The organism is Frankia sp. EI5c, from assembly GCF_001636565.1.
Classification (GTDB): domain Bacteria; phylum Actinomycetota; class Actinomycetes; order Frankiales; family Frankiaceae; genus Parafrankia.
This window is the reverse complement of record NZ_LRTK01000016.1, coordinates 1-114,673: the sequence shown is the minus strand read 5'-3', so window position 1 is coordinate 114,673 and position 114,673 is coordinate 1. Positions and strand designations below refer to the sequence as shown.

The following is a 114,673-nucleotide window of genomic DNA, read 5'->3' as shown; positions in this document are numbered from 1 at the left end:
CGTACCGGGTCGAGATGTCAGCGATGACCCTGAGCTGCTCGGACGTCATCCGGCCGCCGTCGAGACNGATCCGCATCATGAAGTAGCGGTCGTCGAGCTCCTCCGGCTCCAGCACGGCCGTGCGGCCACCGCTGATCCCCGGCCGACGCTGCGTGTACAGCCCCCACCACCGGAACCGGCCCCGCAGGTCCTGCGGGTCGATCCCGTCAAACCCCGTGTGCGGGTACAGGTTGAGGATGCGGTCGCGCACGGCGAGACCGTTCTCATCCTTCTTCATCCGCTCGTTGGGGTTGAGCGGCTCGGTGTAGCCCAGCGCCCACTGGCCCTGCCCCTTCGGACGGGACGGGGTCTGCGGACGCGCGGCACGGGGGTTTGGAGCAGGAGAAGTCATGGGATCTCTCGGTGAGCAGGGTCCACCGCGGCGTGACACGCCGAGGTGGGCGGAGTTCAGCGGGAGCGGCGACAGCCGGCGCTGGAGACGCGCAACAGGTCGACGTGCAGACGTGCGACCAGGCGGGGATCGACGGGGCCCACATCAGCCGGTCGCGGCATGAGCCCGGTCCACGGGGCCGCGACGGCCCCGGAGCGTGACGGCCGGACCAACGGGAACGCACCGACCCGCCGGCGCCGGGCGGCGATTCGCCGCCCGCCCGACGACTCCAGCACGTGGACCCGGGCAGTCACGCTTGCCATGTTCCCACAGATGCGCCGCTCACGTCGTGGATGCGTCGTCACACCCCATCTGGGTCACGGCACCAACACAACAAGCGACAAACGACGATGGGCGAGTCAATCACACCGGGCGCGGTTGCCGGCACATCTGGCGGAGCCGGTCGAGCAGCGCGCCGGTCGACAGGTCCTTCTCCATCAGCTCGTCGGCACCGAGCGCCATGGCCTCCTCGCGCAGGCCACCACCCGAGAAACCGGTGAAGATCACCACTCGCGCCCGGGGAGCCGCCGTCCGCACGCGGGGAAGCGCCCCGAGACCGTCGAGGACGGGCATCGCGACGTCGAGCAGCACCAGATCGGGCTCCGTGCNGGTGACCACCTCGACGGCCTCCGCCCCGTTCGTCGCGCGACCGACCACGGTGAAGTCGGGCTCGGTGTCGAACAGGAGGCAGAGCAGCTCTCGCAGCCCGTCGGCGTCGTCCGCCACGACGACCCGGTAGGGCCCCGGCCTACCGCGGCCCCGGGTGACCGAGGCCCGGTGGGCCACCTCGACGTCGGGGACCACCCCGACCTCGGAGACCACCCCGACGCCGGGGACGCCGACCTTCTCGTCCGTCGACGGCCAGGAGTCCATCACCCGTCTTTTCTACGCGCCCCGAACCAGGCCCGACCATCGTCATTCGGGATGGTTTCGCGGTATGACCCGGACGCACTGGGCACCCACCCGTTCGCGGCTGCCGGAAGGACCCGGTGGGCCATCCACATCGGATACCCGGGCCGGTGCGGCGAATTGTGCCGACCCGACGGTGACCACCACATTTCCGGGTTGATTTCCGACCCGTCAACGAAAACACCCGGCACACAATCAATCCACAATGGAGCGGGGGGTCGGCCTACCGCCGGAAGGTGTTCACCACCGCGCCGGCATGCTCCGGCGCCGAGCGCGCCACCTACCGCGCCGAACCTCATCTTCGAACCACATGCGAGCCCTGCAGTCACGAAGAGTAGTCGACAGGAAAGCCTGGTCGCCGCCACACGACGAGGTAACGCCGACAACTCTCCGTGTCCAGGACCTTTGACCCCAGGTATAACTAGCGCCCGTCGGAGTATTCTGATCACGCAAGGTGATGCCCACGCAAACGGTGACAGTCGTCGCGACCCTGCGGCACGGGGGCACGACCGGGCGACGCACCAACTCCGCCGCCCAACGCTGCCACCACTCCCCCCACAACAGTGAGCAGGCAGTCGACGGTGTCTGGTGATCAGGCCGCCCATATCGGCCCCGGTATGCCACGATATGGAGTTGAATCATCACACGTCGGATGCCCCGGGTAGCGGAAGGATCGGCGCACATGCGGCAACGGAGCCGAGGCTGGCAGGGTCTGAGCACCGCGGAGGACATGCTCCCGGCAGAGGTGCGGCGGCGACGCTGCGAGCGTGGGCTGACCCGGGAGGAGCTGGCCAGCCGGACCGGCTACAGCCGCCAGTACATCAGTCAGCTGGAGCAGCCGAGCCGCGGTATCCCCGCCCGGCCGGTCCTCGCAGCGGTGGACGCGGCGCTGGAGGCCGGCGGAGCGCTGGTCGACCTGCGGGAGGCGGCCGTCGCCGAGCGCGCCGAGCGGCGTGTCCGGCAGCCCGACGCCGAGGTGGAGTCACGGCGCCGGATCGGTGATCTGCTCGACCACCGCCGGTCCGACCGGGAGCTGGACTATCTCGACCGGCTCGCCGCGGACCTCATCGCCGCGGCCGACGCGCTGGAGCCGGCGGACGTCACCGCCCGCGTGCTTGACCAGCAGACCTTCGTCGACCAGCTGCTTCGCACACCCATGCTGCCGCACCAGCAGTTCCGGCTCTTCATGATCGCCGGTCATCTGGCCGGCCTGCTGGCCATCTCCCTGCTTGACGTCAACGAGCTGGCCAAGGCGAGCACCTGCTGCCTGGAGGCGGCGGTCTTCACCGAGCTGACCGGTCACGAAGGACTACGTGCCTGGACACTCGCCGTCAACAGCCTCATCGACGCGGCGGCCCATCACGCCGACGGGGCTGACTCCGCCCGCGCCGCGGGAGCCGGAGGCGCGCCGTCCCGCGATCACCCACTCGCCACCGGGGCGGACCGCGGAACACCGCTGCGCGGATCCCGGGATCGCGCCGCCCACCCGCTGGCCGGCGGCGCCCGGGACGGTGTGGATCTGACCCTTCGTGACAACGGGCCCGCGGAAGAGCGGCCGAGCGGCCCGGAGACCACACTTACCGGCGGTACTCTCGACCCCCGCCCCGGGCTGCTGCACCGGGCCGAGAACGAGATTCCATCACTGTCCGCAACCGACTCGGGCGGCGCTCATTCGTTCCCGCAGCCGAGCCCGGACGAGACGCTCATCGCGCCGGGAGGCCGCGCGACTCCGCCCCGGCTGATTGCACTCGTCAAAAGGCGCATCGCGCGATTCGCGACCGCATCAGCACAGCGGGCGACACCACCGATGGGCATCTCCCACTCATTCCGACCGCCCGTCTGAATCGGTTACCCATCGGATCGACATCATCGAACGGATCGGCGAGTCAACCTGATCAATGAGTCAATGATCAAAGAGTCCGCGGGCGAGGTAGCGGTGCGTCACACCGCGGCAAAGATGATCTCTTCGAGCGGCGGCGCGTCACCACGCGCCGCCGCCCGGCGAGCGAATTCGAGAATGCCTGCCTGCTGCCGCTCTCCCAGGCGGAAATCCAATGTCGTGAAGTAGCGGGCCAGGGTCGCAGGGTCGAACACCTCGAACCGCGCGGCCCTCCGGGCAACCTCGTGCACGTCACTCAGCGCCAGATCGAGGCTCGACCGGAAGGCGCCGTGCACCTCCTTGACCACCCCGGGGTTCGACGCCGCGAAGGAGCGCCGGGCGGCCCAGACCGCGAAGACCATCGGCAGGCCCGTCCACTCGCGCCACTCGTTCCCGAGATCGACGACCCGCAGCGGGTACCCGGGCCCCGCACGCTCGGCGTCATACGTGGCCCGCAGCGCGACGTCACCGATCGTGACGGCCGCGTCTGCCTCACGCAGCATCAGCGGGATCTCCGGCGGCATCGTGACGTACTCCGGGCGCAGCCCCCACCGCTGCTCGAAAAGCATCCGTGCCAGCAGCACGCTGGTCCGGGAGGTCGACCCGAGCGCGACCGTGCGGATCCGCTCGAACGGCACGGCGCTGGTGACGACGACCGACAGCACCGGGCCGTCCGACCCCACGGCGAGGTCGGGCAGCACGACCAGCTCGTCCGCGTGCCGCAGGTACTCGACGAGACTGATCGGGCCGATGTCGAGAGCACCGGAGACCAGCGCCTCGTTGAGCCGGTCCGGCGAGTCCTTCGTCAGGTCCAGGTCGAGCAGGGCGCCGGAATGGACCAGGCCCCAGTAGAGCGGAAGGCAGTTGAGGAACTGGATGTGGCCAACCCTGGGCCGCTCCGCCCGCCGGGCCTGGGCAGGAACCACCGGCAGACCCACCGCCTGCGCCGGCTCCGTCGGATTCGGCTCCGTCCGGTTCGGCTCCGCGGGCCTCACTGAGGCCCGCCGCCACGCCGCTCGGCGATGTTGCGCAGCACGGCCCGGCGCTGGCGCAGCGCGAGCGGGTAGCTGAGCAGCCCGCTGATCACGAGCGCGAGAGCGAACCCCAGCAGACCGCCCACACCGACCAGCAGCACGACGGCGAGCACGACCCCGAACAGCGCCGCGCGGATCGCGAAGTACCGCAGGTTGAGCCCCATCAGACCCGTCTCGCCGGCCGGCTGCCCACTCTTCCCCTGGCTGCCGCGGTGCCCCCGGCGATGAACCGCACCGGCCGGCGGGACGTCGTCAGCGGGCATCACGCACTCCGGTTTCCGCCGGGCCGCTGGCGGCGACTGCGCACCCAGCCGAGACGTTGCAACAGTGCCGGGTAGCAACCCAGCCCGACAAAGACGATCAGAAGCCCCAGGAGCCCGGCCGGGCCGATCGCGAGACCGGCCCACCGCAGCAGGGTGTAGACCGCCAGCCCCGGCACGAGGATCACCAGGAAGGCGAGCACGAAGATCGAGCCCATGCCGGGCAGACCGGGTGGGCGGGCCGGGCGAGCGGGGCGGGCCGGCGCGGCCCGGTCCGTGGGAAGCGGGGTCTCCTCAGTGGCCATGACCGGGCTCAGGCGTCGATCGACACGGGGTTGTCACGCCGGGTGGTGTCCGGGCCGTCGTAGGTCCGGACGACCCGGTAGCGGGTGTCCCGCTCCACCGGCCGGAAACCGGCGTCGCGGATCACGCCGAGCAGGTCTTCGCGGGTCATCGTGCCCGGCGTCCCGAATCCGTCGGCGTCGTGAGTGATCTTGTACTCGACGACCGATCCGTCGAGGTCGTCCGCGCCGAAGTTCAGGGAGAGCTGGGCCGTGGTCAGCCCGTGCATGACCCAGAAGCACTTGATGTGGTCCACGTTGTCGAACAGCAGACGCGAGACGGCGAAGGTCTTCAGCGCCTCGGCGCCGGTCGCCATCGGCTGGTTCATCAGCCGGTTCCGCGGGTCACCGACCGAGTCGTGCTGGAACCGCAGCGGGATGAACACCGCGAACCCGCCGGTCTCGTCCTGCAGCTCACGCAGGCGCAGCACGTGGTCGACCCGGTGCCGCGGGGACTCGATGTGCCCGTAGAGCATGGTGCACGGCGTCCGGAGCCCCTTGGCGTGGGCCAGCCGGTGGATCCGCGACCAGTCCTCCCAGTGGGTCTCGTGCCCGACGATCTGCTGGCGGACCTCCCAGTCGAAGATCTCCGCGCCGCCGCCCGTCAGCGACTCCAGGCCGGCGTCGATGAGTTCGTCCAGGATCTCGTCGGCGGGCAGGCCGCTGATCTTCTCGAACCAGTGGATCTCGGTGGCGGTGAAGGCCTTGAGGGCCACTCCGGGCAGCGCCTTGCCCAGCTCGCGCAGCGACCGCGGGTAGTAGCGCCAGGGCAGCGTCGGGTGCAGGCCGTTGACGATGTGCAGCTCGGTGATCCCGGCCGGCTCCATCTCCTTGGCGAGCCGCACCGCCTCCTCGATCCGCATCGTGTAGGCGTCCGGCTCGCCGGGCTTGCGCTGGAACGAGCAGTAGGCACAGGACGCCGAACAGACGTTGGTCAGATTCAGATGCCGGTTGACGTTGAAGAAGGTCTGGTCGCCGTTCTTGCGGGTCCGCACCTCGTGCGCGAGCTCACCGAGCCAGGCTAGGTCGTCACTGGCGTAGAGCGCCTCACCGTCGGCGCGGCTGAGCCGAGCGCCGTCGTGGACCTTGGCTTCGATGTCTCGCTTGAGGCCGGCATCCATGGATCCAGACTAGCCCCGCGGACCGTCGGTCCACGCGGGCCAGGCCCGCGAACCGGACCGTGACACGCGACGCACTCGGCGCCGGGACGGGCCGCCGCGGACCCCGGTGGAGGCACGCCCGGCACCGGCCGCCGGGCACTCAGGGCCCTGGCGGCGTCCGGGTGGTGCCGCCGGACCTCGACCGCTCGGCGACCCGGCGCTGCNTGCGGCCCAGCGGCCAGGTGAGCAGACCGGCCACCGCGAACGCGATGATCAGAGCCAGCACCGGCGCGATGCCCACGGCGATGAGGACCACGGCGAGGACCACGAGCACCGCGAGGCGGGCCAGGAAGTACGGAAGCTGCACCCGCAGATCGGGGGCGGTTTCCGGGGCCTTGCTCGGCTTCCCGGCCGGCTTCGAGGGCTGATCCTGGCCCGTGGCCGGTTCACGCGGCGCCGCCTCATCCGGCGCGGCCGCCGGCTTCCGCCCCGCGCGGCGCCCGGTCCGCTCCGTCCGCTTCGCCCGCTCCGCCGGCTCCGCCCGCTTCGCCCGCCCCGCCGGCTCCGCCCGCTCCGCCCGCTCCGCCCGCCTCCCGGCCATGATGTCCCGTCTGCTCCTCACCGCTTCGTTCAGACCCGGTAGCGAGCCGCTGACCAGGCCTGTTGTACGTGCCGCGCCGTCCGTCGCCATTGTCCGGCGCACGGCACCGGCCGGCACACCCGCCTCACCAGGTGCGCCCACACCGTCCGGCGCCCCCACGGGCATTGTCAGGCGTCCCGACCCATGTTGTCCCCTCCCGCCGCGTCCGGGGCGGCGGCCGAGCGGGCGCCACCGAGGGTGCCCGTCCACCGGCGGAACAGGTCGTTGGGCACTCCGGCCGCGTCGAGGACCCGGCCGCCGACGAAGTCCGCGAGGTCCTCCACCTGCCGCGCGCCCGCGTAGAAGCCGGGGCTCGCCGCCGCCACCACGGCGCCGGCGGCGTCGAGCTCGACCATGTGCCGCAGCGTCGCCCGGGTGTAGGGCATCTCCCGCGGCACCACCACCAGCCGCCGACCTTCCTTGAGGGTGACGTCCGCCGCTCGCTGGAGCAGGTCCTTGGACAGGCCGAGCGCGATGCCGGCGAGCGACGCCGTGCTCGCCGGCACGACGATCATGCCGCGGGTCGGATAGGAGCCGCTGCTGGGCCGGGCCCCGAGGTCACCGGGCGGGTGGACGGTGACGAGACGCCCGATCCGGCCCGCCAGCTCGCCGGCGTCGCGGCGGGGTTCCCCGTCGGCGCGCGTGCCCAGCCACGCGGCCAGCGGGCTGTGCCAGGCCGTGTCCCGCCAGCCGATCCCCGTCTCGTCCAGCAGAGTCAGGCGGGCGGCCCGGGAGACGACGAGGTCGATCGGCAGCTCGGCGGCCAGCAGGCCGCGCAGCACCGACGCCGCGTAGGGGGTTCCACTGGCACCGCTGATCCCGACGATCCACGGCACCCGCGCCGCCTGGCCGGTCACAGCTCTCAGGCGCCCAGGCCGCGGTTGATCAGATCCACCAGCGCGAAGGCGAACAGGGCGATGCCGACGAACCCGTTGGCGGTGAGGAACGCGCGGTTCACCCGGGAAAGGTCGGTGGGTGAGACGATGGCGTGCTCGTAACAGAACGCGGCGGCGGTCAGCGCGAGACCCGCCCACCACCAGGCGCCGAAGTCCTCGACCAGNCCGAACGCGACGAACAGCGCGAACGTCACGACATGGGTCACGATCGAAGCGGTCAGCGCCGCGGGCACCCCGAACCGGGCCGGAACGGAACGCACCCCGATGCGCCGGTCGACCTCGGCGTCCTGACAGGAGTAGATCAGGTCGAAGCCACCGATCCAGGTGCCCACGGCCAGCCCGAGCAGGACCGCGGACCAGGACCACGCACCGGTGATCGCGATCCACGCGCCGACGGGCGCGACGGCCTGCGCGATCGCCAGCACCGCGTGCGGATAGTCGGTGAACCGCTTCGCGTACGAGTAGACGATCAGCGGCGCCACCGCGATCGGCGCCAGCGCCAGGCACAGCCAGGACAGCGCCGCCGCCGCGCCCAGGAACACGGCGAGGGCCACGACCGAGCCGGCCACCGCGGTCCGGACGGACACCACCCCGGTGACGAGCTCGCGGCCGGCCGTCCGCGGGTTCCGGGCGTCGATCGCCCGGTCGATGATCCGGTTGGTCGCCATCGCGAAGGTGCGCGCCGCCACCATCGCCACGGTGACCAGGGCGAGGTCCCGCCAGTGGGTCGACCGCGAGACCTCGAAGCAGGCAGCCAGGGCCGCCACGTAGGCGAAGGGCAGGGCGAAGACGGAGTGCTCGATGACGACGAGCCGCAGGAAGGCGCGAACCGGGCCGTGGGTCGGCTCCCCCGAGGCCCGGCCGGGCACTCCGGGAACGAACGCGGCGTCGCTCACAGGCCGTACTCCTTCCACCGCCGGGTCACGGTCTCGCGGACGGCGTCGTCCATCACGATCTCCTCTGGCCAGCCGCCGTCCCGCCGGTACCCCTCGGTCGGCAGTTTGCGGGTGGCGTCCACCCCGACCTTGCCNCCGTAGAACTGCTCGTAGGAGGCGTGGTCGAGGTGGTCCACCGGACCGACCGTGGTGAGCAGGTCGTGCGCGTAGTCCACGTTGCCGAACGCCCGCCACGCGACCTCGTGGTAGTCGTGGACGTCACAGTCGGCGTCGACGACGACGATCAGCTTCGACAGCGAGAGCAGGCCCGCGCCCNAGACCGCGTTCATGACCTTCTGAGCATGCTTGGGGAACCGCTTCTCGATCGACACGATCGCGCAGTTGTGGAAAACCCCGGCCTCGGGCAGGTCGTAGTCGACGATCTCGGGGATCATCATCCGGATCAGCGGCAGGAAGATGCGTTCGGTCGCCTTGCCCATCGGCCCGTCCTCCTGCGGCGGACGACCGACCACGATGCTCTGGAAGACCGGGTCACGCTGCATGGTCATCACGTCGATGCGCAGCGCGGGGAACGGCTCGACGGGTGTGTAGAAGCCGGTGTGGTCGCCGAACGGGCCCTCCGGCAGGCGCTCGCCCGGCTCGAGCCAGCCCTCCAGGACGACCTGGGAGTTGGCCGGCACCTGGAGCGGGACGCTGAGGCAGTCGACCATCTCCACCCGCTCCCGGCGCAGGAACCCGGCGAAAAGGTACTCGTCGATGTCGGCCGGCAGCGGTGCCGACGCCGCGTAGGTCACAGCCGGGTCACAGCCGAACGCGATGGCGACCGGCAGCCGCTCACCGCGCCGCTCGGCGACCGCGTGGTGGGCGTTGGAGTCCTTGTGGATCTGCCAGTGCATGCCCACGGTGCGCGAGTCGTGCTGTTGCAGCCGGTACATGCCGAGGTTGCGGGCCCCGGTCTCCGGGTGCTTCGTGTGCGTCAGCCCGAGGTTGAGGAACGGCCCGCCGTCGCGCGGCCAGGCGTGTACCCCGGGCAGCAGGTCCAGGTCGACGTCCGAGCCCTTGAGCACGACGTCCTGACAGGGCGCGGTGCGGACCTTGCGCGGCGGCAGCGAGGTGAGCTGGGCCGCCTTCCCGAGCGCCGAGCGCAGGCCGCCGAACCCGATCGGCAGCTCGGGTCGCAGCAGCTCACCGATGCGGGTGCCGATCTCGTCCAGGCGCTCCACGCCGAGCGCGGCCGCCATCCGGGCCTCGGTGCCGAAGAGGTTGATGGCCAGCGGCATGTCGGCCCCTTCGGGCCGCTCGAACAGCAGCGCCGGGCCACCTGCCCGGACGACCCTGGTGACGATCTCCGTCACCTCCAGGCGGGGGTCGACGGGAACCCGCACCCGGCGCAGCTCACCCGCGCGGTCGAGGTGCGTGAGAAACGCGCGAAGATCCGCCCAGGCCATGACGCCCATCTTTGCAGCGTCGGACGGGAGCCGCCGGACGTACCCTGTCTCAAGGCACTTCAAGCACCCGCCGCGCCCCCTTCGCGGCTGGTGAACATCGCCTTCGACGACCGCTGGGACATTGCCCCGGCCCGGGAGGCACACTAGGGACACATCAGGCGTTCACTCCAGGCGGTAGCGATCCGGTATTTGAAGTGCCCGGATCCAGGCTCGGGGCGACCGAGTGGTGCCGGCACCGGCGGCCGACCGGCCGGACGATGCTGGTAGATCTTTCGACCATGGGCAGGCCGGGCGGCGTGCCCGGAGCGGTCGCGCCACCGCGCGCCCGCTCGCGGCGAGAAGGAGAGGAGCGGTCGACCTGTGCTGGGTCTCGCGCTGACATTCCTAATCATCGGTGTCTGGGTGTTCTCGGTCGTCGATGTGATCGGCACACCCGCGGACGAGGTGAAGGTCGTACCCAAGCCGATCTGGCTGATCGTTCTCGTTGTGTTCTTCTTCCTCGGCTCGGTCTGCTGGTTCGTGTTCGGACGTCCCCGGGCCGCCCACGGCTTCACCGGCTACGAGCGCCACCCGTCGTCGGATCACCCGGCGTTCGGGGGCCGCAGCCCCTGGGCGGCCGAACGGCGAACCAGCGGCTACACCCGGCCGGGTCTCTCCCGGGCGGGCATGCGCCGCCAGGCCGTGCGCCCCGTCGGCCCGGACGACGACCCCGAGTTCCTGCGTGAGCTGACGGATCGCATTCGCGGCGGGGACACCGAGCCGCCCGCCGGCCGCGGCTGACCCCGCGTCCAGGCCGCCCGACCGGCGGCCGCCCGACCGGCGGCCGGTCAGACGCCGCCGGTCAGACGCCCGAGTACGAGTGCAGGCCGTTGATCACCAGGTTCACCAGGTAGTAGTCGATGAACAGGGCGCTGAATGCCAGCAGCGAGACCGCCGCGGCGCGCCGGCCCCGCCAGCCGGCGGTCGCCCGTGCGTGCAGGTACGCCGCGTAGATGACCCAGGTGATGAAGGACCAGGTCTCCTTCGGGTCCCAGCCCCAGTAGCGGCCCCAGGCGGCCTCCGCCCAGATCGCTCCGGCGATGATGGCGAACGTCCAGATCGGGAAGGCGAAGGCGATGATGCGGTACGTGATCGCGTCGAGCACCGCCGAGGAGGGCAGGCGCATCACGATCCCGCCGCGGCTGCGCATCGCGCGGGATGCCTCGGCGCGGCCGTAGGCCACGTCCGCGAGCCGCGTCTCCCAGCGGTCCTTGACCAGGAACAGCACGGTCGTCACGGCGGACAACAGGAAGACACCACTGGCGACGATCGCGCCGGCCACGTGGATCTTGAGCCAGTACGAGTTCAGCGCCGGGACGAGCGGTCCCGCGGCGGTGTAGAGGACCGTCCCGGCGAAGCCCATCGAGAGCACGACCGGGACCATCACGAAGACACCGAGCCACCGGACCGGCTGGCGCGCCATCAGGACCAGGAACCCCGTGACCGCGATCAGGCAGATCATGGACGAGAACTCGTACATGTTGCCCCAGGGGACACGGTCGGCCGCGACGGCCCGGGTGACGACCGACCCCACGTGGGCCGCCCACCCGAGAACCGTCAGGATGACCGCGATCCGGCCGACCCACCGCGCGGCCCCGGGCGCGGCGGAGTCCTCACCGGCACCGGATCCACCGCCAGCCCAGGAACCACCGCCGGCCCAGGAACCACCGCTGGCCCCGTCCAGCGCGCCACCGGCGGGTTTCGTCGGCCGGGATCCGGACGGGCTGTCGGGCCGGCCGGGCTTCCCACCCACGGCGGGCGCCGTGCCGACCAGGACGGCCTGTTTCGTCACGGCCGGCGACCCGCCGTCAGGAACGGCGCTGCCGGCACCGTCGGCCGCGGCGCTGCCGGCTCCGGTGTCCGCGGCGGCGCCGCCGGCGGCCCGGCCCAGCCGGCTGAACGCGAACTCGGCCGCGTACCCGAGCATTCCGCCGGCGTAGACCGCCATCGAGGTGCCGAACAGCACGTCGGAAAGATTTGCCATGCCTTCGTTGACCGGCATCAGGGCTCCCGTTCGCTGGTGGCACTGGTGGTGCTGGTGTTACCTGCGCCGCTGTCGGTGCTCGCGTCGCTTTCGTTGCTGGCCGTGCTGGCTGTGCTGGCTGCGTTCTCTGTGCTGGCTGTGTTCTCTGTGCTGGCTGTGCTGGCCGGGGTGTCGCCCGGCCCGGGGTCGTCCCGACCCGGGTCGCCCGGCCCTGTCTCGTCCCTGACGGCGCGGGTGACGGCGGTCAGCTCGGCGGCGAAGCCCTGGGCGTCCGATCGGGACAGCCCGCCGATCTCGACGGTGCTGCCGCCACCGGCCAGCGGAGTCGCCCGCACCCACACCCGCCGACGCCGCACCCGCAGGCTCGCGACCAGGCCCGCGATGATGACGACCGCGGCGCCCAGCACCAGCCCCTTGTAGGGGTCCGACTTCGTCTGGAAGGTCGCGAACTCCCGGACCCCGTCCACCTCCAGCGACAGGCCGCCGGGCAGGCCGGTCACCGTCCGCTGCTCGGGGTTGTTCGGCGCGACGGACTGGGCGGCCACGTTCTCCCCGGCCGGCCCGCTCAGCAGCAGCTGGGTCATGTCCCGGGTGTCGACGGTGTAGATGTTCTGCGGGATGCCCTCGTTGACATGCAGATTGCCGACGTAGCCGGTGAGGCTGCTGAGCACGGGGACGCTGGCCGCGGGGTGGACCGAGACGTAACCGCGCCCCGGGCTCAGCACCGTTGTCGGTGTGAACACCCCGCTGAACGCGAGCTGCTGGAGCTCCTCGCGCTCACCGACCGGCGGCAGGCCCGTGTCCGGGATCTTCACGGTGCAGGTGGAGGTGAACATGCCGTCGCGGGGCGTGCAGGGGACGTACGACTCCCACACGACCGCACCGTCGGCGTCCCGCAGCACGAAGTGCGGCGCGTAGCCGTGCCNGATCAGGTAGACCTTCGCGTTGCCGATCTCCAGCGGATGGTTCACCCGCAGGGTGGCCCGCCGGGTGGGCGAGTCGCGATCCTCGGTGTACGAGACGTCGGCCCGGAAGTCCGCCGGCTGGCCGTTGCTCTGGTAGGTGGCCTCGAAGCTGTCGAGGATCAGCGAGAACGGCGGCAGCTCCACCGGGTCGACCAGCTCGCCGCCGCTGTACTGGTCGTAGGAGAGCAGCGTGTTGGCGAAACCGTTGCCCGTGACGACCAGGACGGTGCCCTGGTAGCCGGACCACGAGCCNAGGCCCACCCCGGCGAGCATCGCGACCAGCGCCAGGTGGAACAGCAGGTTGCCGGTCTCCCGCAGGTAGCCCTTCTCCGCCGCCGCCGAGTGGTCCGGGGTGCCGTCGGGGCGCCGGGCCTCCCCGTCCGCGACCGCGACCCGGAAGCGGCGGGCGCGCAGCACACCGCGGGCCCGCAGCACCGCCTCCGCCGGGTCGAGCGGGCTCGTCCAGGTGCTGCCGCCGGGCAACCGGCCCGGACGCGCCGGCGCCTTCGGCGGGGCGGTGAACAACGCCCGCGCGTGCCAGCGCACCCGTGACGACAGGCAGCCGATGAGCGAGATGAAGAGCAGCAGGTAGATCGCGGCGAACCAGGGCGCGCCGAACACACCGAAGGCGGAGAACCGGTCCAGCCAGGGTGCGAGGGTGGGGTGGTCGGAGAAGTACTCCTCCACCTTCAGCGGGTTGATGTCGCGCTGCGGGATGAGCGACCCCGGAATCGCGGCCAGCGCCAGCAGGAACAACAGCACCAGCGCGGTCCGCATGCTGGTGAGCTGGCGCCACGACCGGGTGAGCAGCGCGAGCGCGGCGGAGCGCGGCCGCGGGCTCCCCGCCGCCCGGCCCGCCGCGGCGCTCGGGGCGCCGGCCGCCGTCTTCTGGGTGCCCGCCGTCTTCGCGTTACCCGTCGGGTTGCCGGTGCCCGTCCGGCCCCTTGCGTCCTTCTGGTCCCCGGAGTTCTCCTGATCCGTGGCACTCGTCGGGGCGGCGGTGCTCTCCGGGGGGGTCGGGTGCGTCGGGCCCGCCGCGGTCGCGCGGTCGGGTGCGGGGCTTGGGCCCGGTGTACCGGGCGTGGGCGGCGAGCTCGGTTCCGCCGCCTTTCGCGGCGCTGGCGGGTCGAACGCCTCCGGTACCTCCAGCACCGAGGGGTCGTCCGGCATCAGCCCGTCGACGTGTCCGGACGGGGCCGTGGGGCGTGCGGTCACAGCGGGCTCTCCGAAAATCCGGGCGCGTACGGACGCAGTTGGTCGACGAGGTCGGCCCATCCACCGGTGAGCTGCAGCACCCCGACCGCCACCAGCAGGGCGCCGCCGGTCAGCGCGAGGAGTCGAGCATGGTGCCGCACCACCCGCAGGGCACCCGCGACGCGGTGGAAGGCCAGCCCGACGACGAGGAAGGGCAGGCCCAGGCCCAGGCAGTACATGGCGGAGAGGAAGGCACCGCGCCCGGCGGTCGCGCTCTGCGCGGCCATCCCGAGCACGGCGGCCAGCGTCGGGCCGATGCACGGCGTCCAGCCGAGGCCGAACAGGACGCCGAGGGCGGGAGCGCCGAGCAGGCCCGGGGAGGGCAGGCGGTGGAAGCGCCATTCGCGGTTGGCCCACGACATCCGGGAGAACACCCCGGCGAAGCCGAGCCCCATCAGGATCGTCACCGCACCGAGCACCTGGCTCAGCCCCACCTGGTGGACCCTCAGCCACCGGCCGAGACCACCGAAGGCGGCTCCGTAGGTCACGAAGACGATGGTGAACCCGAGGATGAACAGGCAGGTCCCGGCAGTCACCCGGCCGGCTCTGCGGACGGAGCCCAGCCGCCGCGCCCACGAGGCGGCAGCGCCGGCCGTCGAGGCGGGGCTTCCGGCCGGGGCGGCGGAACCAGCAGAGCCAGAACCAGCAGAACCAGAACCGGCGGAACCACCGACAGCGGGACCCGCGCTGGCGGAACCGACGCCGGCGGCGACGAGGCCCGCGGAGGCGGGTTCTGCGGCGGCGAGGCTGGCTGGAACCGGCGCGGCGGAACCGGCCGCGCTCTCCGCCGGCCCGCGTGCCGCGGCCGGCGCGGAGGGCCGCTGGAGTTCCTCCCCGGAAAGCCCGGTGATGAAGGACAGGTAGCCCGGCACCAGGGGCAGGACACACGGGGACAGGAACGACAGCAGCCCGGCCGCGGCCGCGACAGGAGCCGCGAGCAGCAGCGGGCCGTCCGTGACGACGTCCACGACTCCCATCCGGCGTTCAGACCTCCGTCCGGAGGCGCCCGAGGACGGCGGTGAGATCCTCGGGCACGACGCCGCCGGTGAAACGCGCCGCGATGCGGCCCTGCGCGTCCAGAACGATGGTGGAGGGCAGCCCGATCGCGATCGGCCAGCCGGCGGCCAGAACGCCGTAGCGGTCGTGGATGCTGGGATAAGGGACCTTGAAGTCCCGGACGAACGCCCTGCCGGCGGCGGCCTCCTCCTTCGCGTTCACCCCCACGAAGGCGACATCCGGGTTCTCCGCGGCCAGCCTGACCAGACCCGGTGTCTCAGCGCGGCACGGCCCGCACCAGGAGGCCCAGAAGTTCAGGACGACCGGCTTGCCCTTCAGCGAGGCGAGGTCCAACTGGTCGCCGTCCAGGGTCTCGCCAGCCAGTTTCGGCGCCTCCCGCCGGCTCGCCACCTCGACGAAGTCCTGACCGGGCGCCTGCTGGACGAATCCGAAGCCGCCGCCGCCGGTGGCGTCCACGCTGCTCGCGTTGGTGGAGCAGGCCGCGAGCCCGCCACCGGCCAGCAGCACGGCGGCGGCGGTGCCGGCCACCATGCCGCGCACCCGCCCTGTCTCCCGCACCCAGCTCAGGATGAGCGTGCTCCCTTCAACGCCGCCGGCCTTCTACGACCAACTGTAGAACTACGTCTCCCAGAGTAGGTGCCCCGGCAGCCACCTGCGTCCGGGCCCTGCCATCCGGCCCGGGACCTTCGCCATGCCAGGCCGCTACGCCACGCCGTGCGACGCCACGCCACCCCGCAACGCCGGCGGTGTCACGCCGGCGGTGTCACGCCGGCGGCGCCCCCGCCCCCTCAGCCTGCGGCCATCTCGGCGCGGTCGATGACGAACGAGGCTGTGACATCCATCCCGGAGCCGTCCGGTGGCAGCACGGCGCCGAGGCGGTGCCGCAGTTCGGCCGCGTCGGCGTGGTGGCCGATGGGGCCCATGAGAGCCAACTCGACGAGCTCGTCGGCCCCCAGGTGGAGGGTGCGGGTCAGGGCCTCGGACGTGCGCCGGGTGAAACGGCCCGCCAGCTCCGCCTCCAGCCGAGCCCGTTTACCCGGGTGAATGCCGACGAGCCCGAGCACCTCCCGCAGTTCAGCGAGATGATCCTCACCCGGAGTGACCAGGAGCAGTGTGCCACCGGGGCGCAGGAGCCGGTGCATCTCCGGCAGATTACGTGGCGCGAACACGTCGAGCAGGATGTCCACCGAGGCGTCCGGCAGTGGCCAGCCGCCGGCGACGTCGAAGGCCACCGCGCCCACCCGCGGATGGGCACGCGCCGCCCGGCGCAGCGCGGACTTCGACACGTCCATGGCCAGCCCGAGCCGGTTCGGCCGGGCGTCCACGACGGCCGCGAGGTGGTGGGCGGTCCCGGCCCCGATCTCAAGCACCAGCTCGGCCGGGCCGATCCCGCGGTGCTCCGCACCGGCGTCCGCGCCGGACGCGGTCTCGTCGCCCGGTGGTTCACCCCCCGGACGGGCCAGGGCAAGCTGACTCAGCCGGGCGGTCAGCGGCGCGTAGTGGCCGCGTCCCAGGAACGCCTCCCGGGCACTGATCATCTCGGCGGTGTCCCCGGCCACCCGCCTGGCCCGGCCCGTCCGCAGGTTCAGGTAGCCGGAACGTTCCACGTCGAAGGAATGTCCCGCCCCGCAGCGGACACCTCCCGGCCCGTCGGCCAGCGGAGCCGCGCAGACCGGGCAGCGCAGCACCCGCAGCGCCGGATGCATCACCACAGCGCCCGGCACAGCACCGGATGGGTCACCTCCGCGGCCGGGGCACGCCGTCAGGCGCCGACGGAACCGGGCGCGTTGGCGGTGGGCCCGTTGGGCTCGGCGTACTCCACCCGGACCAGCTGACTGCCCCGGTAGACCGCCGAGGTGACGCTCGCCAGCGCGCACTGCCGCCGGTCCGGGCGGTGCCACAGCCGCTGGCCCTCCAGCGCGCGCCGCGCGGTCCACACCGGCAGCTGGTGGCTGACCAGGACCACGTGCCGGCCGGGGAATGCGTCCCGCCACTCGGCGACGCTGGCGAGCATCCGCTGCGCGATCTCGGCGTACGGCTCGCCCCAGGACGGCGTGAGCGGGTTGCGCAGCAGCTTCCACATCCGCGGGTAGCGCAGGACGGCCGGTCCCGCCTCGAACGGCCGGCCCTCGAAGGCGTTGCGGCTCTCGATCAGCCGCGGGTCGATCTGGAGTGTGACCCCGTGGGCGTCGGCGATGGGGGTGGCCGTCTGCCGGGCCCGTTCCAGCGGACTCGCGACGACCGCGGCGACGTCCAGCCCGGCGAGGTGTTCGGCAGTGACCTTGGCCTGCCGCTCCCCGGTCTCGGAGAGCCGATAGCCGGGCAGCCGCCCGTAGAGCACCTTCTCCGGGTTGAAGACCTCCCCGTGCCGGACCAGGTGGACCGTGGTCAGCTCCGTCCCGCTCACGCCGCACCCCCGCTGACCAGCTCCGAACCGGCGGGGACGGCGGCGGCGGCCCGCGCAGCCGCCGGTGCCACGGCGGCGATCCGCTCCACCGCCTCGTCGTCGTGGGCCGCCGAGACGAACCACGCCTCGAACGCGGACGGCGGCAGGTAGATGCCGGCGTCGAGCATGGTGTGGAAGAAGGCCGCGTAGCGCTCGCTCGTCTGCTGCTTCGCCCCGGCGTAGTCCACGACCGCGGCGGCGTCGGTGAAGAACACGCTGAACAGTGATCCCGCGCTGTTGACCAGGTGCGGCACACCCTGCTCGGTGAGGGCCGTGGAGACGATGCCGGCGACGTCGGCCGCCCGCGCGTCGACGGTCGTGTAGACCTCGTCGGTGCAGGCGCGCAGGGTGGCCAGGCCGGCGGCCACCGCGAGCGGGTTCCCGGAGAGGGTGCCGGCCTGGTAGACGGGGCCGGCGGGGGCCAGCCGGGCCATCACGTCGGCGCGGCCGCCGAACGCCGCGGCGGGCAGGCCGCCGCCCATCACCTTGCCGAAGGTGAACAGGTCCGGTGCCCAGCCCTCCGCGGCGCCCTCGATACCCCACCAGCCCGTCCGGGAGACCCGGAAACCGGTCATGACCTCGTCGAACACCAGAAGCGCGCCGTAGCTGTCGCAGAGCTGCCGCAGACCGGCGTTGAACCCGGGCAGCGGCGGGACGACGCCCATGTTCGCGGCGACCGCCTCGGTGATCACCGCCGCGATGGTGTCGCCCCGCTCGGCGAACGTCGCCCGGACCAGATCGAGGTCGTTGTAGGGCAGGACGATGGTGTCGGCGGTGGCCGCTCCGGTGACCCCGGGAGTGTCGGGCAGCCCCAGTGTCGCCACTCCGGAGCCCGCCGAGGCCAGCAGCGAGTCGACATGCCCGTGGTAGCAGCCCGCGAACTTGACGATGGTGGAGCGGCCGGTGAAGCCGCGGGCCAGCCGGATGGCGCTCATGGTCGCCTCGGTACCGGAGTTGACCAGGCGCACCTGTTCCACCGGCCGGATCCGGTCGACGATGAGCTCGGCGAGCTCCACCTCGCCCGGGGTCGGCGTGCCGAAGCTGGTCCCCCGGGCCGCGGCCGCCGTGATCGCCTCGACGACGTCCGGATGCGCGTGCCCGAGGATCATCGGACCCCAGGAGCAGACAAGATCGACGTAGGAACGGCCGTCGGCGTCGACGAGCCGCGCGCCCTCGCCGCTGACCATGAAACGGGGAGTGCCGCCGACGGCGCGGAACGCGCGCACCGGTGAGTTCACTCCGCCGGGAACAACCCGCTGGGCGCGCTGGAAAAGATCCTCGGACGCCGGTGCGGTAGACGGAACCACCATGCCCCGATCCTTGCAGGTCTCACCCGTTGGACGCGTCCCGGCGCGGCCACCCGCACCTGGCGGGCGGCCCGTGGCCCGCGCCCGGAACGCCCGGGCCGCCCCCGCGCCGGCGGCTACCGCGCCGTCAGCGCAGGCTGGCGGGCGGAACGGGCGCGGATCCCCGGGCGGACGGCGACACGGCCGGGTGACGCAGCTGACAGCCGGAAAGGCCGCCGGCGGACGGGGGTCTGCCCCGGCCGCCCACCGGCGGCGGCTCACTGCCCACCAGGGCCCGCTGCGAGCCACCCACGACACCGGGGTGGCGGGCCGGGCGCCGGGATCCTCCGCCTACCGAGGGCCGGGCCTGGCCGCAGGGTCTTGCCTGGTCGACAGCTCCAATGATATTCCGCCGCGGCGAACGCGGCCGGGCCCCCTCCACGGCACCGCCGCGGCCCACACCCGGCCGGATGCCCTGACAGCGGCGCACTTCGGACGCGGACCAACGCCCACAGCGTTGATCAACAGGAACGTCTGTCCTACGCGAGCTTCGCCACAGGCACCACCCGCCCGGCTCGACGACGGGATGACCGAGCTGGCCAGCCGTGAGTCAGACGCGCCCGGCGAGGGTGTAGCCCGCCTCCTCGACGGCCGCGCGGACGGCGGCGTCGTCGATCTCGGCGCCGCTGGTCACGGCCACCCGCCCGGAGGCGACATCGATGTCGACCGCGCTCACGGCCGGCAGCTGGGAGATCTCCTCGCTGACCGCCGCGGCGCAGTGACCGCAGGTCATCCCAGTGACGCTGTAGGTGGTCACGATGCTGGTAACGGACATGGTGACGCCTCCCGTGATGTGTTTACGACCCCGCGCCGGGCGAGGACCGGTCCCGCGGAACCCGAGATCCCCGACACCCAGAACCCTACGCCCATACCCCTCCCCCGTAGGGTTCCCCGGCGGGTCGGGCAGGCCACACGGCACCCACCACGTACTGGCGGCGACGACCGGGACGGCTTCGGGCGCTCCCGGCGAAGCCAGCCGTCAGATCAGCCGCGGGCTCCGAGACGCGCGGCCACCTCGGTCGCCCAGTAGGTCAGGATGATCTCCGCGCCGGCCCGGTGGATCGAGGTCAACGTCTCCATGATGATCCGTTCCCGGTCGACCCACCCGTTGGCCGCCGCCGCCTCGACCATCGCGTACTCCCCGGAGACCTGATAGGCGGCGACCGGGACGTCCACGGAGTCGGCGACCGCGCGCAGGATGTCGAGGTAGGCCAGCGCGGGCTTCACCATGACGACATCGGCGCCCTCGGCGAGGTCCAGCGCCACCTCCCGCAGTGCCTCCCCGACCGACCGGGCGGGGTCCTGCTGGTACCCGGCCCGGTCACCGAACTGCGGCGCGCACTGGGCCGCCTCCCTGAAGGGGCCGTAGAAACCCGAGGCGTACTTGGCCGAGTAGGCCATGATCGGGATCTCGGTGTGGCCGCCGCCGTCGAGCGCGGCCCGGATCGCGGCCACCTGCCCGTCCATCATCCNGCTGGGGGCGATCACCTCGACACCGGCCGCGGCCTGGGCGAGCGCGATCTGGCCGTAGCGCTCCAGCGTCGCGTCGTTGTCCACGTCACCGGAGGCGGTGAGCAGGCCGCAGTGCCCGTGGTCGGTGTACTCGTCCAGGCACAGATCAGCCATGATCACGATGTCGCCGCCGACCTCGGACACCAGATCGGCGATGGCGAGCTGGACGATGCCCGCCGGGTCGTCGGCGGACGAACCGCGCCCGTCCTTGCGCTCGGGAACGCCGAACAGGATGATCCCGCCGACACCGGCCGCCGCGGCCTCCGCCGCCGCCTTGCGCAGGGTCGAGCGCGTGTGCTGGACGACCCCGGGCATGGACGAGATCGGGACCGGCTCGGACACGCCCTCCCGAACGAACATCGGCAGGATGAGATCGGCCGGGTGCAGACGCACCTCCGCCACCAGCCGGCGCAGCGCCGCTCCCCGGCGCAGCCGCCGCGGGCGGGCCGAGGGGAAACCCGCGGCCATGCCGGCCGCGCCAGCCGTGCCAGCCGTGCCAGGCGTGCCGGCCGCGCCAGGCGTGCCGGTCACCGCCGGGAGCCCCGCCGCGGCTTCGGCAGCCGAGCCGCCAGCGGGCCGACCTTGCCGAGCTCCTCCCGGTGCTCGGCGGCGAACTCCGCCAGCGCGGACACCAGCGACGGGATCGAAGCCTCCGGTGCCTGGACGTCCACCCGCAGCCCGAGCTCCTGCGCGGTGGCGGCGGTGGCGGGGCCGATCNCCGCGATGACCGTCGTCTCGTGCGGCTTGCCCGCGATCCCGACCAGGTTGCGCACCGTGGACGACGAGGTGAACACCACCGCGTCGACCCGGCCGCCCTTGAGGGCCTCGCGGATCGGGGCCGGCGGCGGGGCCGCCCGCACGGTGCGGTAGGCGGTGACGTCGTCAACCTGCCAGCCGCGCTCCTTCACCCCGGCGACAAGCGTGTCGGTGGCGATGTCCGCGCGCGGGAGGAGGACGCGGTCGAGCAGGTCGAGCGAGTCGTCGAACTCCGGCCAGTCCTCCAGGAGGCCCTCGCTGGACTGCTGGCCGGAGGGCACGAGATCGGGCCGGATACCGAAGGCGCGCAGCGCGTCCGCGGTGGCCTCACCGATCGCCGCCACCTTGACCCCGGCGAAGGCCCGGGCGTCAAGGCTGCGTTCCTCGACCTTCTCCTGCACCGCCTTCACCGCGTTGACCGAGGTGAAGGCGACCCACTGGTAGCGGCCGGAGACCAGGCCGGTGATCGCCCGTTCCATCGGGGCGGCGGTGCGGGGCGGCTCCACGGCGATCGTGGGCACCTCCAGCGGGCTCGCCCCGTGCGCGCGCAGCGAGTCGGAGAGGATCGCCGCCTGCTCCTTCGTCCGGGGCACCAGCACCNTCCAGCCGAACAGGGCGCGGGTCTCCCACCAGGACAGTTTCGAACGGGTGCCGACAACCTGGCCGACGCAGATGACGACCTCGTGCGGGGGGGTCGCGGTCGCGCCGAGCATGGGGGCCGCGTCCGCCTCGATGCGGTCGAGGGTGGAGGTGACGGTGCGCTGGTCGGTGGTCGTGCCGTCCACCGTGACCGCGACCGGGGTGTCACCGGGGCGGCCGTGCTCGACCAGCGCGGTCGCCACCTTGCCGATCTCGGTCGGGCCGGCGGTCACGACCAGGGTGCCGGGCGCCTGCGCGAGCGCGCCCCAGTCGACGTCACCCGGTGCGCTGGGCAGGCCCAGCCCGCCGAAGCCGGTGGGGGTGCCCAGCCCGAGCGGGGCACCGAAGCCGCCACCGACGCCGAGCGGGCCGCCACCCAGGCCCGACAGCGGCCGGCCACCGAGGCGGGAGGTCCCGAAGGGAGGCGGGGTGAGCGGCCCGACCGGCTCACCGGCCCCGAACGACGAACCGCTGCTGACCGAGCCCGAGGAGGAGAAGACACCGGACGTGCTCGCGAAGGTCACCGGCGAGCCCGGCGCCACACCGGCGTAGGTGGCCACGGCGGCGGACGTCGACACGCCCGGGACCACCCGGTAGGGAATCCGGGCCTTGGCCAGGGACTGCGCGTCGGCGGCGCCGATCCGGGTCAGCCACGGGTCCGAGGCGTAGAGGCGGACGACCTTCTCGCCCGCGCGGGCCCGGCTCACGACCGCCGCCGTCGCGGCCTCCGCGTCCCGCACCGGCTTCGGGGCGTCGAGATCACCGATCCGCAGCACCTCGGCGGGCAACGAGTCGACCACGGCCGGCGGTACGTCCGGGTCGGCGACCACCACGTCCGCGGCGGCGAGAGTCTCGACGGCGAGAACCGTGAGGAGCCCCGGGTCATGGGGTCCGGCACCCACGAGGGCGACCGGCGACACGGGCTTCTTGGTACGTCGGGTGGCCATGCTCAGCTTGTTCCCATCAGCGTCTGTGCTCCGGCGGACAACAGCTCGTCCGCGAGGCGCTGCCCGAGCGCCTCCGGGTCGACGGCAGAACCGGTGAGTTCACGCCGCAGGACCCTGCCACCGTCCGGCGCCGCGACCACCGCCCGCAGGCGGACGTCACCCACGGCGGGCGCACCATCGCCACTCGTGCCCGGGGGCAAGCCGCTACCCGCCAGGATCTGGGCCAGGGCACCCACCGGTGCGGTGCAACCGGCTTCGATGCCCGCCAGGAAAGCACGTTCGGCTCTGACCGCGGCGCAGGACGGTGCGTCGTCGAGCACAAACCGTAGCAGCTCGGCGAGACCTCCATCGACGTCCTGGCCCAGACCTGGTCCGCTCTGGTCCGCGATGGCCGGTACCGCCCAGACGGCCGACGCGTCACGTGCGCATTCGATCGCCAACGCACCCTGCCCCGGCGCGGGAAGGATCACCTCGGCCGGGATGATCTCGGTGACGGCGTCGAGCCGGTCGAGGCGGTCGAGACCGGCGTGCGCCAGGATGACGGCGTCCACCTCGCCGTCGATGGCCTTCTTGATCCGGGTGTCGACGTTCCCCCGGATCGGGACGACCTCGAAGCCGTGGCCGAGCGCCCGCAGCTGCGCCGCCCGCCGGGGCGACCCGGTACCGACCCGCGCGCCCGGGCCCAGCTCGGCCAGCCCCCTGCCGTCGGGTGAGACCAGGACGTCGCGGGGGTCCGCCCGCGGCGGGACCGCGGCCAGTACCAGGCCGTCCGGGGTGGCGGTCGGGAGGTCCTTGAGCGAATGGACCGCGAGGTCGATCTCGCCCGCGAGCAGCGCGTCCCGCAGCGCGCTCACGAAGNCCCCCGTCCCGCCGATCTGGCTGATCGCCCCCTGCGACCGATCGCCGTCCGTCACGATCTCGACGAGTTCCACCGGCCGGCCGAGCCGGGTCCGCAGGATCTCGGCCACCTTGCCCGACTGGGCCAGGGCCAGCGCGGAACGCCTGGTACCCAGCCGCAGCGGTCGAGGCTCGGGCCGGGCCTGCGGGTGCGCGTCGGCCCCTCGGGTGTGTGTCACGTTCTCTCCACCAGATCCAGGTCGGGTGCGGAGACGATGGCCGGCACGTCCCGTGGCAGGTCGAACAGCTCGCGCAGGGCTTCGGCGTACGAGTCCCCGCCAGGCGCCTCCGCGAGCTGCTGCACCCGCACCGTGGGTGCGTGCAGCAGCTTGTCGACGACTCTGCGGACGGTGCCGGAGACCATGTCCCACTCACGGTTGTCAAGGTCGGGCAGGCGGGTGCGCAGCCGCTCGAGCTCATCGCGCACCACCGCCGCCGCGTGGGCCCTCAGCGCCACCACCGTCGGGGCGACCCGCTCCGCGCGCCGCCGGTCCAGGAACCCGGCCACCTCGGTGGCGACCAGCGACCGGACGGCCTCCACGTCATGGGACACCTGCGCCCCGTCCAGGGCAACCCGGAGAGCCTCGATGTCGATCAGGGTGACCCCGGGCAGCTCCCGTACCGCGGGGTCGATGTCGCGCGGGAGCGCGAGGTCGAGGAAGACCAACGGCCGGCCGCCGCGGCCCGCGACCGCGGACCGGACCACCTCCTGGCCCACCACGAGCCCGGAGGCACCGGTCGAGGAGATCACCAGATCGGCCCGGCCGACCTCGTGCGCGATGTCGGCCAGCCCGACCGCCCGCGCCTCGTGGGCCTCCGCCACGCGGGCCGCGTGCGCCGGTGTGCGGTTCGCGACCACCACCTCGCCGGCCCCGGCGCGCCGGACGGTCTGGGCCGCCAGCGAGCCGACGGCACCCGCGCCGATGATCAGCACGCGCGCTCCGGCGAGCGGGTCGGCCCCGGCGACCTCGACCGGTGCGGTGAGATCGGGCCGCAGCAGCTCCTCGACCGCGTCGGCCGGGTCGATGCCGGCACTCGAGACGGGTGCCGCCAGCGCGTCCGGCCGGCGGGCCTCCAGGTCGAAGGCCGCCATCCGGACACCGACCGAGACGATCGACGCCCCCGCCGAGTCGATGGACGTCTCGGTGTGGGCCCGCTTGCCGACCCGCAACGCGGTCTGGAACAGCCCGGCGAGCGTTCCGCTCGTCACCTCGGCCGCCTGGGCGAGCCGGAAGGCCACCCGGACCTGGCCGAGGATCTGCGTCTCGCCGACGAGCATCGAGTCCAGGCCGCACACCACGGAGAACAGGTGGCTGACCGCCCGCGCCTCGTGGTGGACGTACAGGTGCGCCGCCAGATCGCTCATCGGCACGCCACACACCCGGCTGAGCTGGTCCGAGATGTCCGCGAGCCCACCGTGGAAGGTCTCCACCTCCGCGTAGATCTCGGTGCGGTTGCAGGTGGAGAGGACGACCGCCTCGCTCACGTGGTCAGCGGCCACCAGGTCGTGGAGAACCTTGGGCGCGTCGTCGGTGGAGACCGCCGCCAGCTCCAGCAGCGAGGTCGGCGCGGTCCGGTGGTTGAGGCCCACCGCCAGCAGGCTCACTCGGACTCACCTCCACTCGCGGTGGCGGGCAACGACAGCTCCGGCACCTGCACCGGCTCGACCAGCACCGGCTCGACCAGCACCGGCTCGACCTGCACCGGCTCGACCTGCACCGGCTCGACCTGCACCGGCTCAGCCTGTGCCGGCGCCACCCGCGACGGCGGTGGCACCACCCGACGGGTCATCCGCACGACCTCACCAGCCTCGTCATCCACGACGCCGCCCGGCCCCGGTTCGCCACCGGCGGCCGGACCCCCCGTCCCGGGGGCCAAACCAGGCGACGGACGTTTGCGCGCTTCGTGAAAGGAGAGAATCTGCAGCTCCAGGGCAAGGTCGACCTTACGCACATCCACCCCTTCGGGCACCGAAAGCACCGTAGGCGCGAAGTTCAGGATGCTGGTCACGCCCGCTGCGACCAGACGGTCGCAGAGTTGCTGGGCAGCGGCCGCCGGCGTGCAGATCACGCCGATGGTCACCCGGCACTCCTCGATGACCGCTTCCAGCTCGTCAACCGGCCGGACGACGACCTCACCGACCCGCTCACCCACCCGGGACGGATCAACGTCCACCAGCCCCGCGATCCGGAAGCCACGGGCGTGAAAGCCGCCGTATCCAGCCAGCGCATGCCCGAGGTTACCCACGCCGACGAGCACCACCGAGCGGTCTTCGGTCAGACCGAGCTCGGCCGAAATGCACTCCAGCAGGATGCCCACCTCGTAGCCGACGCCGCGGGTGCCGAAGGAGCCCAGCTGGGAGAGGTCCTTGCGGACCTTCGCCGAGGTGACGCCGGCGGCGGCGGCGAGCGTGTCCGACGACACCGTGTGCGTCCCACGTTCGCCGAGAGCCGTGAGCACACGAAGGTAGAGGGGAAGCCGGGCCACGGTCGCCTCAGGCATCGGAGATCTGCCCGACAGCCGCCCGGTACCCCGCCGAGGTTGACCCATCCACGGCTCCCGACATCGTTCGAAGGTGCGGGGTTCGAAGGTGCGGGCCGGCCACTCGACGGTGACGGACCGGCGACCGGCAGCGCGGACCGGGGCCGCCCTCTTCCGGACCGGCACACACCCCGCGGCCGCGTTCACCCGGCGCCATGACTCACCCGGCGTTCACACATCGCCCGGCGGTCATCGCGGCCGACGACCGCGTCTGCGGACCCATCGAGTCTACGACTTCGTGAAGGGATTCACGAAGTACTTCCGGGACGGCCGGCNCTCCCCGTGCGGTCGGATCGCCCGGAACGACCGGTGCGCCAGGACCACCGGTCCCCGGCCAGGGCGCGCCGCAGCCGCTCCTCCTCGACCCGCCAGTAGCCGTGCTCCCGCCCGTCCACGAGGACCACCGGAACCCGGTCACCGTAGGCGTCGGCGGTCGCCTGGTCGGCGTCGGCGTCGATCTCCCGCCAGCCCACACCCAGCTCCGCGCTCACCCTTGCGATGACCTGCCGCGCCTCATCGCACAGATGACAGCCCGCCCGGGTGACCAGGCCGATCCGCTCCGCCACCCGCGAACCCGGACCGCGGCCCGAACCGGACGCGGGCCCAGCCCCGGACTCCGCACCGGGTGCGGCATCCGGTGCGGCACCGGGCCCGAGGCCCCCCGAGCCCCGTACGGGGCTCCCTGCGGACTTCTCTCCGTGGGCGTCGATCACCTGAGCGACGATAACGCTTACCCGCCGGATGGATACCTGCCATCGGGTGGCAACGCACTGTCCGTCCGCGAGCGGCGGCGCATTACGGTTCTCGGTCTCCCAGGTTGGGGTTCCCGGCTACACTCAGCTACTCGGCGGCTATCGTGGTGACGGTCACCTGGCCGTCCACCGCTTTCCGGCGGGATGACCGCACCGCACCGCCTCGCCCGCGAGCCGTCATGACCCGCGACGTCCACGCCCGGGAGTCCCCATGCGCGCCACGACGTGCCCCGCTCGTCGACGGCAGCGGGCCGGGGCCTGTGTCGCATCGACCTGCCGGCGGCGGCGCCCAGCTGCCGTGACGGCGATCGGGGCCGGGTGGCCGGGCCGGCCACCGGCGGAGCCACCGTGCGGCCGGTGATCAGGCGCGCCACCACCCCGCGCGGGGNGACCAGGAGCGCTGCTGCCGGGCTCGACGGGACCCTCGCCTTCCCGGCTCCGTTCCCGTTCCCGCTCCCGGTCACGGTCACGCCGGGGGCCGCCGGGGTGGGCCGGCGGCAGCGGCGGGCGAGCCGTCAGCGGACATCCCAGCTGCTGGGGGTGCTGCCGGTACTCGGCGCGGCGGTCACGGTGGCCCGCGCGACCGCGGGCGACACCGCACGAGTCGACGAACCCCCGGGCAGCCTCGGCGCCCCGCCTCCTGGCGAGCCGTCCGATCCGGGCGGGGAGGCCGACCTCGTCCGGCGAGCCCGGCTCGGGGAACGGGAGGCATTCGGCCAGATCTACGACCGGTACGCGGAGTTCGTCTTCCGCTATGCCTACTACCGCGTCGGGGGTAACCAGGCCGTGGCCGAGGATGTGGTCTCCGAGACGTTCCTGCGGGCGCTGACCCGGATCTCGACCTTCGAGTGGCAGGGGCGGGACATCGGCGCCTGGCTCGTCACCATCGCCCGAAACCACATCGTGGACCTGGCCCGGTCCGGCCGGGCCCGGATGGAGTTCCCGACCGCCGACCTGCTGGCTGCCACCGAACGGGGAGTGCTCTTCACCACCGCGATCCCCGGCCCGGAGGACGCCGTGCTGTCCGCGCTCGACCTGCGCGAACTGCTCCGGGCGCTCGGCTCGCTCGGCTCGGAACAGCGCGAGTGCGTCACGCTGCGCTTCCTCGAAGGGCTGTCCGTGCGCGAGACCGCGCGGGCGATGAACAAGAACGAAGGCGCGGTGCGGGCGCTGCAACTACGGGCCGTGCGCGCGCTGGCCCGCAGCCTGCCCGTCCCCCGGCGGGACTGAACGCCCCCACCGTTCCGTCCGCGGGTGGTCGCGCGTCGTAGGCTGGCGGCGCCGCTCGACGAGCCCGGGCACCCGGAGCCACTCCGGCGCCCGCGGGTGGCCAGGGCCGGGCCGGCCGCCACCGGCGGCGGCGATCGGACGGGGGTGGAGATGACATGAGAGTGCGACGGCGCAAGGAACATCTGGGCGGGCGCGAGGCCGCCGAGGCGGCGGCCACTGCCGCGCTGAAGGTGGCTGCCGAGGAGGTTGCCAAAGCTCCGCCGGACGAGTCCGCCGCCGCCTTCTTCGACGTCGACAACACGATGATGGCCGGCGCCTCGATCTTCTATTTCGCGCGTGGCCTGGCCGCCCGTGACTTCTTCGACTCCCGGGACCTGCTCCGGTTCNGGTGGCAGCACATCAGCTACCGGCTGCGCGGGCTGGAGGACCCGAACGGGATGCGCGACGCCCGGGAGGCCGCGCTGGCCTTCGTCGCCGGGCGCAGCGTCACCGACATCGTCCGCTACGGCGAGGAGATCTACGACGAGCGGATGGCGCAGCAGATCTACTCGGGCACCCACGCGCTGGCCCAGCAGCACCTCGACGCCGGGCAGCGGGTCTGGCTGGTGACGGCCACCCCGGTGGAGCTCGCGTCGATCATCGCCCGGCGCCTCAGTCTCACCGGCGCGCTCGGCACCGTCAGCGAGGTGGCGGACGGCTGCTACACCGGCCACCTCGTCGGCGAGCCGTTGCACGGGCCCGCGAAGGGCGCGGCGGTGCAGGCCCTGGCCGAGCGCGAGGGCCTCGACCTGTCACGGTGCTGGGCCTACTCGGACTCGATCAACGACCTGCCGATGCTCTCCCTCGTCGGGCACCCGGTTGCCATCAACCCGGACCCGGACCTGCGCGCCGTCGCGCGCGAACGCGACTGGCTCATCAAGGATTTCCGCACCGCGCGCAAGGCCGCCCGGATCGGCATCCCCACCGCGGCCGGGCTCGGCGCCCTCGGCGGTGGCGTCGCGGCCGGCATGGCGCTGCGCCGCCGCTACGGCGGAGCCTAGGCACCCGCCTCGGGCCGCACCCGCGGCTAGAAGAAGACCGAGCGGCGCTGCATCAGCAGGCCGTACAGCGTGTGCTGGATCGTCTCCCGGATGCGGTCGTTGAGCTCGAAGACGAGCATCGGGTCCTCGGCCGCCGCCGCGGTGTAGCGACTCGTGTCCACCGGCTCGCCGAACTCGATGATCCACTTACTCGGCAGCGGAAGCAGGCCGAGCAGGCCGAGCAGCGGGAACGTGGGCGTTATCGGCAGGTAGGGCAGTCCCAGGAGCCGAGCCAGCGTCCGGGCGTTACCGATCATCGGGTAGATCTCCTCCGCACCCACCACCGTGGTCGGAATGATCGGCGCCCCCGTCCGCAGCGCGGCGGAGACGAAGCCGCCCCGGCCGAAGCGCTGCAGCTTGTACCGCTCGCTGAACGGCTTTCCGATGCCTTTGAAGCCCTCCGGCCACACGCCGACGAGGTGGCCCGCGGTGAGCAGGCGTTCGGCATCCGCCTGGCACGCCAGCGTGTTGCCGGTCTTGCGGGCCAGCGGAGCGAGGAACGGCACCGCGAAGACCAGGTCGGCGGCGAGCATCCGCAGGTGACGGTGGGCCGGGTGGTGGTCGAGGACTGCCAGCGCGGTCATCATCGCGTCCAGCGGGAGCGTCCCGGAGTGGTTCGACACGACCAGCGCGCCGCCCTCGTCCGGGATGTTCTCCAGCCCTCGGGTCTCGACCCGGAAGTAGTTCCGGTAGATCGGGCGGAGCAGCGGCGCCACCACATGCTCGGTCAGGTCGACGTCGAAGCCGTGCTCGTCCACCGTGTAGTCGCCGGTGATCCGGCGGCGCAGGAAGGCCAGCGTCTCGGCCAGGACCCGCTCCAGCTCGCCACCGCCCGGTCCTCCCGGGCCCGGGGCGGAATCCGCACCCGGCCCGGAGTTCACGTCGCCCGCGGACGGCTCACCTCCCGCGGACGGCTCACCTCCGGCGGACGGGTCGGCGCCCGCGGACCCGTCGCCAGCGGCGGCGGTGGTATCTCTCGTGGCCCGGCCATCCGTCGCCTCATCCGTCGCGTCACCACCGCCGGCCGCCGGACGGCGGCCGCGGGCCGGCCGCGTGCCGTCGACCACGTGCAGACCGACCGGGCCCTTCCGCCCGTTCGCCCCGGGCCGCCCCACGGTGGGACCCGAACCGTTGGGGTGGCCCACCGCCTCCGGCGGCTGTGGCCCCGTGGGTCCGGTGGGCCTCGACGGGCCTGTTCCCCCTGTTGATGTCATACGCGCATCGGCCCTCTCCACGAGTCGCCGGCCTGACCGGCCATCAGGACGTTCCGGGAGGCCGGTGACCGGTGACCGCGCCGACCAGGCCGCGTTCCACCCGCGAGACCAGCTCGTGGTCGATGGTGAACCGCAGGTCACGGTCGCGGACGAAGCTGTCGAACGTCGCGACGGTCGAGTAGCGCGGGATGTACCCGAACACCTCTCGCAGCTTCGTCGTGTCGACCGCGCGCCCGTATGCGAGAAACCCCAGCTGCTCGGAGGAGAAGTCGACCAACCTCAGCCGGCGCGCGAGGTTACCCAGGGAGCCGATCGCGGGGAAGGGGATCGGCAACGGCGGCCGCCCGGCCCGCCTGATGGCCTGGGACAGCAGGAGCACCCCGTCCCCCGCCACGTTGAACGTGCCGGCGTGGGTCTCTCGCGTGGCCTTCATGAGGACGGCCATCGCGTCGTCGGTGTGCAGCAGCTGGATGCGCGGGTCGAAGCCGAGGACGGTCGGCACCACCGGCAGGTCGAGATAGCGGGCGAGCGGGGTCTCGACCCCCGGGCCGAGCGTGTTCGCCAGGCGCAGCACCGTCACGGCGATGTCTGGCCGGCGCCGCCCGAACCCGCGGACGTAGCCCTCGACCTCGACCGCGTCCTTCGCGTACCCGCCGCCGGGAAAGCCTCGCGGCTCCATGTCCTCGGTGAACAGGGCCGGGTCGCGGGGGGACGAACCGTAGACCGAGGTCGTGGACTTGACCACCAGCTTCCTGACTCCCGGCGCCTTCTGGCAGGCCGCGAGCAGCTGCATGGTCCCGATGACGTTGATCTCCTTCATCGCCGTCCGCCCGCCCGCCCCCAGCGGGGTGGCGAGCACGCTCAGGTGCAGGACGGTGTCGATCCCGGCGGTGGAGATCAGCTTCGCGATCAGCGGGTTGCGGATGTCGACCCGGACGAACTGGGTCCGGCCCAGGTCCTCCGCGGGCGCGATCGTGTCCACACCGACCACGTCGACGATGTCGGGATCGGCGGCCAGGGCCAACGCGGCCTGGGCGCCCAGCGGGCGCGACACCCCTGTCACAAGCACGCGACGTGGCCCCATCGACGCCTCCCGCGCGAAGCTCTCCGAGTCGATCTGCGACCGGCCCTGGGCGGTCATCGTACGCCGCCCGCGCCCCTCTTAGCTGCACAGCGTCACATCGAACGCCCTACATCGATACTTAGCGTAGCCGCACCTAGCCAGTTGGGCATCGTATGGCGGCATCAAGCATCGATGTCAGAAGTGCCGAACGAGTCAGCCCGGGAGACGCGGGGCGAGGTGCCCGGCTCGTCACCGGCGGCCGCGCGCGGCGACCGCCTGCGCCGGCAGGCCGTTGCGGGGCACCTGCGCGACGACGACGGCGTCACCCCGCCGCAGCCGGAGCACCTCGGCCGCCCGACCGCAGTTCACCGCGATCATGATCTGGCGCAGCGCGTCCTCACAGAGCGCCATCTCACCCGGAGCCACCTCGCCGTACGTGTGCGCGAAGGGCATCGTCAGCTGCCGTGCGTCGGCCCGGATCTCGACCCGATCGCCGAGCAGGATGCCGGCAGCCTCAAGTTCGGCCCGGGCCATGTTGAGGGAGAGGTTGCCGAAATGGTCCACCGAGACCACCTCGCCGTGGACGTGGTCGTCATCCACATGGCAGGTGCGCGGCTCGACGGCGACCAGCTCGGCCGGGTCGAGCTGGGGGCCGACATCAGCCGGCGACAGCCCGGCGGCAAGCCTGGCCGCGACCGGCGCGTACACGTCGCGCCCACGGAACACCGCGGTGGGCAGCGGCAGCCACAGGTCCGGGTTGGAGATCTCGTAGGCGTCCCTGACGCCGCCGAGCACCTCCCAGCCCAGCGAGGCGACCCCGTTGTCGGGTGCCACGAACAGTGAACCGTCCGCGGCGCGCACGACGATTCCGCGGGTGTACCCGCTGGCGTCGAGCTGCTCGACGACAACGAGATGAATTCCGGACGGGAGGTAGCCGACCGCACCGACCAGGGTCACCGCCGCCTGACCGACGTCCTGCGGCTCGATCGAATGGCACAGGTCGAGGACCCTGGCCTCCGGCGCGTGCCGGGCGATGATGCCGTGGCAGACACCGACGCAGGCGCCATCCACCCCGTAGTCCGACATGAACGTGATCCACGCGCTGGCCATAGGACCCCCTGTGCCCGGCCGGCGCCGTTGCCGGCCACCCGAACAGGGTGCCATACAGTGACGACAGCAGCGCGCATGTGAACACGGAGCGAAACCGTATTGTCACACGAGCCAGGCGGGCCAGAACACCGCGAGACGTCGTCAGCAGCTGGCGAGGAGCACCAAGGGACCACACCCTGACGTCCGGGACAGCCGGAAGAGCTGGCCACGGCACAGCTACATACGGGACAACCCAGGGCTGGCAGCGGTGACCCACGCTGCCGGAGGTCACCGGCCGGCCCCCCGCTGGCCGCCGACCTCCGCCGCCCCCGCGACCGCTACTTCTTGTTGCGGCGCTGGACCCGAGTCCGCTTGAGCAGCTTGCGGTGCTTCTTCTTGGCCATACGCTTGCGACGCTTCTTGATTACGGAACCCACGTACCCGACCGATCTGTTGACGAGGTTTTTCCGAGCGAGCCTACCCGCCGAAACGGTGTGGCCCGGCATCCGGTGCGCCGTCACGCCGACGTCGGTGCCGATCCGGCGTCTGTCGATCAGCCGACGGACCGCCGCCGGACCGCCGCCGATCGGTCACGTGGCGGCCGTCAGGACGCACCGAGCTCACGGGACCGCCGATAGGCGGCCTCCACCGCATCCAGGACGCCGGCCCGCACACCGGCCCGGTCGAGCTGCCGCAGCGCCGCGACGGTCGTTCCGCCCGGCGACGTGACCGCCTCCCGCTGCAGCGAGGGATGCCCGGCTCCGGACTGCCCGGCAGCGTCGGAACCGGCCCCGTCGCGGAGCATGCGCGCGGACCCGGCGGCGGTCTGCACCACCAGCTCGGCTGCCAGGGCCCGCGGGAGGCCCAGGAGCACCCCGCCCTCGATCATCGCCTCGATCAGGTAGAAGAAATAGGCCGGGCCGCTGCCGGAGAGCGCGGTGACCGCGTCGAGCTGGGCCTCGCTCACCCGGACGACCCGCCCGACCGGGCGCAGCATCTCCTCGACGAACGCCAGGTGCTCGTCGCCGGCGCCGGGGCCCGCGCACAGGGCCGACATGGCCTCGTCCACCAGCAGCGGCGTGTTCGTCATGACCCGCACGACCGCGGTGCCCGGCGGCACCCGCTCGGCGACGAAGCCGGACGTCACCCCGGCGGCCACCGAGACGACCAGTGCCCCCGGCCGCACCTGGTCGCGGATCTCCGCCAGCACGGAGCCCATGTCCTGTGGTTTCACCGCCAGGACCACGACATCGGCCGCGGCCACCGCGGCCGGCGGGTCAACCACCTTGACCCCGAAGGACGCGGCGATCTCCGCGGCCCGGCGCTCGTCCCGCTCCGCCGCGAGCACCTCGGACGGCGTCCGCCCGGCCCGCAGCAGACCGGACAGCAGCGCGCCGCCGAGCCGACCTACCCCGACGATCGCTAGAACGCTCCTGCCCTGCACAGATCACTCCCCTCACCTTCGCGGCCGGCCGCCCGGGCAGCGGCGCCGCCGGTGCAGGTTACGACCTCCCGGACACGCGCGTTCCTACCAGCTCTCACCCGTGCCGGGCATCGGTCCGAACAGCGGGTCCGGCTCGGCGGTGGGTGCCGCGGGCATCCCGACGCCGAAGTGGGCATCCGACCCGCGAAGCAGCGCCGGGTAGGCGGCCCAGTCCGGTACGGGTGTCGGTTCGATCCAGCCGCTCGGGCGGCCGGAACCCAGAGCGGGCCCGTGCTCGTACACCGGCGGCCCGCCCGGGCGGTCGTACGTCACCTCGCCGGCGCGGGGCCCGGCGAAGCCGGCAGTACCCGCCCGGTCGGGGGCGACCCGCACCGGAACCTGGTCCTGCTCGCGCAGGGGGTAGCCCTCGTCCACCCAGTCGACCTCCACCTCGACGCCGGCCCGCGCGTCCACCGGCTCGGGTTCGCGCGGCTCCCGCGGCCCGGAAACACCCCGAGGAGCCAGCGGTTCCCGCGCGTCGGGCAGCTCCGGCGGACCGCCTCGGTCCGGCAGACCGCTCCGCTCCGGCAGACCGCTCCGCTCCGGCTGGCGGGCAGCGGCCGGTGACGTGTCCGACCGCTTCGGCCAGCGGGCCTGGAGCGGCTTCTCTACGAACCGGTTGGCCAGCCAGGCCGCGATGGTGGTGCCCACCGCGGCGACGGCTACCGCGGGCCACAGCCCGATCCTCGGTACGAGCCGGTCGGCCGCGACCGAGCTGACCGGGTAGTGCCACAGGTAGATGCCGTACGTCATCTTCCCGAGCCAGGCCATCCTCGACCACCCGAGCAGCCGCACCCAGGATGCCTCCCGGTTCAGGTCAGCACCGAGGATCAGAACCGCGCCGAGTGCCGCGGTCGGCACATAGGCCGCGTAGTCGAGCCAGTTCGGGTCGTGGGCCGCCTCGCGCGGTCCGAAGAAGCAGAGCAGCAGCATCGCGATCGCGGCCGGCAGGCCGAGGGCGGCGAGCCGGCGGCCCGCCGTCCAGCGCTGAGCAGCGGCGCGGGTCGCGGGCGCGGAGACTGCCCGACTCCGGTCGCCGCCGGCGTACTCCGTGGTGAGCGCCCGCAGCCGGTTGTCCCGCCAGACCGCCAGCAGGGCCCCGATGAGCAGCGGCGCGACGTGGGTGTCGGGTGCCAGGTAAACCCGGCTGCGCGGGGCGCCGTTCGCGGCCAGGGCAAACGTCCAGCCCATCACCAGGCCGATCGACGCGATCANGAAGACGAGCAGGTGTGGCCGCAGCCGCGCCGAACGCGCGAACGCCAGGAAGGCGAGCGNCCAGAGCAGGTAGAACTGCGCCTCCATCGACAGCAACCAGACGTGGGACAGCCAGTTGCCGCCGGCTTCCGGGTGCGCGACCTTGTACCAGTTGTTGACGTTGAAAAACGCCGAGACCGCGCTGCTGACGTAGTCGTCGCGGTACTCGGTCTCCGCCCATTTGAAGGCGACCGTCACGGCGAGGCCGACGAAGAGGTAGAAGGCCATACCCGGCATCAGGCGGACGGCCCGCCGGAGCAGGAAGCGCCCGATCGAGACGGTGCCCGTGCGGGTCCGCTCGGCTGTCAACAGCGTGGTGACGAGGAATCCGCTCAGCACACAAAGCAGGTCGACGGCCACATTGCTGGCGTTGATCGCGCCCAGGCCGCCGGCGAGAATGACGTAGACGCAGACGACTCGGAGGCCGTCGAGCGCGGGGTGGTGGGCGAACCTGGCCGCGGCGGGCGCCGCAACGTCGCCGGCAGGCCGGGGCACTGACGCTCCTGGCACCCGTGGGTGCTCCCCACCAGGCAGACCTGGTCGCGGCGGGCCGTTGGTCGCAGACCGGGAACCGGCTCTCACGATCGCGCGTCTCCTCGTCCAGCCGGGGAGGCGGCGAACCGGACGTGGGCGCGGGTGGTACGTCGGCCCAGCCACGCTCGCCCGTGGCCTGCCAGCCCGGCTCCGTAAACAGGGGCACGCCCACGCCCGCCGGCCGGACGACGGCACACCGAGTCGGACAGAACCCCACGAACCACCCGACGATAGCGGGCAGCCCTTGTCAAAGGTCCGTTGCGCACGGGGACCGGCCCTTACGGGCAGCCCGAACTCCGGCGGAATCGGGCGTCGGCGCGGATCAGGGAACCCGGGCGACGACCAGCATCGTCCGAAACGGCTCGGTGATCCGGCCGTCGGGGAACGAGCGCAGCAGCGAGCGGCGCTCCGCGGCCAGGAAGTCCTCCAGCCGGTCACCGAGCCCGGCGACGAACGACTTCGAGCGCAGGCAGGTCTCGTACAGTTCGAGATCGATCTCGCGGTACCAGCGGCAGGTCACCGTGGTCACCTCGGCGAACAGACCCGTCCAGCGCAGCTCGTCGGCGAACGGGCGGTCGCGGTAGTCCCGGGTGTAGCCGGGGCTCATCGCCTCCAGGCGCTCCTGCTGGCGTTGGTACCAGTGGAAGTCCTCGGCGTCGACATCGTTCCACCACACCGCCAGCGAACCCCCGGGACGCAGCACCCGGGCCGCCTCCGCCGCGGCCGTCGGCACCCGCACCCAGTGCCAGGCCTGCGCATAGGTCACCAGGTCGACGCTGGCGGCTCGCAGTGGCAGGGCCTCGCCGTCGCCGCGGACCACGGGTAGCCCGGGGCTGTGCCGGCGAAGCCGGTCGAGCATGACCGCGCCCGGTTCCACGGGCAGCACCCGGGCCCCGTGGCCGAGCAGCGCCCTGGTGGCGATACCGGTGCCAGCCCCTACATCGACTGCCCGGGCACCCGCGACCGGCCGGCCGGCGAGCAGCTCCAGATCGATGAACAACTGCTCGGGATAGCCGGGCCGGGCCTGGTCATAGGCATCGGCCAGCGGGTCGAACAGTGATCTGGAACTCACGCCTCGATAATGGACCGCCCCGGTGGCCCACCGCCACCAACAGATACCCGGCCGGTCAGGTCAGCGAAGTCACCTCGGCCGGGGCGGCGAGGTTGAGCCGGGTGAACGCCAGCGCCTCCGCCAGGTCGGCCTCCCGGTGGTCACGCGACTCCGCGCGCCGGGTGTTGATCTCCACGACGACGGTGCCGTCGAAACCGTTGACGGCGAGCCGCTCCAGCAGTTCGGCGCACGGCTGCGTGCCGCGGCCGGGAACCAGGTGCTCGTCCTTGGCGAGCCCGGTGCCGTCGGCCATGTGGATGTGGGCGAGCCGGTCACCGAGGCGGTCGGCCATCGCCATCGCGTCCGACCGGGAGACGCTGGTGTGGGAGAGGTCGAGCGTGACGTGCCGATACCCGTCGTCGACCGGCGACCAGTCGGGGGCGTAGGCCGAGACCTCACGGCCCCGGGCCCGCAGCGGGAACATGTTCTCCACCGCGAAGCGGACGTCGGTCTCCCCCGCCATCCGCTCGATGCCCGCGATGAACTCGCGGGCGTAGTCCCGCTGCCAGCGGAACGGGGGGTGGACGACGACGGTCGGCGCATCGAGGGTCTCCGCCACCGCGCGGGCGCGCTGCAGCTTGGCCCACGGGTCGGTGCCCCACACCCGCTGGGTCAGCAGCAGGCAGGGAGCGTGCACCGCCAGGATCGGGATGCCGTGATAGTCGCGGAGCCGCCGCAACGCCTCCGGGTCCTGGCTGACCGGGTCCGTCCAGACCATGATCTCGACGCCGTCGTAGCCGAGCCGGGCGGCCATCTCGAACGAGGTGGCCGTCGACTCCGGGTACGTCGACGCCGTGGACAGCGCGATCAGCCCACCCGGGCGGTTGGTGCCTGCTCCGGGCCGCATACCCGGTACCCTGCCCGGCCGCGTCACAGCTGATGTCACTCCTGGCATGATCTCCTGCCGCGGCGTGACCAGGCCGGCTGATGGCGCCGACGACGAAGTGGTCTCCGCCGTCGGTGCCACCGGCGCCGACCGCCTCCTGGCACCGTGTGGCTGCACGTCGACTCCCTGTCAGAACCTGGGCGGGGCGGCCCGACGGAGCGCCGCACGGGACTCACCCCGGACCGGCGGGAACCGGTCCCTCCATCCAGGCTAGGCCATACTCCACGGACCGCCGCCCCGAGTGGCCATCCCCTGCCGGCCGGCGGAAGCACCCGGACGGGGTGGCCCGGACGGTCGCGGAGCGCGGGGCACGGGCGCACGGGCGCGCGGCGCCGCGCGGTGACACCGCGGGACGGATCGGCGGGAAGGCTCGAGAAGCACCGGCCGGGCGCCGCCGGGGTTCGGCCGGTGGCTCGACCACCGCAGGTCAGGCGGTGCGGTCCGATGCCCACCACACCGATCCGCGGCCGTCTTCGGGATTGCCGTCAGTGGGTCCAGCGCATGCGCTGGGTGTCTTCGANGTCGGCCACAGCCACCCGGCCTCGCCAGGAAAGTGGCTGAGTCCGCTCGAGATCGAGCTCACCTCTGACCGCAGCGGCCGGAACGGCGGCGGGCTGACCGCCGGCAGGGATTTTCGAGGGAAACTTCCCGTTGAACACCTTGCGAAGGAACGTAGACCGCAGAATCACGAAGTGGTGAATCGCCAGCGTCACACCAAAGGTGAGGACGACGATGAGGAACATCTGCGGCGCACCGATACTCGGATCGAAGGAGAAAGCGGTCGCGAAGATGTAGATGAACAGGAAGTGCAGGAGATAGATCGTATACGAAGCGTCAGCCAGGTAGCGCAGCGCGGGCCNGGGGCGGGAAACGAGCCAGGCCGCGCCCGCGAAGATTGTGGCAGTCAACGGAATCGAAAACAGGGTTTCGGTCAGCACCAGACCGGTGCCCGCCGAGAGTGCGCCGACCCATTCCTGCTTGGAGGCGAGGACGAGGAGCCCGGTCACGGCCAGGAAGATCGGCGTGGGGCGCTGGAAGGCCGACACGAGCCGCTGCCGGTCGAGGTAAAGGAGCACCCCGAGCAGGAAGAACGGCAGGAACTTCAGCGTGTGCGCCAGCAGTACGGCGTGGGTACCGGTGCCGACGACAGGTTCCAGCACGGTGCGGTGGGCACCGCGGATGACGATGGTGCTCGCCAGGACAAACAGCGTGATCACAGCCATGCCCCGGAGGCGACCCGCGCTGGCCCGCTGATAGGCGGAGCTGGAAACGAGACGCGAGAGCAGGGCCACCGCGGCCGGCGTGCACAGCGCGTAGGCCAGCAGGGAAAAGAGGAACCACAGATGCAGATACCAGCTCAGTTCACCCTCTGGAGCTGGGATCGTGTTTCCGGTCACGTAGTCCGGGAGCGAGATGTCCGGATCGTTGTGGAAGTTGTAGATCAGCCAGAGCGCGGGCGGATTGAAGAGCACCAGGGTGACCAGGAGCGGAGTCCCCACGGCAGCCAGGCGGCGGCGTACGGCGCGACTCGCGCCGTACTTCCCGACAAGCATCGCGGACAGGAATCCGGAGATGACGAAGAAGCCCTGCATCCGGAACAGGCTCGAGGAGTAGGCAATACCGTCGAAAATCCGGTCGTGGCCGAGGGTTGACGCGTGGACGAATACGCCGACCAGCATGAACACGCCGCGCAGCCCGTCCATGTAGTGGTAATGCACACCCGAACCAGGTGCTGCTTTCTGCGCTGCCACCGCGCCCCCCTCGGATCAGGCTCAGCCCTCGCGGACGATGCGCCCACACCTAGTCTCAACGGAGGAATTTACCATTTGATCCTGAACGTCACGACCTAGGGGTCGGTAGCCCTTTGGTCCCGACATCCGGCGAACTTCCGTGATCGTTCGCAGATGGGAGGCAGAGTTGGCCGGCAGGGCCGAGGCTGCGGCCGCGACCGATACGAGACGGCGACGAGACGGAGACTGAGGGTGCGGCTTTTCAGCCCGGAGCACGCGGCTTCAGCCCGGAGTGCGCGGTGACGACTCCCACTCGACTGATCGTGGAAGCCGGGCCGAAACGCCGGACCGTGCCGCGCGGACTCCCGCGAGTGGTCAGCCGCCCCCGAGGGACGGGAGAGCGCGCGGGCCGTCCAGGCCCGAGGTCAGCAGGTCGAGCCGGCGCAGGATCACTCCCTCACGCAGCGCCCAGGGGCAGATCTCCACCTCGTCCAGGTTGAGCAGGTCGAGGGCCTCGGAGGCGACGACGGCACCGGCGACCAGCTGACCGGCCCGCGAGACCGACACCCCGGGCAGCGCCGCGCGCTCCGCCACCGACATCCGGCACACCCGGGCGGTGACATCCACCAGGTCGGCCCGGCGCAGCACCCGCCGCACGTACGTGCCCCGCCCATAGGGCTCGGCGCCGGCGATCCGGGCCAGCGAGCGGAACGTCTTGGACGTCGCCACCGCCCGGGTCGGCTCCCCGATGGGATACAGCGAGCCGACAACCGGGGCGATCTGCGCGCGGACGTAGCGCCGCAGCGCGCTGAGCTCGGAGCGCTTGGGNGGATCATCACCCTCGCTCAGCCAGTCCCTGGTCAGCCGGCTCGCACCGAGCGGGAGGGAGGCCACGACGTCCGGGTCCTCGTGCATGCCGGCGCCGATCTCCAGCGAACCGCCACCGATGTCGAGGGCGAGCAGGCGTCCCGCGCTCCAGCCGAACCACCGGCGGACCGCCAGGAAGGTGAGACGCGCCTCGGCCTCGCCCGGCAGCACCGTGACCGCCACCCCGGTGTCGGCCCGCAACCGGGCGAGGACCGCGTCCCCGTCCGGCGCCTCGCGGACCGCCGACGTAGCGAATGCCACGAGGTCGACCACATTCAGGTTCTCCGCGTGCGTCCGCAGCTCATGGATGCACTCGGTCAGCGCGCGCTCACCACTTTCCGCCAGCCGGCCCTCACCGTCGAGCAGCTCGACGAGCCGCAGCGGAACCCGCACGCTGGCGGCCGGCTGCGGCTGGCCGCCGCGGTGCGCATCGACCACGAGCAGGTGGACGGTGTTCGAGCCGATGTCGATGACCCCGAGCCGCATCGGGCCGTGCGGGTGCGCGGACGCCCCCCGCGTGCCGGTCCTGTCCAAAGCCCCCACCTCTCGCGCGCGGACCGCGTCGACCGCGTCAACGGCGTCAACGGCGGCGACCGCGTCAACCGCCGCGGGCTGCACGGGGGCGGTGACCGGTACCGCGGCCGGGGTGTCGGCGTCGCCTGCCTCCCAGCGAGGTTCCGTGGGCTCGGGCAGGTCAACGGCTCCCGCGCCGGCTCCTCGGCGCGACAGGGTGGGCTTCAGCCGCACTGCCGACCACCCGCCCGGACAGTCGCGCGGGCAGCGCCGCCGCGCCCTGCGGCCCCGCCCCGCGGCGCCCCGCGAAGCTGCACCCCACAACCCCGTGCCCCACAACCCCGTGCCCCAGTACCTTGCGCCCCACTACCTTGCGCCCGACAACCGTGCGCCCGACAACCGTGCGCCACACGACCCTGCGCCCCACAACCCTGTGCCACCGCGCCGGTCACCCCCTGTACATATCGACGCCGACGTCCCGTGACCAGTACGCCGCGCAGCGGGTCAGCCCCGGAATTCCGACTGCTCCGGGGCATCCGTAGACGGTAGTGCCGCGGCTGCGCCCGCGCCGGAGGTGGCGGGNATCAGGGCTCGAACTTGTAACCGAGGCCGCGCACCGTCACCAGATGGCGCGGCGCGCCCGGCTCCGCCTCGATCTTGGTCCGCAGTCGCTTCACGTGGACGTCCAGCGTCTTGGTGTCACCGACGTAGTCCGAGCCCCACACCCGGTCGATCAGCTGCCCGCGGGTCAGCACCCGCCCCGCGTTGCGGAGGAACATCTCCAGCAGCTCGAACTCCTTGAGCGGCAGGGCCACCTGGCTGCCGTCGACGGTGACGACATGGCGCTCCACGTCCATGCGTACCCGCCCGACCTCCAGGGCGGTGTCGGACACCTCCTCGGTCTCCACCCGGCGGCGCAGCACGGCGCGGATCCGGGCGACGAGCTCACGGGCGGAGAACGGCTTGGTGACGTAGTCGTCGGCGCCGAGCTCCAACCCGACCACCTTGTCGATCTCGCTGTCGCGGGCGGTCAACATGATCACCGGAACCGTCGAGCGCGCGCGCAGCGTCCGGCAGACCTCCGTGCCGGACAGGCCCGGCAGCATCAGATCCAGCAGAATGAGGTCCGCGCCGCGCCGGTCGAACTCGGCCAGGGCGCTCAGCCCATCGCTGACGACCGCGACCTCGAACCCCTCCCGTTCCAACATGAACGACAACGCATCGGAGAAGGACTCCTCGTCCTCGACCACGAGCAGCCTGGTCACCGTCACGCTCCCTGTCTTTCCCCGGGTCCGCCGGAATCTCCGGGGGACGAGATGTCACGCCGCCCGGCGCCGGGACCTGGGCACCGTGGGAACGGCTGGTTGATCCAGCGGCTGATCAGGTTCGCGTGCCGCCACGCACATTCGGCGAGGCATCCGGTTCCGCCGTCAGCGTCCGGTCCCGGCCGGCTGATTCGCGCCCGGTGTCCGGTACCGCGGCGCCGGTGTACGGCGAGTCAGCCCGGTCGGACGGACCGGTCCCGCCCCCACCGGCCCGCTCGTCCGCGCCGGACGGCAGGCGGAGGGTGAACGTGGAGCCCCGTCCCTCCGCGCTCCATACGCTCACCGACCCGCCGTGATTGGTGGCGATGTGCTTCACGATGGCGAGGCCGAGCCCGGTTCCACCGGTTGCCCGGGAACGGGCCGGATCCGCCCGGTAAAAACGTTCGAACACCCGCTCAAGGTCCTTTTCGGCAATGCCGATTCCCTCGTCCGCGACGGAGATCTCGACGGTCGCGCCGATCTGGCGCACGCCCAGCACCACCCGGGTTCCGCGGGGCGAGTAACTGATGGCGTTGTCGAGGAGATTCGCCACCGCGGTCACCAGCTGACCCTCGTCACCGAGCACCCGCAGCCCACCGGCGCCGATGACCGCGACGGAGATCTCATGCTGCTGGGCGTTGAACCGGTTCCGGTCCACCGCCTCGGCGAGCACCACCGAGACCGGCACCGGGGCCAGCTCCGGCATCGGCTCCGCGCCCTGTAGCCGGGACAGGTCGATGATCTCCTGGACCAGCCGCGCCAGGCGGGCGGACTCGTGCGTCATCCGCGAGGCGAACCGGCGCACGGCGGCCGGATCCTCGCTGGCCTCGCTCACCGCCTCGGCGAGCACGTGCAGCGCCCCGACGGGGGTCTTGAGCTCGTGGCTCACGTTGGCCACGAAGTCGCGCCGGACAGCCTCGACCCGGCGCGAGTCGGTGATGTCCTCAAACAGCACCGAGACATACCCGCTGTCACCGAGCGGGCGGGCGTAGGCCCAGACCGCGAGCGCCGTCTGGTCGGGCCGAGCCCTGGTCAGCGGAGGTTCGGGCACTGGCGGCAGGTCCAGCTGGCGGTTGCGTTCGGCACCGGCCCGCCGGCAGGCAGCAACCAGCTCGACCACGTCCTGGACCCCGAGTTCGTCCCCGTCGACCACGCCCATGCGCCGGGCCGCCGAGTTGACCAGCACGACCACGTCCTGGCTGTTCACCACGACCAGCCCGGACGGCAGGCCCGCGATGACCTGGCGGACCACCGCGGCGGGCAGCGAGTGCGGGCCGGTCGCCGCCGCTCCCGAACCCGCCCTGCCGGTCAGCTTCATCGCTCCGCCACCCCACAAAATGACCGTTTCATGGTGCCGAGGCCGGCCGTCGGGCCGCCGCCATCGGCGGTGCCCACCCGGGTGCCGCCGGGAGCGGAAAGTGACCGGAAGTCATCCGGACACCCGATCTGTCCACCACGTGCCGAATGCTAGGCCCTGCCAGCCCGTTCGCGCTTTGTCACACAATGATTCACCGCCGATGGTCGCCAGCTGTTCATCCGGCCTATCGTCGATGTTCACCGAACGGCGACAGCTGCGCATCATCGTCGGACCTCAGCCACCGAGGACCACCGACCGACTGTGATCGAATGGTGCTCCGAACCTCCCCGAGATGTAAGGAGCCGCTGTGCGTGACGTCTTCCAAGAAGAACTGGACAGCATCAACAGGTCACTGATCGAGATGACCAGCCTGGTCGCCTCGGCGATGGCCCGGGCCACCACGTCTCTCCTGGACGCCGATCTCCAGCTGGCTGAGAACGTGATCAGCGCGGACGAGACGGTCGACCTGCTCCGCAACGAGATCGAGGAGCGCGCGTTCGACGTGATGGCCCGGCAGGCTCCGGTCGCGACCGACCTGCGGACGATGGTGACCACGCTGCGTATCGTCGCCGACCTGGAGCGGATGGGTGACCTCGCCCTGCACGTCGCCAAGGTCGCCCGCCGCCGCTACCCCGGGCGGGCCGTGCCGCCGGAGCTGCACGCCACCCTGCTGCAGATGGGCCAGGTCGCCCAGCGGATCGTCGCCAAGGCCGGCTCCGTGATCGCCAGCCGGGACACCGAGCTCGCCAAGGAGCTGGAGGCCGACGACGACGCGANGGACCAGCTGCACCGCGCGCTGTTCCACGTCCTGATCGAGAAGCCCTGGACGCACGGAATGGAGGCCGCGATCGACATCACCCTGTGCGGGCGCTACTACGAGCGTTACGCCGACCATGCCGTCTCGGTGGCTCGGCGGGTGATCTACCTGGTCACCGGCGAGAAGCCCAGCTGACCCACCCGGGTGGGCCAGCTGGGCGCCCCATCGCGCCGGTTCGTCACCCGTTCCTGAGGTGCGTGCTTCCGCATACGCCAGTTCCGGTCACGCCAGTCCCGGTCACGCCAGTTCCGGTCGCGACGGGCCCGGTCCGGGTTACCACTTCCGGGTTACTGCGTCCGGGTTACTGCTTCCGCTTGCCCTGTGCCGCGACCGCCGCCGCCGCGGCCTCGGCCGCCGCGGGGTCCAGATAGCCCGAGTCCACGACCTTCAGCTCGTCGTCCAGCTCGTAGCGGAGCGGGATGCCCGTCGGGATGTTGAGGCCGGCGATGTCGGTGTCGGAGATCCCGTCCAGATGCTTCACCAGCGCGCGCAGCGAGTTGCCGTGCGCGGCGACCAGCACCGTCCGGCCGGTGCGCAGGTCCGGGACGATCGCGTCGTACCAGTAGGGCAGCATGCGGGCGACCACGTCGCGCAGGCATTCGGTGAGGGGGATCACGTCTGGCGCCAGGTCCGCGTAGCGCTCGTCCACCCCGCTGGTCTGGCCCGGCTCGATGGGCGGCGGCGGGGTGTCGTAGGAACGGCGCCAGAGCGTGAACTGCTCCTCGCCGTACTTCTCCAGCGTCTCGGCCTTGTTCAGGCCCTGCAGCCCGCCGTAGTGGCGTTCGTTCAGGCGCCAGTTGCGCCGCACCGGCACCCAGCTCCGCCCGGCCGCATCCAGGGCGAGCCACGCGGTGCGGATCGCGCGGACGAGCAGTGAGGTGTGCACGACATCCGGCAGGACTCCGGCCTCCCGGAGCAGCTCACCGCCCCGCGTCGCCTCCTTGAGGCCCTTCTCGGACAGATCGACGTCCACCCAGCCGGTGAACAGGTTCTCGCGGTTCCAGGTGCTCTCGCCGTGGCGGAGCAGGACGAGCGTCGGCATAGGTGAATCCTGCCCGCTCCGCCCCGTCCCCGGCCAGTGTCCTGGGGACCCGGCGCGCTCCCCCGGGCCCACGGACGCCACTCGGCGACGGCGGCCACGGCGGAGCGGCTCGGCCACGGCCGCGCGGAGCGGCGGAGCCCGTTCGCGCCCCGCGGGCGCGGGGGCCGGCCGGAAAAGCAGTGACCCCCGGGTTTTCCACCCCTCCCGGCTGGGAGGAATGGGCCGTCGGGACTGACGACGGCACCCGGGGGTCCGGTGTCTGCCTGGTACTCGCCGGTGCCGGTGCCCGAGGGCCACCCGGCAAAGGGTGAGGACCACGAGACCGGCTAGCGGACAGTCACCTCACGAGTCCTATGTGCATACAAAGCTTGGACCACCTCCCTTCTCGTGTACCGGGGACGCTACGCGCGGGGTGGGGGCCACCGCAATCTGTTTTTTCGAGGCGGTCGCCGACTGTGGTCCGATCGGACGAACCCGACTCAGCCCGGCCTAGACTCGCTACATGGCGGCCGACGTCGACGACTGGCACACCCGGCTGCGCGCGAGCGGCCACCGGCTGACCCCGCAGCGCCAGCTCGTGCTGGAGGCCGTGGCGAAGCTGGGGCACGCCACTCCGGAGGAGATCGTCCACGAGGTCCGGCTGACGGCGAGCGCGGTCAACATCTCCACCGTCTACCGCACGCTGGACCTGCTTGAGGAACTCGACCTCGTCTCGCACGCCCACCTCGGGCACGGCGCGCCGACCTATCACGTCACCGGTGTCGACCCGCACGTGCACCTGGTCTGCGGCGGGTGCGGAGCCATCCAGGAGATCTCGCCGGGCCGCCTGGCCGAGGTCGTCGGTGAGCTGCGCGCGGAGCTCGGGTTCGTGGTCGACCTTGATCATCTGACACTGGCGGGCCGGTGTGCGGAGTGCACGGCGCCCGATCGTCGTTAGAGCAGTCATGACCACCGACACCCAGGCTCTCCGCCCCGCTCCGGCACCGTCCCCGCTGCTCGGGCGGCCCGGGGCCGTCGCGGCCGCCGAGCCGGACACGACGGTCGCGGCGCACTATGGTGACCCGCTCCGCGAGCAGCGGCTGGCCACCACCGGGGCCGCGCTGGTCGACCGTTCCAACCGCGAGGTGGTCCGGATCTCCGGTCCGGACCGGCTGAGCTGGCTACACAGCGTCACCTCCCAGCACCTGTCCCAGCTCGCCCCGATGCACGGCACCGAGGCACTGGTCCTCTCCCCGCACGGCCATGTCGAGCACCATCTGGTGCTCGCCGACGACGGCACGGCCAGCTGGATCGACGTGGAGCCGACGACCGCCGGCAGGCTGCTGTCCTTCCTGGAGTCGATGCGGTTCCTGATGCGGGTCGAGCCGGCCGACGTCACCGCCGGAGTGGCCGTGCTCTCCCTGCTGGGGCCGCGTGCGGACGAGGTCGCGGCGGCGGTGTTCGGCGCCCAGGCCGTTCCGCCCCGGATGGACGGCGACGGGCAGGGTGCCGACGTGCCTCCCCGCACCGGGGCGGGCGTGGTGACCTCCGGCCCCTACCCGGTCGGCCGGGCACAGCCTCCGGATGGCGCCGCCGCGGGTGGTCAGCTCCCGCTGCTGCGCCGGATGGGCTACGGCCTGGACCTCCTCGTCGCCCGCACCGACCTCGCGTCCACCGCCGACCGGCTCCTCGCCGCCGGCGCCGCACCGGTGGGCCTGAGCGCGTTCGAGGCGCTACGGATCGAGGACCGCCGGCCCCGGCTGAACCGGGAGACCGACCACCGCACGATCCCGCACGAGGTCGGCTGGCTGACCAGCGCCGTCCATCTGGACAAGGGGTGCTACCGGGGCCAGGAGACGGTGGCCCGGGTCCACAACCTCGGGCGGCCGCCGCGCCGCCTGGTGCTGCTGCACCTGGACGGGATGGTCGCGGCCCCGGGCTGCGCGGTCACCGCGGACGGGCGGACCGTCGGCTTCGTCGGGTCGTCGGAGATGCATCACGAACTGGGCCCGATCGCGCTGGCCGTGGTGAAGCGCGCGACCGCCGCCGGCGTCCCGCTGGTCGTCACCGATCCGGACGGGGCGCCCGTGGCGGCGACGATCGATCCGGAACCGGAGCCGGAGCGGCCCACCCGCCCGGCCGGGCGGCTGCACGGCCCGGGCGGCCAGGGCTGACCTGAGGCGCGGGCGGTTCCGCGGTTGCGCGGGGCGGTTCCGCGGTTGCGCGGTTGCGCGGGGCGGTTCCGCGGTGGCGCGGCCCGCCACCCCCGGTCTCCGGCCGCCGCCGGAAGGGTGGCAGCCGCAGGCGGGGGGGTGGCGGCCAGCTCACTCAGGCCGTCCGGGCGAGGGCCTGGTCGAGTTCCCGCGCGAACGGGTCCGCCGAGTGCCGGCGCAGGCGGCGGCGCACCTCGTCGGCGCGCCGGTTGTTCCGCTTCGAGCGGGTCGACTCCAGCATCGGCAGCGCGTCCTTCGCCAGCTCGCAGCCGACGTCGAGGTTGCCCAGGTCGATCTGGACGGCCGCCCGCCGCAGCAGGTAGGTCGCCCGGTCACGGGTCCGCTCGTGCGGGTGGATCTCCAGCGACCGCTCCAGCCAGCGGTCGGCGTGCACCAGGTGGCCGAGGTCGATGTAGCAGCTTCCGACCTGCGCCTGGTACTCCGCGTCGTCGAAGTAGGCCGACCAGGCGGGGTCCTCCGGACGCGACTCCACGAACGCCGCCTCGGCGCAGGCCAGGGCCTGCGCACAGGAGCTGGCCTCGCCCAGCGCGGCGTGTGCCCGGGCGCGGCGCATCTGCAGCATCGCGACGACCCGCCCGGTCGCGTGGCGCGCGCTCGCGACCGCGGCCTCCGCGAGATCCACGGCCTCGCGCGGCCGGGCGAAGTCCACGCACTGCAGCGACATGTTCTTCAGCACGTTCGCGCCGAGCATCCGGTCGCCCGCCGCGTGCGCCGCGTGCAGCGCGGTGACCCAGTACCGCTGGGCCGCGGTCTGGAAGCCGGCGTCGAAGGACACCCAACCGGCGAACCGGGCGAGCTCGGCGGCGACCAGGTGCAGCTGACGGCCGATCGCCTCGGTGTAGGAGCCGCGGGCCAGCAGCTCGGCGACGACGCCCAGCTCGGCGTCGACCAGGCGGCGCACGCTCTCCCCGCCGAGCCGCTCGTCCATCACCCGCAGGCCCGGGATGTTGTGCTCGATGCGGTTGACGATCTGCTCGTCGACCCGGCCGCCCGCGAGGGCCGCCTGCAGCCTGGCCGGGTCGAGACCGAGCCACTCGGCGGACAGCGCCGCGACCCCGGGCCCGGTGATGGTCAGGAAACCACGCCGGTCGGTGAGGGCGTCCTCGACGACGTCCATGAGCGCGGTGACACTGCCGCTAGACGTCCACGGGTACTCGGTGCGCACCGCGTCCCCGGTCGGCAGCCAGGCCGGCCACGGGTGCGACTCCAGCCGGTCGACCGGAACGCCGAGCTCGGCGGCCAGCGCGAGCTGGGAGACCCGGTCCGGCACGACACCGCGGTGTTCCCAGCGCCAGACCTTCTGCCGTTCCGCGGCCATGTTCGCGACCCCGAGATCTCGAGCACGCCGCGCGACGACGCGTGCCAGCCGTTGGTAGGACCACCCNCGCTGCGCGCGGACGAAGGCGAGTGGGTGGGTGCAGGCATGGGCGTTATCCGTCAGCATCGGCGTATCTCCTCTGAGTCGCTGACACATTCGATTGCGTGACCAGCTAGCAACGCTATGTCGCGACATCTTCGTGACCCAGACACAAGGAGAGTGCGATGTGTGCGGAGAGGTCACACACGGACCACTTCACCGCCGTGATTGCACGGTTCTCAGTTCAGCCCGAGTGCGACGATGCCCGGCATCGTCCCGCAGAAGCGAGATGCGGCCCATCGCGGGACAATGCCGACGAGTCGTGGCTCCCGCCACCGCGGCCCGCGAAATCGCCGGGAGCCGCCCGCGGGCCGTCCCGCGCCGCGTTCCGGATCAGCGGCCGCCCGCGGGCGCGAGGCCCGTCTCAGGACGGCTGCCGGGCCGCCGGAACAGGCAGCGACCGGCCGTCCCGGCCGAAGCACAGCAACGCCGAGGCCGGAGCGGTCACGGTCACGGTCTCGTCGGGCACCACCGGAACGCCGACCTCCACCCGCACCCCGACCATGCCCGCCGGGGAGCGTATGTACATGGTGCGTTCCGCGCCGAGGCGTTCGGCGACCACGACCTGCCCGCGCAGGCTGAAACCGCTCGGCGTTGACGTCGGCGCCGCGGCACCCGTCGTTCCCTCGGCACCCGTCGTTCCCGCGGCACCCGTGGCGCGCACCAGCCGCAGGTGCTCGGGCCGGATGCCCACGGCGACCGCCGACTCCGGGGCCGGTGTGGAGAAGCCCGGCCCGCTCAGGCGGCCGCCCGCCCAGGTGCCGTCGAAGACGTTCATCGGCGGGCTGCCCACGAAGGTCGCCACGAAGCGGGTGGCCGGAAGATCGTAGATCTCGTCGGGCGTCGCGATCTGCTCGATGATCCCCCGGTTCATGACCGCGACCCGGTCACCGACGGCCATCGCCTCGGCCTGGTCGTGGGTCACGAACACCGCCGTGGTGCCGAGCCGGCGCAACAGGTCCACGATCTCCACCCGCAGCTCCACCCGCAGCTTCGCGTCCAGCCCCGACATCGGCTCGTCCAGCAGCACGACACGGGCCCGGGTGGCGAGCGCGCGGCCGATCGCCACCCGCTGACGCTGCCCGCCGGACATCTGCGCCGGGCGGCGGCGGGCGAGATCGGCGATGCCGAGCATCTCCAGCGTCTCGGCGGCCCGGGCACGCGCCGCCGCCCGCGACATCCCACGCCCGTAACGCAGCGCCAACACCAGATTGTCCGTCGCGGACAGGTGCGGGTAGAGCGCGAAGTGCTGGAAGACCATCGAGACGTCACGCTGGTGCGGTGGGACGCCCAGTTGGCTGCGACCGTCGAACCGCAGCTCCCCGGCGGTCGGCTGCTCCAGGCCGGCGAGGATGCGCAGCAGCGTCGACTTTCCGGACCCGGACGGACCGAGCAGCGCGACGATCTCACCGGAGCCGACGGTCAGATCGACGCCCGCCAGCGCGCGCACCGAACCGAACTCCCGGCCGATGCCCACCGCTTCGATCCGCGCCCCCGAGGTGGCTGTCATCGCACCTGTCATTCCCGGCCCGCTCACCGTCGTTCCCCGCCTGGTCGTCACTGGGTCAACGTCTCCGCCTCGGTCTGGGCGGCGGCCAGCGCCTGTTCGATGTCGGCGCCGCCCATGATGCGCACGACCTGGTCGGAGAGTGCCTTCGGCAGCTCGCCCCCACGCTCGCCGCTCCACGACGGCGGCGCGACCAGCGACGGCGTCAGGTCGTTGAACACCGTGAGCTGCGGATACTGGCGGTAGAACGGTGCCAGCCGGGCCAGCGCGTCGAGGTCGACGGGGATGTAGCTCAGCGACTCGGTGCTCGCCGCGACGACGTCCGGGGCGAGCAGCGACACGACCAGTTCGGTCGCCATCTCCCGCTGGCAGGGGTCCGCGGCGAGCACGGTCAGCGCGTTTCCACCGGCGACCGGGGCCTGGGTGCCGCCCGGCAGGGTGGGGAAGGGCACCGCGCCGGCCCGGAAGCCCTGCGCCCCCCGCTCCTGGATGAACTTCAGCCCGCCGGCCAGGGTCGCCACCGTCACCAGGGTCATCGCGGTCTCCTTGCGGATCCCGAAGCGGGCCAGGCCCTGGCTCGTCGGGTCGCTCGACTGCGGCCCGTACGTCCCGACCCTGGCCAGGAAGCCAGCGGCCGCGCGCGCCTGCGGGGTGTCCAGCCGGGGCCGGCCGGCGTCGTCCTGAATCGGAGCGCCCTTCGAGCTCGCGAGCGTGTTCAGCACCCACTGCCCGAACTGCTGACCCGTCGAGATGTCGATCGGCTGGACGTCCTGCCCGGAGGCCTTGATCCTGTCCGCGGCGGCCAGCACTCCGTCCGTCGTGGTCAGCGTCGCCGGATCGACCCCGGCCTTCTCCAGGACGTCGAGGTTGTAGGCCAGCGCCAGGGTCGAGACCTGCTGGGGGATGCCGATCTGGCGGCCGCCGACCTGGCCGAGGGGCACCATCCGCTGGTCGTAGGACGCCCGCAGCAGGCGTGGTGACAGTTCCTGGGCGCCGAGCTGTTCCGCGAAGGTGGGCAGCAGGTCGAAGCCGGCGACCGCGACGTCGGCCTGCGCACCCGCGGACCGGTCCGCGCTCAGCTGCTGGACGAGCGTGACGTAGTTCGTGGCTGAGGAGACGATCTCCACCGTGAGGCCGGGGTGTGCCTTCTCCATGAACGCCTTGCCGGAGCTGGCGACGTCGTTGAGGTTCCCCACGGTGTACATGCGCAGTTTCTTCACCTGCGCCGCGCNCCGCGGCGACGCCTTGGCGCCGGCGACGTCGTCGACGCCGGCGGCGGCGGGGCGCGCGGTGGGACGCAGGCTCCCCGCGGGATCGCTCGGCGCCGAGCCACCCCCGCCGCATGCGGCCAGGGTGAGCAGCGCCGCGGCCACCGTCATCGGTGCCGCGCGTCGGATCCGGATCACGGGTCTCCTCCCATCACGCCGCCTGACCGGTGCCCGAGATGCCGGCGGCCAACCGGCGCTGCGCGACGACGAACACGAGGAGAGTCGGCACACTGATGATCAACGATCCGGCGGCGAGCTGGGCGTAGTCGGGGAACGCCGAGGTCTTCGTCGCCAGGCCGGCCAGCGCCAGCGGCGGGGTGGCGATGTCGGGCGAACGCGCGACCAGCAGGGGCCAGAGGTACTCGTTGAAGGAGAGCAGGAAGCTGAACACGCTGACCGTGGCGATCGCGGGCGCGCTCAGCGGGACGATGACCAGCCGCAGGGTACGCAGGGTTCCCAGCCCGTCCAGCCGCGCCGCCTCCAGCACCGAGGCCGGAATCGTCGTCATGTACTGGCGCAGCAGAAAGATCGCGGCGGCATGGCTCATGAAGGGCAGCACCAGCCCGACGCGGGTGTCGGCGAATCCGAGAGCCGAGATCGTCACATAGTTCGGGACGGCTGTGACCTGCGGCGGGACAAGCAGGGNGGCGAGCACCACGCCGAAGAGCACGGAACGGCCACGGAACGGCACCCAGGCGAACGCATACGCCGCCGGAATCGCCGTGAGGAGCTGGAGAGCCAGAATCGCCAGACTCACCCCGACCCCGGTGAGCAGCGCGGGCCCGAGATCCGCCGACTTCCAGGCGTTCTCGAAGGCGTCGAGACTGACCGAGGACGGCAGCGGGTTGGACGAGAGCCCGAGGGCGTTCTGTGGCGGGCCCAGCGCCGTGCGGAGCATCCACAGGAACGGCAGCAGCGCGGCACTGACGCCGACCGCGAGAAACCCGAAGCGGACCGTCGCCGACAAGGCCCGCCCCGCGGCGGGACCGCTCCCCCCGCGCCCGGCCCACCGGCCGTGCCGCCCTCCGGAACCGCCCGGCGTGGCGTCCATCAGCGTCGCGCCCCTTCCATCGCCGGAGCCGCGCCGTCCGTCGCGGCGGCAGGCAGGCCCTCGGCGGCGGAGGTCACGCCACGGGCCACGCCGGCGTCGTCCCGGGCCACCCGCAGCCGCCGGCCCAACAGCGCGCCCGCCGCCCCGATGAGCACCACGGTCACCAGCAGCAACAGTGCGATCATGGATGCGTAGCCGATGCGGAAGGAACCCGTGAAGCCGACCTCGTAGATGTAGTAGATGATCGTGGTGCTGGAGTCCAGCGGGCCGCCCTCGGTGAGCACCGCGACCGTCTCGAAGGTCTGCAGGGTCAGCACGGTGACGAACACCGCGAGGAACACCGTGGTCGGGGCCAGCAGCGGCAGCGTGACATGGCGCAGCCGCGCGAGCCCGCGGACCCCGTCCACATCCGCCGCCTCGTGCACGGCCCGCGGGATCGCGGTCAGGCCGGCGAGGTACACCACGAAGACCAGGCTGGTCAGCCGCCAGCCGCCGACCAGCGCGACGACCGGCAGCGCCGTGGCGCTGTCGCCCAGCCAGTCCACCGGGTCGACGCCGACGAACCCGACCAGCGTGTTCGCCAGCCCGTCGGGGCTGCGGTCGAAGATGTACTTGAAGACCACGGCCATCGCGACCATGTTCGCACTGGCGGGCAGAAACAGCGCGAAGCGCACCACCGGACGGCCGCGGGNGACCCGCTCCGCGGCCAGTGCCAGCAGCAGACCGACCAGAACGGACGGAACAACCGTCAACAGGCAGTAGACGAGCGTGTTCCGGACGGCCTGGCCGAGATCCGGGTCGGACAACGCCTCCCGGAAATTGGCGGTTCCCACCCAGTGGAAGTCCAGGCCGGTCAGTTTCTTGTCCGTGCCGGCCACGAAGGCCGACACCAGCGCGGGACCGATCACGAACACGCACAGCCCGACGAAAGCCGGCGCCACCAGTGCGGCCGCCCGCCAGCCGTCCCGCCCGGCTCTCGCAACCTCCGCCACGGTTACGCATCTTGGCCCCGGCTGGACGGACACGCACGCACCGGGGTCCGGGAAAAAGCGGATCAGGACGGATCATTCCACCCGGAGGCTGGTGGGAGGGCGAACAGGCCGGAGTGTGGTGACGACACTCGCGACGGCCGACCACACCGCCAGGCCGCCCGGCCACACCGCCAGGCCACACCGCCACACCGCCAGGCCACACCGCCAGGCCGCCCGGTGCGCCGCGCCGGGGGCGCGGTCGACCCGGCTCGCGTTTCCACCCCAATCGCCGCAGGCCCGCGCGCTCCGCGGACCGCTATCTGGATCTGATCCCCGCGGACGGTCCCCTTCCGGTCGGATGCCTGCAACAATGACAGGCATCTTGATGTCGATCTTCGGGAACGCGATGAGTGACCGCAGCGACGGCGGACGCGATGACAGCGCACGCCTGGGCACCGGACCTGGTGAGCCTGCCCGCCAGCCCGACGGGGACGGACCTCCCGGCGGGATCGGCGACGGCGGCGACCGGGTGACCAACGACCGCGGCGACTGGGGCCGGGTCTCGTCCGACGGCACGGTGTACCTGCGCACCGCCGAGGGCGAGCGGGCCGTCGGCTCGTGGCGCGCGGGCAGCCCACAGGAAGGGCTCGCGCATTTCCAGCGTCGTTACGACGACCTGGCCGCCGAGGTGGAACTGCTGGAGCAGCGGCTGACCGTCAGCGGCGTGGACCCGGCCGGTATCGCCGGCAGCGCCCGGCGCCTGCGGGAGGGTCTCGCCGAGGCGGCGGTCGTCGGCGACCTGGATGCCCTGGCCGCGCGGCTGGACACCGTCCTGGCCGCGACGGAGGTGAAGCGCACGGAGCTCGCCGCCGCGCGTGCCCGGCGGGTCGCCGCCGCGGTGGCCGCCAAGGAGGAGCTGGTCAACGAGGCCGAGCAGTTGACCCGAAGCTCCGAGTGGAAGGCCACCAGCGAGCGTTTCCGCACGATCGGCGACGACTTCCGCGCGATCACCGGCGTCGACAAGCGGACCGACTCCGCGCTCTGGCGGCGCATCGCCGCGGCCCGGGACGAGTTCACCCGCCGCCGCACCGCGCACTTCGCCGCGCTCGACACCCAGCGCACCCGTTCCCGGGAGCGCAAGGAAGCGATCATCGCCGAGGCGATCAGCCTCTCGGGCTCGTCCGACTGGGGCCCCACCACCGCCCGGTACCGGACGTTGATGACCGAGTGGAAGGCCGCCGGCCGGGCCGCCAAGGACGTCGACGACGAGCTGTGGAGCCGCTTCCGCGCCGCGCAGGACGCCTTCTTCAGCCGGCGGAACGCCGTCAACGCCGAGCGTGACGCCGAGCTGCGCGTCAACCAGGCCCGCAAGGAGGAGCTGCTCACCGAGGCGACCGCGCTGGACCCGGCGGACGTCGAGCGGTCGTTGCGCCGCTACCGCGAGATCCAGGAGCGCTGGGACGCCATCGGGCACGTGCCCCGGGACGTCGTGGGCAGCCTGGAGCGCCAGCTCAGCGCCATCGGGGACAAGCTGCGCGAGGCCTCGGACGCCCGCTGGGACCGGCGGGAGATCGAGGAGTCGCCGTTCCTGCGCAGGCTGCGCGAGTCGATCACGAAGCTGGAGGCGAAGCTGGAACGGGCGCGGGCGAACGGCCGGACCCGCGAGATCGCGGAGGCCGAGAGCGCCCTGGCCACCCAGCGGGCCTGGCTCGCCCAGGCCGAGCAGCAGAGCTGACCCCGGGCGGCGGCTCACCGGGCCGCGGTTCACCGAGCCGCGAGCCGGGTCGAATGCGGCGAGTGTGCTAACTGCCCGCTTGCCGTAGCTAGCATCGCGTCGTATGGTCGTCTCGTGCTGGGGCGTACCTGCGGAGGTCGATGACTGCGGTGGCGGCTATCCATGTGCGGGATGTCGGCGACTTCATCCGGGAGCAACGCCGCGGCGCGCAGATCTCGCTGCGTCAGCTCGCCCGGCAGGCGGGAGTCAGCAATCCCTACCTGAGCCAGATCGAGCGTGGTCTGCGCCGGCCGTCGGCCGAGATCCTCCAACAGATCGCGAAGGCGCTGCGCATCTCCGCCGAGGTTCTGTACGTGCAGGCCGGGATCCTGGAGGAGCGCGAGGGGGGCGAGGACCTCATCGCGGNGGTCCATGCCGACGACGGGCTGACCGAGCGCCAGAAGCAGGTCATCGTCGACATCTACGACGCTTTCCGGCGGGAGAACGCGCTCGCCGGGATCGTTCCGGCGACGAAGCCGGCGACTGCGCCCCGACCCGCGCCCGACGCCCCCAGGACAGCCGCCGCCGACACCGAGAGCGACACCGACGGCGCGGCCGGACCGGACACGCCTGGCGGGTCCGCGGGGCGGAAGCCCGCCGGCTCCCGGCGTGCGGCCGGCGCGTCCGGCACCGCCCGGGCGCCCGGCACCGCCCGGGCTTCCACCGGCGCCGGCGCCGCGAGCGCCACCCGCTCCGTCGCGAAGGCCGCACGGTCGACGACCGGCAAGGCGGCCCGCGCCGCGACCGGCAAGGCCGCACGTTCCACGGCGACCACCGACAAGGCCAAGGGCGGCGCGGAGCCGGGCGGTCCGCCCGGGGCCACTGCCCGCGGCTCGGGGGACGGGCGCCGGACCTCGCGTAGCAGCGGTACGAGGGGCTCGTCGGCGGACGACGCCGCCCCGCCGGCCGCGCAGAGCCCCGCCGCGCGGGAGTCGTCCACGGGCGACAGCACCACCTGACCCAACACCATCACAACCAGCGGAGATCACTAGGAGATCACATGGCCACCACCCGCACCAGCACGAAGTCGAAGAGTGAAGACACCACACCGAGTTCGGATGCCCGCAAGCCGCTGTACGCGTCAGTGGGCGCCGCCGACCTTGCGGTGGAGAAACTCCTGACACTCCCGGCGGCCTATGGCACGGAGGTCCGTCGGCTCTCGGACCGGGTGAGCCAGATTCCCGCCCAGGCGGCTCGGGTTCCCGTCCAGGTCAGCTCAGCCGTGCTGGCGCTGCCGATCACCGTGGGCGCCCAGATCTCCGGCCTGCAGGGCCGCGCGACCGAGCTGTACAACACCTTCGCCAGCCGCGGCGAGAAGCGCGTCGCGGGCATCCGCCGCAGCCCCGCCACCGAAGAGGCCGTGAAGCGGACACGGACGGCCGCGAGCCAGACACGGGCGGCACGCACCTCGACTCGCCGGGCGGCCGGCGCGGCGGGCCGGGCCGTCAGCGACGCCGTAACCCCCTAAAAGCAACAGACGCACCACAGCACTGACAGGACGGCCGCGCGCACCGCGAACCGGGCACCCTGACACCCGCCTGTTCGCGGTGCGCGTGTTGTATCGAGTCATGCGCTATCGCTCCCTGGGTTCTTCGGGCCTGATGGTCTCCGTGGTCGGGCTCGGCTGTAACAACTTCGGGGCGCGGGTGGACCTCGCCGGTACCCGCGCTGTCGTCGACGCCGCACTGGACGCCGGCATCAACTTCTTCGACACGGCCGACACCTACGGGAACAAGGGCGGCTCGGAGACCCTGCTCGGGCACGTTCTCCGGGGGCGCCGCGACGACGTCGTCCTGGCCACCAAGGTCGGCAACGACATGGGCGGCATGTACGGGCAGGATTTCAGCGCCCGGGCCTCGCGCCGCTACATCCGCAAGGCCGTCGAGGGATCGCTCAGCCGGCTGCAGACCGACTACATCGACCTCTACCAGCTCCACAACCTGGACGCCTTCACTCCCATCGAGGAGACCCTGGAAGCTCTCGGCGAGCTCGTCCAGGAAGGCAAGGTGCGTTATGTGGGCTCCTGCAACATGGACGCCTGGCAGGTCGCCGACGCCGAGTGGACCGCCCGCGCCTCCGGGACGACCCGCTTCATCTCCGCCCAGAACCACTACAACCTGCTCGTCCNGGACGTCGAGGCCGAGCTCGTCCCGGCGGCTCTCAAGTACGGCATCGGGGTGCTCCCCTACTTCCCGCTCGCGAACGGCATCCTGAGCGGCAAGTACCAGCGCGACGAGCTGCCCGCCGCCGACACGCGCATGTCCGGGCGCCAGGACGAGCTGACGGACGAGCTGTTCGACCGGATCGAGACGCTGGAGACCTTCGCCCGGGAGCGGGACCGTTCCCTGCTCGACGTCGCGATCGGCGGGCTCGCGGCCCAGCCGGCCGTGGCCTCCGTGATCGCCGGGGCGACCACCGCGGCGCAGGTGCGGGCCAACGCCGCCGCCGGCCAGTGGCAGCCCCGCGCGGACGACCTCGCCGTACTCGACAAGATCGCGCCTACCCGCCGCCCGGCGGCCTGAGCCGCCCGGCGGCCTGAGCCGCGGAGCGACTGAGCCGCGCAGCGGCCTCGCTCCGCGGTGGACGGTGGGTCAGTGCGGAACCGGCTGACCACGCAATGCGCGGGCGAGGGCCGCCTCCCGCTCGGTGGACATCGACGTCCTGATCACCATGGGCCGGTACTCCCGCAGGACGTCGAGCGCCGCCGGCCGTGACTGCCGGACCAGCGCGAAGACCGCGGCGCGTCCAGGCTGCAGGCAGCCGGCGACGCGCCGCACCATCGCGCCGTCGATCGGCTCCCGGACCAGGAGGCGGCCGGCCAGGACACCTCCCCCGGCACCCACCAGCAGGCCCGCCACCGGGGCGAGGAACGCCGCGCCGACGGCGGCTCCGCACACCGCGCCGCTCAGCGCCGCGGATCGCGTCCGGCGCGTCAGGCGGCGGACCCGCACCCTGCCGTCGTCATCGCGCCAGGCCAGGGCCTCGTCCGCCAGATCGACGACGCCCGCCCGGGACATCCGGGCGACCGCGCCCAGGAACCGCTCGGCCTGGTGCCTGCTGTCCAGTTCAAGTACCACCAGCTCAGCCACGGACCCATCGCATCGCAGACCGTCGGCAGCTGGCAAACCGACGGCGGTTCGCCATGGTGTCGCGATGGTCACGGTACGTCTTCTCCAGGGCGACATCACCGGCCAGGCCGTCGACGCGATCGTGCACGCCGCGAACTCGTCACTTCCCGACGGCCTGCCCAGCGGGGGCGCGGTGGCCACGACAGCCGGGCGACTGCCCGCCTTCACCGCGGCGCTGGACACCGCTCGCGAACCGTGACGCCTGCCGCCGGGCCGGCGGCCATCCCACCCACGGGCGAGACGGGCGGCCAGGCGACGGTGAGTTCGCCCAGCCGCCACCGGCGAGGCCCGTCCAGCACCGGCCAGTCATCGGCCCGCAGCAGCTCGACCGCCCCGATCCAGCGCTGTCTCGGCCCGAACGCCGCCCGGGGCGCCGCCCGATCCCAGGCCAGGTCGAACGCCGTGAGCAGGTCGTGGACGGCCTCACCTGGCACATTCCGGGCGATCAGTGTCTTCGGCAGCCGCGGCGCCAGCTCGGACGGCCGGGCCAGGTTCGGCAGATACGCCGAGAACGTCAGCGTCCTCGGCACACCGTCGGCGCCGATCGTGAACCAGCACGCGCGGCGCCCGATCTCGTCACAGGTTCCTTCCACCAGGATCCCGTCGGCCACGAGACCTCCGCACATGGCCGCCCACGCCGAGCCGACCGCCTCCTCCTCGTACTGACGCAGCACGTTCATGGCCCGGATGACCACCGGGCGCAGGCCCGCCAGTTCGAAGCCGCCCCGCGCGAACACGAGCCCCGGCGGACGCGCCGCGGGTTCCGCGGCGGCAACCCGCTCCGGGGCCAGCTCGAGGCCGACCACCCGCAGGTCGGGCCGCACCGGCAGCAGCCGGTCGTACAGCTCGACGGTGGTGACCGGCGACGACCCGAAGCCGAGGTCCACGACCAGCGGATCCGCGGCGTGCCGCAGTGCCGTCCAGGCCGCGGACGCCAGCCACCGGTCGACCCGACGCAGCCGGTTGGGTGCCGTGGTGCCCCTGGTGGGCAGCCCGAGCGCCCGCGCGCGACCGGCGGCGAGGCGGGGCCGGCGCCGCGAGACTGTCACTCCGCTCACACCCTCCTCGAAACAGCAGCCACGAATCCCCTGTTCGCACAGGGTCGGTCGGATGGCACTCACTCGGGACGGGCACATACAGCTCGGGCCGAGCGCGCCGGGCGGGCATAGGACAGCCACCACCTGGCGTTGAACGAGCTTGGCACGTTCGTCGCATTGATCCCAAACGGAGGTGTTGGTGCACCTGGTCGATGGCACACCGCCTTGCCGTGGTGACGCCGCCGCGCAGAGGAGGCCGTCGCGCGTCGCGATGCTCTCCATGCACACATCACCACTGGAGCAGCCTGGAACCGGCGACGCGGGCGGGATGAACGTCTACATCGTCGAGCTCGCCCGCCAGCTCGCCGCGCTCGGCACCGAGGTGGAGGTGTTCACCCGCGCCGTGAGCAGCAAGCTCCCACCCACCGCCGAGATCGCTCCCGGGGTGACGGTGCGGCACATCGCGGCCGGGCCCTTCGAGGATATCGGCCGCGCCGAGCTGCCGGCGTGGCTTTGCGCGTTCACGGCGAACGTCCTGCGCACCGAAGCCGAACACGAGGCCGGCTGGTTCGACCTCGTCCACTCGCACTACTGGCTCTCCGGGCAGGTCGGCCTCCTCGCCGCCCAGCGGTGGGGGGTGCCGCTGGTGCACACCTCCCACACCCTGGCAAAGGTCAAGAACGCCTCCCTCGCGGACGGCGACCGCCCGGAACCCGAACCCCGGCTGCGCGGCGAGCAGGAAGTGATAGCCGCCGCGAGCCGGCTCATCGCGTCGACGGAGACCGAACGCCGTCACCTGACCGAGCTCTACGGGGCCGAACCCGACCGGGTGGACGTGGTCACCCCCGGCGTCGACCTGGAGATCTTCCGGCCGGACGGCGACGAGCGCACCGCCCGCGAGCGCCTTGGTTTCGACCCCGAGGCCCAGATCCTCCTCTTCGTCGGACGCATCCAGCCGCTCAAGGCCCCGGACATCCTGCTCGCCGCGGCCGCCGAGCTGATCCGCCGCGACCCCGACCGGCGCGGCCGGCTCACCGTCGTCATCGTCGGCGGACCCAGCGGCTCCGGCCTCGAGCGGCCCGACTCACTGGTGAAGCTCGCCGCGGAGCTGGGCATCACCGACCTCGTCCACTTCCAGCCGCCGGTGCCCCACGATCAGCTTGCCCACTGGTACCGCGCCGCGACCGTCGTCGTCGTGCCCAGCCACAGCGAAAGCTTCGGCCTGGTCGCGGTCGAGGCCCAGGCATGCGGAACCCCGGTGGTCGCCGCCGCCGTCGGTGGGCTGCGCACAGCCGTCGATCACGGGACGTCAGGCGTCCTCGTCCGAGGCTGGGACCCGACGGACTACGCCGACGCGCTGGAGCGCATCCTCACCCAGGACCGGTGGCGCCGACATCTCGCCGTCGGGGCCCGCACCCGCGCCGCCGGCTTCGGCTGGACGGCCACGGCGAAGGGCGTCCTCGCCAGCTACCAGGCCGCACTCGCACCGAAGGCCGTGGCGGTCTGAGCCAGCGGCGGTGAATGTGGGGGTGGCTGTGCGGGCCGCCGCCCGGTGGTTGCGCGGGCCGCCGCCCGGTGGTTGCGCGGGCCGCCGCCCGGTGGCGCTGTGGGCTAGCGTCAGACAGTGCGGTAGCCCGATCGCCGACCAGTCCGGGCAGGCTTGACCAGAACCACGACCGGGGAGATTCCCGCCCATGACGGCACCCATCGACATCTCCGAACGCGAACGGCTCGACAAGCTGATCACCGCGGCGCTGGACGATCTCGGCGTGACCTACGAACACCCCGACACCGGCGCCTTCCTGGCGACCCTGGAGGGCGAGCACAAACTCCGCACCATGACCTGGCNCGTCGTGCAGGATCACACCCTGCTCGTGGAGGCATTCTTCATGCGCGCGCCGGCCGAGAACGCGGCCGGGACCTACGGTTTCCTCCTGAGCCGCAACGCCCGCACCTATGGCGTGCACTTCTCGATCGACCGGGTGGGCGACATCTTCCTGACCGGGCAGGTCCCGCTCGCCGCCGTGACCCCGGAGGAGATCGACCGCCTGCTGGGTTGCGTCGGCTCCTACGCCGACGAGAACTTCGACCCGGCCATCGCCATCGGTTTCGCGGGCGCCATCCAGCGTGAGCGCGCCTGGCGGGCCAAGCTCGCCGCCGACGGGGGAAGCTCACCCCGCCCCACCTAGCGCCGCCTCCGACGGCGACTGCCCGGTTTGACGATGTCAGACGTGCTGGTCACGGGCCTGCCTCGCCCATCTGGGCAGGCGCGCCGCCGGCGGGTCCGGCACCAGCCCAAGGCTGAGACGGCAGTGGTTGACCCGGAGGCCGGGCGCCCGCGCGGCGAGGTGCCCGAGGTCGAGGTGCCCGCGGCCGAGGTGCCCGCGGTCGAGGCGGCCGAGGTGCCCGAGGTCGAGGCGGCCGAGGTGCCCGAGGGCGTGGTGACAGACCTGTCTGATTGGACGGGAAGCCCGGGTGGCGAGCCGGGTCGCGGGGCCCCGCCGAGCGACGGCCCGGGCCGGTACCGGGACACCGCCGCCCCGCCCTTGCGACGTCCAGCGCCCCGCCCGCGGACACCTCGGCCCGCGGCCACCCGGTCGAGGCACGGCCATCGGGCCGCCGCATCCGGCGGAACCCGCCGCAACGCCGCCACCAGGGCTTTCAGNGGGCGCACAGGCCCCGAAACAGCCCTCACCCNCCCCGCGCCNCCCGTCCGCGNGTGTNCGCCGNCAGCGACTGAAGACCTCGTTGTGTCTCCGCTCCCGGNGGGGTTGCGCCCCCTCCACCACCGGGGTTGTCAACACCTCTCCCGAAGAGACACAGCGAGCTCTTCAGTCGCCGCATCGCCACACCCGCGCCGCCACCCGAAACGCTGACCGCCACTGTCAGATCACCCGCCCACCACGCCCACCACCGCCCGCACCCGCCCACCACCGCCCGCGCCGACCGGCCCCTGCCAGCCGAGTCCCCCGGCTGGCCGCGAGATCGCGAGGCGCCGACGCGGACGGACCGGCAGGATCCATCCCGCGGTTGAAAGAAAGGGAGCGCCCGCCGCCGGTGGTACTGACCGTCGGCCAGGTCAACTCCCGACCCCGTCTGTGCGGGTCATGGACGCGATCCGGGCCGCGGCCAGGCGATACAGCTCCAGCACGAGCTGCGACGGGCTGCGACGGGCTGCGTACGACGCGACAGCAGCCCCTCGCGACCCGGTCCCCCAGGCGCGCCCACCACCTCCGCGACGAGATCACGAGCGCTGCGATCTTCCTCCTGCGCAATGAACCACGAGAAGCCGCCCGGCGCGGCGCCGGTCACGGTTCCGCGGCCGCTTGAGCGACCTACGTCCGTGCGCGCTGCAGGCGAGCCGACAGGTGCGACTGGAGCGGTTTACCACCGGCCTCCATGTCAATGGCGTAGGCCAGGTCGCCGCCCTCGACAAGCCCGTACAGCCGCACCGACCGGCTGACCTCCCGGGCGGTCGTGGTTCTGATCAGAACGTTGGAATCGAGTTCCACCCTGGTTCCGGTGACCGTCCCGACGTAGATTTCCGCGATTCCGAACGGATGCGCGAGCATCACCTCGACGACGGGGCTGCGGTCCGCCTTTCCGTCGGGCCCGGGATCGGTCGACGGCGGCTGCACCCGCCAGAAACCGGTTTCGGTCGCCAGCGGACTGCCGGGTTCCCGGCCGTCCCGCGGGTCGTCGGCCCACCAGGTGTGCGAGACGTAGCCGAGTGCCGGCCGCCCGTCGGAGGCGAAGGTGATCTCCTGGCCGTAGCGGAAGGAGTCCATTCCCTGATAACCGCCGACACCCTCGCCCCGCCAGGTCCCGAGGAGAAACGCCAGCGGGAGCAGGCTCGGGTGCAGATCGTGGGGCGCCGCGCCGGCCACCGCTCGCGCACCGTCGGCCGTGTCCCGCGGAGCGTGACTGGCCTGCCCGGTCACCGCCGGCCCCCGTGCAGCTTGTAGACGACGTAGCCGGAGAACCAGGCGATGAGCATCGCCATGGCCACCAGCAGCCCGCTCATGAAGTAGTGCAGCACGGAGCACAGCCTAGGCCGACCGGCTCCGTGTTCCGTGACCGTGGTCCTGTATTCGTGAGCGGGCCCGCAGAGCCCGCAGAGCGCGAGCCCGCCCCGCAGAGCGCGGAACCCGCGGAGCGCGGAACCCGCGGAGCGCGCGTACCGACCTCGCGGGCACACTGGGCGAGTGACCCGCTCGCTTGTCGTCAAGGTGACCGCTGGCTCCGATGCCCCGGAACGCTGCTCCCAGGCCTTCACCGTCGCTTCGGTGGCGGTGGCCTCCGGTGTGGATGTCTCTGTGTGGCTCACGGGCGAATCAGCCTGGTTCGCGCTGCCGGGCCGCGCCGCGGAGTTCTCCCTGCCGGAGTCGGCACCGCTCTCCGACCTGCTCGACGCGGTTCTCGCCGCGGGGCGGGTCACCCTGTGCACCCAGTGCGCGGCCCGGCGCTCGATTGGTCCGGAGGACGTGATCCCGGGCATCCGCATCGCCGGCGCCGCGGTGTTCGTCAGCGAGATCCTCGCCGATGACGTCCAGGCGCTCGTGTACTGACCGCGGTCCGCCAGGCCGATTCCGCCGTCCGCCGCCCGCCCCCCGCACATGCGTGGTGCACGCACGCGGCGAGTGTGCGGGAGGCGAGCGACATCTTCCTGCACGTACACAGCAGACCACTGACAGCACACGACACGGCACGTTCACCGGGCTGTCCAAATGCGCTTTCATGATCGCATGACGCCGGAAGCCGAAACGCTCTACGCCGTGGTGCAGTTCGAGGGAGCGGGCCGGCGTACGGTCCGCCGGGTGGTCGCGCCCTTTCCCGATCGCAGCGCGGCGGCGGTCTTCGCGGCCGACAACGACCTTCGCCACTTCACGGTGGGCCCGATGGCATTCGCGGTACCCACCAACGTTCCCTTCGACCTCCCGCGGGATGCCGCGCCCGCCCGCGACCTGCCCGCGCCGCGCGAGGCTCCCGGTTGACGCCGGTCCACACCCGACCCCCATGTGGCCACACCCCGAAAACGCCGCGCACCGCGCACACAGCGATCGCGGATCAGGCGTCCCGCGCCGGCACGGACCGGGACCGGGACGGATTCGTCCGCAGGTAGCGGCCGAGAGCCAACACCGGCCAGATCAGGCGATAGCCGTGATAGTTGAGGTAGAAGTCGCCGGGAAAGCCGGTGCCCGTGAACTGGTCCTCGTCCCAGCTGCCGTCCGGTCGCTGATGGTCGGCCAGCCAGTGGGCCGCGCGCGCCAGCGCCGCGGCCACCTCCGGCCGGGGTCCCGCCGCCAGTAGTCCGAGCATCGCCCAGGCCGTCTGCGACGCGGTCGACGCCCCCTGGCCCCTCCACCGCGGATCGCTGTATGAACGCAGGTCCTCGCCCCACCCGCCGTCGACGTTCTGCCGGGACAGCAACCAGTCGGCGGCCCGGCGGACAGCCGGATGAGTCGGTTCCACGCCGGCGGCGACCAGCGCGGGCAGCACGGACCCGGTGCCGTAGATGTGGTTGACGCCCCAGCGCCCGTACCACGATCCGTCCGCCTCCTGGTGGCGGAGCAGCCAGGCCACCCCGCGCCGCGTCCGGGCGTCCTGGGCGAAGCCCGCCTCGGCGAGGATCTCGACGACATGCGCGGTGACGTCCGCCGACGGCGGGTCGGTGAGGGCGCCGAAGTCGCCGAAGGGGATCTCGTAGACCAGCGTGCTGGTGTTGTCCGAATCGTAGGCTCCCCAGCCGCCGTCCCTGGACTGCAGGCCGAACAGCCAGGTCACGGTTCGGGCGGTCGCCGCATCGATCTGCGCCGGGTCGGGATGGCGGACATGGCGCAGGGCGAGCAGGACCTCCGCGGTGTCGTCGGTGTCGGGATAGGTGTCGTTCTCGAACTCGAACGCCCAGCCGCCGGCGGGCAGGTCGGGATGGTTCACCCGCCAGTCACCGCGCCGGTCGCGGATCTCCTGGCCGAGCAGCCAGTCGGCCGCCCGGACCAGTGCCGGGTCATCGGGTTCCGTTCCGGTGACGGCGCCGGCTTCGACGAGCGCGTTCACCGCCAGTGCCGTGTCCCAGACCGGCGACTGGGACGCCTCCACCATGCGGGACCCGTCGGGGAGGGCGACCGTGTACGCGTCCAGCGCCGCGAACGCCGCCTTCAGCACGGGGTGTGCCAGGTCGTACCCGAGAAGGTGCAGCGCGATGATCGAGTACACCGCCGGGGGTTGGATGCCGCCGAAGCAGCCGTCCGCCTCCTGGCGCGCGATGATCCACTGTTCGGCCACCCGCAGGGCATGCCGGCGCAGTGGTCCGATCGGGTGGTGGTGGTAGCGGTGCAGGCCGGCGTCGACCCGCCGGAAGACCTCCTTCCAGCCGATCCGCACCGGGCCGCGCCGGCGGCGGGCACCGGCCCCCGTCCCGTTCTCACCGGACGCCGGCCGTTTGGACGCCTCCCCCGCGACGGACAACTCCGCCAGGTCAAAGGGTGCCGGTCGAACGGGCCGAAGCGCGAAGACGACGGTCAACGGCACGATTGTCTGCCGGGCCCACGATCCGAAAGAATAGATGCTCAGTGGTGCCCGGGCCGGCAACAGCATGATTTCGGGTGGCAGCACCGGAAGGTCCTCCCAACGCCACCAGCCGAACAGCGCCAGCCAGATTCGGGTGAAGACCCGGGTGGCCGGAATTCCACCGTTCCGGCGGATCCAGGCGGCCGCCCGTTCCAGGTGCGGCGCGGAGATCTCGTCACCGGCGAGACGAAGGGCGATGTATGACTCGACGGTGACGGAGAGATCACCCGGACCCTGGAAGTACTGCGGCCAGGAGCCGTCCGGAAGCTGCCGGCCACGGATGAAAAGTGCCGACGCGGCGGTGACCGAGGCTGTGCGGATACCGAGGAACTCGCGCAGCAGCAGGTCCTCGGCATCCATTGTGGTGTTGCTCTCGAGATCGAACTTCCACCAGCCGGCGGCGTCCTGCCGAGAGAGCAACTGGTCGGCGGCGCGGCGCAGCGCCCTGGCCAGCGGATCCTCGTGGCCCCGGCCGGCGGGCCCGGGCCGGCCGCGCCCGGCCGCGGCGGAGCTGCCCGCCTGCTCAGGAACAGTGTGCTCCACGGTCTCGGGGGTTGCGGAAATCACCATGGAAGACTCCGTATTCTTGCGCCAACTCGACCTGATGACGGGTCAGGAACCGAGGCGAATCCGGTCGAGGCAGGTTCCGACGATGTCGAGCAGTTCCGCCAGGTCGGTGCTGCCGGAGCCACACCAGGTGCGAATAGCGACCTGAATGGCTCCCAGGAAGCCGACCACTGTCAACTGCGCGTCCAGCTCGACGAGCGGCGACGGCTGGGAATCCGATCCGGCGGCTGCCGGCCCGCCGGAGCCGTCGGGATCGATCAGTTCCATGGCCAGCCGGTCACCGATGACGATGAGGCGACTGAGTACGGCCCCCGCCAGCGGCGACACCTCGTCGCTCGGAAGCAGCTGATCGGCGTAGCGCCGCAGCGATCCACCGTCCGGTGACATCAGTGCCCAGGCGCTCAGGGCCGCGTTGCGCAGCGCCGTCAGCGGCGGCTCGTCAGCAGGCCGGCGCCGCAGCGCCGCGACCGTCAGATCACCCATCTCATCCAAGGGCGCGAGGGCGATCGCTTCCTTCCCGGTGAAGTAGCGGAACAAGGTGCGCACCGACACGTCCGCGCCAGCGGCGATCTCTTCCAGGGTGGTGGGGTCGTACCCCTTCTCATGGAACAGCTCGTGCGCCACCTCGATGATCGCCTGCCGGGTGCGCCGCTTCTTCCGCTCGCGCAGACCTTCCCCGAGCTCTGCCACCCGGCCACCCCTCCGCTCTCCAGACCGCCCACCTCAGCACCGACCACCGACGGAAGACCCAACCGTCCCTTCTGTCATGGATGAGCATACGTCCCGTATGGACAAATGTCACCTGGTGACAGTTTCATGGCAACCGCCGGTAGGCCGGGGGCAGGCCGGCGGCGGTGCGCGCTCGGCCTCCCCGCCACGGCAGACGGCCATCCACGACAGGCAGCCATCCACGACAAACGGCCGGGCTCCGGGAGGTGTGCTCCCGGAGCCCGGCCGTGGCCGAGCCGCCAGACTGGCTGGAAGATCCGCTCAGGCAGCCACGTCGACCTGGGTGTCGACCGGCTCGCCCTGGCGGGCGACGACCTTGCGCTCGCCGCTGGCGCCGGGCACCAGCGCGCGAACCGTCCATTCGCCCGGACGCGCGAAGAAGCGGAACTGCCCGGTCGCCGAGAGAGGCACCTCGGCGGTGAAGTCACCTCCGGAGTCGAGCAGCCGGGCGTAGCCGGTCGAGACCGGCTGCCCTTCCCTGACGACGACTCCCTGGATCACGGTCTCCTTGGCCACGTCGATTCCCTCCACCGATGGTCCGCCGCTGGTCGCCCCGCACATGATCAGGCACCCTTCTCGATCGGCACGCCGACGAGCGAGCCGTACTCGGTCCAGGAGCCGTCGTAGTTCTTGACGTTCGCCAGATCCAGCAGCTCGTGCAGGGCGAACCAGGTGTGCGCGGAACGCTCGCCGATCCGGCAGTAGGCGATCGTGTCCTTGGTCAGATCCACGCCGGCCTCGGCGTAGAGGGTGCGCAGGGCGTCGTTCGACTTGAAGGTGCCGTCCTCGTTGGCGGTCCTCGCCCACGGGATGTTCTTCGCGGTCGGCACGTGACCGGCCCGCTGGGACTGCTCCTGCGGCAGGTGCGCCGGGGCGAGCAGCCGGCCGGAGAACTCCTCCGGAGAACGGACGTCCACCAGGTTCTTCGAGCCGATCGCGGCGATGACCTCGTCCCGGAAGGCCCGGATGTCGGTGCGGGCCTCGGCGGCGGAGTAGCTGGTCGCCGGGCGCGGGGTGACCTCGGCGGTCAGCGGGCGACCGTCCAGCTCCCACTTCTTGCGACCGCCGTCGAGCAGGCGTACCTGCTCGTGGCCGTACAGGACGAAGTACCAGTAGGCGTAGGCGGCGAACCAGTTGTTGTTGCCGCCGTAGAGCACGACCGTGTCGTCGTTGGCGATGCCCTTCTCCGACAGGAGCTTCTCGAACTGCTCCTTGTTCACGAAGTCACGGATCACCGGGTCCTGCAGCTCGGACTTCCAGTCCAGCCGCACGGCACCGGCGATGTGCCCCCGGTCGTACGCCGAGACGTCCTCGTCGACCTCCACCAGGACGACCTTGGGGTCGTTGCTGTGCTCCTCGACCCAGGTCGCGTTGACCAGCGCGTTCTCGCGGCTCATGCGGGTGCTCCTTTCACGGTTGCGGATTTCACGCTTGCGACTTTCACGGTTACGGAAAGTGGGAGGAGTTCAGGCGCTGCGGGACGCGGCCGTCCGGATACCGCGGCAGGCATGGCACCGCCGGAACCCACGAGCGCGACGGCGCGGCCACCGCACCGGGAAACAGAACCTGGGATGGGCACGGGAACGACGAGCTGCGCGGGATCGACGAGCTGCGCGGGAACGACGACCATCCCGGCCGCGGCAGGGCGCGGCCCGCGCGGGCCCACCATGAGGCTGCTCTCCTGACGTGCGAATCGGTTCCGGCGACGGACGAGGGCCACGCAGGACAGGCGGACGTGTTCCTAGGTCAACGCGCTGTCAGGAACCGCAACACAAGCAGCTGCCCACGCGGCACAGGTCGACCGCGCGGCGCTTCACAAGCTGGAGGCTGCACATGGTGCGTGTCACGTTAGCAGCGAAAGTCACGCCTGTGTTAATCGTCGCGCGACAGATCTATCCGATCACTACCGTCACCCAGCCCGCGGTCTCCATNGGAGGTCTCCAACAACGACGCGAGGGTCGCGATCACCGCCGCACGGGTCGGCGGCGCACCGCTCACCCGCCGTACCTCGGTGCCCGAGCCGTCGAGGACGAGCACGGTCGGGGTGCTGCGGATGCCCATCCGGCGCACCAGTTCCAGGTGGGATTCCGCGTCGACCTCCACATGCCGCACCCCGGGCACGATCGACGCGACGTCGGCCAGCAGGCGGCGGGTGAGGCGGCAGGGCACGCAGAAGGCCGTGGAGAACTGCAGCAGCGTGGCCGTCGCACCGAGCGGCTGGCCGANGGAGGCGAGTTCCGCGGCGGGTCCTGTGGCGCTGTCCGCTTCCCGGTCATCCGAACACATGCGCTCATCCTCCGCCGGCCCGGCGGCCGCCGGCATCGGCCCCGCGGACGGGCTCAGGGGGTGGAACTGCCGCCGGAAGTGACGTTCGGCGTCAGATTGGCGTCCAGCAGGACGTTCTGGCCGCCCGCGGTGAAGGTGAGGCGGTCAGCGCCCACCACCGCGGATTTCAGCCGCATGTTGAACGGCAGTCCGGTGATGGGCACCCGCACGGTGAGCAGTGCCCGCAGCGGCTCCACCAGTTCGGAGGGGATCACCGTGCCGAGTCCCGACGCGAGCTCCCGGGGCGTGAAGGTGACGGCGTCCGCGGTCACACCGATGTCGGCGGTGCCGGAGACCGGGTACTGCGAGCCCAGGACCTCGACGTTCCCGCTGATCTCGATGCCCTGGCCGGCCGGGCTGACCCGGGCCGGTGGCTGCTGGCTCGCCAGATACCTGTTCAGGTCGTCGAAGGTCAGGTCGACCTGCGCCTCGACCCTGTCGACCGGCACCCGCTCGACCTCGTTCCGCAGGACGTCCGAGAGGGGCAGCCGTACCCCGTTCAGCTCGGCGCGGACGCGGTCGACCCGCACACCCTCCTGTTCGTAGCCACGGACCTCGATGTCGACGTCGCGGTACCGGCCCGCGGCGACCTGGGTGAGGAAGGGGAAACCGGCGAGGGAGACATCCGGGCGCTCGGCGAGGTTCTGCGAGCTCTGCGCTCTGGTGGCGATCTGGTCCGCGACGACCCTGGCCGCGACCCGGTCGAGAACCCCGACGACGATCAGAGCCAGGACGACCGTCACCAGGAAGATCGTCAGGCCGCGCCGCGCGCCCCGGCTCATCCGGGAAGCTGACGGCCGACGAGGTAGACCATCGGTGCCGCGAGTGCCAGCGGGAGCAGCACGCCCAACAGCGCCGCGGCGACCACCGCGAGCCGGGCCGAAAGGCCGGATCCGGCCAGCGGCGCGGGGCCGGCGGGAACCGCGCATGCGGCTGCCACCGCCCCGGCACCGGCCAGCGCCACCGCGACCGGGGCACCCAGCTCCGTCAGCGCGCCGAAGATCGCCCCCGCGCCGGCACCCGCGGCCGCCCCGAGCAACGCCGCCACGAGGGCACCGAGCCGGAGACGCGGCGTGTCCGGCAGGGTGGCGGCGGCGTGCTCCAAGAACGCCAGGGCGACGCGTCCGACCAGCACCGCCGTGCCGGCACCAAGCAGGCCGGCGATGACCATGGTGTCCGGGGCGTGGTCCGCTCCGGCCTCGGCCCGCAGCACCAGGAAGCCCGTCAGGAACCCGGCGACGGTGACCCCCCCGAGCGCGGCGGCCATGTCACGGCTGACCCGTTCAGCCGCCGGCGCGACGCGGCCAGATCCGGCGGCCGCCTGGGTGGCGGCAGTGGCCGGGGCCGCGGCGCCCGCGTGCACCCGCCGGCCGAGCTGGTAGAGCACCGTGACCGCGAGGGATACCCCGACGACGCCCGCCACCGTGCCGATGCCGTTGTCGTCATAGCCGTGGCCACCGTCGCGGCCGCCGAACGGCCAGAGCACGGCGAGGTCTCCGGCCAGCGCGCTACCCGCCACCAGCACCGTCGTCCCCGGCGAGGCACCGAGCGCCCGTACCCAGGCCCAGCCCAGCGCGACCTGCGCCGCGAGCAGCACACCCGCCAGCGCCCAGGGACCGGAGGCCGCCGCGACCGCGGCCCCGGTGACCAGCACGGCAACCGCCACGCCGGTGAACGCCGTGTCCAGGAAGGCGGCCGGCCCGCCCCGCCCCACCGGCCCGGCCGTCCCGCCCGGCCGGATCAGGCCCGAGGATCCGGACAGTCCGGATACTCCGGGCGAGCCGGGCTCGGGTGTAGGCACCACACCATGCTGCCACGGCCGATCGGGCGGGAATCCAGGGCCCGGCGGCAGCCGGATGTGTCCCCGCGTAGGCCTCACCCTCCGGCAAAGGGGGGTAAGACCTCCACAACCGCCCCGTCCCGCAGCACGACGTCCCGCGGATCACGCCGGCCGACCGGCTCGTCGTCGAGCAGGAACGCACAGCGGGCCAACACCGTGGCGAGCCGTTCGCCCCGACGGTGGGTGACGTCGTCCAGCGCCACCGCGAGGGTGGGCGCGTCAACCTGTTCCTGCTCGATACCGGCCGCCTCGCGGGCCGCGGCCCAGTACCTGACCATGACCCGTGCCACGGCGTCACCTCGTTCCTCGCTCGACCGGTCGCCGACCGGCGATCCGGCAGTTCGGTGCGCTGGGCGCGCCGCCGCCCACGCACCCGGCCGGTCACCCGGCCGGCGAGGGACCTGTCTCCCGCGCCATCCGCCGCGCGCACTGCGCCCACTCGGGACGACCGGCCAGCAGATCAGGCAGGTGCGCCCCGATTCGGTCAACCAGTCCCGGCACGACCCCGGCCTCTGCGTGCCCGAAGCCGGGGACCAGCCAGAGCTGCGCGGTGGGACCGGCCGCGGCCGCCAGTGCGCGCGGATGCTCCACAGTGAAGTACGAGTCACGGTCGCCGTGCACGATAAGTACGGGCGTCGGCGCGATCCCGCCGATCACCTCGACGGGTGCGGCGGGTATCTCGGGCCACGGGTCCGCCGCGATACGGACCCCCAGACCGAGCCGGGCGGCGACCCGTCCGGACGCCGTCTCGGCGAACCAGTGGATGCGCCGCATGGGAGCCGTGTCACGAACGAACCACCGGCTGGCGGCGCTCACGGTCACGACGGCATCCGGGCGGTGCCGGAGTCGATGCCCATGTGTCATCTCTCCGGCGGCCGCGAGGCCGGCGTGACGCACGACCGCGGCACCACCCATGGACCAACCCATCGTGACCACCTTCCGGTAGCCGAGTCGTCGCGCCTCGCCTACCGCGGCGTCGACATCCAGGACCTCGCGGTCCCCAAAAGTGCAGGTGCCGGTCGATCTGCCGTGACCACGCAAGTCCATCGACAGCACACTCACGTGCCGGCGCAATTCGTCTGTTACAGCGCGCAGCGCCGGCCGCCCGATCGATCCGGAGAAGCCGTGGGCAACGACCACGCAGACGGCCTCGTTGTCTGTCACCACAGGAACACGATTCCGCAGCTCCGTGGCCAGGATCTCAGCGTCTGCGGTGGGAAGAAGTCGGTAGACAGTAGGAGCGGAGTAGGGCACTCCGCTATCCTCCCCACAGACCGGTACTCGTTTCATGCCCATGACGGTCGTGGAACGTGGGACACCGGAGACAAGGATCGCCTGGGTCGACGCTGCCCCAACACACACCGCACCTGGAGGAGCCGTCTTGAGCGTCGTCCTTTTGCTCACCAACGCCCCCGGTCCGTCGGCCGAGTCCTTTCCGTCCCTAGGCCTCCTCACCCACACGGTCCGGGTGGCACCGCTGGAGGCAAGCGCACTGCTCGACGCACCTCCTGTCGACGTGATCGTCGTCGACGGCCGCCGCGAGCTCGTCATCGCCCGCGGCCTGTGCCGGCTGCTGCGTACCACCGGGCTCACCACTCCTCTGCTGGCGCTGGTCACCGAGGGCGGGCTCGCCGCCGTCTCCGCTGACTGGGGCGTCGACGACGTGGTTCTCGACACGGCCGGTCCGGCCGAGGTCGAGGCCCGGCTGCGGCTGGCCATCGGCCGGGTCGCCGCCGCTGGCGGCACCGCCGAGGCCGGAGTGATCCGGTCCGGTGACCTCTCCGTCGACGAGACCACCTACTCCGCCAAGCTGCGGGGGCGTCCGCTCGAGCTCACGTTCAAGGAGTTCGAGCTGCTCAAGTACCTCGCGCAGCACCCGGGTCGGGTCTTCACCCGCGCGCAGCTCCTGCAGGAGGTCTGGGGCTACGACTACTACGGAGGTACCCGGACGGTGGACGTCCACGTCCGCCGGCTGCGCGCGAAGCTCGGCCCCGAGCACGAGGCGATGATCGGAACCGTCCGGCACGTCGGGTACAAGTTCGTCGCACCGCCGATCTCCCCGCTGCCCGAGGCCGCCAACCGTATGGACCGGGACGACATCCGTACCCCCGAGCGCGTCTGACCGGTCCGTCTGGCCGAACGTTCGACCAGCTCGACCGGCTCGACCAGGCGATTCAGTTCGGTCCACCACACCATCACCACCAGCAGCACCAGTACCAGCAGCACCACCAGCGAGCCAGCGCCATGACGAGAACGGTTCCACCACCCCCAGGGTGGTGAGCCGCACGGGAGCACTGCCGCGCAGGCCAGTCGCCACCGCGCGTACCGGGAGGGTCCGGCGGCCGTCGAAGGACGGCTGCCGGACCCTCCCGGCATGTTCGGGCGCATCGCGCCGCGGACGGCTCACGCCGGGCGGGCCCGGGCGCGCGCTTCCGTCACCCACGGCGACGCCGGAGCGGCCCTCACTCGGGCCGAAACCTGCCAGTCACCTGACGACACCGTCAGGTGGAGATCCAGCCAGGCCGATCGGCACCCTCGTGCCTGCCCCCCACCGACACTCGTCACTTTGACAACGTCACTCCGACGACGACAACGTCACTCTGACGACGCCCACCCCGGCGACGCACTAACGTCGACTGGTGACCTCGCTGATCTGGTTGCGCACCCTCGACGTTCCCGCGGTGGCCGCAATCACCGACCTGCTGGCCGCCGCCGAGCGGGTCGACGGCAGCGGCGGCGTCTCCGAGGACGTCCGCCTCACGCTGCGCCCGGCCTCCGACGCCGGGGCCGACACGAACACAGACACCGGAACGGGAACGGGCACGGGCACGGAGACCGGCCCCGGCGAAGGCGGCGTGGCGCACCTGGTGGCCCAGGCTGGCTCGACGGTGGTGGGTTACGCGGCGCTGAGCGCCCCGGGGGCGCAGCGCCAGGCCGAGCTGGTCGTCCACCCCGATCACCGGCGGGCCGGGATCGGCACCGCCCTCGTCCGGGAGCTGTCCGAGGCGACGCCCGCACCAGCGCAGCTCGAGATCTGGGCGCACGGCGATTCGCCGGCTGCGGCGGCACTAGCCGGCCGAGCCGGCTTCGACCGCTCCCGGGTGCTGCTCCAACTGCGCCGGCCGTTGCGCGGGCCACAGCGCCTGCCACCGCTCCCCGCGGGCGGCGGGGCCGACCCGCCCGCGGCTGACGACCTGCCGGAGCCGGCGGTCCCCGCCGGGGTGGTCATCCGGACCTTCGAGCCGGGCCGGGACGAGGCGGCGTGGCTGGCGGTCAACGCGAAGGCGTTCGCCACGCACCCCGAGCAGGGCCGCTGGACGATGAGTGATCTGCGGGCGCGGGAGGCGGAACCGTGGTTCGCCCCGGCCGGTTTCTTCCTCGCGGAGCGGGACGGGGAACTGCTCGGTTTCCACTGGACGAAGGTTCATCCAGCCGACCCGGCACCCGCGGACGGTTCCGCCGCCCGCCCGGAGGCGATCGGTGAGGTCTACGTGGTCGGGGTCGTGCCCGGAGTGGGCGGCGCGGGCCTGGGCCGGGCGCTGACCATCACCGGCCTGCGTCATCTACGGGACCTCGGGCTGGGCACAGTGATGCTGTACGTGGACGAGGGCAACGAGCGCGCTGTCCGGCTCTACACCCGCCTGGGGTTTCACCGGCACACCGTCGACGTCTCCTACCGGCGGGCCACACCCGGCCGCGTCCGGGGCTGACCGGGGAGCGGGGCGGCCGCCAGACCGGACCGGCTCTGTGCCGGGGCGACGGACGAACCATGGTCGACGTCGATCACCGTCGTGAGGTTCGTGACGGCCAGCAGCCGGTAGGCGTTCTCGTTGAGGTTGCGCAACACGAGGCGCCCGCCGGCGGACCGCTGCCGCTGATGCGCGTAGAGGATCACGGCGAGCCCCTGCGAATCCAGGAAGGTGACCTCCCTGAGATCGACGACGATCTCGCGGACGCCGGCGATCCGCGCGTCCAAAAGCGCCTCCCGCAACGGCTCCAGCGACGAGTAGTCGATCTCGCCCTCCGGGTGCACCACGACCGCGTCTCGACCTGTCACTTCCACACGCACGCTGGGGACCATGGCTCCGGTCGGCCGACGACGGTGCGGGGCGGGAAGCCGGCCGAGCATGCCTCCCACGGCGCGACGCGCTCCTGACAAGCGCGATCGCCCTGCCCCTACCCAGGGGGTATCGGCCTCACACCAGGTTCAGGTGGAGGTTTTTTCCGGCATCTGACCTTTTGGGCTTCGGAGCGCGTTCACGATCACTCGGCGGTCCGGCGATCATGCCGCGCCCGGGCACGCAATGGCGCCGAAGCATCACCTGAAGCAGTCTGGCTCACGTGCGGCAACCGGACAGCCAGACGCGCGCCGTGTCCACGGCTTTCACCTGCTTCTATTTCGCTCGGTTTCCTTCCGCACCTGTTCACCGGGCCTGTCGTCAACTCATCCGCGCCGGCCAGGACCGCTCCAGGTGCTCCGCGACCGACATCACATCGACTGGCGTGGATCGCCGCACATCGCGGCTCGAATGCCGACCACCAGCTTCCATCGCGACGCATCCGGCTGAAACACGACAGGTCGATGCAAACGATGGGTTCCGGCCCAAATTCCGGCAGTGTCGGTCCACATGGTGTTCCACCAGTGTGGGCACGGGCACGGGCGGTCGAAAACTCCCCGGCACGCGGGGTGTTATGACCGGAATCACCATGAGACCTTCATCCCCGGCACGGCGATCGCGCAGATGTCTTCTGACAACGCCGCGAACCGCCACCCGCGAACTACCACCCGCGAACTGCCACCCCGAGGACAGCGCACATTCGACGGGGCTTGACCGGGCGGGTTTCCGGCCGAGCCCCGTCGAGGAGCCTGTTGAGGAGAGGAACGCACGATGTCCCGACCGAGCACCGCCACCACGCCGCGTGACGATCACACCGAGCCGCCCCGGCGAGGCCCGGCACCCGAGCCGCACGAGATCACGATCTTTGTTGGCCGCACGGACGGCGCGGCGATCACCGTTGCCGCGGCCACCCGGGCTCCCGACCACGCCCGCGCACAGTCGGTGCAGGTGGCCCCGAGCACCCCCGCACCGCACCCCGACGAGCCGGGACTCGCGGAGATCGCCCCGGAAGGCGGGCTGGTCGTGCGGCTTCGGATCACGCCGAACGGGCCCGGGCCAGCCGCCTCCACCGACCTCGAGATCGACGAGGTCCGCCGCATCGTCGATCACCTGCTGACACTGGAGTCGGCGCGGCGGCCCGGGTCAGAGCAGGCCGGAACAACCGCCTCACCGCCGGCCGAGCCCGGCGCGCGCGTCACCGTCGTCACGGCTGAGGGCACCACAGCGGGTGGCCTGCGCCATGCTCTGGCCTCCGTCCCCGCCGAGGCCCGGTTGCGGGACTTCACCTCCGACGCCGAGGTTGTTCTCGTCTTCGACCAGGCCCGGCGGCCGCACTGACGCGGGGTCGTCGCAGCGCGCCGGCCGACCGCACGCCGGATACAGGTCAGCCTCTGGCAACACCGGCGCGCCGAGCCTCCAGGTCAGCACGGTCCGCCACCCAGTACGGGCCCTCGTCCTCGACCATGTCCGTCATGATCACATGATGGTGGCCCTGGTGACCGGTGGGCAACAGGCAGGTCATCCCGTCAGCGCGGCAACCGGGAGCTGTGATGGTCCTGGGAGCGGACCACGTCAGCCAGACCTCCTCGTTTCCCCACCCCTGCAGCACGGCCATATGACTGTCGGGGTGACCTTCCTGCAGTGCGCAGGTCACCTCGCTGGGCACCTCGTAGGCGGCTCCCGGCACATCATCGAGCCGCATGACTATGTCCTCGGGCACACGCTGCCATGCTCCGCAGCCGCCCTCCTCCATGATCATTCCGTTGCTGTTCCCTCCGCCGTCCATCGACTGATCCCGTCATCACGCGCAAACCAGGCATCCTGGACACTCTTCGTGTCCGCATCGTCACAAGCGCGCTCGACGCACCGATATAAGCACGGACCGTGGGGAGGTCTCCCGGCNGGGCTGAACTATCCGTTTCCCGAGCTTTCGCCCCTTTGGTGCCTCGGCCCGCCGGCCGGGGAACGATCCGGCGGAGGAAGAAGCTCAGGACACAGAGATTCCCAACGCGGCCGCCATCGGACCGATGAGAGTCAGCAGGCTGTCGGCGTCCACCTCGGCGCCCGCGAGCCCGGCCACACCCGTGGCGCCGTCGAAGCGACAGCCTCGGAACGAGGCCGCCACGACCTTCGTACCGGTGAAGACAGCCTCACTCAGATCACAGTCCTCGAACCGGACATGGTCCAGACGTGTCCCCGCCAGGTCCAGACCCGACAGGTCACATCCGGTGAACCGCACCCGGCGCAGCAGGCAGGACCGCAACGTGACTCCGTCGGCACGGACCTGCTCCAGGGTGAGGTCGTGAAATTCTCCGCGGATCCAGACGGCCCCGGAGACCCTGCCACCGGTGAACTGGACCCGGGTCCCGCCACCTCCGTCGATCAGCACGCCGGCCAGCACCGCCTGTTCGGCCAGCACGTCACGCAGGCGCAGGCCCGTGAGCTCACCACCGAGGACACGCGTGCCCGCCAGCACGGTCGATTCGACCATCGCGCCGACCATGCCGTCATCCGGGTCGCCCGCGGTGACCGCCGATCGCAGGTCCTCGACCGTCCCGCGAACGACCCGGGGCGGCACCGCTCCCCGGGCGGCCGCGCCGGAAACCCGGGAGGTCGCGCCGACAGCCGGGGGCGCCGGCTGCCACGGATCAGCCCGCTGTCGTTGCGCCATGCCAGAGATTCTCACTCACCCGCGACCGGCCATCCCGACAGCGTCCTCGGCGTCGATGAATGGGCATCGATGGGCGTCATCAGCCGCGGATGGCGTCGATCAGGGAGATCAGGGACAGCACCGAGAAGGCGACCGCTGCGATCCTGGTGATCAGGCGCACGGAGAGGACCTTCAACAGCCCACGACCGCCCGCAATGGCCATGGCCGCGACGGTCCACAGCGCGAGAACCGCCCCGATCCAGACCGCCACCGGCGCGGAGTAGCGGGCGGCGAGGTTCGCTGTCGAGAACTGGGTGAGATCGCCCAGTTCCGCGACGAACACCACGGCGAAGGAGGTCGCGGCGACCCGGAGGAACCCCGACCGGCCCGCGGACTCCGCCGCCGCCGCTTGGACGCCGCTTCCGGCGCCGGTGCCGCTTCCGGTGCCGGTGCCGGTGCCGGCCTCGCCGGCGCCGAGCGCACTCGCGCCGACACTCTCGCCCGCGGGCACGGGACCACCCGCAACGTCGATGGCCGCGTCGTCGGGGACCGTGTGGTCCTCTCGTCCCTCGCGCAGGACCAGCGCCGCGCCCAGGGCGAACAGCAGGGCCGCCACCACGTCGACAGCCCGGGCCGGCAGCAGCGAGATCACGCTGCCAGCCGCCACCGCCAACGTCACCTGCACCAGGAAGGCCGCCGCGACCCCCACCCAGACGTACAGAGGACGGAAGCGGCTCCCCAGGACAAGGCTCGCCACCATCGTCTTGTCGGGAAGTTCCGCCAGAAAGATCACGCCGAAGGTGACGAATAGAGCGGTGAGACTCACGGCCCGGTTCCCTCTCATCGAGGCCGGGCCGGACGGAACGGAAGCCGCCTTCGACCCGGCACAACAGCCAGATCGAAGGTCTCGCCCACCTGACGGAGGTCAGGCCCGACGGCCGGGCTCGGGAACCGAGCCAGTATGTCGACACACCGGGCCGCGCCGACCCGACCCCACGCGGACCCCGGCACGGCCATCGCAACGATGACACGAGCCGGCCGCGGGGTCGAACTACCTGGTCGCCACGGCGGGGCTACTCCCCTTCGACTCGCACACTACCGCGACCGGCCGCGCGACGGACCACCCGGACCCATACAGAGGACAACAAGCAGGCCACACGCGGGCGGACCTGACCGGTGCGGCACCGGCCGCCTACAGAAAGACACCGATAACCTCACTCAAGGTGATCGCCGATTCTGGTCGACCGTCCGTTGAGCCGACACGAGTCCTGACTCTTCCCGCGCCGCCGGGCCGCCCGGCCGCGGGCGGCACAGCGACCAGGACGGGCGCCGCGGAACCGACGTCCGGCAGCGGTGGCCCGGACCCGGAGATCACGGCTGCCGACCGCACCGGGTCAGTCGCTCCGGACACCGACCGCTCCGGATCCGGCATGACCCACGCCCGTTCGGACCTCCCGCCGGCCCACCGCGGCGGCTCGGCCCCCGGTGCCGCGCTCCTGGCAGCCCAACGGCCACCCGGCCGGCTCCGGCCGGTCATCAACGCGACGGGGATCCTGCTGCACGACGGGCTGGGCCGCGCACCGCTCTCCCCCGACGCCCGCACCGCAATCGACGCGGCCGCCGCGACCTGCGACGTCGAGCTGGACCTGGCGACCGGCCGGCGCGGCCGGCGCGGAAACGCCGCGCTGTCCGCGCTGGCCGCGGCCGTCCCCGCGGCCCGCTCCGTACACGTGGTCAACAACAACGCCGGCGCGCTGGTCCTCGCGGCCATGGCGCTGGCGGCCGGCCGGGAGATCGTCATCAGCCGCGGCGAGATCGTCGAGACCGCCGACGGATTCCGCCTGCCCGAGCTGTTGACCTCGGCCGGAGCCCGGCTGCGGGAGGTGGGCAGCACCAACCGGACGACGCTGGGCGACTATGCCGACGCCATCGGCCCACGAACCGGCTTCGTGCTTCGCATGCACCCACCGACCTTCCGGGTGGTCGGCCTGACGATGGCNCCCGCCCTGACCGATCTCGCCGAGCTGTGCGCCCGCCGGGGCGTACCGCTGGTCGGCGACCCCGGGTCCGGGCTGCTGACTCCGAACCGCGCGCTGCCCGACGAGCCCGATGCGTCGACCTGGCTGCGTGGTGGTGTCAGCCTGGTCACCACCTGCGGGGACAAGCTGCTCGGTGGCCCGCAGTGTGGTCTCGTCCTCGGGCGCGGCGATCTGGTCGCCCGGATGCGCCGGCATCCGCTGGCCCGCGCCCTGCGGGTGGACAAGCTGACGCTGGCCGCCCTGGAGGCCACCCTGCATGCCGGGGACAGTCCCGTGCGCCGCTTCCTGCACACGGACGCCGCGGAGCTCAGAATCCGCGCCGAGCGGCTGGCTGCCTGGCTGCGCCGGTCGGGGGTCCCGGCGTCCGCCGTGAGCAGCCGGGCGGTCGTCAGCTCGGACGGCACGGAAAGCGGGGCCGGTGGGCTGCCCAGCGCTGCCGTCGCGCTCGACGCCGGACTCGCCGCGCGGCTGCGCCAGGGGCAGCCCCCGGTGCTGGGACGGGTCGAGCAGGGCTGCTGCCTGCTGGATCTGCGCTCGGTCCCGTCAGATCTCGATCCCGTTCTGGCCGCGACGGTCCTGGCCGCCGCAACCGGATCGGGGCCCGTCGCCGACGACCCCCCCACCGGCCCCGCCCAACCGAGCTGCACCGCCCAACCGAGCGATGCCGCCCAACCGAGCTGCACCGCCCAACCGAGCGATGCCGCCCAACCGAGCGATGCCGCCAGCCCGCATCCCATGGGATGGGCTCACGTGCCCGACTGGGCGCGCCGCACGGACCGTTGGCCCGCGGCGGGCTGGACGCCTCAGCTGGACAGCGAAACGGACCCGGACGAGGCAACCCTGCAGTGACCGCCCCGGAGAGCTCCGCAACCCGCGGGCTGGGCTGGGCCGGCGGGTTTCTCATCGTCACGCATGCCCTGGTCCACCTGGTGATCTGGCCGGGGGCACCGCTCGGGACGCCCGATGGTGCCCGGCTGCGCTGGAACGGAGGCTCCTGGTCCTGGGAACCGAGCTGGCTGCCACCGACCGCGGTCATCGTGACCGGCGGCACGCTGCTCGCGGGAGCGGTGCTCGGTTGCCTCCTCGGTGGGCTGGCCCTGCTGGGGCTGCCGGGAGCCCGCCGGTTCCCCCTGCTCGCCAACGGGACCGGCGCCGTCTGTTCCCTGTCGCTGTTCGCGCTGGCCTGGCCGGGCCTCGAACCCGACCCGTCCGAGTTCGTCGTCGGGCCGGTGCTGAGCGCGGTGTTGCTCGCGGCGGTCGGCGGAGCTCTGCTGCGCCGCGGCTGGCGCCGCCGCCTGCGGGCACGGACCGGACCGGACGCCCCGACGGGTTCCGGCATCGCGGGAATCCCGGCGGTCGGTTCGAACTCCGGCTCCCGGATCGTCAGGCCAGGGACAGGGCCGAGAGCTCGCGGTTGAGATTGGCCCTGGCGGCCGGCTCCCAGAGTCGGTGGGCCCAGGCCGTCGCGTAGATCGGCCCGTCCAGCAGATGCCGTAGGACGGCGCCGCGCCCGGCGGCCCAGGTGTCGCCGGCGACCCAGGCGTATTCCAGCCGCACCCGGCGGACATAGCGGTCGTAGGACGACGCGGGACGGGCCAGCACCCGCAGGTCGGCATCGTTCACGAACGCCTCGTCGGATGCCTGTGCGCGATGCCCCGCCGTGGCCTCCACCAGCCGTCGCACCTCGGTCACCACCCGCGCCGGGCAGCCGAGAGCACCGAGGACATCGCCGGCGAGNTCGGCTGACCGCTGTTCGTTGTCCCGGGCGCGGGAGTCGTACACGGCGTCATGAAAGTGGATCGCGAGCAGACAGGCCGGGAGATCGACTCCGGTCGCCTCGGCGCGGTCGGCAGCGATCAGGAGGTGGAAGGCCGCCGTGGTCTCCGCCACATGACGGAGCGTGTGATAGTGCCTTCCAGGCTCCCGGTAACGCCGGACGAGGTCCACGAACGCCGCCACCCGCTCCCCCGTGTCGGCGGTGGCTCCCGCGGCGAGCAGCGCGCCGTCGAACGCTCGGGCCAGCGGTGATCGCGGAGCACCGGCCAGGCCGCCGGGAGCGGGCTCCCCGCTCGCCCCGCCATCCGCAACCGTCGCCATGCCGGTGCCGAACTCGGCATCCATCCGTGCCTCCCGGTCCCTGGTGAATCCCGGTCGGGTCACTCTCGATCGTGNACGCTACGTGCATCTTTCGCAGCCGATTGATCGGATCTACCGATTACACCTTTGGCTCACCGTTTGCCTCAACCCACATTGCTGTAGTCGAACACGTGTGCGAAGGTGGGCGCGTGGCAGTCCAGATAACGATCGACGATCAGACATACACGCTGCGTGATGATGTCGACCCCGAGGAACTACGGCGACGCGTCGCGCAGGCGGTCTTCCGCTGCGAGGTCGAGCAGCTACATCTCGCGGACGGCCGGCGGGTCCTCGTCAACTGGCGTTCGGTCCGCCTCGTCCATGTCGACGTCGCTCCCCCGGGCAGCGCTCTCCCGGGCAGCGCTCTCCCGGGTGACACGTCGGCCGTCACCGGCGCGGCTGACACCGGCGCGGCCGCCAGCACCGGCGGTACCGGCGGCGGTGTCACCCATCCGGTGATGGCGGCGGCCCCCAGCCACCACCACCCGGCGTACGAAGAGTGACGACGGCTCCGGCGGGCAGCTGCCGGCTCGCCTTCGGCGGGAGCGGTACCCCGTCGACGTCGTTGTGGCCGACGAGGCCGGGTTCCCCGCCCGCGATGCCGCCGGGCGGGTGCCGGCGCCGATCTGTCAGCACTGACAGCGTCGCCGGTTCCAGGACCCGCAGCGAACGCACCAGTCCCGAACCGCCCGGGTGCCTGCCACGTCCACCCGTGCCATCGGCCAGCTCGTAACGCTCCACCCGCATCGGATACTCCAGTTCGAGCGCCTCGATCGGGGTGTTCAAAGTGTTCGTCATCCCCACATGCACCCCGGACGGGCCCGGCCCCCGGGCGGAGGCGCCCTGCCCGCCGCCCAGCGTCTCGTAGTACGTCCAGGTCGCTCCACCGATCACCAGGTTGTTCATGGTCCCCTGCCCCGGGGCCGGGAGGAGGGGAGCGACGGCAGGCGGCACGGCGGTCGCGGGCTCGGCCGCGGCCGAGCCCGCCCCGACCGCCAGCCGCAGGGCCGCGAGCACCGTGTCCGCGATCCGTTGGGACGTCTCGACGTTGCCCGCCACGACGGCGGACGGACGGCGGGCGTCCACCAGCGAGCCGGGCTCGGTCACCACCGACAGCGGGGCATAGGTGCCGTCACCAGTCGGGACGTCCTCGGGCAACAGCACCCGCAGCGCGAAGCAGCAGGCGGAACGGGTGACGGCGCGCGGGCAGTTGACGTTGCCGCGCACCGCCGGGGATGTCCCGGTGAAGTCCACCGTCATGCTGTCGCCCGCGATGGTGACCGCGACCCGCAGCTCGATGTCCCGGTCGTCGACGCCGTCACCTTCCAGCTCGCTGCTCACCCGGTACACGCCGTCGGGGAGTTCGGCGATCGCCGCCCGGCTCCGGCGCTCGCCGTAGCGGAGCACCTCGGCGAACGACTCCAGGACCACCGGCGTGCCATGCCGCCGGGCGAGCTCGGTGAGCCGGGCCGCCGCCAGGCCGCCCGCCGCCGCCTGCGCGCGCAGATCGCCTCGGCGCAGCTCCGGCGTCCGCGAGTTCGCGCAGATGAGATCGAGGACGTCCGCCTGCCACTCCCCGCCCCGGATGAGGCGGATCGGCGGGATGATCAGCCCTTCGGCGAAGATCTCGGTCGAGTCCGCCGGCATTGATCCCGGGCGCATGCCGCCCATGTCTGAGTGGTGCGCGCGGGTCGCGGCATAGCCGGCCAGTTCGCCGTCCAGGGCCAACGGGGAGATCAGTGTGACGTCCGGCAGGTGGTTGCCACCGGAGAACGGGTCGTTGAGCACCCACACGTCACCGGGCACCGGGTCACGTTCCGCGACCACCCGCACNGACTCGTACATCGCGCCCAGGTGCACCGGCACATGGGCGGCCTGGGCGACCATCCGCGCCTCGGTGTCGAAGAGCGCCGCCGAGCAGTCCCGGCGCTCCTTGATGTTGGACGAGTAGGCACTGCGGACCAGCAGCGTTCCCATCTCCTCCGCGATGCCGCCAACCGCGCTCGACAACACCGCCAGGGTTACCGGGTCCATACCCCCAGCTTCCCACCTCGCCCGGCCACCGGACGGCCCATCGGCAGCGGATGAGCGCCAGCCGACCGGGCGCGGTAGCGGGCGCGACGGCAGGCACGGTGGTGAGCGCGGTGGTGAGCGCGACGGCGGGGCCGTGGCGCGGGACGGAGCAATCTTGCCGGTCCGTCCGCGTCGGCGCCTCGCGATCTCGCGGCCAGCCGGGGGACTCGGCTGGCAGGGGCCGGTCGGCGCGGGCGGGCGCGGGCGGGCGCGGGCGGTGCGGGCGGTGGTGGGCGCGGCGGGCGGGTGCGGGCGGTGGTGGGCGCGGCGGGCGGTGGTGGGCGTGGCGGGCGGGTGCGGGCGGTGGCGGGCGTGGTGGGCGGGTGATCTGACAGTGGCGGTCAGCGTTTCGGGTGGCGGCGCGGGTGTGGCGATGCGGCGACTGAAGAGCTCGCTGTGTCTCTTCGGGAGAGGTGTTGACAACCCCGGTGGTGGAGGGGGCGCAACCCCNCCGGGAGCGGAGACACAACGAGGTCTTCAGTCGCTGNCGGCGNACACNCGCGGACGGGNGGCGCGGGGNGGGTGAGGGCTGTTTCGGGGCCTGTGCGCCCNCTGAAAGCCCTGGTGGCGGCGTTGCGGCGGGTTCCGCCGGATGCGGCGGCCCGATGGCCGTGCCTCGACCGGGTGGCCGCGGGCCGAGGTGTCCGCGGGCGGGGCGCTGGACGTCGCAAGGGCTGGGCGGCGGTGTCCCGGTACCGGCCCGGGCCGTCGCTCGGCGGGGCCCCGCGACCCGGCTCGCCACCCGGGCTTCCCGTCCAATCAGACAGGTCCGTCACCCCAGCCCCCGGCCGCCACGGCCGCACCGCGGTCCCGAGTCAGCCATCGACCGCCTGCCCCGAGTACGAGCAGACACCAGCAGAGCGGAACAAATAGTATTCAAGTACGAAAATCCACTCATTCAAGGCTTAACAGGATATTAGCTCCAACATCTGATGTTGTTTTTTCATTTATCTAGACCAACGGACGAATGAGTGGTTCAGTACGCAATTACGATGCGGTCCGCAGCCACCGGCGGGGACGCGCCGGAGCGGGCCGCGCCGATCATCTGCGATTAGTTGCGTCCAGGGAGCAGCGCAATGAGCGAGTACGACTATTCGGTCGCCATTCTCGGCAGCGGGATTGCCGGCTCAACGCTGGCGAACATCCTTGCCCGCCATGGTCACAGTGTGGTGCTCATCGACAGTGGCACACACCNGAGATTTGCACTCGGGGAATCAACGATCGGAGAGACGACCTATCTCCTGAAACTCCTGGCCAAACGGTTCGACGTGCCGGAGCTCGGCCACGTCAGCAGCTTCGACGGAGTTCGCCGGCATGTCTCCTCCGCCTGCGGAGTGAAACGTAACTTCGGCTTCGTCTATCACCGGGAGGGTGAGTTCCAGAACCCCGAGGAGGTCACTCAGTGTAGCGTCTCGGAGTTTCCGAACGGCCCCGAGATGCACATGCATCGCCAGGACATCGACTCCTACCTCTTCTACTCCGCGGTGCGGCACGGTGCCCACCCCCGGCAGCGGACCCAGATCGACCACGTGGAAACCACCGACAGCGCCGCGACCCTGGTGACGAAGAGCGGAGAACGGATCCGGGTCCGCTACGTCGTTGACGCGTCCGGACGCAACTCCGTGCTGGCGAACCAGCACGGCCTGCGCGAGGAGCCCTGCCGGTTCCGGACCCACTCCCGGACCCTGTTCACCCACATGGTGGGGGTCACCCCGTTCGACCAGGTCACCCGACCAAGCGGGCAGCCATCCCCCTGGCATCAGGGCACCCTCCACCATCTGTTCGACGGCGGCTGGCTGTGGGTGATCCCCTTCGACAACCACCGCGGCGCCACCAACCCGCTGTGCAGCGTCGGGCTCAACCTCGACACCCGCCGCTTCCCGAAACGACCCGAGGTCGATCCCGCCGAGGAGTGGCAGGGGTTCCTCGACCGCTTCCCGAGTGTCGCCCGCCAGTTCGCCCAGGCCCGGCCGACCTGGGACTGGATCTCGACCGGGCGCACGCAATACTCCAGCACCCGCACCGTGGGCAACCGCTGGGCCATGATGAGTCATGCCGCCGGCGCCGTCGACGCGCTGTTCTCCCGTGGCATGGCGAACACCATGCAGGTCATCTATGCATTCGCCCCGCTGCTGCTGGACGCCCTCGACGACGACGACCTCACCGCCGAGCGGTTCGCTCCGATCGACACGCTCAACCAGACCATCCTGGACGTGAACGACCAGCTGGTGGCCGGCTCCTACATCTCCTTCCGGGACTTCGACCTGTGGCGGGCCTGGTCGAAGGTCTGGTTCATGGCCTGGAACCTGGGCATCGCCCGCATTGTCGGCACCTACTTCACCTTCGAGGAGAGCGGCGACCCGGCCCTGTTCGACCGGCTGTTCGACGCGCCCTTCCCCGGTACCTTCTGCCCGGACCTGCCGGAGTTCCAAGAACTGTTCCGCGGGCTCGGAACAATCATGGAACGGGTCGAGGGAGGCCGGACCACCCCGACCGAGGCGGTGAACGAGTTGGCGACGGTGCTTGGCTCCGCCGACTTCCTGCCCACCCCGCTCGACCTCGGTGACGTGCTGCGCAGGTGGCATGACGGCTCGTTCGAGGCCCAGCGTCGGATGTACGAATGGGGTCGGTCGACCTCCCCGGAACCTCTTCGCCGGTGGTACGACTACGACCTCGATGCTCTGCTGGCCCGCACCGGCGGCGTCCGGGAGCCGGCTGTCTTCTGAGCCGCTCGTCCNCGGTGCCGCTGGGCGAACAGGGCGGCCGCCATCCGCCACCCGCGGTGCAGCCAGCGGCACCGGGAATCAGGCACCAGGCACCAGCGCCTCGCGCACCCGGAGTAATCGAGTCAGGCGGGCACCACATCGGCCGACTCGCACCGCTCCCCTTTCACGGGACATCTTCGGGAATCCCTGACGGAAGTTCTTCGGCCATACCTGCGGGTGGCTCACCTCCCCTGACCGCTTCGGGATGATCGGCAGTGACGGAANGCCAACCGCGGGGGAATGAGCGCGCCGATAAAAGCCGTCTCGGCCGGCACCGCCCGCGCCGCCCGCTGCCGGCGGCAGCGCGTTCCAGCCATTCTTCGGGATGCCGCCGAGATCTGTCACGGCGCCTTTCCGCCGCGCCCGGACGCGGCGGCACCGCCGGTGAGCAGTGATTCCCGAACGGCGAGAAACAGGAGACCACTGGAGGCGCGCGGCACATATGACAGGCGCGGGGGCAACCTTGCATTCTCGCAGAGTTTGCGAGCCACGCCTGCGCACAGCCGCCGATTCGGGGATATCGCCGCACCAGTCGGGCCTTTTGTCACACAACACGGGAACAATGTCAGGACCCCGCGGGCATCACGACCTGGCAGAGCGACAGAATGCCCGTGACGGCACTCCCGCGGCATGCGTCGCGACCGGATCGCCGCCAGCCGGCCGCGACCTCGACAGGCGCCCTGGGAGTCGACCCCGACTCGGCCACCGGAGACCGGCCACGGCCACGGCCACGGCCACGGGAGAAGAGTGATCTGAGATGGCATGACTACCCCCGCCGTCGGCCAGCCGGCTCCCGGCTGCACGCTGCCGGGAGCCGGCACTCGGAGACACCGGCGGCCGTCCGGTCCGACTTCCCACGCTCCCCGGGGAAACGCCATCCGGTTGTTCTCGCGTTCTGCCCGGGGGACAACGCCGCGGCGCACACGAAACAGTCGTGCTCCCGTTCGGCCGGACGGCCGCGCGCCGAGGCGGCTCACCAGGCGTCGAGAAGCGACCTGACCTGCGACAACGAATTCGGTAGCAATCCCGCGGAGCTCCGCTGTATGCACACTCCCGGTACCTGGGCAAGCCGGCGGGCCGACTCCCGTGCAAACTGCGCCATAACTGCACNGGTCGAATCGGCCCGCATTCTGGTGAAATAGCNCTGGCAGGTACCTGCGAGTTGGCATTGCCGGGAGAGAGGGCCGCCTGCGACATGGCGCTCGAGGACCCGGAGAGTGCTCCCATTTTCAGGTGGGGCGAAATGCGAAGAAGGCTCGGGACCTGGTGGTTCGCACGAGAGGACCGGCCCGCCGAAGAGAACGANGGCAGCGACAAGGCTGGCGTGAACACGCCTGACGACCCAACGGGAGACAGCATGAACAGCGTGGACATCGCACTGAAGGAATCGCTGGAGATCGAGGGAGCCACCGGAGTCGCGCTCGTCGACTTCACCAGCGGCATGACCCTCGGCAAGCTCAGCAACATCCACAACTTCGACCTGGAAATCGCGGCCGCGGGCAACACCNAGGTCATCCGCTCGAAAGTCCGCACCATGGAGAGCCTGGGCCTGCAGGACAACATCGAGGACATTCTGATCACCCTCGGCCGGCAGTACCACCTGATCAGGCTGCTCACCAGTCACACCGGCCGTGGCCTGTTCCTCTACCTGGTGCTCGACAAGAGCCGCGCGAATCTCGCGATGGCTCGCCACCGCCTGCGCTCCATCGAGTCGCGTCTCGACATGTGACCACTGCCCGCCGCGACGATCAGCTGCCGTCGGGACTCTCCTGTCAGGGAGGACGTCCCGGCGGCAGCCGACTTTCCGCCGCCGATTTTCCGCCACGGCTCTCAGCCGCGGTCTCACCCGCGGCCGGCCGGCCCGACCGGTCGCGCCTGCGGACCCGCATACACGCCCGGAGCCGTTGACTGCCGCCGGGATCCGCTCCGACGAGCACCCCCGTACGGGTAGCGACGCCATTTCGCCTGTCTGGCTGGACATCAGTCGTCAGCAGCCGAACGTATCGAGCGTGCCCCGGACCCCTGCGCCCGCTGACCGGGCACTTCAGACCGCCGGCACGAGCCGACCGCCGGCCCGCGGTTCTCTACCGGATGGCAGGGTGCCGCGTTCGCCCGAAGACCCGGCACCATCGGGCGCGACGCCCACTCGCCGATCTTGTTACGGTCGTTCCAGACGACATGCTTCGCGGGGACCGATCGGACCGGCAACCACATTCCACGGGTCCCCACGTGGCCAGTCGGACGGCCGCAGTATCCACGGGCACGACCCCTTCGACCCGACTTACGACGGGCCCGCAGGCCCGCGATGAAAAGAGACCGTTGCCGCCCGCCGGGCAGCCCGATGTCGCGTCTCGCCCCGGGTGCACAGTCAGCTTGCGGGATAACAGGACGGAAAGAAGATCTCAGACCAGCCGGTTAAGTAGATCTCATTGAAGAACTTTTTCGTGACCAGATAAGTTGCCTACTTAGACTGGCAGAAGCGGTAAAGCGTCAGGACTCCACCCGCCAGGCGAACGCAGATCAACACCGGAAGGGTGAACATGAGCATTCCGCCGCGTCAGGCGATCAAGATCGGCGCCTATCTGCTGAAGCAGAAAATCAAGCGCAGGGACAAGTTCCCGATCACTCTGGAGCTGGAGCCGCTTTTCGCGTGCANCCTCTCCTGCGAGGGCTGCGGCAAGATTCAGCACCCCGCTGACGTCCTCCGGCAGCGGATGCCGGTCGAGCAGGCGCTCGCCGCGGTCGACGAATGCGGCGCACCGGTCGTCTGCCTGGCCGGGGGTGAGCCGCTCATGCACCCGCAGATCGAGCAGATCGTGGAAGGCCTGGTCAAGCGCAAGAAGTTCATCTATCTCTGCACCAACGCCNTGCTGCTGCCGCGCAAGATCGACAAGCTGAAGCCGTCGCCCTACCTTTCCCTCGCGGTGCACATCGACGGCCTGGAGGAGCGTCACGACGAGTCCGTGGCGAAGAAGGGTGTGTTCGCCCAGGCCGTGGATGCCATCAAGGAGGCGCAGCGTCGCGGTTTCCGCGTGACGACGAACACCACGTTCTTCAACACGGACACGCCGCAGACCGTCATCGAGGTGCTGGACTTCCTGAACAACGACCTCAACGTCGATGGAATGATGCTCTCCCCCGCCTACGCCTACGAGAAGGCCCCNGAGCAGGACAAGTTCCTCGGCGTCCGGGAGACCCAGGAGCTTTTCCGCAAGGCGTTCGCCGAAGGTCGGCGCCAGCGCTGGCGCATCAACCACTCGCCGCTGTTCCTCGACTTCCTCGAGGGCAAGGTCGACTTCCCCTGCACCGCCTGGGGGATCCCCTCCTACTCGCTGTACGGGTGGCAGAAGCCGTGCTACCTGCTGGGTGACGGCTATGCCAAGACCTACCAGGAACTGCTGGACACGACCGACTGGGAGTCATACGGCCGCGGCCGTGACCAGCGCTGCGCGAACTGCATGGCTCACTGTGGCTACGAGCCCACGGCGATCGCGGCGACACTGAGCTCGCTGCGGGAGTCGATTCGCGCGACGCGCTGATCCACCAGGACGAGCGTGGAGGTCGACCTCGGTGACGGCGGAGCCGCGCTCCGCCGGGAGACCGCCACCCGCCTCACCGAGGTCCACCACCCACCGGCTGCTGGTCCTTCATCCGCCCGATCAGCGTTGTCGAGACCTGTTCAGAGCGCGCCATCGCGCCCCAGCCCTCGACGAAGAGGCCGTCGTAGCTGAGCCCGACCCAGCGGCCGGTCAGCCGGTCACCGTGCGGGTGCAGAGAGAAGAAGAGCGTGCCCTTCGACCGCACCGGGCCGTCCACCGCCGCGTACCAGCCCATGACGATCTCGTTGTCGAAGACGCGCAGCTCTCCGGACCACAGGTAGCCACCTTCCTCCATCGTCAGGCCACGGGAGACCGCCGCGATGGTGAGGCGGTCGCCGTGCTGCTCCACGGCCACCTCCTGGGCGGAATGGATCTCCTCGCCGTCCCGGAAGGTCTGCCAGGACGTCCACCACCGCCCGGACAGTTCGCCCCGGGCCTGGGCCTGCGCCGGAACGCCGGAAGCCACGGCCGGGGGCGCGACCGGGCCTGGCACGCCCGACATCGTCGCGGAAGCGACCGCCGCCGATCCCATGGCCGCGTGCGCGGCCACTGCGGGCGCGACCGCCGCGGCACCGCCGCCGACGATGAGCTGTCGACGATTCGTGATGTCCACCTCCTGCGGGACCTCCGTCCAGGTGACGCCAGCCGGCACCCCCTTGTCCTCAAGCCAGGCGTGCCTGCGGAGCTCGACGAGCGTGCCGCCGGCGTTCAGCTCCGTGTCGATCGCGGCCACGAGTGACTGCGACGGCACACCCAGCAGGCCGCGTTCGGCCTTCGAGAGGTAACTCGGTTGGTACCGCACTCGGTTGGCGAGCTGGGCCTGGCTGAGCCCAGCGGCCTTCCTGCGCCGGACGATGGCGTCCAGCAGACTGGCGAGGCACGGTTGCATGTCCCGCACATCGTCTACCCGGGATGCCCCGTTCTGGCTGGCAGTCGGCCGTGTCCAACCGGTCTGACTGCTGTCACACCCCTGCATTTGAAACACCGTTCCCCCGTTTGACAGTCGATCGCCCGCTGATCTCCGGCCCTGATCGTGCCANGCGTCCTTCTTCTGCCCGCTGACCNATATTCGGCGCGCCGGTGGCTCTGTGTCGCTTCTCCACCATGACTGCAGTATGAGGCCTCTCACACCCTCCCCCTGTGGTCCGTCTTCGGGGATCCTCGACAGGGAACGGGAGGGGGACATCGCCCATCAGCCAACTCTGGCGGACCGGAGCATCGACATGAAAGAGACCACACGCCGCACCGACCCCACCGACCACTTCGCCAGATATTCATCTGACGAAAAGATATTTTTGCCCTCTTCGGCCGGGCTGAAATGACGGGGGCGCCATGACAACGCCGAGCCCGATCAGCCCACCGTCCGAGGAGAGCTGGCGCCGCGCCCAGCACGCCGGCCGGACGAAGTGGTCCGCACCGGCCGCCTACGCGGTCGTGCTGATGGACGAGTCGGGATCTCCCACGTCGGTGGTGGGTACCTTTCCCGGCCCCATGTCAGCGGAGATGTACGGACGGATCGTCGGAGCCGACTTCCGGGTCGTCCGGGTGAACCCCTCCAGCCCGCCGCCGTGAATCCTCGCCGCCACCACCAGCGGGCGGCGACTCCTCCGGTGCCCCCGCACCGCCGGAGGAGGGACCGCCGCGAGCACACCGCGCGGAACGAGCACACCGCACGAGGACACCGCACGGAACACAGAGCAGCCCGCCAGTTGTCCCACGCCGTGCGCGGGCGTGGGACGACCGACGGGCCGGGCGCCCGCGCACGGAACCCCTGGCCAGGGCGTACCGGGAACCCCGTGTTCCCTGACCTTCGCCGGCCCGGCTCCCGAACCGGGCGTCAGCGGCCGACCGTCACGCGAACTTCGGAAGTACCTCGCGCTCGAAAAGACGCAGGCTCGACCAGGCGGTCTCCGGCGGAATTCCACCGCACATCGGATGGAACTGCACAAACGGGAAGGAGGATTCCTTCTGCTCGATGACCAGTTGCTCGGGCGTCAGCACCCGATACTGCCCGCTCGCACGCAGCTGGTCGGCGCCCGGACTCGTGTGGTACGGCGACGCGAGGTTGCTCTGGGCCTGCCACTCGCCATAGGCGTTCGTCTCGTGGAGGAAGTACGGAGACATCTGCTTCCAGCCGTCCTCGACGTCCTCCGCCAGCGCCACCACCGTGTTGGCCCTGATCGGCGACGGCCCCGGGTCCGGCCGGCCGAGCTTCTGCACCTCGTCCCGGTAGAAGTCCCAGACCTCGGGCAGCGATGGAATGAATCCGTCGGCGATGCGGGCGGCCCGCCGGGCCGCCGCCTCACTGCTGCCACCGAGAACAAGCGACGGGCCACCCGGCCGATACGGCGCGGGAGTGACCCGAACGGTGCGGCCGCGGTATTCGAACGACTCTCCGCTGAAGGCCGCCTTCAGGGTCCTGACCGTCTCGGTGACACGCTTCGCGCGTTCGTTCATCGGAACGCCGAACATGTCGAATTCCTCGCGGACGTATCCGGCCCCGAGCACCAGGTCGACACGCCCCTTGCTGATGTTGTCGAGGACGATCATGTCCTCGGCCAGCCGCAGCGGGTCGTAGAACGGCGCGATCAGCGCCGCGACCATGAATCTGACGTTCTTCGTCCGGGCCGCCATCGCCGCGAGCATCGGAATGGGGCTGGGAAGATAGCCGTCCGGCGAGGTGTGATGTTCCGAGACCGCGATGGTCACGCAGCCGAGCTGGTCAGCCCACTCGGCCATGTCGAGGGCCGCCGAGTAACGGTCGGCCATGGATGTACCGGCTAGATCCGGATTACGGAAGTCGAATCGTAAGGCGAACAGCACGGCCGGAGAATAACAGGAATCAGTCCACGCGATCGGCCTGTCAGCTCGATCCGGCCCGCCGCCAACCCCCGCCGCCGTGGGCGTCTCCGGCCGGCGTGGCGCCGCCGCACAGTTTCACCGCACTGCGTCACCGAGAGGTGTCGCCGAGCTGTGTCGCGGCGGCCCAAGGTGCCGCCGGCGAGGTGTCCCTCACCCGGTTGCGGGAACGGCGCTGGTCGTGATGGATCGGCCCCACCAGTTCCCTGAGCTGGGCGCCCGTTCCGCCCTGACGGGTCGCGATGATCTCGGCGGCGATGGAGATCGCCGTCTCCTCCGGAGTACGGCCACCGATGTCCAGACCGATCGGCGCGTGCAGCCGGGCGAGATCCGCCTCGGAAACACCGAGTTCCCGCAGCCGCCGGGCGCGGTCCTCATGGGTACGGCGTGATCCCATGACCCCCAGATAGGCCAGTGGCATTTTGAGTGCCACCGACAGCAGTGGCACGTCGAACTTCGGATCGTGAGTGAGTACGCACACCACCGTGCGGGCGTCCACCTCGGTAGCGGTGAGGTAACGGTGCGGCCAATCGACAATCACTTCGTCGGCCGCCGGGAACCGCTTCGCCGTCGCGAAGGTGGCGCGTGCGTCGCAGACCGTGACCCGGTAGCCGAGAAAGGAACCGATCCGCGTCAGCGCCGCGGCAAAGTCAATCGCCCCGAAGACGATCATCCGTGGTTTCGGCGCGTAGGACGAGACGAACACGGCGTTCTGGTCGCCGCGCCGCTCACCGTGCGGCCCGTAGTGCAGGGTTCCGGTGTTGCCCTGGTCGAGCAGCCCCCGCACGTCGTCACGCACCGCCTCGTCGAAACGCGCACTCCCGAACGTGCCCGCCACCGAATCCGGCCGGACAATCAGGCGCGCGCCGACAGGGGCACCGGCCGCCCCGCTCACGAGCGTCGCGACGGCCACCGGCCGGCCATTGCGGATGTCAGCCAGCACCCCGCCGAGTTCNGGGAACGTCCGCCGGCTCACCGGCTCCACGAAGATGTCGATGATTCCACCACAGGTGAGGCCCACCGAGAACGCGTCGTCATCGCTGACCCCGTACCGCTGCAGCACGGGCCGGGACGTGGCGCGGCACTGCTCGGCGAGTTCGTACACCGCGCCCTCGACGCAGCCGCCCGAGACACTGCCCACGGCGGTCCCGTCCGGGCCGACCGCCATCGTGGCGCCCGGCTGGCGGGGCGCTGACTTCCAGGTGCCGACCACGGTCGCGAGCCCGGCGGTCTCTCCCTCGTCCCACCAGCCTTGGAGGTCCGTGAGCACGTCACGCATCGCCAGATCGCCTCTGCTCGTCATCGTAGGTTCGCGGATACCTGCCCAGTACCCGTGCCGAGTGCCCCGAAGGACCGCTCGACGCCTCGACCGTATGCCCGAACCTTCCAGGACGCCCGAATTCACACGAGACATCCGGGACGAATCGTGCGCGGGTCTCCCGGTTAACCTTCCGGCATGACCGCACCGGAGGCCACAGCGTGATCCGGCCGGCCGGCGCACGGATCGCCGCGGTCGTACTCGCCGCCGGGAGCGGCAGCCGGATGGGCACGCCCAAGGCCGCCCTCACCGTCAACGGCACGCGCCTCGTCGACCGGGCGGTGAAGGTGGCCCACGAGGCCCGCTGCCAACGGATCATCGCCGTGGTCCGCGCGGGAACCCGCGTGCCCGGCGCCGAACTCGTGGTGAACACGGCTCCCGAGCAGGGGCTGCGCAGCTCGCTCACCCTGGCGCTGAACCACCTGGCGTCGCCGGGGGACATTCCCGTGGACGCCGTCGCGGTGCTCCTGGTTGACACACCCGGTATCGGCTCCGAAGCCGTCCGCGCCGTTCTGGACGCGTGGCGGCCGGGCCGGGTCGCCCTGGCCCGCTACGGGCAACGGCGAGGCCACCCGATCGTGATGAGTCCTGACCGCTGGCGCGCGGCCATCGCGCTGGCCAGGCCGGACGAAGGCGCCCGGCGTTTCCTGGCCGCCCACCCCGATCTCATCGACGAGGTCGCGGCCCCGGGTGATCCCACCGACCTGGACACCCCGGCGGACCTGCGCCGCTGGACTTCGTCAACAGGTGAGCGGGCCGCAGCCCGGACCGAACAACCCGAGTGACGACTCAGCCGGAGTGACGGCCCAGGCGGAGTGTCGGCGCCTCCGGGAGGCGGCCTCCTGGAAGCGCCCGCCGGTCATCGATCAGCGTCAGGGACCGCCCCCCGGGTTGGCGAGATCCAGAAGTACGTCCGCGTGGCAGATGGGCGGACCGCCGGGAGTGCTCGGCGGGCACCAGCACGCCAACGGGTGTCCGGCGAGCACGGGCAGGTGGCCCAACACCCACGCTCGGGAGACCATCCCCACCCGCCTGCCACCGGGCCGTTCATCCGGCCCTTCGCCATTTATCCAGGCGATGTACCGGCGGATGGCCTCAACCCGGCCGAGTTGACGGTAGTCGAACGGGTTACCCCAGCGCGTGGTCCGGTCGACCTTGATCGTGCCCGCGGGCATCCGCCAGCCGCGGGCGCGGGACAACCGGACGCGCGGCGGACGGACGAGCGTGGATGTCGTCGTGGCCACGGGGTGCCTCCAGCTCCTTCGGTCTGGGCGCGCACCCCGCTTCAGCCGCACCTCCGGCCAGCCGGGGAACACGCTCCCCCATGCACTGTTACCCCGCTCGCCGCGGGTTGCCCAGCGCTCGGTCAGCGGCCGCCCGCGGTGGTCGCGCGGCGGTCACGGTCAGCGGAGGCGGGACGGCCGCTCGCACATGCACCACAACCAGACCGCCGGTCCGCCGGCAGGCCACGCACGCAACAAACCAGGCCGTGTCCGCCTCGGACGCGAAGGCCAGGCGGTTCCGGGTGGGACAGAGCTCGGACGGAACACTCGACGGGCCGGCACCGGCGGAAAAGAGCCCGGTCGATGGCCCGTCCAGCATGGACGGGCCCGACCCACAAGGGCGGAGGCTCGGGGATTTGAACCCCACCGGCGACCGGATGCGCGAGAGTGAGAGTAGGCGAAAGTGCCTGCAACGTAAGGGGTTCCGCGTCGCGGACGGGTGCGGACGATGGCGCTGGAGGGGCTGAAAGTGGGCCGGGTGTCCGCACCATGTCCGCACCAGTGCCCACGACGACCATCTCCACAGTGGTGTGACTCTCCGTTGCCTGACCCGGTTCGAGCTGCACGGGTGATGGATGCCGTCCCGGTCTGGCACGTCGTGTCACTGGTCGCCCGCCAAACCGAAGGGGTGACGGCGGGCACCATGGTGGAGGCGACGACCAGCACGCTCTGGCGCTTGCTACGCAGGCCGTAGGCACGGCCGGATGACGACTCGCCCACAGCGCTTGCGAATATTGCGTCTGCTGCGCATGATGCGGTTGGAGGCCTGAGCAGTAGCGAACGGGGCTTGGGCCGTGAATTTCGATGGGGGTGGCGGAGATGCTCGACTCGGTTGACAACGCTGCCGGGCGGCAGGACCCAGGTGCGGAGCTCGCCCGGCGGGCAGCACGCCGCATCAACGACTACCTCACCACACACCCTGACACCGACCAGGACACCATCCAGGGAGAGCTGGCCGGTGACGATGCCCTGGTCGTCCCGCGAGAGGCAACCGTCCTACTCGCCAAGATCCTCCTGCTTCTGGCTCAAGGCGAGAGCATCAACGTGGTGCCCGACTCCGCCGAGTTGACCACCCAGCAGGCGGCCGACTTCTTGAATGTGTCGCGTCCCTACCTGATCAAGCTGCTTGAGTCAGAGAAGATCCCGTACCGCAAGGTCGGCACCCATCGACGGATCAAGTTCCGTGACTTGCATAACTACAAGAGCCGCGACGATCTGGAGCGGCGGCGCGCGGCTGACGACCTCACCGAGCTGACCCAGGAACTGGGGCTGTACTGACCCATGGCCTTCACGGTGGTCTACGACGCCAACGTGCTCTACCCGAACACCCTGCGCGACCTGTTGATCCGGATTGCGCAGTCAGGTTTGGTCCAGGCGAAGTGGACCAACGAGATCCTCGACGAGACGTTCATCGCGATCGGGCGGAACCGGCCAGACATTCCGCCCGAGAAGCTCGGCCGTCTCCGGAGCCGCANGAATAAGGCCGTCAGGGNCGTCTTGGTGTTCGGCTACGAGCCTCTGATCGAGAGCCTCAAGCTCCCTGACCCGAAAGATCGGCATGTGCTGGCCGCTGCGATCAAGGCCAATGCGCAGGTCATCGTCGCTCGGAACCTGAAGGACTTCCCTTCCGCCGACCTGGAACCATGGGGCGTCGAAGCCAAGTCACCCGATGCGTTCGTCCTGGACCAGGTCGGCATCCGGGTGCAGAAGGTTGCCGCAGCCGTCCGACAGATTGCTGACTCTCGAACGAACCCGCCGGAATCTGTCGATGACATCCTGCGGCAGCTCGAACACAACGGACTCGTCGAGTCGGTAACCGCCCTCCGCGCGCCATAACCGTGTGAGGGTCGGCACCCGCACCAGGCGCCCCCGTGACGATGTGACGCGGCGTGACCGTGCCCCGATGGCCTGCCCGTGGTGCGTGATTAGCATGAGCTACAGCGCCCCGGCTACGACCGGTACTGCGGACAGAGGTTTTCCGCAGACATGGCGATCAGCACCGTCCGCTGATCCGCCGACAGACTCAGCGCGTCCAGCCACGCAGCCGCCTCCGCGAACGCGGAGCTCTGCGTACCACTGGCCACCCCGGCGCACACAGCCCGGCCAGCAGCGATCAGGTCAGATTCCGACTGGAACCCAATCATTCGAGCCTCTCGGATGAACCGGCTGGGGTTATCTGCGCTCGGCGCTGGATCCGCATAGTCGGGCACCACAGTGGCACTGGCCGTCGGCGTCAGGGTCGGCGCTGGCTGCTCGGCGGCAGGCGGGTCATCCTGCGACAGCAGTACTGCCAACCCGACCAGAACGACAACCTCGACGTCGTCCGCGCGGCCCGCCTCGAGGTCTGCGCAGACAGGGCAGGGTCCGGGTAGGCCGTGCCGGCGGCACATCGACCGGACGTTCGGCGGCACGTGGGCAGACGGCGCCGCCGGCCGGGCCGGTTCGGGTGTCAGGTCGCGGATGCGGGCCCGGCGGATCGCGGTCGGGTTCCGCACCGCGCCGGTGATGGGCGCCCGGTAGGCATCTGCGATCTGCCCGGGGGTGCATCCGCGGCCGAGTGCGGCCTGGACGTCGCCAGCCCACGATGCCGGGATGCCCGCATCGCCGGTGAGGGCCTGGACCACGTCGGCGTGCGGGTCGACCTCGACGGCCGGGGCCTGGTCATGGCCGGTCTGCTCGATGCCGGGTTCGTGCCCGTCAAGGCTGTCGCCGGGGTTGTCCTCGGAGAGCTCCGCTGCTGCTGCTGAAGAACCTTCTGAGAAACACTTCTGATTGGGTCCCGCTGTGGGACCGGTACCCGTCCCGCTCTGGGACCCGTACCCGTCCCGTTCCGGGACCCGTCCCGCTGTGGGACTGGTCGGCGCGGCGAGCGTGTACCAGGTGCGTTGGCCGCTCGACCGATGCCGGGTTGCCCACCCGTCCGCCTCCAGCCGGTTGAGTTCCCGGGCGACGGTGGCGCGGCCGAGGCCGGTTCTGCTGGCGAGCCGGTCGAGCGATGGGGAGAACTCCGGCGGGACGACCACCGTGCCGCGGGCGGTGGCGGCGCAGAGCACCAGGGCGACAAGGCGGGCGTTTGCTGGCAGGTCGGATGCCATGACGGCGCGCTCGACGTCCCACCGGGTTACCGGGGTGCCTGGTCGCCGTCCTGGACGTCCGCGGGCAGGCTGCCGCGGGCATGATGAGACACGGGTTGTGGGCCCTTTTAGCCAAGGGTTCGCGATCAAGGGCCGGTTCGGGTGTTGGTAGCACCCGGCCGGCCCGCTTCATTGCGGGCGGTCAGTCCCGCCTGTCGGTCTTCTGCTCTTCCTGGTCCGCCTTCACAGGGCGGTGCTCGGCTATCCAGCGCTCGACGTCGCCGGTCAGGCGTTCGGTCGGTCGCGCTGCCCACGGGGTGGTCGGTCGGTCATGTGGTCGGCCGGGCNGCTGGTTCCGGGGGGCCGGTGAGGCGGGCGGCGGCGGCCGGGTCGAGCGGGATGCGCCAGCGTCCGCGGTCGTTCGGCGCGTAGCAGTACCACGCCGTGTCCGCCACATCCGACCCGGAGCTTCATCAGTACCGGATCGACACGGACAACCCGGGCACGATCGATGAGTGGCTGACCAGCACCAGCCGCCGCCAGATGGATGTTGCCGAACGCGCTCTGGCCGACGTCCGTGAACAGTTCCGCGAACTCGGCTTGCCCCTACCGGCCCTGCCGCGCGGTTTCCCGAACCTGGATACGGACGTGACCGCATTGGCAGAGCTGGCCGCCGCCAGCGAACCACTGGGCGCGGCGGACATGTCCAGCGCGGACGGCATCGACGCGACCACCGAGGACAGCCAGTGAAGATCACCGCCAAGCACCGGTGCGGGTGCCGCGACCCGGAGACCAAGACCAAGTNCCCGACTGGCACCTGCCCCGACCGGAACAAGCGCGGGCACGGCTTCTACGCCGGTGAGTTCCGCGTCCCCGCCGAGCTCGTGGCCCTGGCGGGCACGGACCGCATCCGGTTCCGCGGCGATACCCGCAAGGCAGCTGAGGAAGACGGCGAGAAGAAGTGGGCCGCGATCCGCGCCGGGCAGCAGCACATCGGCGATCTGACCGCCGGCGCCTACCTCGACCAGTGGTTCGCGGGGAAGCGGGCGTTGCGGCCGGGTACCCGCCGCCGCTACGGCGACTTCGTCAACCATCTGAAGCCGTGGCTCGGTGACATCCNGCTCGGCGGCCTGCGCTCCCATCACGTCGGCCAGGCGCTGCGCCGGATCGAGGAGACGACCGCGACCAGGCCGCGGCCGGTTGGCCCGGCGACGCTGAAGGACATTCACGACATGCTGAAGACCACGCTGAACGACGCGGTCCGCCAGCGGATGATCCCGTTCAACCCGGCAATCGGGGTGGAGCTCCCGGAGTACACCGCGCCGGAGGTCGAGCCGTGGGAGGCCGAGGAGGTCGGGGCGTTCCTGGCCGAGGCCGCGACCGACCGGCTGTCCGCGATGTGGGAGCTGATCGCCCTGGCCGGTCTGCGCCGCCGCGGGGAGGCCTGCGGCGCGACCTGGTCCGGGCTCGACGAAGTCCGCGGGGTCCTCACGGTCTCGCAGCAGATCACCGGCACGGCCCGCGAGATGGGCGTGTGGAGGCCGAGCCGCTGGCGGACGGGCTGCCGGTCGGGGCCGAGCTCGGTCCGGATCTGCTGTCGCCGCGGCGGCTTCACGACCTGCGGCACTCCAGCGCGAGCATCCAGCTCGCGGCCGGCGTCGACCTGGCGTTGGTGTCCAAGCGGCTCGGTCACTCGTCGTCGTCGATCACGGCGAATCTGTATGTGCATCTGCTGCGGTCGGCGGGGCAGCAGGCGGCGGAGACGGTGGCCGCGGCGATCCCCCGTCCGACGCGACGTCCGCACCATGTCCTCACCAGCGATGGTGAGAGCTCGGGGATTTCGGGTGCCGATGGCATTGTGCCTGGTCAGCGGCCCGTCCGTTCTGGACGGGCCCGACCCACAAGGGCGGAGGCTCGGGGATTTGAACCCCGGATGGGCTGTAGACCCAAACCGCATTAGCAGTGCGGCGCCATAGACCGGACTAGGCGAAGCCTCCTTGAAGGTGCGCTCCAATCATAGCGCCCCGCACAGCGGACCATAGCCCGGCCCTGCCGTGCCGAGCGCAACACCTCGGCCGGACCGCGCGCCAGCGGCGCCCGGGACCTCGGACCACCGGCGCCGCGGGACCTCCGGGCGCCCGGCCCGGCGCGCGGTCAACCCTCGCCGGCACCGCTGACCGTCAGCGCGGCCAGGACTGCTGAGGCCACCTCGGCACGTCGTTCATCGCTCAGAACCGCCCTCGCCCCGGTGCCTGCCACGCTCTTCCCGGCCGGCACCAGCTCACCGGCTGGCACCAGCTCACCGGCCGACACCGGCTCGCCGGCTGGCACCAGTTCACCTGCAGGCACCAGCTCACCGGCGGGACCTTCGCCAGCCGGCATGGTGGCGGTCGGATCCTCGACGTAGAAGGCGTCCACCACGTCCAGGCCGAGGGTCGCCACGATGGCCGTGCGAACGTCCAGTCCGACCTCCGCCAACGCGCGGGCGATCCGGTGCAGCACGCCGGCGCGGTCGGGTGCGCGGACCTCGACCACGGTCAGCGAGCCGGAGTCATCGAAGATCACCTGGGGTGGGCCGGGGGTGACCCGGCGGCGCCCGGAGGCATAGTCCTGTTCACGGCCGGCGAGGCGCGCCGTGAGGTCGAGGCTGCCGGTGAGCACGCCGCGCAGATCCTCCCGCAGCCGCCGCTGGTCCGGCCGGTCGCCGTGCGACGCGGCCACCGCGGCCTGCAGCAGCGAACGTCCGCCGGAACTGCGGGCCGAGGCGCGGCGAACGTCCAGCCGGTGGAGCGCGAGTACACCGGCCGTGGCCGCGAGCAGTCCGACCCGGTCGTCGGCCGTCACCACCACGACCTCGAACATGCCCTCGTCCGGGAGGGGGTTGACCTGCACGGTGAGCTCTCCTGGCAGCGCGAGCAGCGCGACCTGCCGCTCGGAGAGCGCCGGCGGGCACGGCGCTTCCCGGCCGTCGAGCACGGCCGTGGCACGGTCGACGAGCTCGGCGACGAGGCGCGCCTTCCACGCGTTCCACGCCGTGGGCCCGGTCGCCTGCGCGTCGGCCTCGGTCAGGCGGTGCAGCAGGGAGAGGACGCGGACGCTGCCGGTGGCGGCCGCCACCGACTCGACGGTGGCCGCGTCGTCGATGTCCCTCCTGGTCGCGGCCTCGACCAGGAGCAGGTGATGCCGGATCATCGCCAGCAGGACCTCGGTGTCCTCCGCCGACAGCCCCATCCGGGGCGCGAGTTCCCGGACGACGGCGATCCCGGCGTCGGTGTGGTCTCCCGGGTNCCCCTTGCCGATGTCGTGCAGCAGGGCGCCGAGCAGCAGCAGGTCCGGCCGGTCGACGTCCCTGGTGTGGGCGGCGGCGCGCGCGGCGGCTTCCAGCAGATGCCGGTCGACCGTGTAGCGGTGGTAGGGGTTGCGCTGCGGCCGGCTACGCACCGCCGCCCACTCCGGGATCAGCCGGACGAGCAGGCCGACCTGGTCGAGGGACTCCAGCACCCGGATCGCCGCGTCCCCCGTCGCCAGCAGGCTGACCAGGTCGTCCCGGGCGGCCTCGGGCCACGGGTCGGGCATCGGCGGCGCCTGCTCGCCGAGCCGGTCGATGGCGTAGCGGCCGAAGGGGATGCCTGTCCGCGCCGCCGCGGCCGCGGCGCGGAGCACGAGGCCGGGGTCGTTCGCCGGGTCGGCGTCCCGGGCCAGTTGGATCTCCCCGTCCTGCTCGACCACACCCTCGTCCAGCGGACGGCGGACCGGCCGGCGCAGCCTGGTGCTGATCTTCGAGCGCTGGGCGGCCGCCACCCGGTACCAGGTGGTGTCCCAGGTCCAGGAGATGACCCGGCCCGCGTCGGCGACCGCGCGGGAGAGCGCGAGGGAGTCCGGATAGTCCAGTGCGGTGGCCACCGCCTCGACGTCCTGGAGCAGGAGGCGGTCCTGGGCGCGGCCCTGGCCGATCCGGCGCACCTCGCCTCGGACGTCGAGCAGGACCTGGTGGGCCTTCTGTACCNGCTCCGGCGGCTCCTCGGCCACCCAGGCCGCGGCCAGCGCGTGCAGCGCCTGCACGTCACGCAGGCCTCCCCGGGAGTCCTTCAGGTCGGGTTCCAGGAGAAACGCGAGCTCCCCCAGCTTGCTGGCCCGGTCCGCGACCGACTGCGCGAGCTCGGGCAGCCGCCGCGGCGCCCGTGAACGCCAGCGGGCCCGGACCCGGTCGACGAGCTTCGCCGCCAGAGCGGCGTCGCCGCGCACGACACGGGCGTCCAGCAGCCCCAGCGCGGCCTTGAGGTCGGCGTCGGCAACGGCGACGGCCTGGTCGACGGTGCGGACGCTGTGGTCCAGCCCGACTCCGGCATCCCACAGGGGGTACCAGATCGCGTCGGCGACCGCGGAGACGTCGCGGCGGCCGTCGTGGAGGAGCACGAGGTCCAGATCGCTGCCGAACGCGGGTTCTCGCCGCCCGTAACCGCCCACCGCCAACAGCGCGATCCCAGGACCCTGATCTCCGAGCAGGTCCGCGAGCACGGCGTCGGCGAGATCAGCCAACGCCCCGCGGAGGGCGAATCCGGTCAGACCGGGAAATTCGTCCGTTCGACCCCGCAGGGCCTGCAGTCTCGTGTCCACCCGCACCCCCTGACCTTCCTGCCCCCCGCTGCCCACACTCGCACTCTTCCGCACTTTCCGGCCCGCCATCCGCCGATATGCGAACGGACACCCCCGCGTACCGCCGCTCCGGAAACGAAAGGGGGCGCACCGTGACAGGCGCGCCCCCAAGATGTTCTTACCGACTTACAGAGCGTCCGATCCCCGCTCACCCGTCCGCACACGGACGACTGCCTCGACGGGGACCACCCAGACTTTCCCGTCGCCGATCTTTCCGGTCTGCGCGGATGTCGTGATCGCGGTGACGAGCTCATCCACCGCGTCGTCGTCCACGACAACCTCGATCTTGATTTTCGGTACGAAGTCGACCTTGTACTCGGCGCCTCGGTAAACCTCGGTGTGGCCCTTCTGGCGTCCGTATCCCTGGACTTCGGAGATCGTCAGACCGTGCACGCCGAGACCTTCCAGCGCCGTCTTGACGTCATCCACCTTGAACGGCTTGATGACCGCGGTCACGAGCTTCATGCCTGCGCCTCCTCGGGAACACGGGCGGCAGCGACGGGGGTGAAGCCACTGCTGCTGCCACCGATGGAGGTCAGCCGGTAGGCCGTCTCACCGTGCAGCGCCTCGTCGAGACCCTGCTCCTCCTCCTCGGCGGATACGGCCAGCCCGATCGTGTACTTGATCGCGAGAGCGATCAGCAGGGTCACGACCGCGGAGTAGCCCAGCGTCGCGCCGACGGCGATCAGCTGCTCGCCCACGACCGACCAGGACCCGCCGTAGAACACGCCGTCCGCCGCGTTGGTGTCGGCCGTCGCGAAGAAGCCGGTCAGCACCGCACCGAGGACACCGCCGACGAGGTGGACCGCACCGACGTCGAGCGAGTCGTCGATGCCGACCTTGCCCTTGATCGACGTGGCCAGCGCACAGACCGCACCGGCGATCAGACCGATGGCGATCGAGCCCATCGGAGAGACGAAACCGCAGGCAGGAGTGATGGCGACCAGACCCGCGATGGCACCGGAGGCGGCGCCGAGCGTGGTGGCCTTGCCGTCACGCAGGTACTCGACCGCGATCCAGCCGAGGATCGCGACCCCGGCCGCGATCTGGGTGTTGACCAGCGTGTACGCCGCGAGCTTGTTCGCGCCCAGCGCCGAGCCGGCGTTGAAGCCGAACCAGCCGAGCCACAGGATCGCGGTGCCCAGCAGCACGAACGGCACGTTGTGCGGGCGGAAGTCGCCGCCCGGCCAGCCACGCCGCTTCCCGAGCACGACCGCGAGCACGATCGCGGCGATACCGGCGTTCGCGTGGACGACGGTGCCGCCGGCGAAGTCGAGCGCACCCCGCTTGGCCAGCCAGCCGGAGCTCGCCCACACCCAGTGCGCGATCGGCGAGTAGACCAGGATCGACCACAGCGTGACGAAGACCGCGAAGGCGCTGAACTTCATCCGGTCCGCGATGGAACCGGTGATCAGAGCCGGCGTGATGATCGCGAACATCATCTGGAAGCCGACGAACGCGATGTAGGGGATCGAGCCGTCGCCGGCCGACAGGTCCTGGAGCGCGAAGAAGTCGAAGCCCCCCCAGAACCAGTTCCCCTCACCGAAGGCGATGCTGAAGCCGATGACCGACCACACCAACGAGATGATGCCGATGGTGAAGAAGTTCTGCATCAGCATCGCGAGCACGTTCTTCGCACGGACCATACCGCCGTAGAAGAACGCCAGACCGGGCGTCATAAANAGCACGATCGCGGCGCTGATCAGTACCCACGCGGTATCGCCCGAGTTCAATTCGTCCATGTCTCTCCTGTCATTCCCCCCGCGCGCACCGCGCGGACTGCGCTACCCGGACGCTAGCCACGCTGCGCTCGTCCCGGTCCCTTCGGCCGAAGAGTCGATAAGATCTGTTCCGTTCTAGTGTCTAATCTGTTTCCGATGTGTGAAATCGACGAATTNGGCGACCTGTGCGCGCCGACCTTGGGCGACGGGTGGGCGTTCCGAGACCCTCCGTGTCGTTCGGCGTNCTTCCGTGACTGTACAACTGCGTAGAGTTACGGTGCGGCGTCGTGACCAGTGTTCCGACGGAGGGCTGGCATAGCGCCGGCAGCCCGTCCCACGAGGCCAGCAGTATCCCCCGATCGGGCGGCTCATCGCCCGTTTCGTTCCCCTCCGGCGACATACCGGCTAATGCGCATGGGAGGCGGCAAACAGCAATAGTCGGCAAAGGCGACCGCGAGTCGCCACGGTCGCGTGTTACGGACCCGCGCCTCCCACCCCTCCCACGCCTTCCACGCCGACCGCGCGGCGCACGCCCCGCGCTCGTCGCCCTGCTCGGTGTGCTGACCGCGGGCCCCGCTCTGAGCGGATTCGGCCCAGGGCCAGGTGGCGGCATCGCCTGGGCCGACCCCGGCCCGCAGTCCGCACCGTCGCGCACGGACGAGCCATCCGACAGCTCCGGCGGCGGACCACAGGGAGATCACGGCGAAGATCTCGGCAGCGTGAACGAGAAGATCACTGCCACCCGGGCGCGCCTCGACGAACTCAGCCACCAGATGTCCGTGGCCGCCGAGCGGTACAACGCCGAGCGCATCCGCCTCGCCGAGGAGGAACGCGCCGCGACGGCCGCCCGGGAACGCCTCGAGGCGGCGGACGCCGCCGTCCGGACGGCAACCGAGCGACACCGCGGCCTGGCGACCTCGGCCTACCGCTCCGGTGGCCTTGAGCAGCTCGCCATCCTGCTCACCGGAGACCCACGCACGGCGCTCGACCGCGCCGGCGCCGTCGACGCGCTGTCCCGCCGGCAACGGGCCGCCCAGTCCGACCTGCGGCTGGCCCGCCGCGACCAGACCGAGGCCAAGCGGGCCGCCGACGAAGCTCTCGCCAGCCGCCAGCAGCTCGTCGACTCGCTCGCCGAACAGCGCCGCNGGCTGGAAGCCTCCGCCGCCGAGCAGCACAGCCTGCTGAACAGCCTGATCGAGCGGCAGGCCGAGCTGGAAAGACAGGCCCGCGAGCGGGAGGCCGAGGCCCTGCGCGCACGCCAGGCGGCGGAAGCCGCTGCCGCCGCGGAAGCGGCCCGCCAGGCCGCACTGGAACGCGAACGGCTCGCCCGGGAGGCCGGCCTCGTCGAGAGCGCCGGCTCCACCTTCGCGGCGGCCCCGGTCGCCCCCGCGGCACCACCCCCCACCGGGGGTAGCGGCGGGGCCACTCGCGCCATCCAGGAGGCCCATACACAGCTTGGAAAGCCCTATGTCTGGGGCGCGGAGGGGCCGGACAGCTTCGACTGCTCAGGGCTCACCCAGTGGGTCTGGGGCAAGGCCGGCGTCGGGCTGCCGCACTACACCGGGGACCAGTGGACGGCCGGCCGGCGGGTCACCCGGGACGAACTGATTCCCGGCGATCTTGTCTTCTTCGGCGCGGACCTGTACCACGTCGGTATCTACATCGGGGACGGCCAGATGATCCACGCTCCGCGCACCGGTGAGGTCGTGCGCGTCGAGAACGTGTGGTGGTCGTCGTTCCAGGGCGGAGTGCGCCCCGGTAGCTGACGGCCTCCCGTCCGCCGAAGCGCCCGAAACACCATCGGGCCGGGCCCGAAAGGCCCGGCCCGATGGTCGAATCCGATAGACGATTTCTGCGATTCTGCGCCGTGATCAGTGATCGACGTAGACCAGGGCGGCTACGTTCCGGGCTATCTCGGCCTCGCTGTCACCGTCCGGCCTGGCGACGTAGAGCCTGTTGCCACGGGCGTTCAACGCGAGCTGCGNGCCCGGTACGACTGAGGCTTCGCGCAGCGTGCGCATCGCGCTCTCGTCGGTCTGCAGGCGTTCGGAGATCCAGCTGACCGTCACGGCCTTCGAGCCGTTGGTGTTGCGATCGGCGGAGGTGAGCAGGCTCACCGGCGCCGCGCCAGGCGGCTCCACCGTCTCCAGGGGGGCTGGGATCTCGTTACCGAACGGGCAGTACTTCGGGTCGCCCAAAAGGACGGTCAACCGAGCTTCGACCTCGTCGGAGATCACATGCTCCCAGCGACACGCCTCGTTGTGCACCAGCGCCCAGTCGAGACCGATGATCTTGGTAAGCAGAAGCTCGGCCAGACGATGCTTGCGCATGACGGCCGTCGCCCGGACCAGGCCCTTCTCAGTGAACTGGACGGTACGGTCATCAGCCAGTGCGACCAGGCCCTCGTTGGCCAACCGCGCGGTCGACTCACTGGCCGCGGGCGCACTCACATGCAGGCGCTCGACGAGACGCGCGCGCAGCGGGGTGATGCCCTCCTCCCGTAGCTCGTACAGGGTCCGGAGGTACATCTCGGTACTGTCGATCAGTCCAGTCACCGGTCTCCTTCGTCCGCAACCAGAGTACGCCGCAACGCCCCACAGGAGGAGCCACATTCCTCTGCGTCCTGGTGTCGGAGTGTGGTATGCGAGGCCAGCCGCGCCCTCAGCAGCCGGCTACGCCCTCCGTCTACCCAGGGTACCCATCCAGGTACCCAAGGTCGGGTATTGACCGGGCCTGGTCGCAGTCCACCNGACCTGGCCCGAGCACGCATCATCATCACCAACGCCTCCCGCGGCGACACACGCGGATCCCGGCGCACCGCCCGAACAGCCCACCCCACCGCACCCGAAGCGCCCCATGGACGCGACGACTACAGCGGACGGGCCGGAGCGAGTACCTACACTCAAGGGTATGAGCACCACTCAGATCGCGCCGGAGACGTCAGACACCCGCACCGACGAAGGCGATGACCACTCCCACTNCGCGCGCCGCGAGGAGATCGTCCGGGCCTCCATCGAAGGCGGCCGAGTGACCGCCCTGTGCGGGTACAAGTTCGAGCCGGTACGGGACCCGCAGCGGTACCCGGTCTGCCCGCGGTGCAAGGAGCTCGTCGAGATGGCCGAACAGATCGGCTGAACCTGCCACCAGGGCCGGGGCCGGCACGCCCTGGACTGCACGCCACGACCAGCGGCCTGCACGTCCGGTCGCGGCCCGCACCTTCGGTCGCGGCGCGCACGTCCAGCCCGACCGGTTCGACCAAACGGGATTCGCGTTACTCTCGACCGCGCACCATCCGAGGGCATGCCGAGCGACAGGACGACCCGGGAGTGGTCCACCCCACCGGACGTCCAAGTCGGCCTCGCGCGCGGCTCGGCGATGCCCAGAGATCTCGTCGGGGCACCCGCGCGTCTCCATCGCCGACGCCGACAGGCTGGCTCCGGGCGGCAGGTCACGTCCTTGTACCATGGTCGCGCACCGCCTCTGTAGCTCAGTGGATAGAGCGACCGCCTCCTAAGCGGTAGGTCGCAGGTTCGATTCCTGCCAGGGGCACCCAACAGCGCGATCAGGCCTCTGACCTGCAAGAACGGGTTCGCGCACGACCTCGACAGCCGGAAGACGGTCACACGAAGGCCCGGTCAGGGATGACCTGGAGGTTCAGGTTCGGTTCCTGCCACGGCCTCGCGAGATCGGACTTTCCGGCCGGAGCGATGGTGCGGGTCGGGAGCCGCTGGGGTGTGTGGATGCCNGCGACCGCCGGGTCGTCACGAGACGTCGGGCTTCCCGGAATGGAGACCACGTCGGTGGCAGGGTCGGACGAAGGCAGGGCTCTTGCACTGGCCGCATGAGCGTGCGCGAGGAAGCACACCGGCTGCTTGACGCGCTGCCGGAGGACCGACTACCCGAGGCCGTGGAGCTGCTGCGACAGTGGGCGGCGGTGGAGCGCGGAGAGCGCCCCCGTCGTCAGTTCCGTACGACGGGTTGTCACGCTCTGCCGACGACGAGGTAGTCGAAGGCGGGCGGCGGGCCGACCGCGAGTCCCAGGGTCTCGATGACCTTGCGGGGGTTGTCATACGGACCTGACTGGTAGAACGGCTTGCCGTCTCTGCCGAAGGTGATGGCTGGAGGTCCATCCCAGGCGCCGAGCTGGGCGGCGGCCCGGACGAAGTCGGCGTGCGGTTCGAAACCGAGGCCTCGGGCGTACTTCACGGCGCCGAAGACGATGTCCGCGGCCAGGTCGATCGGCACGTCCTGCCATGCGGCGGGGTAGGCAGCGTAGTACTCGGGCACGAACTGGGCCAGCTCGACGTCGGTCCGGATGTCGGGACCGAAGGCGTTCTTCACGCCCAGGCAGTAGACGTCCACCAGGAACCCGCAGACCGACACCCTGTCCCAGCGATGCTTGCGGGCCACCAGCACGCTCACCAGGCCGCCAGCGTTCTCCTCGTCGTCCGCGGGGGGCGACGCCTCGACGGCCCAGCCACGCGACGGGTCGACCGCCAACCCCCGATTCCAGCCGACGTTGACCCAACAGCCGACGACCGGGGGTAGCGGCCCGCCCTGGTCGCCGACGGCCTCGCTGAACTACCGAGGAAGCCCAGGGCAGGCACGCGGTGTACGCGGTGTACGCGACGGCCATGGGCGGTGTCGGTCGCGCCTTGGGTTCGACCCTCGCCGTCGAGGCGGGCGGGAGCAGAGCCCGATATGGCCAGACATGTCCGGCCCTCACCGACGACTCCGGGTCGCCCCTTCGAGGATCTTGGTGATGTCCTCGACGGAATCGAGGGCGCCGGAGGCGATGCTCACCACGAGGTCGTAGGCCTCATCGTTGGTCAGCGTCAGGCTACGGCCGTTCACACCATAGAAGGCGATCAGACCGGCAAGCGCGAGCCGCTTGTTCCCATCGACGAGGGCATGATTGCGAGCCAGCGAATGCAGAAGCGCGGCGGCCTTGCCGTCAAGAGTGGGGTAGGCGTCGCGGCCGAACACCGTCGCCCGCGGGCGCGCGAGAGCGGATTCGAGCAGGCCGTGGTCCCTGACCACCGGCTCGGAGCCGATGGCCCGCTTGGCGATATACAGCAGTTCGCGAAGCGTCAGGTAGATCATTCGCCGAGCCGGCGGAGCGCCTCTGCGTACCGGGGAAGCTCCTCGTCCAGCACCTGATTCAGCAGCTCCGCCCGGCTGTGCGCCTCGACGTATTCTCGGATCGCCTGCCGAGCGATCTCCTGCATCGACCGCTGTTCCAGCTCCGAGCGCAGGCGCAGAGCCTCTGCCTCATCATCCGTCAAGCGCAGTGTCATCGCCACAACCTTACGGTATCACCGTTGATACCACCCTGGGTCCCGTGCCGTGGTCGCGCCGACCGACTCCTATCCGATCTTCCTGGCGTTCGTGTTGCCGGCATAGCCGGCGCGCCGGACCTTCACGTGGGCGGGTTCGACAGACACGGCCGGGCCGTTGACCTGCAGGTTCNGGTTCACATTAGTGCNGGTTGGGTGCACAATACCCGCCCTGACCTGCAGCTTTACATCTCAAGATCCGCCGGACGGACGCCGGAAAGTACTGCGGCGCAGGGGAAGGATCACCTCCCACGGGCGCGCCCCGCCAGGGCACCGCAGGCCTCGTGACCCACACAATCAGCCCAGAACTCCTTTGTACGCTCGCCACCATGGATGTGGGTGACGAGGCGGCCGGGACCAAGGCGCGGACCACCGCCGCGCCGGAACTGCTGATCGTCGCCGACGGCGTCGCGTGGCGGGCCTGGCTCGACGTGAACGAGGACGTCTCCGGCGGCGTCTGGCTGGTCCTGGCCAAGAAGGGCACCACGTCGCCGACGTCGTTGCGCTACGATCTCGCGCTCGAGGAGGCGCTGTGCAGCGGCTGGATCGACGGGCAGAAGAAGAGCAGGGACGCCGCCACCTTCCAGCAGCGCTTCACCCCGCGCCGTAGGGCCTCACTGTGGTCGGAGCGCAACACCGTCCTGGTGGCGCGGCTGATCGAAGAGGGCCGGATGCGGCCCCGGGGGCAGGCCGAAATCGAGCGCGCGAAGGCGGACGGACGCTGGCACCGGGCCTACCCGGGAGCGGCGAAGGCCCAGGTCCCCGACGACCTGGCGGCCGCACTGGCGGCGTCCCCGACGGCCGGCTCGGCATTCGCCGCGCTGAACGGCGCCGATCGCTACTCCGTCCTGCACCGCCTGCTGACGGCAGCGAATCCGGCGACCCGCGCCACCCGGCTGACAGCCCTGCTCGCGATGCTGGAAAGCGGTGGGTTTGCCTCATCGCGGTGACGGCCGGCCACTCAAGATCTGTACAGTCCGGGAATGGCTGTCCAGCCGGCTTCGTCCAAGTCCAGGATGGTGCCTCTCGCGCGGGAGGGTGGCCGCGTAACAGGGACCACGCGGAGATGCTTTTCCAGGCCCGTGTAGTCGCCGGGATTCGCGGTGAACCCTGGCGGGGGTCTCACTGGTCATAGGCCCCGCCGGCTTCATGGTCGATCGTTGCATCCTGATCGGCGCGGCGCCCGGTGGGTTGCCTGTCAGCTGGTGTATGGGTTCCTCAAGGTCATCGGCCTGTTCGCAGTGTCAAGCGCCGACTGGGGGAAGCGTGGGCCGGCCGTGTAGTAGCGGGCCCGGGTTCGGCCGACCGGTTCCAGAACCTGCGCGGTGGTGAGGTCACGGAGATCACGTTGGGCCTGTTGCAGGCTCAGGTTCTCGGCGTGCTCGTAGCGTGAGCGGCGGACCCGCCCGGCCATGGCCACGTCGTGCAGGGCCGTGACCACCCGCTCGTCCAGACCGGTGGACTCGGCGAACTCCGAGAGTGCGCGCCAGACCCGCCCGGAGCGGTCGAGCCGGCCCGCGACGGTCTGGGCCTGCTGGTGGTAGGCGGTCAGGTTGAACCGGATCCAGCTGGCGACGTCCTGGTCGGGCAGGTAGGTGGACCCGCGGTCAGCGAGTTCGCGGTAGTACTCCCAGGTGTTGCCGGGGCGGCCGAGCCACGCCTCGATGGACGAGAACTCCGGGGCCAGCACACCTTCGCGGGCAATCATGAGTGTCTGCAGTGAACGGGACATTCGGCCGTTCCCGTCCGCCCACGGGTGGATGGACACCAGGTGCAGATGCGCCATCGCCGCCCGCACCAGCAGGTGGGTGCCGTCGTCGGCGTTCAGCCAGCCGACAAGTTCTCCCATCAGCGCGGGTACGGTGTCGGCGTCTGGGGCCGTGTAGGCGGCGATGCTGGGGTCACGGGCGTCGGTGACGTAGACGGGGCCGCGGCGCCACTGCCCGGCCGGCCTACGCACGGTGTGACGATGACCCTGCAACATCCAGTGCAGGGCGTTGAGCAGGCCTTTGCTGTAGCTGAAGTCCTCGGCATCGTGAAGGGTCTGAAGGTAGGTCATCATCCGCTGGTAGGCAAGGGTCTCCTCGCGGTTCTCGTCGGAGACCTCGACGTCACGCTCGCCAGCCATCAGATCCTCGACGTCGACCGTGGCCACCTTGAAACCCTCGATGGAGTTCGAGGCGGCGACGGCGTCGGCGGTCAGGAACTTCCGGAGGCCCGACGTCCACTTTGACGGCATGGCCGCGACCTGGTGCCGCAGCGCGTCCCGCAGGTCGTCGATCTCGCCGAGCACCCGATCGTCGGCGGACCCGAGGGCGGGAGTGGGATACAACACGCCTCGACGATAGATTGACATAGTCACCACGTCAAAACGCAGTCGGCTTGCGGCCAGCAGCGATCACGGCCGCCGCCAGCCGGCCGTAGGCCCGCGCGGCCTCGACGCCAAACGGGATCGGAGGGTGAAGTAGGCAGGCCGGGGTCAGGGTCTGTCTGGCCGCGAATGGTCCGTCGGAACAAGCGCCACCGGGTTGCTCGGTGGCGCTTGTTCCGGGCGTCCAAACCCGTCAGGTCCTCGGCGGAACAGCCCCGCGTGACGTCGGCCCGGCCGTCACGAACCGCGGAGGAGGTGCGTGCCGAGTTGGTCGCAACGTCGCCATTGCCGTTTCCGGCCCCGAGCGTTACGGCTTTCGGGCGATCGCGCCGTACATGAACGACTCGTCGTCGCTGTACGCGGCCGCGTCCTCGTCGGGGTGCCAGCGGTGGACGAGGACGACGCCGGGGTCGAGGATCTCCAGCCCGCGGAAGAAGCCTTCGACCGTGGCCTTGTCACGCGCGGTCATCGAGATGCCGTTGGCCCGGTACGCGGCGACCCCGCCTGCCACCTGGTCGGGCGCGTAGTCGGCGGTGACCGTGGAGAGCGCCAGGATGCTGCCGGAGGCCAGCGGTGCCATGAGCGTGTCGATGACATCCTGGATGATCTTCTCGTCCGGGATGAAGTGCACGAGCGCGATCAGACTGAGCGCGACGGGCTGGCTCAGGTCGAAGGTGGAGGTGAGCTGCTCGGACTTCAGGATGGATTCCGGGTCGGTGAAGTCGGCGTCGAGGTAGGCGGTGCGGCCGTCGGGGGTGCTGGTGAGCAGTGCCCGGG

The 114,673-nt window shown here is 71.5% G+C and carries 97 protein-coding genes, 2 tRNA genes and 45 pseudogenes (1 of these 144 cut by a window edge); 46 read left to right on the top strand and 98 right to left on the bottom strand.

What is annotated here, in order from left to right; all coding sequences use genetic code 11:
* The 5 genes and pseudogenes from UG55_RS34845 to UG55_RS34830 all read right to left on the bottom strand — a co-directional run.
* A pseudogene (locus UG55_RS34845) lies at positions 1 to 66 on the bottom strand (nitrite/sulfite reductase); its annotated part reaches 339 nt to the left of the window's first position; the annotation flags it as partial.
* 1 nt (position 67) lies between these two features.
* Positions 68 to 391: pseudogene (locus tag UG55_RS34840) on the bottom strand (nitrite/sulfite reductase); the annotation flags it as partial.
* 56 nt (positions 392 to 447) lie between these two features.
* A complete protein-coding gene (locus UG55_RS46200; RefSeq protein ID WP_313954599.1) occupies positions 448 to 552 on the bottom strand; it encodes a putative leader peptide in 105 nt (34 codons plus the stop codon).
* 241 nt (positions 553 to 793) lie between these two features.
* Positions 794 to 1,038 (bottom strand): annotated as a pseudogene (locus UG55_RS34835) (response regulator); the annotation flags it as partial.
* Position 1,039: 1 nt separating this feature from the next.
* Positions 1,040 to 1,303 (bottom strand): annotated as a pseudogene (locus UG55_RS34830) (DNA-binding response regulator); the annotation flags it as partial.
* Between the two features lie 718 nt (positions 1,304 to 2,021).
* On the opposite strand from UG55_RS34830, the gene UG55_RS10015 reads away from it, so the two are divergent.
* Positions 2,022 to 3,182, top strand: coding sequence for a helix-turn-helix transcriptional regulator (locus tag UG55_RS10015; protein WP_066066179.1), 1,161 nt, complete (start codon positions 2,022 to 2,024; stop codon positions 3,180 to 3,182).
* Between the two features lie 98 nt (positions 3,183 to 3,280).
* Here UG55_RS10015 and UG55_RS10010 read toward each other — a convergent pair whose 3' ends face one another.
* The 9 genes and pseudogenes from UG55_RS10010 to UG55_RS09975 form a co-directional block, all read right to left on the bottom strand.
* Positions 3,281 to 4,150, bottom strand: a complete 870-nt coding sequence (locus tag UG55_RS10010; RefSeq protein ID WP_066066371.1) for a menaquinone biosynthetic enzyme MqnA/MqnD family protein — start codon at positions 4,148 to 4,150, stop codon at positions 3,281 to 3,283.
* Between the two features lie 59 nt (positions 4,151 to 4,209).
* A complete protein-coding gene (locus UG55_RS10005; protein WP_066066176.1) occupies positions 4,210 to 4,515 on the bottom strand; it encodes a DUF4229 domain-containing protein in 306 nt (101 codons plus the stop codon).
* Positions 4,515 to 4,817 carry a hypothetical protein gene (locus UG55_RS10000; RefSeq protein ID WP_066066173.1) on the bottom strand — a complete coding sequence of 101 codons (303 nt, stop codon included), beginning with the start codon at positions 4,815 to 4,817 and terminating at the stop codon, positions 4,515 to 4,517. The genes UG55_RS10005 and UG55_RS10000 overlap by 1 nt, the downstream gene beginning before the upstream one ends.
* Positions 4,818 to 4,825: 8 nt before the next feature.
* Positions 4,826 to 5,974, bottom strand: a complete 1,149-nt coding sequence (gene mqnE / locus UG55_RS09995) for an aminofutalosine synthase MqnE (RefSeq protein WP_066066171.1) — start codon at positions 5,972 to 5,974, stop codon at positions 4,826 to 4,828.
* A gap of 747 nt (positions 5,975 to 6,721) precedes the next feature.
* Positions 6,722 to 7,450, bottom strand: a complete 729-nt coding sequence (locus tag UG55_RS09985; RefSeq protein WP_066066168.1) for a UbiX family flavin prenyltransferase — start codon at positions 7,448 to 7,450, stop codon at positions 6,722 to 6,724.
* Between the two features lie 5 nt (positions 7,451 to 7,455).
* Positions 7,456 to 7,653 (bottom strand): annotated as a pseudogene (ubiA, locus tag UG55_RS34825) (4-hydroxybenzoate octaprenyltransferase); the annotation flags it as partial.
* Position 7,654: 1 nt separating this feature from the next.
* Positions 7,655 to 8,385, bottom strand: a 731-nt coding sequence (locus tag UG55_RS09980; RefSeq protein WP_242424100.1) for a 4-hydroxybenzoate octaprenyltransferase, incomplete at its 3' end; no start/stop codon positions are given.
* A gap of 135 nt (positions 8,386 to 8,520) precedes the next feature.
* Positions 8,521 to 8,700: pseudogene (locus UG55_RS34820) on the bottom strand (menaquinone biosynthesis decarboxylase); the annotation flags it as partial.
* Between the two features lies 1 nt (position 8,701).
* A partial coding sequence (locus UG55_RS09975; RefSeq protein ID WP_242424119.1) for a menaquinone biosynthesis decarboxylase occupies positions 8,702 to 9,833 on the bottom strand: 1,132 nt, incomplete at its 3' end.
* Positions 9,834 to 10,193: 360 nt separating this feature from the next.
* Here UG55_RS09975 and UG55_RS09970 point away from each other — a divergent pair.
* Positions 10,194 to 10,613, top strand: coding sequence for a PLD nuclease N-terminal domain-containing protein (locus UG55_RS09970; protein WP_066066158.1), 420 nt, complete (start codon positions 10,194 to 10,196; stop codon positions 10,611 to 10,613).
* 61 nt (positions 10,614 to 10,674) lie between these two features.
* Here the strand turns inward: UG55_RS09970 and ccsB are convergent, their stop codons facing one another.
* The 20 genes and pseudogenes from ccsB to UG55_RS09900 all read right to left on the bottom strand — a co-directional run.
* Positions 10,675 to 11,874, bottom strand: coding sequence for a c-type cytochrome biogenesis protein CcsB (gene ccsB, locus UG55_RS09965; protein ID WP_066066155.1), 1,200 nt, complete (start codon positions 11,872 to 11,874; stop codon positions 10,675 to 10,677).
* Positions 11,874 to 12,781 (bottom strand): annotated as a pseudogene (locus tag UG55_RS34815) (cytochrome c biogenesis protein ResB); the annotation flags it as partial. The gene ccsB and the pseudogene UG55_RS34815, both read right to left, overlap by 1 nt.
* A 1-nt stretch (position 12,782) precedes the next feature.
* Positions 12,783 to 13,073 (bottom strand): annotated as a pseudogene (locus UG55_RS34810) (cytochrome c biogenesis protein ResB); the annotation flags it as partial.
* Position 13,074: 1 nt separating this feature from the next.
* The coding region (locus UG55_RS34805) for a cytochrome c biogenesis protein ResB (RefSeq protein ID WP_396230859.1) at positions 13,075 to 13,991 on the bottom strand (917 nt) is incomplete at its 3' end.
* Between the two features lie 41 nt (positions 13,992 to 14,032).
* Positions 14,033 to 15,052, bottom strand: coding sequence for a cytochrome c biogenesis CcdA family protein (locus UG55_RS09955; protein ID WP_066066150.1), 1,020 nt, complete (start codon positions 15,050 to 15,052; stop codon positions 14,033 to 14,035).
* Positions 15,053 to 15,059: 7 nt separating this feature from the next.
* Positions 15,060 to 15,623, bottom strand: a complete 564-nt coding sequence (locus tag UG55_RS09950; RefSeq protein WP_066066148.1) for a TlpA disulfide reductase family protein — start codon at positions 15,621 to 15,623, stop codon at positions 15,060 to 15,062.
* 257 nt (positions 15,624 to 15,880) lie between these two features.
* Complete coding sequence (locus tag UG55_RS09945) at positions 15,881 to 16,801, bottom strand: putative RNA methyltransferase (protein WP_083986635.1); 921 nt, start codon at positions 16,799 to 16,801, stop codon at positions 15,881 to 15,883.
* A 53-nt stretch (positions 16,802 to 16,854) separates the two neighbouring features.
* On the bottom strand, positions 16,855 to 17,499 hold the full coding sequence (locus UG55_RS09940) for a histidine phosphatase family protein (protein ID WP_066066145.1): 645 nt from the start codon (positions 17,497 to 17,499) through the stop codon (positions 16,855 to 16,857).
* Positions 17,496 to 18,848 (bottom strand): glutamate-1-semialdehyde 2,1-aminomutase, encoded by a 1,353-nt coding sequence (gene hemL, locus UG55_RS09935; RefSeq protein WP_066066143.1) that lies wholly within the window; start codon positions 18,846 to 18,848, stop codon positions 17,496 to 17,498. Before hemL ends, UG55_RS09940 begins: the two co-directional genes overlap by 4 nt.
* Positions 18,849 to 19,434: 586 nt before the next feature.
* Positions 19,435 to 19,659: a heavy-metal-associated domain-containing protein gene (locus UG55_RS09930; protein ID WP_066066140.1), complete on the bottom strand. Its 225-nt coding sequence runs from the start codon at positions 19,657 to 19,659 to the stop codon at positions 19,435 to 19,437.
* Positions 19,660 to 19,868: 209 nt separating this feature from the next.
* A pseudogene (locus tag UG55_RS34800) lies at positions 19,869 to 20,356 on the bottom strand (porphobilinogen synthase); the annotation flags it as partial.
* A 1-nt stretch (position 20,357) separates the two neighbouring features.
* A pseudogene (locus UG55_RS34795) lies at positions 20,358 to 20,927 on the bottom strand (porphobilinogen synthase); the annotation flags it as partial.
* Positions 20,924 to 21,113: pseudogene (locus tag UG55_RS34790) on the bottom strand (uroporphyrinogen-III synthase); the annotation flags it as partial. The pseudogenes UG55_RS34795 and UG55_RS34790, both read right to left, overlap by 4 nt.
* A gap of 1 nt (position 21,114) precedes the next feature.
* Positions 21,115 to 21,752: pseudogene (locus tag UG55_RS34785) on the bottom strand (uroporphyrinogen-III synthase); the annotation flags it as partial.
* Between the two features lies 1 nt (position 21,753).
* Positions 21,754 to 22,738 (bottom strand): uroporphyrinogen-III C-methyltransferase (locus UG55_RS34780; protein WP_242424098.1); only part of this gene is annotated, 985 nt, incomplete at its 3' end.
* 2 nt (positions 22,739 to 22,740) lie between these two features.
* A pseudogene (gene hemC / locus UG55_RS09915) lies at positions 22,741 to 23,596 on the bottom strand (hydroxymethylbilane synthase); the annotation flags it as partial.
* Position 23,597: 1 nt separating this feature from the next.
* Positions 23,598 to 23,814, bottom strand: a pseudogene (locus UG55_RS34775) (hydroxymethylbilane synthase); the annotation flags it as partial.
* Positions 23,811 to 25,241 carry a glutamyl-tRNA reductase gene (locus tag UG55_RS09910; protein WP_066066129.1) on the bottom strand — a complete coding sequence of 477 codons (1,431 nt, stop codon included), beginning with the start codon at positions 25,239 to 25,241 and terminating at the stop codon, positions 23,811 to 23,813. The gene UG55_RS09910 and the pseudogene UG55_RS34775, both read right to left, overlap by 4 nt.
* Complete coding sequence (locus tag UG55_RS09905; RefSeq protein WP_083986634.1) at positions 25,238 to 26,185, bottom strand: redox-sensing transcriptional repressor Rex; 948 nt, start codon at positions 26,183 to 26,185, stop codon at positions 25,238 to 25,240. Before UG55_RS09905 ends, UG55_RS09910 begins: the two co-directional genes overlap by 4 nt.
* Before the next feature lie 267 nt (positions 26,186 to 26,452).
* Positions 26,453 to 26,742 (bottom strand): glutaredoxin family protein (locus tag UG55_RS09900; RefSeq protein ID WP_242424096.1); only part of this gene is annotated, 290 nt, incomplete at its 3' end.
* A 672-nt stretch (positions 26,743 to 27,414) separates the two neighbouring features.
* Here UG55_RS09900 and UG55_RS09895 point away from each other — a divergent pair.
* From UG55_RS09895 to UG55_RS09890, 3 genes and pseudogenes are all read left to right on the top strand, one after another.
* Entirely contained in the window at positions 27,415 to 28,158 is a 744-nt protein-coding gene (locus UG55_RS09895) for a sigma-70 family RNA polymerase sigma factor (RefSeq protein WP_066066362.1), read from the top strand.
* Between the two features lie 155 nt (positions 28,159 to 28,313).
* Positions 28,314 to 28,544: pseudogene (locus UG55_RS34770) on the top strand (HAD-IB family hydrolase); the annotation flags it as partial.
* Position 28,545: 1 nt separating this feature from the next.
* Positions 28,546 to 29,198: HAD family phosphatase (locus UG55_RS09890; protein WP_242424095.1), on the top strand; the 653-nt coding region annotated here is incomplete at its 5' end.
* A gap of 26 nt (positions 29,199 to 29,224) precedes the next feature.
* On the opposite strand, the gene UG55_RS09885 is transcribed toward UG55_RS09890, so the two are convergent.
* From UG55_RS09885 to UG55_RS09835, 16 genes and pseudogenes are all read right to left on the bottom strand, one after another.
* The gene (locus UG55_RS09885) at positions 29,225 to 30,352 is read right to left on the bottom strand and encodes a lysophospholipid acyltransferase family protein (RefSeq protein WP_242424117.1); all 1,128 of its coding nucleotides are present in this window, start codon (positions 30,350 to 30,352) and stop codon (positions 29,225 to 29,227) included.
* Positions 30,353 to 30,494: 142 nt separating this feature from the next.
* Positions 30,495 to 31,535: an NAD-dependent epimerase/dehydratase family protein gene (locus UG55_RS09880; RefSeq protein WP_066066356.1), complete on the bottom strand. Its 1,041-nt coding sequence runs from the start codon at positions 31,533 to 31,535 to the stop codon at positions 30,495 to 30,497.
* Positions 31,536 to 31,763: 228 nt separating this feature from the next.
* Positions 31,764 to 32,624, bottom strand: a complete 861-nt coding sequence (locus UG55_RS09875; protein WP_066066120.1) for an S-adenosyl-l-methionine hydroxide adenosyltransferase family protein — start codon at positions 32,622 to 32,624, stop codon at positions 31,764 to 31,766.
* Between the two features lie 317 nt (positions 32,625 to 32,941).
* Positions 32,942 to 33,040, bottom strand: a complete 99-nt coding sequence (locus tag UG55_RS27135) for a 30S ribosomal protein bS22 (RefSeq protein WP_003948845.1) — start codon at positions 33,038 to 33,040, stop codon at positions 32,942 to 32,944.
* A gap of 167 nt (positions 33,041 to 33,207) precedes the next feature.
* Positions 33,208 to 34,047, bottom strand: coding sequence for a pyrroline-5-carboxylate reductase (proC, locus tag UG55_RS09870; protein ID WP_066066118.1), 840 nt, complete (start codon positions 34,045 to 34,047; stop codon positions 33,208 to 33,210).
* An 84-nt stretch (positions 34,048 to 34,131) separates the two neighbouring features.
* A pseudogene (locus UG55_RS09865) lies at positions 34,132 to 35,300 on the bottom strand (acyltransferase family protein); the annotation flags it as partial.
* Between the two features lies 1 nt (position 35,301).
* Positions 35,302 to 35,360: pseudogene (locus tag UG55_RS34765) on the bottom strand (hypothetical protein); the annotation flags it as partial.
* 1 nt (position 35,361) lies between these two features.
* Positions 35,362 to 35,835, bottom strand: a 474-nt coding sequence (locus tag UG55_RS34760; protein ID WP_396230857.1) for an acyltransferase family protein, incomplete at its 3' end; no start/stop codon positions are given.
* Positions 35,836 to 36,196: 361 nt separating this feature from the next.
* A complete protein-coding gene (locus tag UG55_RS09860) occupies positions 36,197 to 36,946 on the bottom strand; it encodes a class I SAM-dependent methyltransferase (protein WP_066066111.1) in 750 nt (249 codons plus the stop codon).
* A gap of 55 nt (positions 36,947 to 37,001) precedes the next feature.
* Positions 37,002 to 37,832, bottom strand: coding sequence for a sugar phosphate isomerase/epimerase (locus UG55_RS09855; protein WP_066066107.1), 831 nt, complete (start codon positions 37,830 to 37,832; stop codon positions 37,002 to 37,004).
* A 560-nt stretch (positions 37,833 to 38,392) separates the two neighbouring features.
* Positions 38,393 to 38,730, bottom strand: a pseudogene (locus tag UG55_RS34755) (glucan biosynthesis protein C); the annotation flags it as partial.
* Between the two features lies 1 nt (position 38,731).
* The coding region (locus tag UG55_RS09850) for an acyltransferase family protein (RefSeq protein WP_242424094.1) at positions 38,732 to 39,622 on the bottom strand (891 nt) is incomplete at its 3' end.
* A gap of 354 nt (positions 39,623 to 39,976) precedes the next feature.
* Positions 39,977 to 40,429, bottom strand: a pseudogene (locus UG55_RS34750) (Ppx/GppA family phosphatase); the annotation flags it as partial.
* Position 40,430: 1 nt separating this feature from the next.
* Positions 40,431 to 41,215, bottom strand: a 785-nt coding sequence (locus tag UG55_RS34745) for a Ppx/GppA phosphatase family protein (RefSeq protein WP_396230856.1), incomplete at its 3' end; no start/stop codon positions are given.
* A 350-nt stretch (positions 41,216 to 41,565) separates the two neighbouring features.
* Positions 41,566 to 42,246, bottom strand: a complete 681-nt coding sequence (locus tag UG55_RS09840) for a response regulator transcription factor (RefSeq protein ID WP_066066348.1) — start codon at positions 42,244 to 42,246, stop codon at positions 41,566 to 41,568.
* A gap of 115 nt (positions 42,247 to 42,361) precedes the next feature.
* On the bottom strand, positions 42,362 to 43,603 hold the full coding sequence (locus tag UG55_RS09835; RefSeq protein WP_066066104.1) for a cell wall metabolism sensor histidine kinase WalK: 1,242 nt from the start codon (positions 43,601 to 43,603) through the stop codon (positions 42,362 to 42,364).
* 346 nt (positions 43,604 to 43,949) lie between these two features.
* On the opposite strand from UG55_RS09835, the pseudogene phoU reads away from it, so the two are divergent.
* A pseudogene (gene phoU, locus UG55_RS09830) lies at positions 43,950 to 44,418 on the top strand (phosphate signaling complex protein PhoU); the annotation flags it as partial.
* A gap of 1 nt (position 44,419) precedes the next feature.
* Positions 44,420 to 44,594, top strand: a 175-nt coding sequence (locus UG55_RS34740) for a PhoU domain-containing protein (RefSeq protein ID WP_304440398.1), incomplete at its 5' end; no start/stop codon positions are given.
* Between the two features lie 166 nt (positions 44,595 to 44,760).
* Here UG55_RS34740 and UG55_RS09825 read toward each other — a convergent pair.
* Positions 44,761 to 45,501, bottom strand: coding sequence for a phosphoglyceromutase (locus tag UG55_RS09825; protein ID WP_066066100.1), 741 nt, complete (start codon positions 45,499 to 45,501; stop codon positions 44,761 to 44,763).
* A 502-nt stretch (positions 45,502 to 46,003) separates the two neighbouring features.
* Here UG55_RS09825 and UG55_RS09820 point away from each other — a divergent pair.
* Positions 46,004 to 46,438, top strand: coding sequence for a Fur family transcriptional regulator (locus UG55_RS09820; protein ID WP_066066097.1), 435 nt, complete (start codon positions 46,004 to 46,006; stop codon positions 46,436 to 46,438).
* Between the two features lie 7 nt (positions 46,439 to 46,445).
* On the top strand, positions 46,446 to 47,654 hold the full coding sequence (locus UG55_RS09815) for a folate-binding protein YgfZ (RefSeq protein WP_066066092.1): 1,209 nt from the start codon (positions 46,446 to 46,448) through the stop codon (positions 47,652 to 47,654).
* A 154-nt stretch (positions 47,655 to 47,808) separates the two neighbouring features.
* Here UG55_RS09815 and UG55_RS34735 read toward each other — a convergent pair.
* From UG55_RS34735 to UG55_RS34715, 8 genes and pseudogenes are all read right to left on the bottom strand, one after another.
* Positions 47,809 to 49,098: pseudogene (locus UG55_RS34735) on the bottom strand (transcriptional regulator); the annotation flags it as partial.
* Positions 49,099 to 49,495: 397 nt separating this feature from the next.
* A complete protein-coding gene (locus UG55_RS09805) occupies positions 49,496 to 50,641 on the bottom strand; it encodes an ABC transporter ATP-binding protein (protein ID WP_242424093.1) in 1,146 nt (381 codons plus the stop codon).
* Positions 50,642 to 50,688: 47 nt separating this feature from the next.
* Positions 50,689 to 51,869 (bottom strand): annotated as a pseudogene (locus tag UG55_RS09800) (extracellular solute-binding protein); the annotation flags it as partial.
* Position 51,870: 1 nt separating this feature from the next.
* Positions 51,871 to 52,044 (bottom strand): annotated as a pseudogene (locus UG55_RS34730) (ABC transporter substrate-binding protein); the annotation flags it as partial.
* 13 nt (positions 52,045 to 52,057) lie between these two features.
* Positions 52,058 to 52,551: pseudogene (locus UG55_RS34725) on the bottom strand (carbohydrate ABC transporter permease); the annotation flags it as partial.
* A gap of 1 nt (position 52,552) precedes the next feature.
* Positions 52,553 to 52,957 (bottom strand): annotated as a pseudogene (locus UG55_RS34720) (carbohydrate ABC transporter permease); the annotation flags it as partial.
* Positions 52,957 to 53,648: pseudogene (locus tag UG55_RS09790) on the bottom strand (carbohydrate ABC transporter permease); the annotation flags it as partial. The pseudogenes UG55_RS09790 and UG55_RS34720, both read right to left, overlap by 1 nt.
* Position 53,649: 1 nt before the next feature.
* The coding region (locus tag UG55_RS34715; RefSeq protein WP_396230855.1) for a carbohydrate ABC transporter permease at positions 53,650 to 53,949 on the bottom strand (300 nt) is incomplete at its 3' end.
* Positions 53,950 to 54,298: 349 nt separating this feature from the next.
* On the opposite strand from UG55_RS34715, the gene UG55_RS09785 reads away from it, so the two are divergent.
* The 5 genes and pseudogenes from UG55_RS09785 to UG55_RS34700 all read left to right on the top strand — a co-directional run.
* The gene (locus UG55_RS09785) at positions 54,299 to 55,663 is read left to right on the top strand and encodes a DUF349 domain-containing protein (RefSeq protein WP_242424092.1); all 1,365 of its coding nucleotides are present in this window, start codon (positions 54,299 to 54,301) and stop codon (positions 55,661 to 55,663) included.
* Positions 55,664 to 55,803: 140 nt separating this feature from the next.
* Positions 55,804 to 56,068, top strand: a pseudogene (locus tag UG55_RS34710) (helix-turn-helix domain-containing protein); the annotation flags it as partial.
* A 634-nt stretch (positions 56,069 to 56,702) separates the two neighbouring features.
* Positions 56,703 to 57,170: a hypothetical protein gene (locus UG55_RS09775; protein WP_066066068.1), complete on the top strand. Its 468-nt coding sequence runs from the start codon at positions 56,703 to 56,705 to the stop codon at positions 57,168 to 57,170.
* A 100-nt stretch (positions 57,171 to 57,270) separates the two neighbouring features.
* Positions 57,271 to 57,829, top strand: a pseudogene (locus tag UG55_RS34705) (aldo/keto reductase); the annotation flags it as partial.
* Position 57,830: 1 nt separating this feature from the next.
* On the top strand, positions 57,831 to 58,224 hold a 394-nt coding region (locus UG55_RS34700; RefSeq protein WP_242424091.1), incomplete at its 5' end, for an aldo/keto reductase.
* A 69-nt stretch (positions 58,225 to 58,293) separates the two neighbouring features.
* On the opposite strand, the gene UG55_RS09765 is transcribed toward UG55_RS34700, so the two are convergent.
* Positions 58,294 to 58,791 carry a DUF1269 domain-containing protein gene (locus UG55_RS09765; RefSeq protein WP_066066063.1) on the bottom strand — a complete coding sequence of 166 codons (498 nt, stop codon included), beginning with the start codon at positions 58,789 to 58,791 and terminating at the stop codon, positions 58,294 to 58,296.
* A gap of 64 nt (positions 58,792 to 58,855) precedes the next feature.
* On the opposite strand from UG55_RS09765, the gene UG55_RS27130 reads away from it, so the two are divergent.
* A complete protein-coding gene (locus tag UG55_RS27130) occupies positions 58,856 to 59,029 on the top strand; it encodes a hypothetical protein (RefSeq protein WP_242424090.1) in 174 nt (57 codons plus the stop codon).
* Here UG55_RS27130 and UG55_RS09760 read toward each other — a convergent pair.
* A complete protein-coding gene (locus tag UG55_RS09760; protein WP_066066060.1) occupies positions 58,995 to 59,879 on the bottom strand; it encodes a hypothetical protein in 885 nt (294 codons plus the stop codon). The two genes, UG55_RS27130 and UG55_RS09760, sit on opposite strands and share 35 nt — an antisense overlap.
* A gap of 187 nt (positions 59,880 to 60,066) precedes the next feature.
* Here UG55_RS09760 and mshA point away from each other — a divergent pair, with 187 nt between their 5' ends.
* The 3 genes and pseudogenes from mshA to UG55_RS09750 all read left to right on the top strand — a co-directional run.
* Positions 60,067 to 61,374, top strand: a complete 1,308-nt coding sequence (gene mshA, locus UG55_RS09755; protein ID WP_066066057.1) for a D-inositol-3-phosphate glycosyltransferase — start codon at positions 60,067 to 60,069, stop codon at positions 61,372 to 61,374.
* A 187-nt stretch (positions 61,375 to 61,561) separates the two neighbouring features.
* Positions 61,562 to 61,715, top strand: a pseudogene (locus tag UG55_RS34695) (YbjN domain-containing protein); the annotation flags it as partial.
* A gap of 1 nt (position 61,716) precedes the next feature.
* Positions 61,717 to 62,056 (top strand): YbjN domain-containing protein (locus UG55_RS09750; RefSeq protein WP_242424088.1); only part of this gene is annotated, 340 nt, incomplete at its 5' end.
* A 1,146-nt stretch (positions 62,057 to 63,202) separates the two neighbouring features.
* Here the strand turns inward: UG55_RS09750 and UG55_RS09745 are convergent.
* Positions 63,203 to 63,754, bottom strand: coding sequence for an FABP family protein (locus UG55_RS09745; RefSeq protein WP_066066049.1), 552 nt, complete (start codon positions 63,752 to 63,754; stop codon positions 63,203 to 63,205).
* A 318-nt stretch (positions 63,755 to 64,072) separates the two neighbouring features.
* On the opposite strand from UG55_RS09745, the gene UG55_RS09740 reads away from it, so the two are divergent.
* Both UG55_RS09740 and UG55_RS09735 read left to right on the top strand, forming a co-directional pair.
* Positions 64,073 to 64,435, top strand: coding sequence for a DsrE family protein (locus UG55_RS09740; protein ID WP_066066046.1), 363 nt, complete (start codon positions 64,073 to 64,075; stop codon positions 64,433 to 64,435).
* Between the two features lie 177 nt (positions 64,436 to 64,612).
* The gene (locus tag UG55_RS09735; RefSeq protein WP_066066043.1) at positions 64,613 to 64,861 is read left to right on the top strand and encodes a hypothetical protein; all 249 of its coding nucleotides are present in this window, start codon (positions 64,613 to 64,615) and stop codon (positions 64,859 to 64,861) included.
* A gap of 73 nt (positions 64,862 to 64,934) precedes the next feature.
* On the opposite strand, the gene shc is transcribed toward UG55_RS09735, so the two are convergent.
* The 10 genes from shc to UG55_RS09690 form a co-directional block, all read right to left on the bottom strand.
* Positions 64,935 to 67,007 carry a squalene--hopene cyclase gene (gene shc, locus UG55_RS09730; RefSeq protein WP_066066041.1) on the bottom strand — a complete coding sequence of 691 codons (2,073 nt, stop codon included), beginning with the start codon at positions 67,005 to 67,007 and terminating at the stop codon, positions 64,935 to 64,937.
* A 42-nt stretch (positions 67,008 to 67,049) separates the two neighbouring features.
* Complete coding sequence (locus UG55_RS09725; protein WP_066066039.1) at positions 67,050 to 67,694, bottom strand: TetR/AcrR family transcriptional regulator; 645 nt, start codon at positions 67,692 to 67,694, stop codon at positions 67,050 to 67,052.
* Between the two features lie 300 nt (positions 67,695 to 67,994).
* A complete protein-coding gene (locus tag UG55_RS09720; RefSeq protein WP_066066036.1) occupies positions 67,995 to 68,294 on the bottom strand; it encodes a DUF1416 domain-containing protein in 300 nt (99 codons plus the stop codon).
* A 2-nt stretch (positions 68,295 to 68,296) separates the two neighbouring features.
* A complete protein-coding gene (locus tag UG55_RS09715) occupies positions 68,297 to 69,130 on the bottom strand; it encodes a sulfurtransferase (RefSeq protein ID WP_066066033.1) in 834 nt (277 codons plus the stop codon).
* Between the two features lie 360 nt (positions 69,131 to 69,490).
* Positions 69,491 to 69,568, bottom strand: a complete 78-nt coding sequence (locus UG55_RS46930) for a putative leader peptide (protein ID WP_396230858.1) — start codon at positions 69,566 to 69,568, stop codon at positions 69,491 to 69,493.
* Between the two features lie 97 nt (positions 69,569 to 69,665).
* A partial coding sequence (locus tag UG55_RS34690; protein WP_242424116.1) for a thioredoxin family protein occupies positions 69,666 to 69,902 on the bottom strand: 237 nt, incomplete at its 3' end.
* Between the two features lie 170 nt (positions 69,903 to 70,072).
* On the bottom strand, positions 70,073 to 70,840 hold the full coding sequence (locus UG55_RS09705; RefSeq protein WP_066066032.1) for a DUF2993 domain-containing protein: 768 nt from the start codon (positions 70,838 to 70,840) through the stop codon (positions 70,073 to 70,075).
* Positions 70,837 to 71,859, bottom strand: coding sequence for a hypothetical protein (locus UG55_RS09700; RefSeq protein ID WP_242424122.1), 1,023 nt, complete (start codon positions 71,857 to 71,859; stop codon positions 70,837 to 70,839). Before UG55_RS09700 ends, UG55_RS09705 begins: the two co-directional genes overlap by 4 nt.
* A gap of 74 nt (positions 71,860 to 71,933) precedes the next feature.
* The gene (locus tag UG55_RS09695) at positions 71,934 to 72,188 is read right to left on the bottom strand and encodes a MoaD/ThiS family protein (RefSeq protein ID WP_066066026.1); all 255 of its coding nucleotides are present in this window, start codon (positions 72,186 to 72,188) and stop codon (positions 71,934 to 71,936) included.
* 91 nt (positions 72,189 to 72,279) lie between these two features.
* Entirely contained in the window at positions 72,280 to 73,188 is a 909-nt protein-coding gene (locus UG55_RS09690) for an alpha/beta hydrolase (RefSeq protein ID WP_242424086.1), read from the bottom strand.
* A gap of 91 nt (positions 73,189 to 73,279) precedes the next feature.
* On the opposite strand from UG55_RS09690, the gene UG55_RS09685 reads away from it, so the two are divergent.
* Positions 73,280 to 74,020: a response regulator transcription factor gene (locus UG55_RS09685; RefSeq protein ID WP_066066023.1), complete on the top strand. Its 741-nt coding sequence runs from the start codon at positions 73,280 to 73,282 to the stop codon at positions 74,018 to 74,020.
* A 517-nt stretch (positions 74,021 to 74,537) separates the two neighbouring features.
* On the top strand, positions 74,538 to 75,608 hold the full coding sequence (gene mshD, locus UG55_RS09680) for a mycothiol synthase (RefSeq protein ID WP_066066021.1): 1,071 nt from the start codon (positions 74,538 to 74,540) through the stop codon (positions 75,606 to 75,608).
* Here the strand turns inward: mshD and UG55_RS09675 are convergent.
* Complete coding sequence (locus UG55_RS09675) at positions 75,572 to 75,979, bottom strand: STAS domain-containing protein (protein WP_066066018.1); 408 nt, start codon at positions 75,977 to 75,979, stop codon at positions 75,572 to 75,574. The two genes, mshD and UG55_RS09675, sit on opposite strands and share 37 nt — an antisense overlap.
* An 808-nt stretch (positions 75,980 to 76,787) precedes the next feature.
* On the opposite strand from UG55_RS09675, the gene UG55_RS09670 reads away from it, so the two are divergent.
* On the top strand, positions 76,788 to 77,354 hold the full coding sequence (locus UG55_RS09670) for a hypothetical protein (protein ID WP_066066015.1): 567 nt from the start codon (positions 76,788 to 76,790) through the stop codon (positions 77,352 to 77,354).
* A gap of 46 nt (positions 77,355 to 77,400) precedes the next feature.
* Here the strand turns inward: UG55_RS09670 and UG55_RS09665 are convergent, their stop codons facing one another.
* The 3 genes from UG55_RS09665 to UG55_RS09655 form a co-directional block, all read right to left on the bottom strand.
* On the bottom strand, positions 77,401 to 77,775 hold the full coding sequence (locus tag UG55_RS09665) for a hypothetical protein (RefSeq protein WP_066066012.1): 375 nt from the start codon (positions 77,773 to 77,775) through the stop codon (positions 77,401 to 77,403).
* Positions 77,776 to 78,003: 228 nt separating this feature from the next.
* Positions 78,004 to 78,687, bottom strand: a complete 684-nt coding sequence (locus UG55_RS09660) for a pentapeptide repeat-containing protein (RefSeq protein WP_066066009.1) — start codon at positions 78,685 to 78,687, stop codon at positions 78,004 to 78,006.
* A 79-nt stretch (positions 78,688 to 78,766) separates the two neighbouring features.
* Positions 78,767 to 79,492 carry a TMEM165/GDT1 family protein gene (locus tag UG55_RS09655; protein ID WP_066066006.1) on the bottom strand — a complete coding sequence of 242 codons (726 nt, stop codon included), beginning with the start codon at positions 79,490 to 79,492 and terminating at the stop codon, positions 78,767 to 78,769.
* Between the two features lie 397 nt (positions 79,493 to 79,889).
* Here UG55_RS09655 and UG55_RS34685 point away from each other — a divergent pair.
* From UG55_RS34685 to UG55_RS09635, 4 genes and pseudogenes are all read left to right on the top strand, one after another.
* Positions 79,890 to 80,665 (top strand): annotated as a pseudogene (locus UG55_RS34685) (L-seryl-tRNA(Sec) selenium transferase); the annotation flags it as partial.
* A gap of 1 nt (position 80,666) precedes the next feature.
* Positions 80,667 to 81,554 (top strand): aminotransferase class V-fold PLP-dependent enzyme (locus UG55_RS34680; protein ID WP_396230854.1); only part of this gene is annotated, 888 nt, incomplete at its 5' end.
* Positions 81,551 to 82,123: a hypothetical protein gene (locus tag UG55_RS09645; protein WP_242424084.1), complete on the top strand. Its 573-nt coding sequence runs from the start codon at positions 81,551 to 81,553 to the stop codon at positions 82,121 to 82,123. The genes UG55_RS34680 and UG55_RS09645, both read left to right, overlap by 4 nt.
* A gap of 867 nt (positions 82,124 to 82,990) precedes the next feature.
* Positions 82,991 to 83,344 (top strand): hypothetical protein, encoded by a 354-nt coding sequence (locus UG55_RS09635; RefSeq protein WP_066065997.1) that lies wholly within the window; start codon positions 82,991 to 82,993, stop codon positions 83,342 to 83,344.
* Here the strand turns inward: UG55_RS09635 and UG55_RS09630 are convergent.
* Together UG55_RS09630 and UG55_RS34675 are read right to left on the bottom strand one after the other, a co-directional pair.
* A pseudogene (locus UG55_RS09630) lies at positions 83,286 to 84,674 on the bottom strand (hydantoinase B/oxoprolinase family protein); the annotation flags it as partial. The gene UG55_RS09635 and the pseudogene UG55_RS09630 sit on opposite strands and share 59 nt — an antisense overlap.
* A gap of 1 nt (position 84,675) precedes the next feature.
* Positions 84,676 to 84,875, bottom strand: a 200-nt coding sequence (locus UG55_RS34675) for a hydantoinase B/oxoprolinase family protein (protein ID WP_396230853.1), incomplete at its 3' end; no start/stop codon positions are given.
* Positions 84,876 to 85,990: 1,115 nt separating this feature from the next.
* Here UG55_RS34675 and UG55_RS34670 point away from each other — a divergent pair.
* The 7 genes and pseudogenes from UG55_RS34670 to UG55_RS34645 form a co-directional block, all read left to right on the top strand.
* A pseudogene (locus UG55_RS34670) lies at positions 85,991 to 86,108 on the top strand (NAD(P)-binding protein); the annotation flags it as partial.
* Between the two features lies 1 nt (position 86,109).
* A partial coding sequence (locus UG55_RS09625) for an NAD(P)/FAD-dependent oxidoreductase (RefSeq protein WP_255360457.1) occupies positions 86,110 to 87,640 on the top strand: 1,531 nt, incomplete at its 5' end.
* Positions 87,641 to 89,187: 1,547 nt separating this feature from the next.
* Positions 89,188 to 89,408: pseudogene (locus UG55_RS34665) on the top strand (hypothetical protein); the annotation flags it as partial.
* 811 nt (positions 89,409 to 90,219) lie between these two features.
* A pseudogene (locus UG55_RS34660) lies at positions 90,220 to 90,334 on the top strand (hopanoid biosynthesis associated radical SAM protein HpnH); the annotation flags it as partial.
* Between the two features lies 1 nt (position 90,335).
* Positions 90,336 to 90,546, top strand: a pseudogene (locus tag UG55_RS34655) (radical SAM protein); the annotation flags it as partial.
* Between the two features lies 1 nt (position 90,547).
* Positions 90,548 to 90,842: pseudogene (locus UG55_RS34650) on the top strand (radical SAM protein); the annotation flags it as partial.
* 1 nt (position 90,843) lies between these two features.
* Positions 90,844 to 91,218, top strand: a 375-nt coding sequence (locus tag UG55_RS34645) for a DUF3463 domain-containing protein (RefSeq protein ID WP_242424082.1), incomplete at its 5' end; no start/stop codon positions are given.
* A gap of 73 nt (positions 91,219 to 91,291) precedes the next feature.
* Here UG55_RS34645 and UG55_RS09610 read toward each other — a convergent pair.
* Positions 91,292 to 92,167, bottom strand: a complete 876-nt coding sequence (locus UG55_RS09610) for a helix-turn-helix transcriptional regulator (protein ID WP_066066338.1) — start codon at positions 92,165 to 92,167, stop codon at positions 91,292 to 91,294.
* Between the two features lie 443 nt (positions 92,168 to 92,610).
* Here UG55_RS09610 and UG55_RS09605 point away from each other — a divergent pair, with 443 nt between their 5' ends.
* Positions 92,611 to 92,850 (top strand): hypothetical protein, encoded by a 240-nt coding sequence (locus tag UG55_RS09605; protein WP_066065981.1) that lies wholly within the window; start codon positions 92,611 to 92,613, stop codon positions 92,848 to 92,850.
* A 279-nt stretch (positions 92,851 to 93,129) separates the two neighbouring features.
* On the opposite strand, the gene UG55_RS09600 is transcribed toward UG55_RS09605, so the two are convergent.
* The 3 genes and pseudogenes from UG55_RS09600 to UG55_RS34640 form a co-directional block, all read right to left on the bottom strand.
* Positions 93,130 to 94,101, bottom strand: a complete 972-nt coding sequence (locus UG55_RS09600) for an LLM class flavin-dependent oxidoreductase (protein WP_066065978.1) — start codon at positions 94,099 to 94,101, stop codon at positions 93,130 to 93,132.
* A gap of 127 nt (positions 94,102 to 94,228) precedes the next feature.
* A pseudogene (locus UG55_RS09595) lies at positions 94,229 to 95,092 on the bottom strand (XdhC family protein); the annotation flags it as partial.
* Between the two features lies 1 nt (position 95,093).
* On the bottom strand, positions 95,094 to 95,416 hold a 323-nt coding region (locus UG55_RS34640), incomplete at its 3' end, for an XdhC family protein (RefSeq protein ID WP_242424112.1).
* 200 nt (positions 95,417 to 95,616) lie between these two features.
* Between UG55_RS34640 and UG55_RS09590 the strand changes: the two genes are divergently transcribed.
* Positions 95,617 to 96,240 (top strand): NTP transferase domain-containing protein, encoded by a 624-nt coding sequence (locus UG55_RS09590; protein WP_066065976.1) that lies wholly within the window; start codon positions 95,617 to 95,619, stop codon positions 96,238 to 96,240.
* Positions 96,241 to 96,327: 87 nt separating this feature from the next.
* Here UG55_RS09590 and UG55_RS27125 read toward each other — a convergent pair whose 3' ends face one another.
* Positions 96,328 to 96,699: a DUF4326 domain-containing protein gene (locus UG55_RS27125; protein ID WP_242424081.1), complete on the bottom strand. Its 372-nt coding sequence runs from the start codon at positions 96,697 to 96,699 to the stop codon at positions 96,328 to 96,330.
* Positions 96,700 to 97,557: 858 nt separating this feature from the next.
* Here UG55_RS27125 and UG55_RS09585 point away from each other — a divergent pair.
* The 3 genes and pseudogenes from UG55_RS09585 to UG55_RS34625 all read left to right on the top strand — a co-directional run.
* Entirely contained in the window at positions 97,558 to 98,016 is a 459-nt protein-coding gene (locus tag UG55_RS09585) for a helix-turn-helix domain-containing protein (RefSeq protein WP_066066330.1), read from the top strand.
* A gap of 3 nt (positions 98,017 to 98,019) precedes the next feature.
* Positions 98,020 to 98,212, top strand: a pseudogene (locus UG55_RS34635) (PIN domain-containing protein); the annotation flags it as partial.
* Positions 98,213 to 98,231: 19 nt separating this feature from the next.
* A pseudogene (locus UG55_RS34625) lies at positions 98,232 to 98,574 on the top strand (PIN domain-containing protein); the annotation flags it as partial.
* Positions 98,575 to 98,687: 113 nt separating this feature from the next.
* Here UG55_RS34625 and UG55_RS28390 read toward each other — a convergent pair.
* Entirely contained in the window at positions 98,688 to 99,362 is a 675-nt protein-coding gene (locus UG55_RS28390; protein WP_128422919.1) for a DUF732 domain-containing protein, read from the bottom strand.
* A gap of 894 nt (positions 99,363 to 100,256) precedes the next feature.
* Here UG55_RS28390 and UG55_RS09570 point away from each other — a divergent pair.
* The gene (locus UG55_RS09570) at positions 100,257 to 100,562 is read left to right on the top strand and encodes a hypothetical protein (protein ID WP_066065967.1); all 306 of its coding nucleotides are present in this window, start codon (positions 100,257 to 100,259) and stop codon (positions 100,560 to 100,562) included.
* A gap of 475 nt (positions 100,563 to 101,037) precedes the next feature.
* Here the strand turns inward: UG55_RS09570 and UG55_RS34620 are convergent, their stop codons facing one another.
* Positions 101,038 to 101,439: a hypothetical protein gene (locus UG55_RS34620; protein ID WP_066065963.1), complete on the bottom strand. Its 402-nt coding sequence runs from the start codon at positions 101,437 to 101,439 to the stop codon at positions 101,038 to 101,040.
* Here UG55_RS34620 and UG55_RS34615 point away from each other — a divergent pair.
* Positions 101,404 to 101,487, top strand: a pseudogene (locus UG55_RS34615) (recombinase); the annotation flags it as partial. The gene UG55_RS34620 and the pseudogene UG55_RS34615 sit on opposite strands and share 36 nt — an antisense overlap.
* Positions 101,488 to 101,719: 232 nt before the next feature.
* Here the strand turns inward: UG55_RS34615 and UG55_RS09560 are convergent.
* The 7 genes and pseudogenes from UG55_RS09560 to UG55_RS45260 all read right to left on the bottom strand — a co-directional run.
* Positions 101,720 to 101,809, bottom strand: a tRNA-Ser gene (locus UG55_RS09560).
* Between the two features lie 157 nt (positions 101,810 to 101,966).
* Positions 101,967 to 103,099, bottom strand: a pseudogene (locus tag UG55_RS34610) (ACT domain-containing protein); the annotation flags it as partial.
* 1 nt (position 103,100) lies between these two features.
* Positions 103,101 to 103,818 (bottom strand): annotated as a pseudogene (locus tag UG55_RS34605) (HD domain-containing protein); the annotation flags it as partial.
* 1 nt (position 103,819) lies between these two features.
* A pseudogene (locus tag UG55_RS34600) lies at positions 103,820 to 104,429 on the bottom strand ([protein-PII] uridylyltransferase); the annotation flags it as partial.
* 165 nt (positions 104,430 to 104,594) lie between these two features.
* Positions 104,595 to 104,933 carry a P-II family nitrogen regulator gene (locus UG55_RS09550; RefSeq protein ID WP_066065960.1) on the bottom strand — a complete coding sequence of 113 codons (339 nt, stop codon included), beginning with the start codon at positions 104,931 to 104,933 and terminating at the stop codon, positions 104,595 to 104,597.
* Positions 104,930 to 106,150 (bottom strand): annotated as a pseudogene (locus UG55_RS09545) (ammonium transporter); the annotation flags it as partial. The gene UG55_RS09550 and the pseudogene UG55_RS09545, both read right to left, overlap by 4 nt.
* 1 nt (position 106,151) lies before the next feature.
* Positions 106,152 to 106,210 (bottom strand): hypothetical protein (locus tag UG55_RS45260; RefSeq protein ID WP_255360460.1); only part of this gene is annotated, 59 nt, incomplete at its 3' end.
* Between the two features lie 1,125 nt (positions 106,211 to 107,335).
* Between UG55_RS45260 and UG55_RS34590 the strand changes: the two genes are divergently transcribed.
* The coding region (locus tag UG55_RS34590; protein WP_242424079.1) for a C40 family peptidase at positions 107,336 to 107,955 on the top strand (620 nt) is incomplete at its 5' end.
* Between the two features lie 219 nt (positions 107,956 to 108,174).
* Here the strand turns inward: UG55_RS34590 and UG55_RS09535 are convergent.
* On the bottom strand, positions 108,175 to 108,744 hold a 570-nt coding region (locus tag UG55_RS09535), incomplete at its 3' end, for a metal-dependent transcriptional regulator (protein WP_242424078.1).
* A 301-nt stretch (positions 108,745 to 109,045) separates the two neighbouring features.
* Here UG55_RS09535 and UG55_RS46195 point away from each other — a divergent pair.
* From UG55_RS46195 to UG55_RS09525, 3 genes and pseudogenes are all read left to right on the top strand, one after another.
* Positions 109,046 to 109,169, top strand: a pseudogene (locus UG55_RS46195) (hypothetical protein); the annotation flags it as partial.
* Between the two features lies 1 nt (position 109,170).
* A partial coding sequence (locus UG55_RS34580; protein WP_255360459.1) for a DUF3039 domain-containing protein occupies positions 109,171 to 109,324 on the top strand: 154 nt, incomplete at its 5' end.
* A gap of 341 nt (positions 109,325 to 109,665) precedes the next feature.
* Positions 109,666 to 109,738: transfer RNA gene (locus tag UG55_RS09525), tRNA-Arg, on the top strand.
* A gap of 432 nt (positions 109,739 to 110,170) precedes the next feature.
* Here UG55_RS09525 and UG55_RS09520 read toward each other — a convergent pair.
* From UG55_RS09520 to UG55_RS09510, 3 genes are all read right to left on the bottom strand, one after another.
* A complete protein-coding gene (locus tag UG55_RS09520) occupies positions 110,171 to 110,689 on the bottom strand; it encodes a helix-turn-helix domain-containing protein (RefSeq protein ID WP_199865094.1) in 519 nt (172 codons plus the stop codon).
* A 222-nt stretch (positions 110,690 to 110,911) separates the two neighbouring features.
* The gene (locus UG55_RS09515; RefSeq protein ID WP_066065946.1) at positions 110,912 to 111,292 is read right to left on the bottom strand and encodes a type II toxin-antitoxin system death-on-curing family toxin; all 381 of its coding nucleotides are present in this window, start codon (positions 111,290 to 111,292) and stop codon (positions 110,912 to 110,914) included.
* Positions 111,289 to 111,486 (bottom strand): ribbon-helix-helix protein, CopG family, encoded by a 198-nt coding sequence (locus UG55_RS09510; protein WP_035740271.1) that lies wholly within the window; start codon positions 111,484 to 111,486, stop codon positions 111,289 to 111,291. Before UG55_RS09510 ends, UG55_RS09515 begins: the two co-directional genes overlap by 4 nt.
* 368 nt (positions 111,487 to 111,854) lie before the next feature.
* Here UG55_RS09510 and UG55_RS45960 point away from each other — a divergent pair, with 368 nt between their 5' ends.
* On the top strand, positions 111,855 to 112,475 hold the full coding sequence (locus tag UG55_RS45960; protein ID WP_066065943.1) for a YdeI family protein: 621 nt from the start codon (positions 111,855 to 111,857) through the stop codon (positions 112,473 to 112,475).
* A gap of 248 nt (positions 112,476 to 112,723) precedes the next feature.
* On the opposite strand, the gene UG55_RS09500 is transcribed toward UG55_RS45960, so the two are convergent.
* Together UG55_RS09500 and UG55_RS09495 are read right to left on the bottom strand one after the other, a co-directional pair.
* Positions 112,724 to 113,860, bottom strand: a complete 1,137-nt coding sequence (locus tag UG55_RS09500; protein ID WP_066065937.1) for a Fic family protein — start codon at positions 113,858 to 113,860, stop codon at positions 112,724 to 112,726.
* A gap of 343 nt (positions 113,861 to 114,203) precedes the next feature.
* Positions 114,204 to 114,673 (bottom strand): SAM-dependent methyltransferase (locus UG55_RS09495; RefSeq protein WP_199865093.1); only part of this gene is annotated, 470 nt, incomplete at its 5' end.

Bases quoted from the DNA above. Each gene is read 5' to 3' on its own strand.
- UG55_RS46200 (WP_313954599.1), bottom strand. From the start codon at position 552: ATGCCGCGACCGGCTGATGTGGGCCCCGTCGATCCCCGCCTGGTCGCA.
- UG55_RS10015 (WP_066066179.1), top strand. From the start codon at position 2,022: ATGCGGCAACGGAGCCGAGGCTGGCAGGGTCTGAGCACCGCGGAGGAC.
- UG55_RS10005 (WP_066066176.1), bottom strand. From the start codon at position 4,515: ATGCCCGCTGACGACGTCCCGCCGGCCGGTGCGGTTCATCGCCGGGGG.
- UG55_RS10000 (WP_066066173.1), bottom strand. From the start codon at position 4,817: ATGGCCACTGAGGAGACCCCGCTTCCCACGGACCGGGCCGCGCCGGCC.
- mqnE (WP_066066171.1), bottom strand. From the start codon at position 5,974: ATGGATGCCGGCCTCAAGCGAGACATCGAAGCCAAGGTCCACGACGGC.
- ccsB (WP_066066155.1), bottom strand. From the start codon at position 11,874: ATGCCGGTCAACGAAGGCATGGCAAATCTTTCCGACGTGCTGTTCGGC.
- UG55_RS09955 (WP_066066150.1), bottom strand. From the start codon at position 15,052: ATGGGAGTCGTGGACGTCGTCACGGACGGCCCGCTGCTGCTCGCGGCT.
- UG55_RS09950 (WP_066066148.1), bottom strand. From the start codon at position 15,623: ATGGTGGCCGGCACCGCCGCCGCCGTGCTGCTGGCCGGTGGCGGGCTC.
- hemL (WP_066066143.1), bottom strand. From the start codon at position 18,848: ATGGTGGTTCCGTCTACCGCACCGGCGTCCGAGGATCTTTTCCAGCGC.
- UG55_RS09930 (WP_066066140.1), bottom strand. From the start codon at position 19,659: ATGTCCGTTACCAGCATCGTGACCACCTACAGCGTCACTGGGATGACC.
- UG55_RS09905 (WP_083986634.1), bottom strand. From the start codon at position 26,185: ATGGGTCAACCTCGGCGGGGTACCGGGCGGCTGTCGGGCAGATCTCCG.
- UG55_RS09880 (WP_066066356.1), bottom strand. From the start codon at position 31,535: ATGGGGCCACGTCGCGTGCTTGTGACAGGGGTGTCGCGCCCGCTGGGC.
- UG55_RS09875 (WP_066066120.1), bottom strand. From the start codon at position 32,624: ATGGCCAGCGCGTGGATCACGTTCATGTCGGACTACGGGGTGGATGGC.
- UG55_RS09855 (WP_066066107.1), bottom strand. From the start codon at position 37,832: ATGCGGCCCGGAGCAGGCACCAACCGCCCGGGTGGGCTGATCGCGCTG.
- UG55_RS09835 (WP_066066104.1), bottom strand. From the start codon at position 43,603: ATGAAGCTGACCGGCAGGGCGGGTTCGGGAGCGGCGGCGACCGGCCCG.
- UG55_RS09825 (WP_066066100.1), bottom strand. From the start codon at position 45,501: ATGCCGACGCTCGTCCTGCTCCGCCACGGCGAGAGCACCTGGAACCGC.
- UG55_RS09820 (WP_066066097.1), top strand. From the start codon at position 46,004: ATGGCGGCCGACGTCGACGACTGGCACACCCGGCTGCGCGCGAGCGGC.
- UG55_RS09815 (WP_066066092.1), top strand. From the start codon at position 46,446: ATGACCACCGACACCCAGGCTCTCCGCCCCGCTCCGGCACCGTCCCCG.
- UG55_RS09805 (WP_242424093.1), bottom strand. From the start codon at position 50,641: ATGACAGCCACCTCGGGGGCGCGGATCGAAGCGGTGGGCATCGGCCGG.
- UG55_RS09785 (WP_242424092.1), top strand. From the start codon at position 54,299: ATGACAGGCATCTTGATGTCGATCTTCGGGAACGCGATGAGTGACCGC.
- UG55_RS09775 (WP_066066068.1), top strand. From the start codon at position 56,703: ATGGCCACCACCCGCACCAGCACGAAGTCGAAGAGTGAAGACACCACA.
- UG55_RS27130 (WP_242424090.1), top strand. From the start codon at position 58,856: ATGGTCACGGTACGTCTTCTCCAGGGCGACATCACCGGCCAGGCCGTC.
- UG55_RS09735 (WP_066066043.1), top strand. From the start codon at position 64,613: ATGACGCCGGAAGCCGAAACGCTCTACGCCGTGGTGCAGTTCGAGGGA.
- shc (WP_066066041.1), bottom strand. From the start codon at position 67,007: ATGGTGATTTCCGCAACCCCCGAGACCGTGGAGCACACTGTTCCTGAG.
- UG55_RS09720 (WP_066066036.1), bottom strand. From the start codon at position 68,294: ATGTGCGGGGCGACCAGCGGCGGACCATCGGTGGAGGGAATCGACGTG.
- UG55_RS09715 (WP_066066033.1), bottom strand. From the start codon at position 69,130: ATGAGCCGCGAGAACGCGCTGGTCAACGCGACCTGGGTCGAGGAGCAC.
- UG55_RS46930 (WP_396230858.1), bottom strand. From the start codon at position 69,568: ATGTGCAGCCTCCAGCTTGTGAAGCGCCGCGCGGTCGACCTGTGCCGC.
- UG55_RS09705 (WP_066066032.1), bottom strand. From the start codon at position 70,840: ATGAGCCGGGGCGCGCGGCGCGGCCTGACGATCTTCCTGGTGACGGTC.
- UG55_RS09690 (WP_242424086.1), bottom strand. From the start codon at position 73,188: ATGAAACGAGTACCGGTCTGTGGGGAGGATAGCGGAGTGCCCTACTCC.
- UG55_RS09675 (WP_066066018.1), bottom strand. From the start codon at position 75,979: ATGGTCCCCAGCGTGCGTGTGGAAGTGACAGGTCGAGACGCGGTCGTG.
- UG55_RS09670 (WP_066066015.1), top strand. From the start codon at position 76,788: ATGTCCCGACCGAGCACCGCCACCACGCCGCGTGACGATCACACCGAG.
- UG55_RS09665 (WP_066066012.1), bottom strand. From the start codon at position 77,775: ATGATCATGGAGGAGGGCGGCTGCGGAGCATGGCAGCGTGTGCCCGAG.
- UG55_RS09660 (WP_066066009.1), bottom strand. From the start codon at position 78,687: ATGGCGCAACGACAGCGGGCTGATCCGTGGCAGCCGGCGCCCCCGGCT.
- UG55_RS09610 (WP_066066338.1), bottom strand. From the start codon at position 92,167: ATGCAACCGTGCCTCGCCAGTCTGCTGGACGCCATCGTCCGGCGCAGG.
- UG55_RS09605 (WP_066065981.1), top strand. From the start codon at position 92,611: ATGACAACGCCGAGCCCGATCAGCCCACCGTCCGAGGAGAGCTGGCGC.
- UG55_RS09585 (WP_066066330.1), top strand. From the start codon at position 97,558: ATGCTCGACTCGGTTGACAACGCTGCCGGGCGGCAGGACCCAGGTGCG.
- UG55_RS09550 (WP_066065960.1), bottom strand. From the start codon at position 104,933: ATGAAGCTCGTGACCGCGGTCATCAAGCCGTTCAAGGTGGATGACGTC.
- UG55_RS09515 (WP_066065946.1), bottom strand. From the start codon at position 111,292: ATGATCTACCTGACGCTTCGCGAACTGCTGTATATCGCCAAGCGGGCC.
- UG55_RS09510 (WP_035740271.1), bottom strand. From the start codon at position 111,486: ATGACACTGCGCTTGACGGATGATGAGGCAGAGGCTCTGCGCCTGCGC.
- UG55_RS45960 (WP_066065943.1), top strand. From the start codon at position 111,855: ATGGATGTGGGTGACGAGGCGGCCGGGACCAAGGCGCGGACCACCGCC.